The organism is Rhodovulum sp. 12E13 (assembly GCF_003340565.1).
Classification (GTDB): domain Bacteria; phylum Pseudomonadota; class Alphaproteobacteria; order Rhodobacterales; family Rhodobacteraceae; genus HLUCCA09.
Genome location: NZ_QPLK01000001.1, coordinates 280,827 through 385,107, shown reverse-complemented (window position 1 = coordinate 385,107; position 104,281 = coordinate 280,827). Strand labels below are relative to the sequence as shown.

Annotated in this window: 89 protein-coding genes, 3 tRNA genes and 1 riboswitch (1 of these 93 running past the window's edge); of the genes, 39 read left to right on the top strand and 53 right to left on the bottom strand. The window is 71.9% G+C overall.

Annotated features, from left to right (window positions below):
- Positions 1-516: 516 nt before the first annotated feature.
- Together DLJ49_RS01670 and lepA are read right to left on the bottom strand one after the other, a co-directional pair.
- On the bottom strand, positions 517-762 hold the full coding sequence (locus DLJ49_RS01670; RefSeq protein WP_115391762.1) for a DUF2442 domain-containing protein: 246 nt from the start codon (positions 760-762) through the stop codon (positions 517-519).
- A gap of 242 nt (positions 763-1,004) precedes the next feature.
- Positions 1,005-2,807: a translation elongation factor 4 gene (gene lepA, locus DLJ49_RS01665; RefSeq protein ID WP_115391761.1), complete on the bottom strand. Its 1,803-nt coding sequence runs from the start codon at positions 2,805-2,807 to the stop codon at positions 1,005-1,007.
- Positions 2,808-3,091: 284 nt separating this feature from the next.
- Here lepA and ppk2 point away from each other — a divergent pair, with 284 nt between their 5' ends.
- Positions 3,092-3,994 carry a polyphosphate kinase 2 gene (gene ppk2 / locus DLJ49_RS01660; protein ID WP_199533265.1) on the top strand — a complete coding sequence of 301 codons (903 nt, stop codon included), beginning with the start codon at positions 3,092-3,094 and terminating at the stop codon, positions 3,992-3,994.
- 204 nt (positions 3,995-4,198) lie between these two features.
- Positions 4,199-4,522: a hypothetical protein gene (locus tag DLJ49_RS01655; protein WP_115391759.1), complete on the top strand. Its 324-nt coding sequence runs from the start codon at positions 4,199-4,201 to the stop codon at positions 4,520-4,522.
- A 27-nt stretch (positions 4,523-4,549) separates the two neighbouring features.
- On the opposite strand, the gene DLJ49_RS01650 is transcribed toward DLJ49_RS01655, so the two are convergent.
- Positions 4,550-5,029 (bottom strand): low molecular weight protein-tyrosine-phosphatase, encoded by a 480-nt coding sequence (locus DLJ49_RS01650; protein ID WP_115391758.1) that lies wholly within the window; start codon positions 5,027-5,029, stop codon positions 4,550-4,552.
- 85 nt (positions 5,030-5,114) lie between these two features.
- Here DLJ49_RS01650 and uraH point away from each other — a divergent pair, with 85 nt between their 5' ends.
- Both uraH and DLJ49_RS01640 read left to right on the top strand, forming a co-directional pair.
- Positions 5,115-5,459, top strand: a complete 345-nt coding sequence (gene uraH, locus DLJ49_RS01645) for a hydroxyisourate hydrolase (protein WP_115391757.1) — start codon at positions 5,115-5,117, stop codon at positions 5,457-5,459.
- Between the two features lie 126 nt (positions 5,460-5,585).
- Entirely contained in the window at positions 5,586-6,869 is a 1,284-nt protein-coding gene (locus DLJ49_RS01640; protein WP_115391756.1) for a urate hydroxylase PuuD, read from the top strand.
- Between the two features lie 16 nt (positions 6,870-6,885).
- Here DLJ49_RS01640 and DLJ49_RS01635 read toward each other — a convergent pair whose 3' ends face one another.
- The 8 genes from DLJ49_RS01635 to DLJ49_RS01600 all read right to left on the bottom strand — a co-directional run bounded on the left by DLJ49_RS01635 (position 6,886) and on the right by DLJ49_RS01600 (position 17,730).
- Positions 6,886-9,270 carry a putative bifunctional diguanylate cyclase/phosphodiesterase gene (locus DLJ49_RS01635; protein WP_115391755.1) on the bottom strand — a complete coding sequence of 795 codons (2,385 nt, stop codon included), beginning with the start codon at positions 9,268-9,270 and terminating at the stop codon, positions 6,886-6,888.
- 410 nt (positions 9,271-9,680) lie between these two features.
- Positions 9,681-10,121 (bottom strand): copper chaperone PCu(A)C, encoded by a 441-nt coding sequence (locus DLJ49_RS01630; protein WP_115391790.1) that lies wholly within the window; start codon positions 10,119-10,121, stop codon positions 9,681-9,683.
- 117 nt (positions 10,122-10,238) lie between these two features.
- Positions 10,239-10,589, bottom strand: a complete 351-nt coding sequence (locus DLJ49_RS01625; RefSeq protein ID WP_115391754.1) for a hypothetical protein — start codon at positions 10,587-10,589, stop codon at positions 10,239-10,241.
- A 134-nt stretch (positions 10,590-10,723) separates the two neighbouring features.
- Positions 10,724-11,020 carry a 50S ribosomal protein L28 gene (gene rpmB / locus DLJ49_RS01620; RefSeq protein WP_115391753.1) on the bottom strand — a complete coding sequence of 99 codons (297 nt, stop codon included), beginning with the start codon at positions 11,018-11,020 and terminating at the stop codon, positions 10,724-10,726.
- 687 nt (positions 11,021-11,707) lie between these two features.
- Entirely contained in the window at positions 11,708-12,577 is an 870-nt protein-coding gene (locus tag DLJ49_RS01615; protein ID WP_115391752.1) for a LysR family transcriptional regulator, read from the bottom strand.
- A 295-nt stretch (positions 12,578-12,872) separates the two neighbouring features.
- Complete coding sequence (locus DLJ49_RS01610) at positions 12,873-13,796, bottom strand: CehA/McbA family metallohydrolase (protein ID WP_115391751.1); 924 nt, start codon at positions 13,794-13,796, stop codon at positions 12,873-12,875.
- Between the two features lie 60 nt (positions 13,797-13,856).
- Complete coding sequence (locus tag DLJ49_RS01605; RefSeq protein ID WP_115391750.1) at positions 13,857-14,243, bottom strand: response regulator; 387 nt, start codon at positions 14,241-14,243, stop codon at positions 13,857-13,859.
- Positions 14,230-17,730, bottom strand: a complete 3,501-nt coding sequence (locus tag DLJ49_RS01600; protein ID WP_115391749.1) for a chemotaxis protein CheB — start codon at positions 17,728-17,730, stop codon at positions 14,230-14,232. The genes DLJ49_RS01605 and DLJ49_RS01600 overlap by 14 nt, the downstream gene beginning before the upstream one ends.
- Positions 17,731-17,811: 81 nt before the next feature.
- Here DLJ49_RS01600 and DLJ49_RS01595 point away from each other — a divergent pair, with 81 nt between their 5' ends.
- From DLJ49_RS01595 to DLJ49_RS01580, 4 genes are all read left to right on the top strand, one after another.
- Entirely contained in the window at positions 17,812-18,420 is a 609-nt protein-coding gene (locus DLJ49_RS01595; RefSeq protein WP_158547374.1) for a PAS domain-containing protein, read from the top strand.
- 302 nt (positions 18,421-18,722) lie between these two features.
- Entirely contained in the window at positions 18,723-19,538 is an 816-nt protein-coding gene (locus tag DLJ49_RS01590; RefSeq protein WP_115391747.1) for a hypothetical protein, read from the top strand.
- 8 nt (positions 19,539-19,546) lie between these two features.
- Positions 19,547-21,532 (top strand): glycosyltransferase, encoded by a 1,986-nt coding sequence (locus DLJ49_RS01585; RefSeq protein ID WP_115391746.1) that lies wholly within the window; start codon positions 19,547-19,549, stop codon positions 21,530-21,532.
- 97 nt (positions 21,533-21,629) lie between these two features.
- Complete coding sequence (locus DLJ49_RS01580; protein ID WP_115391745.1) at positions 21,630-23,336, top strand: CmcI family methyltransferase; 1,707 nt, start codon at positions 21,630-21,632, stop codon at positions 23,334-23,336.
- Between the two features lie 54 nt (positions 23,337-23,390).
- On the opposite strand, the gene DLJ49_RS01575 is transcribed toward DLJ49_RS01580, so the two are convergent.
- The 7 genes from DLJ49_RS01575 to thiM all read right to left on the bottom strand — a co-directional run bounded on the left by DLJ49_RS01575 (position 23,391) and on the right by thiM (position 28,808).
- On the bottom strand, positions 23,391-24,101 hold the full coding sequence (locus DLJ49_RS01575; RefSeq protein WP_233488607.1) for an ABC transporter permease: 711 nt from the start codon (positions 24,099-24,101) through the stop codon (positions 23,391-23,393).
- Positions 24,102-24,220: 119 nt separating this feature from the next.
- Positions 24,221-24,940, bottom strand: a complete 720-nt coding sequence (locus tag DLJ49_RS01570; RefSeq protein WP_115391744.1) for an ABC transporter ATP-binding protein — start codon at positions 24,938-24,940, stop codon at positions 24,221-24,223.
- Entirely contained in the window at positions 24,937-25,620 is a 684-nt protein-coding gene (tenA, locus tag DLJ49_RS01565) for a thiaminase II (protein WP_115391743.1), read from the bottom strand. The genes DLJ49_RS01570 and tenA overlap by 4 nt, the downstream gene beginning before the upstream one ends.
- Positions 25,617-26,555 (bottom strand): ABC transporter substrate-binding protein, encoded by a 939-nt coding sequence (locus DLJ49_RS01560; RefSeq protein WP_115391742.1) that lies wholly within the window; start codon positions 26,553-26,555, stop codon positions 25,617-25,619. The genes tenA and DLJ49_RS01560 overlap by 4 nt, the downstream gene beginning before the upstream one ends.
- Positions 26,552-27,391, bottom strand: a complete 840-nt coding sequence (gene thiD, locus DLJ49_RS01555; RefSeq protein ID WP_115391741.1) for a bifunctional hydroxymethylpyrimidine kinase/phosphomethylpyrimidine kinase — start codon at positions 27,389-27,391, stop codon at positions 26,552-26,554. Before thiD ends, DLJ49_RS01560 begins: the two co-directional genes overlap by 4 nt.
- Entirely contained in the window at positions 27,388-28,017 is a 630-nt protein-coding gene (gene thiE / locus DLJ49_RS01550; RefSeq protein ID WP_115391740.1) for a thiamine phosphate synthase, read from the bottom strand. The genes thiD and thiE overlap by 4 nt, the downstream gene beginning before the upstream one ends.
- Entirely contained in the window at positions 28,014-28,808 is a 795-nt protein-coding gene (gene thiM / locus DLJ49_RS01545; RefSeq protein ID WP_115391739.1) for a hydroxyethylthiazole kinase, read from the bottom strand. Before thiM ends, thiE begins: the two co-directional genes overlap by 4 nt.
- Before the next feature lie 49 nt (positions 28,809-28,857).
- Positions 28,858-28,955: riboswitch (TPP riboswitch) on the bottom strand.
- Positions 28,956-29,058: 103 nt separating this feature from the next.
- On the opposite strand from thiM, the gene DLJ49_RS01540 reads away from it, so the two are divergent.
- Positions 29,059-30,228: a CaiB/BaiF CoA transferase family protein gene (locus DLJ49_RS01540; RefSeq protein ID WP_233488605.1), complete on the top strand. Its 1,170-nt coding sequence runs from the start codon at positions 29,059-29,061 to the stop codon at positions 30,226-30,228.
- Positions 30,229-30,495: 267 nt separating this feature from the next.
- Here DLJ49_RS01540 and mnhG read toward each other — a convergent pair whose 3' ends face one another.
- From mnhG to DLJ49_RS01500, 8 genes are all read right to left on the bottom strand, one after another.
- Complete coding sequence (gene mnhG / locus DLJ49_RS01535) at positions 30,496-30,837, bottom strand: monovalent cation/H(+) antiporter subunit G (RefSeq protein ID WP_115391737.1); 342 nt, start codon at positions 30,835-30,837, stop codon at positions 30,496-30,498.
- A complete protein-coding gene (locus tag DLJ49_RS01530; protein ID WP_115391736.1) occupies positions 30,837-31,172 on the bottom strand; it encodes an MrpF/PhaF family protein in 336 nt (111 codons plus the stop codon). The genes mnhG and DLJ49_RS01530 overlap by 1 nt, the downstream gene beginning before the upstream one ends.
- Positions 31,169-31,648, bottom strand: coding sequence for a Na+/H+ antiporter subunit E (locus DLJ49_RS01525; RefSeq protein WP_115391735.1), 480 nt, complete (start codon positions 31,646-31,648; stop codon positions 31,169-31,171). Before DLJ49_RS01525 ends, DLJ49_RS01530 begins: the two co-directional genes overlap by 4 nt.
- A complete protein-coding gene (locus DLJ49_RS01520) occupies positions 31,645-33,186 on the bottom strand; it encodes a Na+/H+ antiporter subunit D (RefSeq protein WP_115391734.1) in 1,542 nt (513 codons plus the stop codon). Before DLJ49_RS01520 ends, DLJ49_RS01525 begins: the two co-directional genes overlap by 4 nt.
- Positions 33,183-33,605 carry a Na+/H+ antiporter subunit C gene (locus tag DLJ49_RS01515; protein WP_115391733.1) on the bottom strand — a complete coding sequence of 141 codons (423 nt, stop codon included), beginning with the start codon at positions 33,603-33,605 and terminating at the stop codon, positions 33,183-33,185. Before DLJ49_RS01515 ends, DLJ49_RS01520 begins: the two co-directional genes overlap by 4 nt.
- The gene (locus DLJ49_RS01510; RefSeq protein WP_115391732.1) at positions 33,605-34,024 is read right to left on the bottom strand and encodes a Na+/H+ antiporter subunit B; all 420 of its coding nucleotides are present in this window, start codon (positions 34,022-34,024) and stop codon (positions 33,605-33,607) included. The genes DLJ49_RS01515 and DLJ49_RS01510 overlap by 1 nt, the downstream gene beginning before the upstream one ends.
- The gene (locus tag DLJ49_RS01505; protein WP_115391731.1) at positions 34,021-36,324 is read right to left on the bottom strand and encodes a putative monovalent cation/H+ antiporter subunit A; all 2,304 of its coding nucleotides are present in this window, start codon (positions 36,322-36,324) and stop codon (positions 34,021-34,023) included. The genes DLJ49_RS01510 and DLJ49_RS01505 overlap by 4 nt, the downstream gene beginning before the upstream one ends.
- A 218-nt stretch (positions 36,325-36,542) precedes the next feature.
- A complete protein-coding gene (locus DLJ49_RS01500; protein WP_115391730.1) occupies positions 36,543-37,976 on the bottom strand; it encodes a Glu/Leu/Phe/Val family dehydrogenase in 1,434 nt (477 codons plus the stop codon).
- Positions 37,977-38,425: 449 nt separating this feature from the next.
- Here DLJ49_RS01500 and DLJ49_RS01495 point away from each other — a divergent pair, with 449 nt between their 5' ends.
- The 5 genes from DLJ49_RS01495 to DLJ49_RS01475 all read left to right on the top strand — a co-directional run bounded on the left by DLJ49_RS01495 (position 38,426) and on the right by DLJ49_RS01475 (position 44,882).
- Positions 38,426-40,027 carry a Tad domain-containing protein gene (locus tag DLJ49_RS01495; RefSeq protein WP_115391729.1) on the top strand — a complete coding sequence of 534 codons (1,602 nt, stop codon included), beginning with the start codon at positions 38,426-38,428 and terminating at the stop codon, positions 40,025-40,027.
- Positions 40,028-40,231: 204 nt separating this feature from the next.
- Positions 40,232-41,797: a vWA domain-containing protein gene (locus DLJ49_RS01490; RefSeq protein WP_115391728.1), complete on the top strand. Its 1,566-nt coding sequence runs from the start codon at positions 40,232-40,234 to the stop codon at positions 41,795-41,797.
- 123 nt (positions 41,798-41,920) lie between these two features.
- Positions 41,921-43,399, top strand: a complete 1,479-nt coding sequence (locus DLJ49_RS01485) for a TadE/TadG family type IV pilus assembly protein (RefSeq protein WP_115391727.1) — start codon at positions 41,921-41,923, stop codon at positions 43,397-43,399.
- A gap of 277 nt (positions 43,400-43,676) precedes the next feature.
- Positions 43,677-44,276, top strand: a complete 600-nt coding sequence (locus DLJ49_RS01480; RefSeq protein ID WP_158547373.1) for a TadE/TadG family type IV pilus assembly protein — start codon at positions 43,677-43,679, stop codon at positions 44,274-44,276.
- Between the two features lie 12 nt (positions 44,277-44,288).
- Positions 44,289-44,882 carry a TadE/TadG family type IV pilus assembly protein gene (locus tag DLJ49_RS01475; protein WP_115391725.1) on the top strand — a complete coding sequence of 198 codons (594 nt, stop codon included), beginning with the start codon at positions 44,289-44,291 and terminating at the stop codon, positions 44,880-44,882.
- Here the strand turns inward: DLJ49_RS01475 and DLJ49_RS01470 are convergent.
- Both DLJ49_RS01470 and DLJ49_RS01465 read right to left on the bottom strand, forming a co-directional pair.
- Entirely contained in the window at positions 44,867-45,481 is a 615-nt protein-coding gene (locus DLJ49_RS01470) for a hypothetical protein (RefSeq protein ID WP_233488603.1), read from the bottom strand. The genes DLJ49_RS01475 and DLJ49_RS01470 overlap by 16 nt on opposite strands.
- Positions 45,482-45,616: 135 nt before the next feature.
- On the bottom strand, positions 45,617-46,912 hold the full coding sequence (locus DLJ49_RS01465; RefSeq protein ID WP_115391724.1) for a homoserine dehydrogenase: 1,296 nt from the start codon (positions 46,910-46,912) through the stop codon (positions 45,617-45,619).
- 361 nt (positions 46,913-47,273) lie between these two features.
- On the opposite strand from DLJ49_RS01465, the gene DLJ49_RS01460 reads away from it, so the two are divergent.
- A complete protein-coding gene (locus DLJ49_RS01460) occupies positions 47,274-48,527 on the top strand; it encodes a DNA polymerase IV (RefSeq protein ID WP_115391723.1) in 1,254 nt (417 codons plus the stop codon).
- Positions 48,528-48,755: 228 nt separating this feature from the next.
- Here DLJ49_RS01460 and DLJ49_RS01455 read toward each other — a convergent pair whose 3' ends face one another.
- On the bottom strand, positions 48,756-49,619 hold the full coding sequence (locus DLJ49_RS01455; RefSeq protein ID WP_115391722.1) for an N-formylglutamate amidohydrolase: 864 nt from the start codon (positions 49,617-49,619) through the stop codon (positions 48,756-48,758).
- Positions 49,620-50,161: 542 nt separating this feature from the next.
- On the opposite strand from DLJ49_RS01455, the gene DLJ49_RS01450 reads away from it, so the two are divergent.
- Both DLJ49_RS01450 and ykgO read left to right on the top strand, forming a co-directional pair.
- A tRNA-Val gene (locus tag DLJ49_RS01450) sits at positions 50,162-50,236 on the top strand.
- Positions 50,237-50,314: 78 nt separating this feature from the next.
- Entirely contained in the window at positions 50,315-50,440 is a 126-nt protein-coding gene (ykgO, locus tag DLJ49_RS01445) for a type B 50S ribosomal protein L36 (protein ID WP_025058716.1), read from the top strand.
- A 265-nt stretch (positions 50,441-50,705) separates the two neighbouring features.
- On the opposite strand, the gene DLJ49_RS01440 is transcribed toward ykgO, so the two are convergent.
- Entirely contained in the window at positions 50,706-52,403 is a 1,698-nt protein-coding gene (locus DLJ49_RS01440) for a peptidoglycan-binding domain-containing protein (RefSeq protein WP_115391721.1), read from the bottom strand.
- Positions 52,404-52,588: 185 nt separating this feature from the next.
- Positions 52,589-53,824, bottom strand: coding sequence for a phenylacetate--CoA ligase family protein (locus tag DLJ49_RS01435; protein ID WP_115391720.1), 1,236 nt, complete (start codon positions 53,822-53,824; stop codon positions 52,589-52,591).
- A gap of 326 nt (positions 53,825-54,150) precedes the next feature.
- On the opposite strand from DLJ49_RS01435, the gene DLJ49_RS01430 reads away from it, so the two are divergent.
- From DLJ49_RS01430 to DLJ49_RS01400, 7 genes are all read left to right on the top strand, one after another.
- On the top strand, positions 54,151-54,975 hold the full coding sequence (locus DLJ49_RS01430; protein WP_233488601.1) for a methyltransferase family protein: 825 nt from the start codon (positions 54,151-54,153) through the stop codon (positions 54,973-54,975).
- Entirely contained in the window at positions 54,957-55,676 is a 720-nt protein-coding gene (ubiG, locus tag DLJ49_RS01425) for a bifunctional 2-polyprenyl-6-hydroxyphenol methylase/3-demethylubiquinol 3-O-methyltransferase UbiG (protein ID WP_115391719.1), read from the top strand. Before DLJ49_RS01430 ends, ubiG begins: the two co-directional genes overlap by 19 nt.
- A gap of 95 nt (positions 55,677-55,771) precedes the next feature.
- Positions 55,772-56,131, top strand: coding sequence for a PAS domain-containing protein (locus DLJ49_RS01420; RefSeq protein ID WP_233488599.1), 360 nt, complete (start codon positions 55,772-55,774; stop codon positions 56,129-56,131).
- Positions 56,132-56,415: 284 nt separating this feature from the next.
- Entirely contained in the window at positions 56,416-58,641 is a 2,226-nt protein-coding gene (locus tag DLJ49_RS01415) for an NADP-dependent isocitrate dehydrogenase (RefSeq protein ID WP_115391717.1), read from the top strand.
- A 232-nt stretch (positions 58,642-58,873) separates the two neighbouring features.
- A complete protein-coding gene (locus tag DLJ49_RS01410) occupies positions 58,874-59,506 on the top strand; it encodes a YitT family protein (protein ID WP_115391716.1) in 633 nt (210 codons plus the stop codon).
- Positions 59,507-59,539: 33 nt separating this feature from the next.
- Positions 59,540-59,875: a DMT family transporter gene (locus DLJ49_RS01405; protein ID WP_115391715.1), complete on the top strand. Its 336-nt coding sequence runs from the start codon at positions 59,540-59,542 to the stop codon at positions 59,873-59,875.
- A 58-nt stretch (positions 59,876-59,933) separates the two neighbouring features.
- Positions 59,934-61,232, top strand: coding sequence for an HlyC/CorC family transporter (locus tag DLJ49_RS01400; RefSeq protein ID WP_115391714.1), 1,299 nt, complete (start codon positions 59,934-59,936; stop codon positions 61,230-61,232).
- Between the two features lie 361 nt (positions 61,233-61,593).
- On the opposite strand, the gene DLJ49_RS01395 is transcribed toward DLJ49_RS01400, so the two are convergent.
- Complete coding sequence (locus tag DLJ49_RS01395) at positions 61,594-63,141, bottom strand: helicase HerA-like domain-containing protein (RefSeq protein WP_115391713.1); 1,548 nt, start codon at positions 63,139-63,141, stop codon at positions 61,594-61,596.
- A gap of 635 nt (positions 63,142-63,776) precedes the next feature.
- On the opposite strand from DLJ49_RS01395, the gene DLJ49_RS01390 reads away from it, so the two are divergent.
- A complete protein-coding gene (locus tag DLJ49_RS01390; protein WP_115391712.1) occupies positions 63,777-64,484 on the top strand; it encodes an invasion associated locus B family protein in 708 nt (235 codons plus the stop codon).
- A gap of 101 nt (positions 64,485-64,585) precedes the next feature.
- Here DLJ49_RS01390 and DLJ49_RS01385 read toward each other — a convergent pair whose 3' ends face one another.
- The 4 genes from DLJ49_RS01385 to DLJ49_RS01370 form a co-directional block, all read right to left on the bottom strand.
- The gene (locus tag DLJ49_RS01385) at positions 64,586-65,794 is read right to left on the bottom strand and encodes a beta-ketoacyl-[acyl-carrier-protein] synthase family protein (protein WP_115391711.1); all 1,209 of its coding nucleotides are present in this window, start codon (positions 65,792-65,794) and stop codon (positions 64,586-64,588) included.
- Positions 65,791-66,099 (bottom strand): acyl carrier protein, encoded by a 309-nt coding sequence (locus DLJ49_RS01380; RefSeq protein WP_115391710.1) that lies wholly within the window; start codon positions 66,097-66,099, stop codon positions 65,791-65,793. Before DLJ49_RS01380 ends, DLJ49_RS01385 begins: the two co-directional genes overlap by 4 nt.
- A 34-nt stretch (positions 66,100-66,133) precedes the next feature.
- A complete protein-coding gene (gene lpxD / locus DLJ49_RS01375; protein WP_115391709.1) occupies positions 66,134-67,234 on the bottom strand; it encodes a UDP-3-O-(3-hydroxymyristoyl)glucosamine N-acyltransferase in 1,101 nt (366 codons plus the stop codon).
- Positions 67,235-67,729: 495 nt separating this feature from the next.
- Positions 67,730-69,436 carry a L,D-transpeptidase family protein gene (locus DLJ49_RS01370; protein WP_115391708.1) on the bottom strand — a complete coding sequence of 569 codons (1,707 nt, stop codon included), beginning with the start codon at positions 69,434-69,436 and terminating at the stop codon, positions 67,730-67,732.
- 478 nt (positions 69,437-69,914) lie between these two features.
- On the opposite strand from DLJ49_RS01370, the gene DLJ49_RS01365 reads away from it, so the two are divergent.
- Positions 69,915-70,487, top strand: coding sequence for a peptidoglycan L,D-endopeptidase MepK (locus DLJ49_RS01365; protein WP_115391707.1), 573 nt, complete (start codon positions 69,915-69,917; stop codon positions 70,485-70,487).
- A gap of 13 nt (positions 70,488-70,500) precedes the next feature.
- Here the strand turns inward: DLJ49_RS01365 and DLJ49_RS01360 are convergent, their stop codons facing one another.
- Positions 70,501-71,757 carry a glycosyltransferase family 4 protein gene (locus tag DLJ49_RS01360; RefSeq protein ID WP_115391706.1) on the bottom strand — a complete coding sequence of 419 codons (1,257 nt, stop codon included), beginning with the start codon at positions 71,755-71,757 and terminating at the stop codon, positions 70,501-70,503.
- A 106-nt stretch (positions 71,758-71,863) separates the two neighbouring features.
- Between DLJ49_RS01360 and DLJ49_RS01355 the strand changes: the two genes are divergently transcribed.
- Positions 71,864-73,045: a polysaccharide pyruvyl transferase family protein gene (locus DLJ49_RS01355; RefSeq protein WP_115391705.1), complete on the top strand. Its 1,182-nt coding sequence runs from the start codon at positions 71,864-71,866 to the stop codon at positions 73,043-73,045.
- Positions 73,046-73,093: 48 nt separating this feature from the next.
- Here the strand turns inward: DLJ49_RS01355 and DLJ49_RS01350 are convergent, their stop codons facing one another.
- Entirely contained in the window at positions 73,094-74,803 is a 1,710-nt protein-coding gene (locus DLJ49_RS01350; protein ID WP_147277253.1) for a hypothetical protein, read from the bottom strand.
- 211 nt (positions 74,804-75,014) lie between these two features.
- Here DLJ49_RS01350 and DLJ49_RS01345 point away from each other — a divergent pair, with 211 nt between their 5' ends.
- The 4 genes from DLJ49_RS01345 (at position 75,015) to adhP (ending at position 81,321) form a co-directional block, all read left to right on the top strand.
- Positions 75,015-76,454 carry a hypothetical protein gene (locus tag DLJ49_RS01345; protein WP_115391703.1) on the top strand — a complete coding sequence of 480 codons (1,440 nt, stop codon included), beginning with the start codon at positions 75,015-75,017 and terminating at the stop codon, positions 76,452-76,454.
- A gap of 255 nt (positions 76,455-76,709) precedes the next feature.
- Positions 76,710-78,893 carry a GumC family protein gene (locus tag DLJ49_RS01340; RefSeq protein ID WP_115391702.1) on the top strand — a complete coding sequence of 728 codons (2,184 nt, stop codon included), beginning with the start codon at positions 76,710-76,712 and terminating at the stop codon, positions 78,891-78,893.
- Positions 78,886-80,100 (top strand): glycosyltransferase, encoded by a 1,215-nt coding sequence (locus DLJ49_RS01335; RefSeq protein ID WP_115391701.1) that lies wholly within the window; start codon positions 78,886-78,888, stop codon positions 80,098-80,100. The genes DLJ49_RS01340 and DLJ49_RS01335 overlap by 8 nt, the downstream gene beginning before the upstream one ends.
- A 192-nt stretch (positions 80,101-80,292) precedes the next feature.
- Positions 80,293-81,321, top strand: coding sequence for an alcohol dehydrogenase AdhP (gene adhP, locus DLJ49_RS01330; protein WP_115391700.1), 1,029 nt, complete (start codon positions 80,293-80,295; stop codon positions 81,319-81,321).
- 25 nt (positions 81,322-81,346) lie between these two features.
- On the opposite strand, the gene DLJ49_RS01325 is transcribed toward adhP, so the two are convergent.
- Both DLJ49_RS01325 and dusA read right to left on the bottom strand, forming a co-directional pair.
- Positions 81,347-82,135 carry a phytanoyl-CoA dioxygenase family protein gene (locus tag DLJ49_RS01325; RefSeq protein ID WP_233488598.1) on the bottom strand — a complete coding sequence of 263 codons (789 nt, stop codon included), beginning with the start codon at positions 82,133-82,135 and terminating at the stop codon, positions 81,347-81,349.
- Positions 82,136-82,139: 4 nt separating this feature from the next.
- On the bottom strand, positions 82,140-83,156 hold the full coding sequence (gene dusA / locus DLJ49_RS01320; protein WP_115391699.1) for a tRNA dihydrouridine(20/20a) synthase DusA: 1,017 nt from the start codon (positions 83,154-83,156) through the stop codon (positions 82,140-82,142).
- 293 nt (positions 83,157-83,449) lie between these two features.
- On the opposite strand from dusA, the gene DLJ49_RS21405 reads away from it, so the two are divergent.
- The 5 genes from DLJ49_RS21405 to DLJ49_RS01295 all read left to right on the top strand — a co-directional run bounded on the left by DLJ49_RS21405 (position 83,450) and on the right by DLJ49_RS01295 (position 85,076).
- The gene (locus DLJ49_RS21405) at positions 83,450-83,707 is read left to right on the top strand and encodes a hypothetical protein (protein ID WP_147277252.1); all 258 of its coding nucleotides are present in this window, start codon (positions 83,450-83,452) and stop codon (positions 83,705-83,707) included.
- Between the two features lie 67 nt (positions 83,708-83,774).
- A complete protein-coding gene (locus DLJ49_RS01315) occupies positions 83,775-84,110 on the top strand; it encodes a transposase (RefSeq protein WP_115391698.1) in 336 nt (111 codons plus the stop codon).
- Entirely contained in the window at positions 84,110-84,448 is a 339-nt protein-coding gene (locus DLJ49_RS01310) for an IS3 family transposase (RefSeq protein ID WP_115391697.1), read from the top strand. The genes DLJ49_RS01315 and DLJ49_RS01310 overlap by 1 nt, the downstream gene beginning before the upstream one ends.
- A gap of 3 nt (positions 84,449-84,451) precedes the next feature.
- Positions 84,452-84,527, top strand: a tRNA-Ala gene (locus DLJ49_RS01305).
- Positions 84,528-84,845: 318 nt separating this feature from the next.
- Positions 84,846-85,076 carry a TonB family protein gene (locus DLJ49_RS01295; protein WP_115391695.1) on the top strand — a complete coding sequence of 77 codons (231 nt, stop codon included), beginning with the start codon at positions 84,846-84,848 and terminating at the stop codon, positions 85,074-85,076.
- A 17-nt stretch (positions 85,077-85,093) separates the two neighbouring features.
- Here DLJ49_RS01295 and DLJ49_RS01290 read toward each other — a convergent pair whose 3' ends face one another.
- Complete coding sequence (locus DLJ49_RS01290) at positions 85,094-87,634, bottom strand: ABC transporter permease (RefSeq protein WP_115391694.1); 2,541 nt, start codon at positions 87,632-87,634, stop codon at positions 85,094-85,096.
- Positions 87,631-88,341: an ABC transporter ATP-binding protein gene (locus tag DLJ49_RS01285; RefSeq protein WP_115391693.1), complete on the bottom strand. Its 711-nt coding sequence runs from the start codon at positions 88,339-88,341 to the stop codon at positions 87,631-87,633. Before DLJ49_RS01285 ends, DLJ49_RS01290 begins: the two co-directional genes overlap by 4 nt.
- Positions 88,342-88,408: 67 nt before the next feature.
- Here DLJ49_RS01285 and DLJ49_RS01280 point away from each other — a divergent pair, with 67 nt between their 5' ends.
- Entirely contained in the window at positions 88,409-89,044 is a 636-nt protein-coding gene (locus tag DLJ49_RS01280) for an arylesterase (protein WP_233488596.1), read from the top strand.
- A 152-nt stretch (positions 89,045-89,196) separates the two neighbouring features.
- On the opposite strand, the gene selD is transcribed toward DLJ49_RS01280, so the two are convergent.
- On the bottom strand, positions 89,197-91,395 hold the full coding sequence (selD, locus tag DLJ49_RS01275; protein WP_115391691.1) for a selenide, water dikinase SelD: 2,199 nt from the start codon (positions 91,393-91,395) through the stop codon (positions 89,197-89,199).
- A 65-nt stretch (positions 91,396-91,460) separates the two neighbouring features.
- On the opposite strand from selD, the gene DLJ49_RS01270 reads away from it, so the two are divergent.
- A complete protein-coding gene (locus tag DLJ49_RS01270) occupies positions 91,461-92,981 on the top strand; it encodes an alpha/beta fold hydrolase (protein WP_115391690.1) in 1,521 nt (506 codons plus the stop codon).
- A gap of 12 nt (positions 92,982-92,993) precedes the next feature.
- Here the strand turns inward: DLJ49_RS01270 and DLJ49_RS01265 are convergent, their stop codons facing one another.
- Positions 92,994-93,566 carry a PNPOx family protein gene (locus tag DLJ49_RS01265; RefSeq protein ID WP_233488590.1) on the bottom strand — a complete coding sequence of 191 codons (573 nt, stop codon included), beginning with the start codon at positions 93,564-93,566 and terminating at the stop codon, positions 92,994-92,996.
- Positions 93,567-93,617: 51 nt separating this feature from the next.
- Here DLJ49_RS01265 and DLJ49_RS01260 point away from each other — a divergent pair.
- Positions 93,618-93,694: transfer RNA gene (locus DLJ49_RS01260), tRNA-Met, on the top strand.
- Positions 93,695-94,159: 465 nt separating this feature from the next.
- Here the strand turns inward: DLJ49_RS01260 and DLJ49_RS01255 are convergent.
- The 9 genes in view from DLJ49_RS01255 to DLJ49_RS01215 are tightly spaced (at most 51 nt apart) and all read right to left on the bottom strand, a layout consistent with a single transcriptional unit that may run on beyond the window.
- Positions 94,160-96,190, bottom strand: a complete 2,031-nt coding sequence (locus DLJ49_RS01255) for a glycoside hydrolase family 31 protein (RefSeq protein ID WP_115391689.1) — start codon at positions 96,188-96,190, stop codon at positions 94,160-94,162.
- 3 nt (positions 96,191-96,193) lie between these two features.
- Complete coding sequence (locus DLJ49_RS01250; protein WP_115391688.1) at positions 96,194-96,973, bottom strand: MBL fold metallo-hydrolase; 780 nt, start codon at positions 96,971-96,973, stop codon at positions 96,194-96,196.
- Positions 96,973-98,394 carry an amidohydrolase family protein gene (locus tag DLJ49_RS01245; RefSeq protein ID WP_115391687.1) on the bottom strand — a complete coding sequence of 474 codons (1,422 nt, stop codon included), beginning with the start codon at positions 98,392-98,394 and terminating at the stop codon, positions 96,973-96,975. The genes DLJ49_RS01250 and DLJ49_RS01245 overlap by 1 nt, the downstream gene beginning before the upstream one ends.
- Positions 98,391-99,122, bottom strand: coding sequence for an amidohydrolase family protein (locus DLJ49_RS01240; RefSeq protein WP_115391686.1), 732 nt, complete (start codon positions 99,120-99,122; stop codon positions 98,391-98,393). The genes DLJ49_RS01245 and DLJ49_RS01240 overlap by 4 nt, the downstream gene beginning before the upstream one ends.
- Entirely contained in the window at positions 99,119-100,132 is a 1,014-nt protein-coding gene (locus DLJ49_RS01235) for an oligopeptide/dipeptide ABC transporter ATP-binding protein (RefSeq protein WP_115391685.1), read from the bottom strand. Before DLJ49_RS01235 ends, DLJ49_RS01240 begins: the two co-directional genes overlap by 4 nt.
- Positions 100,129-101,115 (bottom strand): ABC transporter ATP-binding protein, encoded by a 987-nt coding sequence (locus DLJ49_RS01230; protein WP_115391684.1) that lies wholly within the window; start codon positions 101,113-101,115, stop codon positions 100,129-100,131. The genes DLJ49_RS01235 and DLJ49_RS01230 overlap by 4 nt, the downstream gene beginning before the upstream one ends.
- Positions 101,112-102,125, bottom strand: a complete 1,014-nt coding sequence (locus tag DLJ49_RS01225; RefSeq protein WP_115391683.1) for an ABC transporter permease — start codon at positions 102,123-102,125, stop codon at positions 101,112-101,114. Before DLJ49_RS01225 ends, DLJ49_RS01230 begins: the two co-directional genes overlap by 4 nt.
- On the bottom strand, positions 102,122-102,988 hold the full coding sequence (locus DLJ49_RS01220; protein WP_115391682.1) for an ABC transporter permease: 867 nt from the start codon (positions 102,986-102,988) through the stop codon (positions 102,122-102,124). The genes DLJ49_RS01225 and DLJ49_RS01220 overlap by 4 nt, the downstream gene beginning before the upstream one ends.
- A 51-nt stretch (positions 102,989-103,039) precedes the next feature.
- Positions 103,040-104,281, bottom strand: partial view of an ABC transporter substrate-binding protein gene (locus DLJ49_RS01215; RefSeq protein ID WP_158547372.1) — the 3' portion only. 366 nt of this gene lie beyond the right edge of the window; 1,242 of the gene's 1,608 nt are visible here — the last part of the coding sequence; its start codon lies off the right edge, out of view; its stop codon occupies positions 103,040-103,042.

Sequence of the window (104,281 nt, the reverse complement as noted above, 5' to 3'; positions counted from 1 at the left end):
CGGCGCGGCTCTCGACCCGCAGGGACTTGTTGAAGCCCGTGACGACCGGCTGTAGCGTTTCACCCATGGCGTGCTCCGAGGGCTGCTGTCGGACTTGGTGTAGCAACTTGATTCTACAGAGCTTTCGCGGGCACGCCAGCCATTACCCCCGATTTCGATGAATAAGGCGGGCTAAAGGTGCTACCTCCGCCTCGTTGCAAGAGACAATCCGGTAACCCCAGACGTCAAGCCCCCTAACCACGCCAAGCTCTCCGACTATAGCCGCGTATTTGTCCCGCAATGCCTCCACAGCCGTGTCGAGTCCCTCGACAAAGTCAAGAAGCCATTGTGGGTCACGAGCGCTCTCAAAGAAATCAACACCTATTTCTTGCCACGCAACAGCGAGGCAAAGGGAAGGCCCCATTGGCTTCATTGCCGCCTTGGCCTCGAAAATGCCAAGGTCTCGAGCCCCTGGAGGAAGATCATGAAATAGACGCAGAACCAGCGGCCGCACAAATATCATCGTAATGCCTCTGCTCACGCCGCCTCCGGCCCCGCCGCCTGATCGCCGCGGCCCGCCAGCAGGCCGGCGACCGAGATGTTCTCGTCGAGCGCCTCCCAGTGGAGGCCGAAGGGGCTGATCTCGACGGTGGCGCGCTCTTCGGGGCGGGCGTGGAGCAGGCGTGGGAACCATGCGAGAGGCACGCCGATCACCCGCCCGTCGGCCAGCGTCACCCACATCGCGTCGTCATCGAACCGCACGCTTTCAGCCGAAATGGACACATGCGTTCCCCCACTCCAGTTCCAAGAGACGGTATCGTATGCGATTGGATGGGGGAAGCCCACGGTCACGCTCAGCACCGAGGGCAGCGCCCGGCCCGCGGGGTGGGCGAGAAGCGCCCGCCCCGGGGGGGCGGGTCGGGCGCTGCCCGGCGTGAACGCCGGGCGGGACGGTGAGCGGTGGCTACGGGACTGCGCGTCGGTTCTGGTTGGGAGGGTCGGTGGTGCGGGCAAGCCCGCACGCCTCATGAATCCATCTTGAGCGCGTTGATGAACGCCTCCTGCGGGATGTCGACCTTGCCGAATTGGCGCATCTTCTTCTTGCCGGCCTTCTGCTTTTCCAGCAGCTTCTTCTTGCGGGTGGCGTCGCCGCCGTAGCACTTCGCCGTCACGTCCTTGCGCATGGCCGAGAGCGTCTCGCGGGCGATGACGCGGCCGCCGATCGCCGCCTGGATCGGGATCTTGAACATGTGGCGGGGGATCAGCTCCTTCAGCTTTTCGCACATCTGGCGGCCGCGGCTCTCGGCCCGGTCGCGGTGGACCATCATCGCCAGCGCGTCCACCGGCTCGTCGTTGACGAGGATCTGCATCTTGACGAGGTTGTCGGCGCGGTAGCCGGTGATCTCGTAGTCGAAGCTGGCATACCCCTTGGTCACCGATTTCAGCCGGTCGTAGAAGTCGAACACCACCTCGTTGAGCGGCAGGTCGTACACCACCATCGCGCGGGAGCCGGCATAGGTCAGGTCGAGCTGGATGCCGCGCCTGTCCTGGCAGAGCTTGAGCACGTCGCCGAGATAGTCGTCGGGCACGAGGATGGTGGCCTTGATCCGCGGCTCCTCGATCCGGTCGACATTGGCGGGGTCGGGCATGTCGGCGGGGTTGTGCAGCTCGTGCATCTCGCCGTCGCGCGTGAAGACGTGGTAGACGACGGAGGGGGCGGTGGTGATCAGCTCCAGCCCGTATTCGCGCTCGATCCGATCGCGGATGACCTCGAGGTGCAAGAGCCCGAGGAAGCCGCAGCGGAAGCCGAAGCCCAGCGCGGCCGACGTCTCCATCTCGTAGGTGAAGGAGGCGTCGTTGAGGGCGAGCTTCTCGATGGCGTCGCGCAGATCCTCGAACTCGGCGTTGTCGACGGGGAAGAGGCCGCAGAAGACCACCGGGATCGAGGGCTTGAAGCCGGGCAGCGGGGTGTCGGTGGGCTTGGTCACGGTGGTGATCGTGTCGCCCACGCGGGTGTCGCGCACCTGCTTGATCGAGGCGGTGATGTAGCCGATCTCGCCGGGGCCGAGCTCTCCCACGTCGGTCATGGCGGGGCGGTAGACGCCCACGCGGTCGATCTCGTAGGTGCCGCCGGTCTTCATCATGCGGATCTTCTGGCCCTTGCGGAGCACCCCGTCGATCACCCGCACCAGCACGACGACGCCGAGATAGGGGTCGTATTTCGAGTCGACGAGCATGGCCTTGAGCGGCGCGTCGGCGTCGCCCTCCTTGGGGGGCGGCAGGCGCTGCACGATGGCCTCGAGCACGTCGGGGATGCCGACGCCGGTCTTGGCCGAGATCAGGCAGGCATCGGTGGCCTCGATGCCGATCACGTCCTCGATCTGCTCGATCACGCGCTCGGGCTCGGAGGCGGGCAGGTCGATCTTGTTGAGGACGGGGACGATCTCGTGGTCGGCCTCCATCGCGGTGTAGACGTTGGCGAGGGTCTGCGCCTCGACGCCTTGCGTGGCGTCGACCACCAGCAGCGAGCCCTCGACGGCCTGCATCGAGCGGCTGACCTCGTAGGCGAAATCGACATGGCCGGGCGTGTCGATCAGGTTGAGGATGTAGGTCTTGCCGTCCTTCGCGGGGTACTCGATGCGGACGGTGTTCGCCTTGATGGTGATGCCGCGCTCGCGCTCGATGTCCATCGCGTCGAGCAGCTGGTCCTTCATGTCGCGCTCGGCCACGGTGCCGGTCAGCTGGATCAGCCGGTCGGCCAGGGTGGACTTGCCGTGGTCGATATGGGCGACGATCGAGAAGTTGCGGATCAGCGAGCGGTCGGTCATCGGGCCTCTGGCATGACGGGCGGCGCGCGGCGCGCCGGGCTGGGCGACACATACGCCAATTGGCGTCGGAATCCAGTGGCCGTCGTGCCCGGTCGGCCTGAGAGACAGCCGCTGTCCGTCTCCGCATCCAGGCCGGCCGCACAGGCGGCCGCCGGAGGCGACGCTGGCCACCGCGCCACACCGCGCCGCCCACCGGGGAGGCTTCTTGACCCAGCGCAAGGCGCGCCGTGCCGCGATGCGGCACGAGCAGGCGAGTCGTACACGAAAGCATGCAGGAGCGCGGGATGGCGGATGGGCGGACGGATCTGATCGAGGCGGCCGAGGCCGAAGGCATCGAGGTGGACACGCGGATCGAGCACGCCGACGCACCGCCGGTGAGCTTCGAGCAGGGGCGCTATCCCTACAAGCGCAGGATGGGCCGCCGGCAGTACGAGGCCGAGAAGGCGGCGCTGCAGGCCGAGCTGCTGAAGGTGCAGCTCTGGGCGCAGGAGACCGGCGAGAAGTTCGTGCTGCTGTTCGAGGGGCGCGACGCGGCCGGCAAGGGCGGCACGATCAAGCGGTTCACCGAGCACCTCAACCCGCGCTCGGCGCGGGTGGTGGCGCTGAACAAGCCCACCTGGGAAGAGAAGGGCCAGTGGTTCTTCCAGCGCTACATCGCCGAGTTGCCCACGACCGGCGAAATCGTGCTCTACGACCGCTCGTGGTACAACCGCGCGGGCGTCGAGCGCGTGATGGGCTTTTGCGAGCCGCACGAATACCTCGAGTTCATGCGGCAGGCGCCGGAGCTGGAGCGGATGCTCGTGCGCTCGGGCATCCGCCTCTACAAGTACTGGTTCTCGGTGACGCGCCGCGAGCAGCGGGCGCGGTTCAAGGCGCGCGAGACCGATCCGCTCAAGCGGTGGAAGCTCAGCCCCATCGACAAGGCGAGCCTCGACAAGTGGGAGGACTACACCGAGGCGAAGGAGGCGATGTTCTTCTACACCGACACGGCGGACGCGCCGTGGACGATCGTGAAGTCGAACGACAAGAAGCGGGCGCGGCTGAACTGCATGCGCCACTTCCTGTCGTCGCTCGACTATCCGGGGAAGGATCCCGAGATCGCCTGCCCGCCCGACCCGCTGATCGTGGGCTCGGCCGACCAGGTGCTGTCGGCCTCGGCGGCAACCCTGAGCGCGCCCCTGCCCTGAGGCGCCGCCCGTGGCATGCGGCCCGCCGGGCGGCGGGCCCGCGCGGCGGGTGTCCTAGCGACAATGCCCTCGCGCGTGCGGATGAAGAATGACTCGCTTATTGTTGATGTTTCGGGGATAATGTAGTTGACGGACTCGCGCGCACCGGCATACCGCCCGGAGTGATCCACAAGAGGCGGGTGCCCATCATACGAGGCAAGACCCATGCGACTTCTGAGCACCTCCCTTCTCGTCTTTTCGCTCGCCCTGCCGGCGGCGGTCGTGCTGCCCGCGACGCAGGCCGAGGCCGGCCGTATCGAGCGGGCCTGCAATGCGTCCGACCGCAGGGCGGCCAACCCGGCGCTCTGCTCGTGCATCCAGCGGGTGGCCGACCAGATGCTCACCACCCGCGACCAGCGCAAGGCCGCGCGCTTCTTCCGCGATCCGCAGCGGGCGCAGGAAGTGCGCAAGTCGGACACGCCGGCCGACGATGCGTTCTGGAGCCGGTGGCGCGACTACGCCCGGTCGGCCGCAGATATCTGCGGCTGATCCGGCCGCGTCGCAGCGGAGCAGGCCTCAGGCCAGCCCGTCGCGTGCCATCTCGTCGAGCAGGCGGGTGGAGGTGCGCTCGATCAGGCGCACCACCCCGTCGAAGCCGCCCTCGAGATAAGGGTCGGGCACGTCCGCGGCCCGCCCCGCGCCGCCCTCTGGGTCATGGCCGCGAAAGAGGCGCAGCTCGGCCGACTCTCCCCCGGGGTGGAGCGCCTCGAGATCGCGCAGGTTCTGCCGGTCCATCGCGTAGAGAATGTCGAAGCGGCCGAAATCGTCGGCCGTCACCTGCCGGGCGCGCAGATCGCCCAGGTCGTAGCCCGCCCGCGCCGCGGCATCGCGCATCCGCCGGTCGGGCGGCTCGCCCAGGTGCCAGTCGCCGGTGCCGGCGCTGTCGATCGAGAGCGGCAGGCCGCGCGCCTCGGCCAGCGCGCGCGTGACCGCCTCGGCGGTGGGCGACCGGCAGATGTTGCCGAGGCAGACGAAGAGCAGGCGCGGCGCGGGCATGCGCGTTGCCTAGCAGGAGACCGGCGCGGTGTCACCGCTTCCCCTCCCCGCCGCGGCCCGGTAGTCAGGCGGAAAGGAGGCGCCGATGGCCGGATACCTGACCACCCACGTTCTCGACACCGCGCAGGGGCGGCCCGCGGCGGGCCTCGCCATCACGCTCTACCGGATCGAGGGGGGCGCACGGGACAGGGTGGCGCAAGCGGTGACCAACGCGGACGGGCGCACCGACGGCGCGATCCTGCCCGCGGAGCGGTTCGCCACCGGCGAGTACGAACTGGTCTTCGCCGCGGGCGCCTACCTCGCGGCCGCCGGCCTGCCGACCACGTTTCTCGGCGACGTGCCGGTGCGCTTCCGGATGGCCGAGGCGAGCCATTACCACGTCCCGCTGCTGCTCTCGCCCTTCGGCTACTCCACCTATCGCGGAAGCTGAGGGCACGGGCGCCCGGCGCGCAGGCAGATCGCGCCGTGCGGCGCTCTGCCCCGTCGGCCCAGCCATCGCCCCGTTCCGCCCCGGGCGGAAACCGGCTAACACGCTGGCGACACGGGGAGAGAGCGCATGACAGACCTCATGATCGGGCCCGTCCTCTGGGAGTGGGCGGCCTTTGCCCTTCGCTGGCTGCACGTCATCACCGCGATCGCCTGGATCGGCTCGTCGTTCTACTTCATCGCGCTCGATCTCGGGCTGACGAAGCGGGCGGGCCAGCCTGCGGGCGTGACCGGCGAGGAATGGCAGGTGCACGGCGGCGGCTTCTACCACATCCAGAAATACGCCGTCGCGCCCGAGCACATGCCCGAGCATCTCACCTGGTTCAAATGGGAAAGCTACTGGACGTGGCTCTCGGGCGCGGCGCTGCTCGTCGTGCTCTACTGGTTCGGGGCCGAGCTCTACCTGGTCGATCCCGGCAAGGCCGACCTGCCGCTCTGGGGAGCGGTCGCGATCTCGGCGGGAACGATCGTGGTGGGCTGGCTGCTCTACGACGCGCTCTGCCGCAGCCCGCTCGGCCACCGGCCGACGCTGCTGATGGGGGTGCTCTTCGTCATCATCGTAGCGATGTCGTGGGGGCTGAACGAGGTGTTCACCGGCCGGGCGGCGCTGCTGCATCTCGGCGCCTTCACCGCCACGATCATGACGGCGAACGTGGCGATGGTGATCATCCCCAACCAGAAGGTGGTGGTGGCCGACCTCAAGGCAGGCCGCAAACCCGACCCCGACTACGGCCGCATCGCCAAGCTGCGCTCGACCCACAACAACTACCTGACGCTGCCGGTCATCTTCCTGATGCTGTCGAACCACTACCCGCTCGCGTTCGGCACCGAATACGCCTGGATCATCGCGGCGCTGGTGTTCCTGATGGGCGTCACGATCCGCCACTTCTTCAACTCGATGCACGCCCGGCGCGGCCGCCCGTGGTGGACATGGGGGGCGACGGCGGCGGTCTTCGCCGCGATCGTGGCGCTCTCGACCGCGCCGGCGTGGCGCGTGGACGGCGCCGAGGAGGTGGCGAGCGCGGTGCCCGAGCGGCATGCGCGGGCACTGGCGGCGCCCGAGTTCGAGGAGGTGCGCAACATCGTGCTCGGCCGCTGCTCGATGTGCCACGCCGAGCAGCCGAACTGGCCGGGCCTGGCCTCTGCGCCCGGCGGCGTGGCGCTGGTGACCGACGCGCAGATCGCCGCCCATGCGCGCCAGATCTACCTGCAGGCCGGTGTGAGCCACGCGATGCCGCCGGCCAACCTGTCGTGGATGGAGCCGGCCGAGCGCGCGCTGATCGTCGCCTGGTATCGCGGCCTCGGCGCGGGGCCGGGCGACGGCGAGACCCGGCAGGCGGCGCTGCCCGAGTGATCGCGCCGGGCAGGGCTCAGCCCGCGCTTTCGCTGCGCTGGCTGCCGGGGGCGACGTAGGCGCGTGCGTATTCGGCGAAAGCATCGGCCGTGAGCGGCGGGGCGAAGGCGTAGCCCTGCAGCGTGTCGCAGCCGATGCGGGTGAGCATCCGGGCGTGCTGCATCGTCTCGACCCCCTCGGCGGTGATCGACACGTCGAGCGCACGGCCGATCTCGACGATGGCGCGCACCATGCGCTGCATGGACTCGCGTTGCGGAAGCGGGCGGATCAGCCGCTGGTCGATCTTGAGCGTGTCGGGCCCGGCCCGGATGACGCCGAGCACCGAGGCGCGGCCCGAGCCGAAATCGTCGATCTCGATGCCGATGCCGGCCTCCTTCAACGCGTCGAGATGGAAGGCGAAGACCTGGCTCTCCTCCTCGATCATGGTCGACTCGAGCAGTTCGAAGGCGATGCGCGGCCCCTGCCCCGCGAGGCGGCGCGCGGCCTCGAGGAGGCCTGGCTCGTGCATCCGCTGGGACGAGACGTTGAAGGCGAGCTTGGGCGGGCAGACCCCGAGCTTCTGCCAGAGCGCGACCGTCTGCGCGGCCCGGTCGAGGATCGCCGCGTCGATCTCGGCGGTGAGGCGCAACTGGCCCGCGATCTCGAGGAAGTCGCCGGGCTGGCGCAGCCGCCCGTCCGGGCGGCGCCACCGGGCAAGCACCTCTGCGCCCGTGATCGTCAGGCTGCGCGCGTCGAACTGGGGCTGAAAGAACGGCTCGAACTCGCCGTTCTCGAGCCCCTCGCGCAATTCGTCGGCGAGGCGGCGGTTGCGGGCGAGGCGGGCATGGATCGCCGGCGTGAAGAGCTCGGCCCGGGCGCGGCCGCGCGCCTTGGCCTCGTAGAGCGCGGTGTCGGCGAAACAGAGCAGCTCGTCGCTGTCCTTCGCGCCCGAGGACGACGCGGCGATGCCGCAGCTCGCCGAGAGCCGGCAGACCTTGCCCTCGTGCTCCATCGGTTCGGCGAGGCGAGCCTTGAGGCGCTCGGTCAGCGCGCGGGCGGCGGCGGTGTCGCAGCCGGGGGCGAGCAGCAGCACGAACTCGTCGCCGCCGATCCGCGCCGCGAGGTCGCCCGCGCGTGTCTCGTCGCGCAGGATGTCGGCGACATGGCGCAGAGCGGCGTCGCCCACGGCATGGCCGAACACGTCGTTGACATACTTGAAATCGTCGAGATCGATGCGCACGAGCACCACCTCGTCCGCCCCGCCGATCACGGCGACACCGGGCACGCGCGCCGCCTCGCGCGCGGCGCCGCGCTGCGCCAGCGCCTCCTCGAAGGCGCGGCGGTTGGGAAGCGCGGTGAGCGCGTCCTCGCGGGCCTGCCGCTCGACCTCCCGGTTGGCGGCGGCGAGCGCCTCGGCATGGCGGCGCTGCACGATCTCCTGCCGGCGGTGCAACGTGCGGTCGGAGAGCACCACCACGCGGTCGCCCGTTGCCGAGGCCGTCTGGCGGGCGTGGATGTAACGGTCGTCTTCGGTGACCAGTTCGACCGCGAGGCCTGCCTCGAGGCGGGCGAGGTAGGCCTCGACCAGCGCCGTGAGCGTGCCGGGTGCGACGGCACCATAGCTGCCGCCGGCGAGCGCGCTGCGCATGATCTCGGCACGCGTCAGGCCCGGCACGACGCGCTCGGGCGAGTCGGACGAGAGCTGGCGGTAGGCCTCGTTGCAGGCGAGCAACCGGTCGCGCGAATCGTAGATGGCGAAGCCCTCGTCGACAGCGGCGAGCGCAGCGTCGAGTCGCTTTCGCTCGCGTTGGGCGGCATCCCAAAGCGCGAGGGTCGTGCGGTTGGCCCGCCACACGAGCGTGGTGAGGACAGCCCCGAGCACCGCCGAGGCCAGCATGACGGCGGCGAGCGCCTGCCGCTCCACCCGCGCGACATAGGGCTCGAACGCGGCGGAATAGGCCATCATGTCGGCGATCTTGGTCGACAGGGTGGCGATCGCGGTCTGCAGGCCGACGCGCCCGTCATAGTAGGAGTTCACGAGCTCTGTCGCCTGCTCGCCCGCGCGCAGATCGGCCTCGCACAGGCGCAACGCACCCTCGGCATCGAGCAGGCGCAGCACCGCCTTCTCGAGGCGCGTCGACGTCTCGAGGCACCAGCGCGCCTCGTCGAGGGCGCGCTCGACATAGGTCATCACCGCGCGCATGTCGTCGGGCGTGGCGACGTAGTCGATCAGCAGGCGGGCCTCGGCGACGTTGGAGAGGTGGACGAAGTTGCGCCGGTTGAACTCGCTCGTGCGCTGAAGCGCGGCGTAGCCGGCGAATCCCGTCGCCACCGAGAGGGCAATCGCGACGAGGATCAGGCTCGCGCGGCGCCGCAGCGCCCGGCGCCGGCTGCCGGGGCGGTCGGGGCGGCTGGGGATCATCCGACAGCCGGGTGGGTCGCTGGCAGGCCGGTCCGGCGCTGGCCCGGGCGCACCTCGAGGGCCGGGCCGGCGGGCGCCTCCGATCCGGCGGCGATCCCGATGGCGACCCCCGCGACCGAGCGGGACGACCTGCAGGCGCGGGCGCCGCGAGATGGGGCAAGACGCCTGCAACAGCCGGCGCCGTGGCCCGTGCCGTGGCCCGTGCCGTGTCGAGTGCAGTGCTCCGTGCCGTAGCCAGTGCCGTGGCTCGTGCGGGAGCCCGCGCCCCGGAATGTCACGTCTTCCATGCCCGACCTGCTGCCGCTTGGTGCGGGCGGCGCTGCTCCGCCCGCTGCGACCCTAGGCGCGAGACGTGAACAGATCGTGAGCGCGGCCGCCCCCGGCGGGGGGCGGACGCAAGGTCAGCGGTGTCAGTCCTGACGGTCGAGATCGACGGGGATCTCGACGAGCATGTCGCCTGCCTGTTCGAAGGTCAGCGTCACCGCGACGGTCTCGCCCTGCTCCATCGGCCCGGCGAGGCCCATGAACATGATGTGACGCCCGCCCCGCTCGAGCGACACCGTCTCGCCGGCGGGCAGCTCGAAGCCCTCTTCGACATGGACCATGCGCATCACGTCGCCCTCCATGACGTGGGTGTGCAACTCGACGCGGGCGGCGATGTCGGAGGCGGCGGAGACCAGGCGGTCGTCGGTGCTGCCGGTGTTGACGATTTCCATGAAGGCCGCCCCCGACATGGCGGCGGGCGAGGAGGCGCGGGCATAGGCGTCGCGCACCTCGATGTCCTCGGCAAGGGCGGCGGGGGCGAGGGCGAGAAGCGCGGCGGCGGCCGCGAAGGAGATTCTGAGGGTCATGACGAACTCCACATGTGGGGCGCGCGCCGCTTCCGCGGCGGCGCAGGACGGGGACCTGGATGCGACACGCAAGGCGCCGGCGCCCCCTCACGCACGAGGCGGTGGGATGCGGCGCCGTCAGGCGGGCGACGGAGGAGCGCGCGCCTCCTGTATCCCCAGCGGGCGCCCCGTCGCGACCTGCGCCGCCGGGCGGAGGGGGAGCGGTGCGAGACGCGGCAACGTGGCGGGAAGCGCGCCGGGCGGGACACCGGCACAGGCGAGAAGAGACAGCACGCAGTCAGGGCATAGCACCCGCCGCTCGACCGGCTGGCCCTCGGCGTCGACAAGAACCGTGACGACACCCTCGCCGGTGCAGATGACGATGGCGCCGGCGTGCTGCGCGTGCCCGCGCGCATGTCCAGCGGCCACGGTCGCGAGGCCGAGGACGAGCGCGGTGAGAAGCGCAAGGAGGCCGGGAGCGCGCCGCATGCGCGTCGTTCTAGGAGCAAACCCGTCGTTCGGGAAGCGCAAGGAATACGCCCCGCCGGGGGGCGGGGCGGTCACGGTGTCGCGGAGGCGGCCGCGGCACCCGTTCGCGGACGGGGGCGCGCAGCGAGAGGCGCTCAGGCGGCGGCAGAGCCGGCCTGCGCCTTCTCGATCTCGCGCTTGAGCTTGAGGGCGCGGGGCGAGAGGTCGTCGTCCTTCGCGCGGGCCAGGAAGGCATCGAGGCCGCCACGGTGATCGACGGTGCGCAGCGCCGACGAGGCGATGCGCAGGCGCACCGACCGGCCCAGCGTGTCGGAGATCAGCGTCACGTCCTGCAGGTTGGGCAGGAAGCGCCGCTTGGTCTTGTTGTTGGCGTGGCTGACATTGTTGCCCACCATCGGGCCCTTGCCGGTCAGTTCGCAGACGCGCGACATCGGTTCATCCCCTGAAGCTCGGACTGGAAAGGGGCGCCGCCCGGCCGGGCCGGGGCGCCCCCGCAATACATCGGCGCCTTGAACACCCCGGGGGTCGCCCTGTCAAGCCGTTTCCCCGCCGCTTTGCGAGGCGCGCGGCACGGAACCGCCCTGTCGAGAGATCCACGCCGCTGCTTGGAGGCGACGGAGGGCATCGACACGAGCCGGTGCCCGAAACCGCGGCCGCGAAGCATCGGCCGCAGGCGGGATCGACGGAGCCGATCCGGAGCGTTTGCCGCCGCGAGAGGGCCTCCGTGCCGCCTGCCGGCGGGTGTGGGGCAGTGGCGCAAGACAGCGGCACCGCCCCGCTCGGCAGGGTCGCCGCAAGCCCGGCGGAGCGGGCTTCGGGGCTCGCACGTCGCCGGCGCGGGCTGCGCGCACGCGCTTCCCCCCTGGCGGCTGCGGAGGCGGTCCGGGGGCGGAGAGGCAGCAACGTCCGGCCGGCCCCTGCCCCGGCGCATCGCCGGCGTTGCCCCTGGAACGGGAAGGATCGCGGAAGGCTGGCAGACCCGTCTTGGCGCTCGGCGCTTTGGCGGGGCCAGACGGCGCAGGGGCGACGGCGCGGACGCCGGCGCCGGTCCGTTCCGGCAGCGACAGCCGAAGCGCATGACCGGCCCCCGGCGCCCCGTTGCGGCCCGTCCGCCCCTCTCAGGCGGCGAATAGCTCGCCGATCAGCGGGTTGGGATAGCGCCGCTCCAGCGTGACGGCGGTGAAGGTCTCGGCGAGATCTTCGAACCGGTGCGCCTCGACCAGCGTGCCAGCGGCGAGCTCGTCGGCCACCACGATGGCCGGCACCACGGCGAGACCCGCGCCCTCGCGCGCGAGGAGGCGGATCATCGCCATGTCGTCGACCTCCGCCGCGATCCGGGGTGCGATGCCGAGCCGCCCCAGCAGCGCGTCGATCCCGCCGCGCAGGGGGCTCTCGATCGTCGGCAGCACCAGCGGCTCCGCCGACAGGATCTCGGTCAGGTCCGACCGGCCGGCGAGGAGCCCGGGCGTGCCGACGAGGCTGACAGGCTGGGCGTCGATCTGCCGGGCGATCCAGGGGGTTGCCGCGTCGCGGGGCGGGGCGGCGTTGAGCAGCACTAGATCGAGCCGGTGCGCCTCGAGTTGGGCGAGCAGGTCGGGCTGGGGGCCCGAGCGCAACACCACCTCCACGTCGGCACGCCCGATCAGGGGGCGCAGGAAGGACAGCTGGAAGTTGCGCGACAGCGTCGAGAGCGCGCCGACCCGCAGCACCCGGCGCGCGCCCGTGCTCTGGGCGAGAGTGGCGGCGAGCTCGGCCCCGGCCGAGAAGATCGCGTCGGCATGGTCGCGGGCGATCCGGCCCGCCTCGGTCAGGGCGAGGCCGCGGCCCTGCTTCTCGAAGAGCTTCGTGCCGAGGCTCTCCTCGAGCTTGCGGATCTGGGTGGAGAGCGCCGATTGCGACAGGTTCAGCCGCTCGGCCGTGCGGGTGAGATTGCCGTCATGGGCGACGGCCCAGAAATAGCGCAGGTGCTTGTAGTTGAGTTCGGCCATACCGTTCCAATAAAGCGAACGCTCGACGCGGGGCAACCCTGCGCCAAGGCCCATTGCTCGCGCTGGTGGCAATCGCCGCGCCGTGCGTATTGCAGACAGAAAGAAGCCGGCAGGGTGGCGCAGGCGGGGGGGTCCTGCGGCCTCAACTCCTGCATCTTTCCGGTCCAGCCACCGGTGGCGCTCCCTGCCTGCGGCAGAGCGCTCAGCCGCAGGCAGGGCAGACAGGCGGCCCGGCGCGGGTGGGCGGGCGGGGCGCCGGGCCGCCTGTCTGCCCTACCTGCCCGACGCCGGCGGCTCAGCCGGGGAATACCGGGTTGGTCCAGGCCTTGCGGCCGGCGGCGTCGGTGACGACGAGGCGCGTCCAGGGCGCGCCGACGAGGCGGCCGAGAGGGAGCCTGACGCGCGTCATCGACAGGCCGTCGACGACCGCCGCCGCGCTGCCGGGGCCGAGCGCGGCCACGGTGACGGCAGGCGAGCACGCGACCTCGACCGCGCGGGCCTCCCACGTCACGCGGTGGATCTGCGGGCCGGTCGACGAATACATCCGGCCCGCCTTGAGCGCGGCGAGCAGGGCGTCGGGGTCGTTCTCCCCGGCCTTGACCATCACCCACCCGCCGAAATGGTCGGCCGTCTTGAAGTGGGCGTCGTCGGTGGCGACGAGCGTCAGGCGCCGGCCCGCCTCGAGCAGCCGGTCGAGCGTGTGGAAGCCGCGGCCGCGGTCGGTCTCAACCTCCGAGCCGTGGTTGTAGACCTCGACGGCGTGGGCTGCTTCGAGCGAGAGCGCGTCGGCCTCGGTCAGCCCCGACCATTCGGGGTGGGCGATGGCCACGAAGGCGCCTGCGGCGCGGGCGCGGGCGGCAAGCTCCGGCCCCGTCTCCTGGCCCTCGACAGGCACCATCCGCGGCGTTTGGGAGGGGGCGAAATCCTCGGGCAGACCGACGGCGAGGATGTGCCAGAGCTCGCCGTTCTGCAGGGCACCGGAATGGAGCTCGGCACCGGGAATGGTGGTGAAGCCGTTCGAGCGGAAGGGTTTCGTGTCGGCGACGGGATAGCCGAAGGGGCCGACGAAGTGGTCGGTCAGCGAGATGAAATCATAGCCTTCGTCGCGGTAGCGGCGACAGACCTCGGCCGGCGCGAGCGCCCCGTCCGACAGGGTGGAGTGACAATGCAGGTTGCCGCGCCAGAACCGGCCCGGCGCCTCGAACGTCTCGTCGCGCATCCTGTCCTCCGATCCACGCACCCCGCTCCTGCCAGCGCACCGTGACCCGCGCGTGACGGGTCAGCCGCCCTGCCCATGCGCGCCGGGCGCGAGACCGGCGCGGTCGAAGGCGTCGGCGATGGCGGCGGCGCTGAGGGGCTTCTCGACGAAGACGAGGCCCGCATGCTCAGCCTCCATCTCGTGGCGGTTGTAGCCCGAGGCGAACACGACCGGGATGCCCCGCGCCATCAGTCCCTGCCCGAACTCGATGCTCAGGCCCTCGCCGGCGATGTTGACGTCGAGCAGCGCGCAATCCGGCAACTTGGCCTCTGCCTCCGACCTTGCGCGGCGCAGGTTGTGCACCAGCCGCACCTCGGCGAAGCCCATGTCCTCCAGCGTCTGGGCCGTATCGAGGGCGACGATGATCTCGTCCTCGAGATACAGGAGCGCGCAGTCACTCGGCCGCATCGGCGCTCACGTCCAGGAGGTTCTCGCGGGCGAGATCGTAGTCGAACTCGATGGTGCAGCGCAGGCCCTCGCGCCGCCAGTCCATCTCGACCCGGCCCTCGAGCCCGCCCTCGATGGTCGAGACGATGAGCTGGCTGCCGAAGCCCTGCCTGCCCTGGCCGGACACCTCCGGCCCGCCGCCCTCTTCCCAGACCATGCGCACGATCTCGCCCTCGCCCTCGTCGAGGCGGCTCCAGGAGAGGGCGACGGTGCCGCCGGCATTGGAGAAGGCGCCGTATTTGGCGGCGTTGGTGGCGAGTTCGTGGATCGCCATGCCGACCGACAGGGTGGCGCGGGCGTTGAGCAGAAGGTCGGGGCCGCGCAGGCGCACCCGGTCGGCGCCGTAGACGGCGGAGAGCTCGGGCTCGAGGATGTCGCGGATACGCGCAGCGCCCCAGTTGGCGGTCGTGAGCAGCTTGTGGGTATTGGCCAGCGCCTCGATCCGCTTTGCGAGCGTCTCGAACACCTCGACGTCGGTGGTGGCCTCGCGGCGGGCGCGGTTCACCAGCGCGAGCACGTTCGAGAGCATGTTCTTCACGCGGTGCTGCAGTTCCTTCATTACCCGCTGCAGCTCGCGGCTCATGTCGGCCTGGTGGGTGACGTCGCGCACGTTGACGCCGACGGCGCGGACGGCGCCGTGCTCCATGATCGGATACCAGTCGACCTCCCACACCCGCTCCTGCTCGGGATGGGCCTCGGTATGGCCCGAAATGCGGCGGTCGAGCACCGGTTCGCCCCGCTCGAACACCTCGCGGACGGGCGGCGCCATCTGGTCGCCGAGCCTTGGCATGACGTCGGCCACGGTGCGGCCGAAATGCTCGTCTATGGACACCCCGTCGATCTCGGCCATGCGCCGGTTGACGCGCAGAAAGCGCATGTCGCGGTCGATGAGCGCCATCGCCTGGGGAGAGACGCGGTAGAGCTCCTCGATCTCGGCGAGGTTCTTCTGCGCCTGGGCGCGCTGGTGCTCGATCTCGCGGGCGCCGGCACGCAGCTCGGTGACGTCGGTCAGGGTGAACACGACGCCGGCCACCGGCGCGCTTTCGGTGCGGTAGGGCAGGACGCGCAGCACCATCTCCGCCCTTCCGTCGGCCGTCTGCAGCTCGGCCTCCTGCGCCTGGCCCGTGGCCAGCACCTCCTGCGACAGCCTGACCACCGTCGGCAGATCGATATCGGCGCCGATATCGTCGATCCGGCGGCCCTTGTCCTGCTCGACGAAGCGGAAGACGGTCTGCGCCTCGGGCGTGAAGGAGCGCAGCCGCAGGTCCTCGTCGAGAAAGACGGTGGGAATGCGGGTGGAATGGATGAAGTTCGACAGGTCGGAGTTGACCTCGTTGAGCTCGGCGACCTTGTTCTGAAGCTCCTCGTTGATCGTCGAGAGCTCCTCGTTGGCCGACTGGAGCTCCTCGTTCATCGACATCATCTCCTCGTTCGAGGATTTCAGCTCCTCGTTCGAGGTCTCCAGTTCCTCCACCGTGGTGCGGATGGTCTGGCGCGCGCCGTCGAGCTGCTCCTCCAAGTCGCGCACGTAGTCGGTGATGCCGCCGTCGTCGGCCTCGCCGTGGCCGGGCCGGTCGTCGCGCAGGTCGAGGTAGTCGCGCAGCACCAGCAGCGTCGTGTCGTCCTCCAGCCGCTCCAGCGTGAGCACGAGGCGCACCGGCTTGCCGTCAATCTCGCCCTGGTATTCGCGCTCCGACCGCTCTCCGCGCTCGGGCGCCAGGTTGACGAGCCGCCGCGCGACGCCCTCGAGCTCGGGGCGGATCAGGTGGAGGACGCCGGTCTTGGTGGCGCCGGGCTTGACGGCGAGATACCGCGCCGCCCCGTCTGACGCGTAGATCACCTCGTTCGACAGGTTGAGCACGATGTAGGGCGGCACGTGGTGGTCGAGCAGCGCCTGCTCGTAGCTGCGCTGCTGGAACTCGCTCGCCATCGCGTCGCGCTGGCCGACGGGCGTGATCGTGGGCACGCCGATGTTGGGCAGGTTGAGGGGGCGCGCCGGCCCCGCCCGACGGCGGAAGATGCGCGCGCCGGCCACGAAATCGGTGAAGTAGCGCTGGAGGACGGGCGGGTTCTCGGAGGGGCCGATGAACAGGAAGCCGTCCTCGCGCAGGGCGTAGTGGAACACGCGGATCGCGAGATCCTGAAGGACCTGGTCGAAGTAGATCGTCACGTTGCGGCACGACACGAGGTCGATCTTCGAGAACGGGGGATCCTTGACGATCGACTGGTTCGAGAAGCGCACGATGTCGCGCAAGGTGGGCGCCACCTCGTAGCCGCCCGGCGTGGGTCGGAAGTAGCGCTCGAGATACTCGGCCGGCACCTCTTCGGCGATCGCGTTGGGATAGACGCCGCGCCGGGCGACGCGCAGGGCATCGTCGTCGATGTCGGTGCCGAAGACGGCGATGCGGGGGCCGGCATCGACGCGGCGCGCCTCGTCGGCCATCAGCATGGCGATCGAATACGCCTCCTGCCCGGTCGAGCATCCGGGCACCCAGACACGGATCTCCTCGTCGCGGTCGCGGGACTGCACGATCTTGGGAATGACGTTCTCGCGCAGCGCCTCGAAGGCCTCGTGGTCGCGGAAGAAGGCGGTGACGTTGATCAGCAGGTCGCGGAAGAGGCGCCCCGCCTCGGCCTTGTTGTCGATCAGCTCCTTGAGGTAGGCCGCCGGCGTGTCGATGCCGAGCACCGACATGCGCACGGCGAGGCGACGCAGGAACGTGCCTTCCTTGTAGTGGCTGAAATCGTGCCCGGTGCGGTAGCGCACGTGCTTGGCCACCCGCTCGATGAACTCGGCATCGTTGCGGATCGACGGCTCGATGCCGGAGCGGCGGTTGTAGTAGTCGTTGAGCACGTCGACCATCTCGGACGAGGGCAGCACGAGGTCGACCGCGCCGGTGGCGAGCGCGGAGCGGGGCATCCCGTCGTACTTGGCCTGCTTGGGGTCCTGCACGAAGACGAGGCCACCGGCCTCCTTGATCGCCTTGACGCCCACCGCCCCGTCGGAGCCGGTGCCCGACAGGATGATGCCGGTGGCGTTCGCGCCCGCCGACTGCGCGAGCGAGACGAGGAAGCGGTCGATCGGACGGCGCAGGCCGCGCGGGCTGTCGAAGGCCTGCAGCCTCAGCCGGTCGCCCTCGAGCGTCAGCGACGAGCCGGGCGGGATCAGGTAGATGTTGCCCGGCCGCACCTCCATCCCGTCGGTGATCGACTGGACGGGGGTGTGCGTGCGCTTCGAGAGCAGTTCGGGCAGCAGGCTCTCGTGGTCGGGGTCGAGATGCTGGACGAGCACCAGCGCGAGATCATGCCGTTCGGGCAGGTGCGACAGGAGCGTCTGGAACGCCTCGAGGCCACCGGCCGAGGCGCCCACGCCGATGATGAGCGGCGCCGACCCCTCCCGCGCGGCGGAGTCGCTCTCCGCTGCTGTCACGTCTCCGTCCTGCGGCATGTTCTAGCGCCCTGTTCCGCTCGCCGTGCGCCTGTTCTAGTCTAGCGCCGACGCCGAAGGATGTGGCAAAGACGCCGGATTATGATCGACAAGGACGACCCCGAACGCAAGGCCCGGCGCCCCGGCACGGCGCGCGACGCAACGGCCGACGCTGCGGCAGGCGGCGTCGGGAGGCCGGGTCTCGAGCGGCTTGCCGAGTTGTTCGAGCGCTCGCCCGTGGCGCTGACATTGGCCGACACCACGCTGCCCGACGCCCCGCTGGTGCTGGCCAACGCCGCCTTCCTCGACCTGACGGGCTACGCGCGCGACGAGGTGACGGGGCGCAACTGCCGCTTCCTTCAGGCCGACCTGCCCAACGACGCGGCGCGCGCCGAGACGCGGCAGGTGCTGGCCTCGGGCGGACAGGGGCAGGTCGTGTTCCGCAACCGTCGCAAGGACGGCGAGGCCTTCGACAACCTGCTGTTCCTGCAGGCGCTCGTCGATCGCGGAGGCGGCTCGCGCTACTTCATCGGCTCGCAGTTCCCGCTCGACCGCAGCGTGACCGAGCGGCGCATCGACGCCCATATCGCCCAGATCGACGCGGCGGTGGCCCGCGCCGTCGAGGCGCAGGAGACCCTGCGGGCCGAGCAGCGGCGGATGTTCGCCAACGCCGCCCACGCGGTCGCCAACGCCTGGCTCGCCCTGCGCTGAGGCCCGTCGGCCGCCGGGCCCGAGCGGCGCCGGCGGCGACGTTGCGGCAGGACGGCGGAGAGGGTCACCCCGGCGCGTCGCGCTTAAGTCGCCATTAAGGACAACCTGACAGGGTGCGAGTCGTGGCGACGGGGCGGTTCGCCGCCATGCGGGCGTGCCCCCTGCCGCTGATGACGGACGAAACGAGGCGTCTCGGCTCCGCCGGCCAGCGCCCGGGCGCGTGCCGGCACGCATCCCGGGGCGGGCAAGGGCGGCTCCGTGCCCGGCGGTGGCCGGCGGGCGCCCAGGACAGGTAGAATACCATGCTCGACCGCGACCCCGAGACGCCGATGGCCCCCTCTGCCCCCGATGGCCCGGTGCCGCACGCCGCCGCACCGCCGCGCGCGCCCCTGCGCAAGAGCGTGCCCTCGACCCTGTCGCGCACCATGATCCACCTTGCAGGGCTGGAGCGCATGGTGCGCACCCTCAAGGCCGAGACGGCCGCTCAGCTCGCCGAGTTCGCCCCCGACGCGCTCGACGGCAGGGCCGACGTGCCCACCGGCCTCTCGGCGTTGCTGGCCGAGGGCGCCGCCTTCGCGCCGGTCGCCGTCACCCCCTACGCGCCGGTGGCGCCCGGCGTCTGGTTCGGGATCGATCCGGAGGTGGGCGGCGCCGCGCTCGCCGCCACGATGAAGGCCGCCCATGTCGCGCTGCCCCAGGCGGGCACCGTGCGCACGGCGCGTCTCTCGGCCAACCCGACCTTTCCCCTCGTGGAAAAGCCCCGCTGGGTGACGCTCGAGACCTCGGTCGACCGCGCCGCGCTCGCCGCCGCCGGGGCGCTCGACATCGCCCTGGTCGCCTCGCTCGAGATCGGGCCGGGCAATCGCGCCGCGATCCCGCCGCACTATGCCGTCACGCTGCGTGTCGCGCGCGAGGGCGGCACGGTCGAGGACCATCTCGACCACAAGGTGCCCGTGACCACGATGCCGATGGAGCATGCCCTGCGCGTCGCCCCCGAGACGCTGTCGAAGATGGACATCGAGAACGCCGAGTCGGTCACCCTGATCTTCGTGCTGCCTCTCTGCGGCACCTACACCTTCCACCTGGACTGGCTGTCGGTGACGGCGGTGGCGGGCTGAGGCCGGACATGCGCATCCTCTACGTCTCGAAGGAAACGCCCTTCGCGCCGGCGGGCGGCATCGCCACCTACCTCGCCCATATCGTGCCAGCGATGCGGGAGGCGGGCCACGAGGTGTTCCTCTTCACCTGGACCGAGGGGGACCGCGCCGCCCGCCCCCCCGACACCGCGCCCTTCGACGAGCACAACGTGCATGTCGAGCACGTCAACTACGACGAGACATGGCGCATCCTGCCGGTGGCGTCGCGCAGCCTGTGCGTGTCGACGTGGCTCGCCGACCGGCTGATCGCCAAGGCCGAGGAATGGGACGTCGACGTGATCGAGGCGACCGACTACCTCGCCCCGGCGCTCGCCGCCTTCCAGCGGATGCAGACGCGCAGGGGCGCCGCCCGGCGTCTCTGCGTCACCTACAACCATGGCTTCATCGAGGATTTCTACGAGGCCGACCAGATCGTCGCGCCGGTCGCGGCCGAGCTCGACCACCTGTGCGAGCGCCAGCAATGCCGCACGAGCGACCTCGTGATCGCCCCCTCGCAGGCCGCCGCGGAACGACTCGACGGCTACCGCATCGGGCGCGTCCACGTCACCCGCGAGCCCTACGTCTTCCGCTGGCCGGAGGGGCCCGCTGCGCCGGTGCGCGACGAGATCTCCTATATCGGCCGCATTTCCGTCTCGAAGGGGCTCGACAAGCTCGTCTACCTCGCCAACGCCCTGCACGCGGTGCGCCCGCTGCGCCAGATCCGCCTGATCGGGCGCATCGTCGACACGCCGTTCCGCAAGTACGACATGCGCGGCTACCTGCGCGGCCGGCTCCACCCCAAGCTGCGCGACAGCCTGTTCTTCACCGGCTACCTGCCGCGGGAGACCGCCCTGTCACTGCTCGAGCCGGGGGCGATCTGCCCCAGCCTCGGCGCGGCCGAGACCTTTTCCTACGCCTGCGTCGAGAGCATCGACGCGGGTCTGGTGCCCATCGTCCGTCACGGCACCCCGATGGCGGAGTTCTTTCCCGACGACCTGCGCCACCACGTGCTCGACGGGCAGATGCGCTCGGTCCGCGGTCTGCAGCGGCAGGTCGTGCGCTTCCTCGACGAGGCGCCCGCCGCCCTGCCCGAGATCCGCCGCCACTGCCGCGAGACCCTCGCGCCGGAGCGTGTCGCCGAAGACATGGGCCGCACCTACGACGCCGCGCTGCGCGCCAAGCGGCGCATCCGCACCCATGCCGTCGCCACGACCGAGCGCGCCTGCCTCGACGACGTGACCGTTCTGATCCCCGCCTACAAGCCCGATGCCGAGTTCATGGAGACGGTCGACAGCCTCGCGTGGCAGAGCGCGGGCGTGCCCCGGGTGCTGATCTGCGACGACGGCACGCCGGGCGACTTCCAGCCCTGGTTCGACTATGCGCAGGCAATGCTGCCCGACTGCCGACTCGTGCGGCAGCCCAATTCGGGCCTGCTCGCCGCCCGCAACACGCTGGCCGAGGAATGCGACACGCGCCTCGCTCTGTTCCTCGACACCGACGACCTGCTCGCGCCCGATTTTCTCGAGCACGCGCTCGAGGCATGGAATGCCTCGCCCCGGCGGCCCGATGCCGTGCTGCCGCAGCGGCAGAATTTCGGCGAGAGCGCGGAATGCGTGCTGGGTCATCTTCTGGGCGACCACCTGCATCTCCTGCAGAACGACTACCGCATGACCGCGCTGATCCGCAGCCAGATCCTGCGCGAGATCGGTTTCGACGCGACCCGGCGCAACGGAGAGGCCGACGACTGGGCCTTCTGGCTGGAGTTCACCGGCCGGGGCCATGTCGGCGTGCTCCTGCCCGAGCGCGGGCTGCACTACCGCTTCCGCAAGGGGTCGATGTCGTGGCCGTGGTCGCAGGGCCAGCGGGTCGGCACCCAGACGATGCTGAGCCAGGCCGCGCGCGCCATGTGCGCCGCCGATCCGGGCCAGGTCGCCAGCCTCGCCCGCGCCTTCTATTCGCAGGCGCTGCGCCAGTGAGGCCGCGCGCCCCGATGCCGCCGGTGCGAACCGGCATCCCCCAGTCCCGGCCGGCAGGCCGTGCTGTCCCTGTCGTTCCAGAAGGAGTGAGCTTCCCATGATCGCCCCCGCCCCGCGCGCCGACACGATGTCGGCCACCGTCTGGTCCTTTCGCAACGTGATCGACACCCTGCGCGACAGCGTCGCCTCCGAGCGGGGGGGGTATCTCTACGTGCCGGTTGGCAAGGCCGCCAACACCGAGGTCAAGAATTTCCTGTGGAGCGTCGAGCAGGCCCGCGGCGCCGACATCCCCGACTCCGAAGGGTATTTCTCGGTCCACAATGACGGCTGGGCCAAGTCGCGCGGCGAGTCGCTCACGCCGTGGACGCATTACGGCCCCGAGGATGTCACCGGCTTTATCGGCGATGCGCGGCGGCACTTCCTGTTCTCGGTCGTGCGCAACCCCTATTCCCGGCTGCTTTCGGGCTATCTCGACAAGATCGGCAAGATCCGCGCCGCCAACGACCCCGAGGCCGGGCTGCGCCAGCATTCCCTGCCCCATCTGCCCGAGAGCTTCTCGGAGTTCGTCGAGATCGTGTGCGCCCAGCCCGACGTCGAGCGCGACGTGCACTGGACGAGCCAGGCCGCGCGCACCAGCGCGGCCTTCCTGCCCTACGACGCGATCGGCCATCTCGAGGCGCTTGGCCTGTTCCTGCAGGGGCTCGCCGCTCGCTTCGGCATGCCGCCTCCAGAGACCGGCAACCGGGCAGAGCATCGCACCGAGGCGTCCGGGAAGATCGCCGCGCATTACACGCCCGAAGACATCCAGCGCGTGCGCGACGCCTTCGCCGCGGATTTCCAGGCCTTCGGCTACTCCGACGATCCCGCCCACCTGCCGCCCGACCCGGCCGAAGCGGCGCCGGTCGGGCTGCATGCCGGTCTCGCCGAGAGCTTCGCCGCGCTCTGGCTGGCGGCCCGCCGGAAGGATGCGGCCGCCTATCGCGCCGCCCTGCCGGGCTTCGCCGAGGCCGAGAGTGCGGCCGGCCGCAGCTACGCGCTGCCCGCCGATTTCGACCCCGTCCACGAGGCCGCGGTCGCGCAGCCGCTCGTCCTGCCGCGCATCCCGGAGGTGCTCTGCCGGGTTCCTGCCGCGCTCGCGCCGGCCGCCGCTCCCTCGACCGAGGCGCAGGTGGCCGAGGTCGAGGAGGTCCGCCGCGCCTTCCGCCGGCCCGAGAGCGGGCCCGGCTACTCCGTCGACTACGCCCGGGCCTTCCGCCTCGCCCGCGGCGCGCGCTGCTACGTCGAGGTGGGCTCGCGCGACAAGGGCACGCTCGCCTGGGTGTCGGGCCTGCTCGCCCCCGACGCCACGATCGTCGACATCGACCTCGAGCACCTGCCCGAGGCGGCCGCGCGGCTCCGCACCCACCTGCGGCCCGACCAGCGGCTGGTGCAGATCGAGGGCAATTCGGTCGAGGAAAAGACGCTGTTCCGTCTGCGGCGCGAGATCGGCCCCGAGGCGGCCGACCTGATCTTCCTCGATTCGAGCCACATGTACGAGCACACGCGCGACGAGGTCGCCAAGTACTGGACCTTCCTCAAGCCGGGCGGCGTGATGCTCGTCCACGACGTGTTCTGGGAGGGCAACGGCACCGGAAAGGGAAAGGCGCAGCTCTTCGCCGCGCTCGACCGGGTCGTGCCGGTCTATCAGATCTACATGAACGAGGCGCTCTGCCGCTTCCACGTCAATCCGCGCAAGGGCGACACCTGGGGCGGGTTCGGCCTGATCGTGAAGCCGGGGGAAGAGGGCACGGTAGCCGCAGCCTGAGCCTGGCGGCCCCGGCCCGGGCACGCCATTGCCCGGCCGGGGTCTGCCGCCGCCTCAGGCCATCCGGGCAGTCAGCCGGTCGCAGCCGCGGTTGACCGCCCAGTAGAGCGCCAGCGTCAGCGCGGCGAGCACCAGCAGCGCGGCGAACATCAGGTCGGTCTTTGCGCGCCCGTTGGCGAGCAGCATCAGGTAGCCAAGGCCGCCCGCCGCGCCCACCCACTCGCCGATGACGGCCCCGATGGGCGCGTAGACCGCGGCGAGCCGCAGGCCGGAGGCGAGCGCCGGCACCGCCGCCGGCACCCGCACGCGCCACATCAGCCGCCAGGGCGCGGCGCCCATCGTGTGGCCGAGGTCGAGCCAGCCCCGCGGCGTGCGCATGAGCCCGTCGAAGAAGGCCGAGGTGACGGGGAAGTAGATGATGAGCACGGCCATCAGCACCTTCGAGGCGAGGCCGTAGCCCAGCCAAAGGGTCAGGATGGGGGCGAGCGCGAAAACCGGCAGGGCCTGCGTGGCCACGAGGGCGGGGCGCAGCAGCGCGCGCGCCAGCGGCGAGGCGGCGAGGCCGATCGCCGTCGCGGCGCCGAGCGCCACGCCGAGCACGAGGCCGAGCGCCACCTCGGCGGCGGTGATCGCGGCGTGATGCGCGATCAGGCCGGCGTTGTCGCGCAGCGCCGCCAGCACCCGCAGCGGCCCCGGCAGGATGAAGGGCGGCAGCGCGAAGAGCCAGACCGCCCCCTGCCATGCGGCCAGAAGCGCGCCGGTCACCGCCGCGGCCTGCCCGGCCCTCGCCAGCCGGCCCGACGGCGCCGGGCCGCGGGCGCCCGAGCGGGGGCTCGATGCCCCCCGAGGGCGCTCCGCCGAGCCGTCCGTGCCGCCCGGCCGTCTCACGCCGCCCGCAGCCGCGTCAGCAGATCGGCCCCGAAGCGCAGCGTCTCGGGGTCCGATACCGGGCGGATCGCGGGCGAGCCCGGCACCGGCACCGCATACAGGGCGCCGCCCTCCATCAGCCACACCGCGTCGCCCATCCGCGCGGCCTCGGCCGGGTCGTGGGTGACCAGCAGCACCGTGCGGCCCGCGAGCGTCTCGGCCGCAAGCTCCTGCATGTCGACCCGGGTGCGCGCGTCGAGCGCCGAGAACGGCTCGTCGAGCAGCACGACGGGGCGCTCCTCCATCAGCGTCCGCGCCAGGGCCACGCGCTGACGCTGCCCGCCCGACAACGCGCCGGGCCGCTTGTGGGCATGATCGGCAAGGCCGAGGCGGGCGATCAGCGCGTCGCGGCGGCCCGCATCCTCCGCCTCGCCGCGCAGCCGCGCGCCGAGCGCCACATTGCCCGCCACGTCGAGCCACGGCATCAACAGGTCGTCCTGCGCCATGTAGGCCACCCGCCCCGCCACCGGGCGCCCGTCCGATGCCGCGATCTCGCCGGCAAAGGCTGCACCGGTCTCGAGCCCGGCGATCAGCCGCAGCAGGGTGGACTTGCCGCAGCCCGAAGGGCCGAGCAGGCAGGTCCACTGCCCCGCCGCGAGCGACAGGCGCACGTCCTCGAACAGCGCCGTGCCGCCGAACCGGGCGGTGCCGGCCAGCGTGACGCCGGGCGCGCTCACCCCGAAAGGCCCATCTGCCAGAAGCCCGCCTCGAGCCGCGTCGCGGTCACGAAGCGCCGCGTCAGCCGGCTCCAGCGCGGCGCGGCCTCGAAGCTCTCGCCGATCCGGCGGGCCAGCGCGGCGTCGATCAGCGCACCGGTCTCGCGCGCGAGCGCCTGGTACTCCTCGCCCGCATAGGTCTCGATCCAGTCGGCATAAGGTCCGCCCGGCGGCGCCTCGGCGCCCAGACGCGCGCCGATCTCGCCATATCCCAGAACGCAGGGCGCGAGCGCCGCCAGCAGATCGGCGAGGTCGCCCGCCTGCCCCGCCTCGAGCACGTAGCGCGTGTAGGCGAGGTTGGCCGCGTGCTCCTCTGCCGCTTCCAGGTCCGCCTCGCCGATGCCGGCCTCGGCGCAGGTGCGGACATGCAGCTGCATCTCGTGGTTCACCAGCCCGTCGACGACGCCGGCGGCCATCTTCATCTCGGCCAGCGTCTCGGATTTCACCACTGCCAGCGCCCAGGCGCGCGAGAAGTGGATGAGAAAGACGTAGTCCTGCACGAGGTAGCGCAGGAAGGCCGCGCGCGGCAGCGTGCCGTCGCCAAGCCCGGCGACGAAGGGATGGCGCGTGTAGGCGTCCCACTCCACGCCCGCCGCGGCGCGCCAGAGGGCGAAGGCACGCCCGTATTCCGGCGCGCTCATTCCGCCCCCACGTCGATCGCAAGCTCCGAGGCGGGCCGCGTGCCCGCCACGAGCCCCGCATCCGACAGGAACGCCTCGAAGGCCCTGTAGCGGCCATGGTCGAAGGCCGCGGGCGTCAGCGAGAAGCGCGGCACCGTGTCGAAGAAGGCGCGCTCGTTCAGCTCGTCCTGCAGCTCGGGCGCGGTCGCGGCGAAGGTCTCCCACGCGCCCTGCGGATCGTTGATCATGTGCTGCACGGCCAGCTCGGTCGCCGCGAGGAAGCGGGCGATCCTGCCGGCGTCCATCGTGTCGGGATTGGCGATGTAGACGAGTTCGTCATAGGCGGGGATGCCCAGTTCCTCGAGGAAGAGGCAGCGGCCAGGCACGCCCTCGATCTCCATCTGGTTGAGCGTGAAGTTGCGGTAGGCGCCGATCACCGCGTCGACCTGCCCCGACATCAGCGCCGGCCCGAGCGAGAAGTTGACGTTGACCATCTCGATGTCGTCGAGCGTGAGCCCCGCCTGCGACAGGAGTTGCTGCAACAGCGCCTCCTCCACCCCCGCGACCGAAAACCCGACCCTGAGGCCCTCGAGGTCGGCGGGCCCCTCGACCGGACTGTCGGCGCGCACCATCAGGCAGTTGAGCGGCGTGGCGATCAGCGTGCCGACGCGGACGAGCGGCAGCCCCTCGGCCACCTGCAGGTGAAGCTGCGGCTGGTAGGAGATGGCCAGATCGGCGCGGCCTGCGGCCACCGTCTTGGGCGGGGCCGAGGGGTCGGCCGGCGCCGTCACCTCGACCTCGAGCCCCTGGTCGGCGAAGTAGCCGAGCTCCTGGGCCAGCACGACGGGCGCGTGGTTGGGGTTGACGAACCAGTCGAGCAGCAGTGTGAGCCGGTCCTGCGCGGCGGCCGGGGCCGCGGCGAGCAGGAGGGTGGCAAGCGCGAGGGCGCGGGTCATGTGGCGTCTCCCTTGTGGGTCTCTGGCCGGTCGTCAGGCACCGGCCAGAGCGCATGGAAATGGTGGACGGGGCCGTGTCCGTGGCCCACACCGAGGCTGTCGGCGGCCGCCAGCGCCCCTTCGAGCCAGCGCTTGGCGTTCCGCACCGCGTCGGGCAGGGGGCGGCGCCTCGCCAGTTCCGCGGCGATGGCAGACGAGAGCGAACAGCCGGTGCCGTGGGTGTTGGTGGTGGCGACACGCGCCCCCTCGATCCAGATCGCGTCGTCGTCGTGCACCAGAAGGTCGGGCGACTCCCCGCCCTCCAGATGCCCGCCCTTGATCAGCACCGCGCGGGGCCCGAGCGAGAGCAGCGCGGTCGCCTGCACCTGGATCTGGTCGCGGCTCGTGGCCAAGGGCGCGTCGAGAAGGCGCGCGGCCTCGGGCAGGTTCGGCGTGACGAGGCCCGCCCGCGGCAGCAGACGCTCGCGCACGGCCTCGACGGCGCTGTCTTCGAGAAGCGCGGCACCGCCCTTGGCGACCATCACCGGGTCGACGACGATCGGCGCGGGGAGCTCCTCGAGCGCGCCGGCGACGGCGCGGGCGATGTCTGAATTGGCGATCATGCCGACCTTGACCGCGCCAACACGGATGTCGACCAGCACCTCGGCGATCTGGCTCGCCACGAAGTCGGGCGGCAGGGCATGAACGGCGGCGACGCCCGTCGTGTTCTGCGCCGTCAGCGCGGTGATCGCGGCCATCCCGTAGACGCCGCGCGCAGAGAACGCCTTGAGGTCGGCCTGGATGCCGGCCCCGCCCGAAGGATCGGACCCGGCGATGGAGAGGGCGGTGGGGATCATGCCACCTCCCGCGCAGCGCGCATGGCCTGCGCGATGTCCCGCGCCGCCGCGGCGGGGTCAGGCGCGGCGCAGATGGCCGAGACGACGGCGAGGCCCATGGCGCCCGCGCGCACAGCCGCGGGCGCGTCTGATGCGGTCACGCCGCCGATGGCGACGGCGGGCACGGGCGAGGCGGCGACGATCCGCGCGAGCCCGTCCCACCCGGTGGGCGCGGCGTGGCCGGGCTTGGTGGCGGTGGCGCGCACGGGGCCGGCGCCGATATGGTCGACACAATCGGGCACCGCGCGGGCCTGCGCCTCGGTCTCGACCGACAGGCCCAGCAGCCGGCCCGCACCGATGGCGCGGCGCACCTCGGCGGCGGGCATGTCGCCCTGCCCCACGTGCACCCCGTCGGCAGACAGCGCGAGAGCGGCCTCGATATCGTCGTTCACCACGAAGAGCGCGCGTCCGCCGATCGCGGCCTGCACCGCGCGGCCCGTCGCGATGCGCTGCGCTGTCGTCGCCTCCTTCATGCGGAGCTGCACGATGCCGGCGCCGCCCGCCACCGCCGCGCCGGCGACCTCTGTCAGCCGGTCGCCGCAGATACCGGCGTCGAGCACGAGGTAGCAGGAGAGATCGGGGGTCATGCAGCCTCCGCCCGGCCGTCGAGATCGTCGCCGCCCACGGCCGACAGCGCGTCGATGAAGGCGACCGCGAAGCTGCCGGGGTGGTCCGCGCCATGGCCCGCCCGCTCGCCCGCCGCGGCGTAGTGGCAGAGCGCGGCGAGCGCGGCATCGAACGGCGCCTCCTGCGCGGCATAGGCGCCGGTCACTGCGGTCAGCGCGCAGCCGAGCGCGGTGACCCTGGGCATCAGTTCGTGCCCGCCGGTCACACGGGCGGCGCGCGTGCCATCGGTCACGAAATCGCGCACGCCCGTCACCGCGACCACCGCGCCCGTCTCTGCCGCCAGCGCGCGGGCGGGCGCCTCCGCCGCCGCCACGTCGTCGCCCGAATCGGCCCCCTGCCCCGCGGCCTCGGCGCCGGCCAGGGCGATGATCTCCGAGGCGTTGCCGCGGATGATCGCAGGCTTCAGCGCGACAAGGCGGGCTGTGGCCTCGCGCCGCCAGGGCGAGACGAAATGCGCTACCGGGTCGAGCACCCAGGGTGTGCCGGCGGCATTGGCGCCCTCTGCCGCGGCGACCATCCCGGCCAGCCAGTGCGGCGAGAGGGTGCCGATATTGATCGTCAGCGCCCCGGCGATGCCTGCGACATCGCCCGACTCTTCAGCGGCATGGACCATCGCGGGCGAGGCGCCGGCGGCAAGCACGGCATTGGCGGCCACGTTCATCGCGACGTAGTTGGTGATGCAGTGCACCAGCGGGCAGGCTGCGCGCATGCGCGTCAGCGCGGCTGCGGGAGGGGGAAGGGTGTCGGTCATGGGCTCCTCCGCCGGCTTCGGGGAGGCGCAGGCCACGGGCTCGAATGCGCCACGGCCTTGAACGACTCCCTACGCCGGCATGATCCGGTTCAGGTTCAAAGGGTGCTTCTCAGCCCCGGATCTGCCGGGACGCCCCTGTCTGGTGCCTCGTGTAACGCCCCGGCCGGCCGCTTGTCACGAGACTTTTTCAAACCGTCGGCGCGGCCGATGCGCCTTGCGCCCGGTCCGGGCTTGGGCAATCACGACCACGATGGAAAAGCAGATGCGCAAGGACGCGCCCCTTTCGGGGCTGAAGGTGGTGGAACTCGCGCGTATTCTCGCGGGGCCATGGCTGGGGCAGGCGCTGGCCGACCTCGGCGCCGAGGTGATCAAGGTCGAGGCGCCCGAGGGCGACGACACGCGACAGTGGGGCCCGCCCTTTGTCGAGCGGCCCTGCCTCGATGGGGGAACGGAGCGGTCGGCCGCCTATTTCCACGCCGCGAATCGCGGAAAGCACTCCATCACGGCCGATTTCCGCACCGAGGCGGGGCGCGAGAGGGTGCGGGCGCTCGTGGCCCAGGCCGACATCCTGATCGAGAACTTCAAGGTCGGGGGGCTGGCGAAATACGGGCTCGATTACGAAAGCCTCTCGGCGCTCAACCCGCGGCTCATCTACTGCTCGATCACCGGCTTCGGGCAGGACGGGCCGTATGCCTCCCGCGCGGGCTACGACTTTCTCATCCAGGGCATGTCGGGGCTGATGTCGGTGACCGGAGAGCCCGACCAGCCGCCGCAGAAGGTCGGCGTGGCGGTCACCGACATCGTGACCGGCCTCTACGGCGCGGTCGGCGTTCTGGCCGCGGTCGAGCAGCGGCACCGGACAGGGCGGGGCCAGCACCTCGACCTGTCGCTGCTCGATTGCGCGGTGGCGCTCATGGCGAACCAGGCGATGAACGTGCTCGCCTCGGGCGAGGCGCCGCGGCGGCTGGGCAACGCGCACCCCAACATCGTGCCCTACCAGGCCGTTCCGGCGGCTGACGGCTGGATCATCCTGGCCGTGGGCAATGACGGCCAGTTCGCACGGCTCTGCGAGGTGCTGGGGCTCGCCGGGCTCGCCGCCGACCCGGCCTATGCCACCAATCCGGCCCGCGTGGCGCACCGCGCCACGCTGATGCCGCTGCTCGAGGCGGCGACGCGGCGCTGGCCGGCGGCCGAGCTTCTCGCGGCGCTCGAGGCGGCGACGGTGCCGGCGGGGCCGATCAACGACCTTGCCGGCGTCTTCGCCGACCCGCAGGTGGTGGCGCGGGGCCTGCGGATCACGCCCGAGGGGGTGCCGGGCGTGCGGGGGCCATGGCGCTTTTCCGACGCCGAACTGAGGCTCGACCGCGCGGCGCCGAGGCTCGGCGGAGACGACGCCACCCCGGACTCGGCCCCCGGTTGACGCCGGATAAGGGGGGCTTGTGCATAAATCCGGCGCCGCGCGGGCGCCGACCCCGTCGCCGCGTCCATCAAGCCGCCGCGACGGCCGCCCCGAAGCGGAGCGGGGTTCGCACACTCCGCCACGCTGCGGCGCAGCGATGCAAACGGCTTTTGAAATCAGAGGCCTACAGGTGAGCACCGCGACATGATAACGCGAGCGAGATGACGTAACGTTCGCGCTATGCGCGAACCGGTTTTCCCAGGCCTGTGGAAAAGTCTGGGGATGCCCTCACTCGGCGCGGCTGTCTGGGGGCGGCCCCTGCCACCGGTCGGGGACACGGTCGGTCTTCCAAAGGGGCACGCCCTGCCGCAACGCCGCACGCCCGATCATGTGGGCGGCGATGGGCGCGGTGAGCATCAGGAACAGCACCGCGAGAATGACCTTGGCGGTCATACCCGCATCCTGGAAGAACAGAGCGACCGCCGCGAGGATCAGGCCCGAGCCGAGCGTGCCCGCCTTGGTGGAGGCGTGCATGCGGATCAGCACGTCGGGCAGGCGCAGGATGCCCAGCCCCGCGATCAGCGCGAAGGCCCCGCCGATCAGGCAGAGCGTGCCGACGACCCATTCCATCAGCGTGTCTCCTCGGCTGTCTTGGTGTCGGTCGGCAACGCGCCCGCGCCCCGCCGCGCCTCGCGCCGCTCGGCGAAGCGGGCGAGCGCGACCGTGGCCAGAAAGCCGATCAGCGCCACGATCAGCGCCACGTCGAGAAAGGCCGGCACGGCGGTGAAGATGCCGAACAGCCCGCAGAAGGCCACCACGAGCACCGTCATCATGTCGAGCGCCACGACCCGGTCGGCCAGCGTCGGCCCCTTGGCGAGCCGCACGAAGGCCAGCACGATCGACGCCATCACCATCCAGAACCCGGCCTGAACCGACCAGTGGAGGAAGAAGTCTGCCCCGGTCATTCGAACACCTCTCGGACCATGCGCTCCATGCCCCCCTTGAGATCGCGGACGAGGCCGTCGGTATCGTCGGCAAACATGGCATGGACGAGCAGCGTAGAGCGATCCTCGCTCACGTCCACCGAGAGCGTGCCGGGCGTGAGCGAGATCAGATTGGTCACCATCAGGATACCGGCGTCGGACTTCACGTCGAGGGGCATCTCGATCAGCCGGGGCCGCGAGCGATGGGTTGGCGTCACGACGTCCCACGCCACGTCGATCGACGACTTGATGAGCTCGTAGAGGAAGAAGACGAGCAGGCGCAGCCCGTTCCAGACACGCCCGAAATACCGGCTGGGGCCGCCACCGAAGATCGGCTGGGTAAACCACAGCGCCAGGTAGCCGAGCACGAAGCCGATGGCGATTCCGGCGAGCGAGAAGCTGTCGGTCAGCGCGGCCCAGGTCGCGGCGAGCAGGATGTTGAGCAGCAGATATGTCATTCGCGCGCCTCCAGCGCGGCGATCCGGGCCGCCCCCTCTGCGGCGTCGGCCCCGAGCACGGTCGCCACATAGTCCGACGGGTCGATCAGCTGCGCGGCAGAGCGTTCGGCGAACTGCACGAAGGGCTCGGGCGCGAGGCCGATCACGCAGGTCAGCACCGCGAGGGCGGCGATGGGCGTCACGAGCGCCAGCCGGTCACGCGCCGGCAGCGCCGAGAGAACCGGCGCGTGCCCCTCGGGGTGCGGCTTCCAGAAGGCCTCGGCCCAGATCTTGGTCATCGAGTAGATGGTGAGCGCGCCGACCACCAGCGCGGCGGCCGCGAGCACCCATGCCTCGGCGTCGAGCGAGGCCTTCACCACCACGTATTTCGCCCAGAACCCCGAGAGCGGCGGGAACCCCGCGAGAGAGAAGGCGGGGATCAGGAACAGCACGGCGAGCAGCGGCGCCGAGGCGTAGAGGCCGCCGATCCGTCCGAGCTCCGTCGAGCCGGTCAGGCGGTTGGCCACCCCCGAAACGAGGAAGAGGTTCGCCTTCACGATGATGTGGTGGACGAGGTAAAAGACGGCCCCCACGATCGCCAGCGGGGTCAGCAGCGCAAGGCCGAGGATCATGTAGCCGATCTGGCTGACGATGTGGAACGACAGGATCTTGCGGAAATCCTGCTGCGCTGCCGCGCCGAGAACGCCCGTCACCATGGTGAAGCCCGCCACCCAGAGCAGGATCGTGTGGGTGAATTCGGTGTCGCCGGTGAAGACCAGCGTGAACATCCGGATCAGCGCATAGACGCCGACCTTGGTCAGCAGCCCCGCGAAGACCGCCGACACCGAGAAGGCGGGCGTGTGGTAGGCTGCCGGCAGCCAGAAGAACAGCGGGAAGAGCGCCGCCTTCACCCCGAAGGCGATCATGAACATCATGGCGACGACCGTCACCAGCGCCTGGTTCTCCAGGCGCGGCACGGTCACCGCGAGATCGGCCATGTTGAGCGTTCCGGTCATGCCGTACAGCAGGCCGACGCCGGAGAGGAAGAGGATCGTCGAGACGAGGTTGAGCGTGACGTACTTGATGCCGCCATCGAGCTGCTCGCGCGTGCCGCCGAGCACCAGCAGCCCGAACGAGGCGATCAGCATCACCTCGAACCAGACGTAGAGGTTGAACAGGTCGCCGGTCAGGAATGCGCCCGTGACGCCGGCGATCAGCACCTGGAAGAGGGCGTGATACCCCATCCTCTCCTGCACCGCGCTGACGTCGGCGAGGGCGTAGACGGCCACGGCGAGCGCGGTGATCGCGGTGATCACGACCATGACGGCCGACAGCAGATCGGCGACAAGCGTGATGCCGAAGGGGGCACGCCAGCCGCCCATCTGCCCCGCGATGACACCCTCGGCCAGAACCTGTGCCATCAGCACGGCGGACGCCGCGAGAAGCAGGGCCGAGCCCGCGACCGAGATCCACGCCGCGCGCGGCGTGTCGCGGGTGAGGTAGCAGGCCACGGCCGTCAGGAACGGAATCGCCAGGGGAATCGAGAGAACCCAGCTCATTCCGCGGCCTCCCGCGCCAGATGGGGCGTGGTCGCGCGCCGCGAGGCCGGCGCCGCGCCCTCTTCTCCCTCGGGCGGCTCGGCCAGCCGCATCTCGTCGCTGTCGACGGTGCCGAGCGCGGTGTAGGCGCGAAAGACGAGCGCGAGCGCGAAGGCCAGCAGACCGAAGCCGATGACGATGGCGGTCAGCACCAGCGCCTGCGGCAGCGCGTTGGCCACCAGCGCCGGCGGTGCCTCGGCGCCTTCGTCGATCAGCGGCGGCGCACCCAGCGTCAGTCGCCCGCCGGTGAAGATCACGAGGTTGGCCGCGTTCGAGATCAGCACCAGCCCGAACAGGAAGCGCACCACGTTGCGCGACAGCATGAGCCAGACGGACGCGGCGACGAGAACGCCGATGAGGATTGCGAGGATCTGTTCCATCACGCCTCCTCCTCGAGGGCGAAGACGAGGGTGAGGATCGCGCCCATCACCACGAGGTACACGCCGATGTCGAAGACGAGCACCGTCGACAGCGGCAGGCCCTTGCTGTCCTCCGTCGCGCCGATGAACAGCCATTGCCCGGTGAAGAGCGCGTCGCCGAAGAGAGCCGCGAAGAGCCCCGCGAGCAGGGCGATGCCGAGGCCGGCCATGGCGATGTTGGAGGGGTCGACGCGCAGCGCCTTGCGCGCGCTCTCGGTGCCGCAGGCGATGGCCTGGATGACGAAGCCCACCGCGCCGACCAGCCCCCCGATGAAGCCGCCGCCGGGCAGGTTGTGGCCCCTCAGCAGCATATAGACGGAAAAGACCAGAAGCAGCGCCACGAGAAAGCGCGCACCGGATTCGACGATGACCGATTTCATCGCGCGTCCTCCTCCTTGGTCGGGGCGATCTTCGTCTTGAGCAGGGCAAGGGCGGCGATGCCGGCGACGGCGACCACGGCGATCTCGCCGAACGTGTCGAGCGCGCGGAAATCGACGAGGATAACGTTGACGATGTTGCGGCCGAAGGCCTCGGGCCACGACGTGACCTCGAAATAGTCCGACAGTCGCCGGTCGATCGGGACCTCGAGCACCATCAGCATGATCGCGGTGACCGCGCCGCCGATGCCGAGTGCCAGCGCGGCGTCGAACCAGCGGCGGCGGCCCGTCTCGGGCTCGAGCGAGGGCAGCTTGAGAATGGCGAGCGCCACCAGCACGACCACCAGCACCTCGACGAGCAGCTGGGTGATGGCGACGTCGGGCGCGCCGTAGGTGATGAAGATCAGCGCCACGCCCACGCCCACCACGCCCAGCCCGGCGAGGGCCGTGATGCGCGAATTGGTCGAGACGACGACGCCGGTGCCTGCAAGCACAAGCAGGGCGATCCCCCATTCCTTGACCAGAAGATACGGCATCTCGAGCACGATCGGCCCGGGCCCCGTCGCGATCAGCGCCGCGACGAGGCCGGCCAGCAGGGTGACGAAGGTCACGGCCATGTAGTTGACCAGCCGTCCCGATTGCAGGATGCGGGTCTGCCACGCGGCAAGCGCCTTCAGCCCGTCGAGGAACCTGTCCCACCCGGCATCGAGCGAGGGCAGGTGCGTGCCCAGGCGGTTCAGCCCGTCGCGCAATGTCACGTGGGCAGCATAGAGCACGATGCCCAGCGCGAAGGTGACGAGCGACAGGATCAGCGCGAGGTTGACGCCGGCCCAGAGCCGCAGGTCACGCGCCTCTCCGTCGCGGCCCAGCACGGCGTCGACGCCGGGCGACACGAGGATCTGCTGCTTGAGCCAGGGCATCAGCCCGAAGGCAAGCCCGAGCACCGACAGGACGACCGGCCCGGCGAGCATCTGCCACGGCCCCTCGTGGGGTTTCACCGGCGTCTCGCCACGTGGCCGACCCCAGAACGGGCGAAGGCAGACGATCCCGGCCACGGCGAACATCAGAGCGTTCGAGGCGAGCGCGAAGGCGGTGACGATGGTGCCGAGGGCGAGCTCTCCGGCCCCCTTGTAGAGCACCTCCTTTGCGATGAAGCCCACGAAGGGGGGCAGACCGGCCATCGAAAGACCGGCAAGCGCCGCGGCGAAGGCCGTGACCGGCATCGCGCGCGCGAGCCCGCCGAGGATGCGCGCGTCGCGCGTCCCCGTCCCGTGATCGACCGTGCCGACCACGAGGAAAAGGGCCGCCTTGTAGAGCGAATGCGTCACGAGGAACGCCATGAACCCGGTGATCGCGTAGGACGACGTGCCGTCGGCAAGGAAGAGCACCAGCGTGCCCAGCGCCATCAGCGTGGTGTAGGCCAGCGCCTGCTTGAGGTCGGTCTGCCGCAGCGCCATGACGCTGGCGAAGACCGCGGTCACGCCGCCGAACAGCGTCAGCGACCACAGCCAGACGTCGGTGCCCGCGAGCGCCGGATGCAGGCGCGCGAGCAGAAAGACGCCCGCCTTCACCATCGTGGCCGAGTGCAGATAGGCCGAGACGGGCGTCGGCGCGGCCATCGCGTTGGGAAGCCAGAAGTGCAGCGGGAACTGCGCCGACTTGGTGAAGGCACCCGCGAGCACGAGGACGAGGATCGGCAGATAGAGCGGGCTCTCGCGCAGCACGTCCCCCGAGGCGAGCACCACGGCGAGGTCGAACGAGCCGACGACCGTGTAGATCAGGATGAAGCCCGCAAGCAGCGCGAGCCCGCCCATCCCCGTCACCAGCAGCGCCTGAAGGGCCGAGCGGCGCGACTTGGCGTCGGCATGGCCGAAACCGATCAGGAGGTAGGAGGTGATCGACGTGAGCTCCCAGAAGACGAAGAGCGTCAGCAGGTTGTCGGCCAGCACGACGCCGAGCATCGCGAGCATGAACAGGAACAGGTAGAGCGCGAACCGGCCCGAATGATACTTCCCCTCCATGTATTTCGCGGCGAAGAGCATCACGAGCGCCCCGATGCCCGAGATCAGAAGAGCGAAGGTCAGGCTCAGGCCGTCCACCAGGACCGAGAAGTTCACGCCGAGCGAGGGCACCCAGGCGGCACCCCAGCGCAGCACCTCTCCTCCCGCGACGGGAGGCATGGCCGGCCAGAGCGCGGCGAAGATGGCCGCGGCAAGCGCCGCGGGCACCCAGGTCAGCCCCTGCCCACGCCGATTCGCCGGCTTCGCCCCATGCGCTGCCGCCTCGCCTGTCGCGCTGCCCATCCTCGCCTGCCTCTCGTGCGCTGCAATCCCGTCGGCCGCGGACGCGGCGGCGCCCCGGTTAACCGATGCTGTCGCGCAAAGCTAGACATGCGACACATAGGTTCCATAAGATCGCGGCAGAAGTTCCGATAGGTTTTGCCTAAAACACACCGGTGGCGCGGCCGGCCCGCCGGCTCACGAGCCGGTACGGCAAGGCCGCCCGGCGCGTGGCGCAGCCGTCAGATCCCCTTTTCGCGATAGCTCTTGGCCACCCGCTCGATCGCCACGATGTAGCCCGCGGTGCGCAGGTCCTGCACGTCGTCGCGCGCGTGCCAGACCGCGCGCATCGCCTGGTAGGCGCCACGCATCGTGTCGTCGAGGCCCGAGCGGACGAGTTCCAGCTCGCCCGCGCCGCGCAGGTATTTTTCCTTGAAGTCGGGCGAGAGCGTCCAGCCGATGCCGGTATCGGCCGAGAGCCGCTCGAGCTCGTCGACGATGAGCTGGTGGCGCGACTCCTCCTGGCGGCGCTGCATCCGGCCGAACCGGATGTGCGACAGGTTCTTGACCCACTCGAAGTAGCTGACCGTCACGCCGCCGGCGTTGGCATAGAGATCGGGGATGATCACGACGCCCTTGTTGCGCAGGATCTCGTCGGCGCCGGCGGTGATCGGGCCGTTGGCCGCCTCGATGATCAGCCGCGCCTCGATCCGGGGGGCGTTGTCGCGGGTGATGACGCCCTCCAGCGCGGCGGGAATGAGGATGTCGCACTCCTTTTCGAGCACGGAGATCCCCTCGAAGACGAACTGCGCGTCGGGGTAGCCCTTCACGCCGCCATGCTGCGCGATCCAGTGGCGGACCCGCTCCACGTCGAGGCCGGCATCGTCGATGATCGCGCCGTCGCGCTCGACCACGGCGGTGATCCTGCAGCCGTCCTCCTGGCTGAGAAAGCCGGCGGCGTGGTAGCCCACGTTGCCCAGGCCCTGCACGATCACGCGCTTGCCCTCCAGCGTGCCCGCGAGGCCGGCCGACGCCACGTCCTCGGGGTGGCGGAAGAACTCCCGCAGGGCATACTGCACGCCCCGGCCGGTCGCCTCGACGCGGCCCTGGATGCCGCCCGCGTGCGGCGGCTTGCCGGTAACGCAGGCATTGGCGTTGATGTCGGTGGTGTTCATGCGGTGATACTGGTCGGCGATCCACGCCATCTCGCGCTCGCCGGTGCCCATGTCGGGCGCGGGCACGTTCTGGGCGGGGTGGATCAGGTCGCGCTTGGCCAGCTCGTAGGCGAAGCGGCGGGTGATCAGCTCCAGTTCGTCCGGCTCGTACTCGCGCGGGTCGATGCACAGCCCCCCTTTCGAGCCGCCGAATGGCGTCTCGACGAGGGCGCACTTGTAGGTCATCAGCGCCGCGAGCGCCTCGACCTCGTCCTGGTTGACGACGGGTGCGTAGCGGATGCCGCCCTTGACCGGCTCCATGTGCTCGGAATGGACGGAGCGGTAGCCGGTGAAGGTGTGGATGCGTCCGCGCAGCCGCACGCCGAAGCGCACGGTATAGGTGGCGTTGCAGACGCGGATCTTCTCCTCCAGCCCCGGCGGCAAGTCCATCACCGCGACCGCGCGGTTGAACATCAGGTCGACGGATTCGCGAAAGCTCGGCTCGCGCAGTGCCTGGTTCATGACTGCCCCCTCCCTCGGGCTGTGAATGCGCCACGCCGGGCGCGCCGCCTGACCCTAGCCGCCCCGCGTTGCAAAATCATGGGGGATCAGGCGGGGCGGAGTGACGCCGGCGCGCCCCCTGCCGGCCGTGCCGCGTCTGGCCACGACGCTTGCCCGCCGCCGCCCCGTTGATGCCGCATTCGCCCGAGGCAGGCGGGCACAGGCGATTCGCGGCACCTGCCCGACACGCCGTGCCGGGAAGCGCCGGATCGGGCCCGGCAGCGCCCCATTTCCGCCACGATGCGAAACAGTCGGCCGCCGCCGCCGCCTTTCTTTCTTCGGCGATCCCAATGCTGCCGGCGATGTGACTTTGCGGAAAAGTCGCGGCACTTTTCAGGCCGTCGGGTGGGGGCGCCCGGTCTGCCGCGCGTCGGGAGCGATGCGCGCGCGACATCGTTGGAGGGGCTGCCATGCTGACGAGACGCGACGAGATGCCGAACTTTCGCCGGATTTGCGCGGCCCGCGCCGGGGCCTTCGCCGCCGAGACGGGGGGCGCGATCCTGGTATGGTTCCTCTTTGCGGTGATGGGCATCGTTCTGGCCGTCGGCCTCGGGCTCGACACCTATCGCACCGAGAGCGTGCGCACCAACGTGCAGAACACGATCGACCGCGCGATCCTCGCCGCCGCCGACCTCGAGCAGGAACGCGATGCCGAGGCCGTGGTGCGCGACTATTTCGACCGCGCCGGCCTGCCAAGCGACAAGGTGAGCGTCGAGACCGTCGAGAACGTCAACGAGAAGATCGTCTCGGCCTCGCTGAACTCGATGGTCGGCACCCGCTTCATCGACATGATCGGCTTCGACGCGCTGCCCGCCCCGGCCGGCGGCACCGCCATAGAAAGCCTGACCGATATCGAGATCTCGCTGGTGCTCGACAATTCCGGTTCGATGGGCTGGAACGGCAACTATCGCCTCAACCTGCTCAAGCCCGCCGCGAAGGACTTCATCGACACGGTGGTCAAGCCCGGCCCCAACGGCCAGCCGAGCACCGTGTCGGTCTCGATCATCCCGTTCTCGACGCAGGTCAACGCGGGGCCGACGCTCGGCGCGGCGCTGAACCTGACGGCCGAGCACGACTATTCCCAGTGCGCGGAATTTCCCGGCGCGAGCTACTCCGACACGGCGGTCGATCCGGCCGACGCGCTGCCGCGGGCGGGCCATTTCGACATCTTCACCTGGGATTCGCCGGTCGACACGTTCGGCGTGGTCTGCCCCTTCGACGCAAGCCGCCACATCACCGCCTGGTCGCAGGACAAGGACGCGCTCAAGGCCCAGATCGACGCGATGTGGGCCGGCGGGAACACGTCGATCGACATCGCCGCCAAGTGGGGCGCGGCGCTGCTCGACCCGGCGTTCCGCCCGGCTCTGACGCAACTCGTGGACGACGGCGAGGTGCCGGCGAATCTCGCAGGCCGGCCCTACGATTACGGCCGCGCCAACACGCTGAAGGTGCTGGTGGTCATGTCCGACGGGCAGAATACCGACCAGTTCCGGCTCGAGCCGGCCTATGCGTCGGGGCCCTCGCCCGTGCATGTCGACGGAAGCAGCGGCACGGTCTCCTATTACGACGCCGGCCGCGACGAATACTTCGTCTTCAACGGCACGACCCTTTCGGCGACGCCCGGCGGCTCGTGGCAGGCCGAGCCTGCGGGCGGCGCCGCGGCGACGCAGCTCGACTGGCCGGAGGTGTGGGACACCTGGTCGGTCCGCTACTTCTCCCGCTACATCAAGGCCGAGGCCGTGGGCGGCAACTGGGGCAGCCATTACAACGCCGTCTTCGACAGGGTGCCCCCTGCCACCAAGAATACCCGCACCACCCGGATCTGCGACGCGGCGCGCAATGCGGGCGCCATCGTCTACTCGATCGGGATGGACACATACGGCCAGGGCGACGCGACCCTGCTTGCCTGCGCGGGCGACTCCCTGCGGTTCTTCGACGTGCGTGCGGAGGATATCGGCGTGGCGTTCTCCAGCATCGCCCGCCAGATCAACCAGCTGCGCCTGACCAACTGACGACGGAGAGGCGGAGGAAGCAACGGCCGGGCGACCGCCCGGCCGCGGCCACGGGCCGGACGGCTGTCGACGCGTCGAGAACACAGCGTTCTGCCGGCAGGTGGCCGGGCGGGGCGATCGTCAGACCGCTGTCGCTGGCCTGCCCGATTCCGGTCACCGGTTAACGACCTGTTCACCTACGTTGATTGGTGGACGGAGGTTATCATGTTCCTATCGCCTCGCATCCGGAGCGACGGCTGGCTGACGCGCGCGGTGCGTCGATTCGCGGAAGACACTGCGGGCACGCTTGTCGTCTGGTTCCTTTTCTGCGTGGTGGGCGTGATCATGGCGGTCGGCATGGGGCTGTCGCTGTACTTGTACGAGACAAACCGCATCTCGCTGCAGAACACGCTCGACCGAGCGGTGCTGGCCGCGACCGACCTCGATCAGACACGCGACGCCGTGGCGGTCATCGAGGATTATGCGGCGCGCGCCGGGGTAGGAAACTACCTGACGGACGCTCAGGTGACCCAGGGTGTCAATTACCGCACCGCGTCGGCCGCGGCCGAAATGGACGTGCAGACCATCGCGATACCCGGTGCGGACACCTGGAGGGTGGAGGTGCAGTCCGCCGCGTTCGAGTCGATCACGGACGTCGAAATCGCCCTCGTTCTCGACAACTCGGGCTCGATGGGCTGGAACAACGACTATCGCCTCGATCTGCTGAAACCGGCCGCGCGCGACTTCATCGATTCGGTCTCGCGGCCGGTCGTCGCGGGGATGCCCGGCTCGGTGGCGGTCTCGATCATCCCGTTCTCGACGCAGGTGAATGCCGGCACGCTCCTCGCCGAGCACGTCGACTTCTCGTCGCAGCACGCCTTCAACGCCTGCGCGCGGTTCGACGACGACGATTTCACCACGACCGCGCTCGACCCGTCCGACACGCTGCAGAGGGCCGGCCATTTCGACATCTTCACCTACGACGCGCCGGTGGACACCTTCGGCGTCGTCTGCCCCTTCGACGAGAGCCGCCACATCACGCCCTGGTCGCAGAACCCCGAGGCCCTCAAGGACCAGATCGACGCGACGTGGGCCGGCGGAAACACCTCGATGGACGTGGCGACCAAGTGGGGCGTGTCGATGCTCGATCCCGCCTTCCGCCCCGTGCTCGACGGCCTCGTGGCGTCGGGCGACGTCGACTCCAACATCTCGGGCCAGCCGTTCTCCTACAACCGGGAGAACACGCTGAAGGTGCTGGTCGTGATGTCGGACGGGCAGAACACCGACGAGTTCCGGCTGAGAGAGGCATACCGGTCCGGCGATTCGCCCGTCTACCGCGACCCCGAAACGGGCGCCCTCTCCTACCGCTACGGGACAACGAGCTGGTACTACTCGCTGAATGCAGGCGAATGGCGCAACCGGCCCGACGGCGGCGACGACGCCGAGCGGGTGAGCTGGCCGGACCTGCTCGACCGGATGTCCGTCGCCCACTACGCGCGCTTCGTCAAGGCCGCGGCGATCGGGGGCAACTGGGGCAACTACTACAACGAGATGTTCACCTTCGTGCCGGCGTGGAAGAAGAACCAGCGCACCAGCGACATCTGCGCAGCCGCACGCGCCGCGGGGATCGTCGTCTACACGATCGGCATGGACACCTACGGACAGGGCGCCGACACGCTGGAAGACTGTGCCGGGTCGAGCACGAGCTTCTACGACATCGACGCCATCGAGATTAGCCAGGCGTTCTCCTCGATCGCTCAGCAGATCAACCAGCTTCGCCTCACCCAGTGACACGCGCGGCGGCGTGCCCGGGTCGCCCCCGGGCGCGCTGCCTCATTCCGGACACGATCGCGCCGCGAAGGAGCCGGGTCTTGATGGTGTAAATCGGGCAGTCCCAGCGAAAGGGAAGCTGCCATGTACCGTTCCTTCAACCAGCGATTCGCACGCCACCGCGATCCGTCGGGGCACGCCGGCCCCGCTGACCGGGGCTCGCGCCGCACGCCCCGGCGCGAGCCGCTCGACAGGTTCCTGCGCGACGAGAGCGGCATGCTCATCGTCTGGAACTTCTTCATGATCTTCGGCATCCTGCTCGCCGTCGGCATCGGCATTTCCGTCCAGATGGCCGAACAGCGCCGAAGCTCGATGCAGGCCGTGCTCGACGGCGCCGTGCTGGCCGCGGCCGACCTCGATCAGCTGCGCGAGCCGAAGAGCGTCGTGGAAGACTACATGGCCCGCGCCGAGATGACGGACTTCCTCAAGGGGACGACCGTCGACTCCGGCATCAACTTCCGCACGGTCGGGGCCGTGGCCGAGGCCGAGCTCAAGACCTTCTTCATGGTCTCGCCCGAGACCTGGGGCGTGGTGGCCGCCGCCGAGGCGAACGAGACGGTCGAGAATGTCGAGATCTCGCTCGTGCTCGACATCTCGGGGTCGATGCGGTTCAACGACCGGATCACGCCCCTGCGCAACGCCGCGAAGGATTTCGTCGACCTCGTGCTGATGGGCGACAAGGTCGACGGGACGACGGTGTCGATCGTGCCCTATGCCGGCGCGGTCAACCCGGGGGCACTGATGTTCGACGAGCTCGGCGGGGTGCGCGTGCACGACGACAGCTCGTGCATCTTCCTCGAGGACGCCGACTTCACCCATTCCGGCATGCCTTACCAGTCGACCGGGCAGATCCCCCACTTCCACAAGTGGGACATCGACTGGGGTCACATGGATTGGGGCTGGTGCCCGTCGGAGTTCATGCGCATCCGCCCGCTGCAGAACGACCCGACGTATCTCAAGACCTTCATCGACGCGATGCGCCTGCATGACGGGACCGGCACGATGTTCGGCATGAAATACGGCCTGGCCCTGCTCGATCCTGCCAGCCGCGACGAGCTCGACGTGCTCGAGGCCGCGGGCGAGCTCTCCGACCTCGGCAAGAACCGCCCGCTCGACTGGAACGAGCCCTCGACCTCAAAGTTCATCGTGCTGATGACCGACGGCAAGATCACCGACCAGTTCCAGCCGAAACACGTGGGCTTCCGCGACCCCGACGACGACGACGAGGACAACGAGAGCGGCGACCGCGACGACATCGACGGGATCGACCACGACAAGCTCAACGCCGAGCGCGAGACCAACCGCCAGGGCTCGATCGGCGGCGACAAGCGGGTAAAGTCGCGCTCGCAGAACCTCACCAACTTCTACAACGTCTGCAACGAGGCAAAGTCGAAGGGCGTGATCGTGTTCACCATCGCCTACGAGGCGCCCTCCGGCGCTGCCGACGAGATGCGCAACTGCGCGAGCTCGACCACCCACTTCTTCGAGGTGAGCCAACTCGAGATCGATGCCGCGTTTTCGTCGATCGCGAGGCAGATCAACAAGCTGCGCCTGACGCAGTGAGCCAAAGGGGTCATGCCCCGACGCATACCCACCAGCCATCGGCGCCGCGGACCTTCGGGTTCGCGGCGCCGCCGTCCGCGACAGGCGACGACGCCGGCGCCATCCCGCCCCGTGCCATGCGAGCGGCCGCCCTCTTGAACAATCAGGCGCCAAAGGCGGGATCTGTCGGCGCGGGGTCGACGGAGCCACGCGAAATTCGCCGGCCCGCCCCATTCAAGCCATAAAATCAGGGTCTCTGGGTCGGGGAGTGTGCCTCGGGGCACAGATGGAGTCTGACATGAGCCCGCTGAAGCGATCGAGAATAGGTGTTGGGCGCACGCCTGCCGCGACCGGCCGCCGCTTCGGGGCACGGCTCGGTCTGTTCCGCCGGTCCGAGGGCGGCGCCGCCACGGTCGAGTTCGCCATCATCTTTCCGGTATTCGTCGCCCTCTTCGTCGCCGCGTTCGAGCTGGGGCTGTACATGACGCGCCAGGTCATGCTGGAACGCGCCACCGACATGACGGTGCGCGCCCTGCGTCTCGGCCAGATCCCCAACCCCGACCTCGCGACCCTGCGCAACTCGATCTGCGAGCGCGCGGTCGTGCTGCCGAACTGCCACAGCAGCCTTCTGATCAACATCACGGACGTGCCGCTGCAGGGCTGGACGGCGCCCGTGTCGTCGGCCGAGTGCATCGAGCGCGACCCCACCGGCGACCTCAAGCCGGTGGCGAACTTCCTGCTCAATCCCGGTCAGCCCAACGACATGATGCTGATCCGCGTGTGCTCGCTGCAGAAGCCGGCCTTCCCCACGACCTATCTCGGCCTCGCCATGCCGAGCCACGACGACTTCTACGCGCTCACCACCGCCTCGGCCTTCGTGGTCGAGCCGCAGACCTGAGGAGGGTCGCCGATGCGACGCACGCCTGGTCTCGCACGCCGCCACCTGTCGGCCTTCGCGCGTGACACGCGGGGAGTCGTCTCGGTCGAGGCGGCGATCATCGCGCCCTTCCTGCTCGGTCTCTTCGCCGCATCGTTCGTCTGGTATGACGCGTTCCGCACAAAGAACGAGGTGATCAAGGGCACGTACACGGTCGCCGACATGATCAGCCGTCAGCAGACCACGCTGCCCGAGGAAGCCTTCGACGGCCTCGCCTACGCCTTCAATTTCATGGTGCGGTCGCGGGCGGCGACCCAGCTCCGCATCACCTCGATCGTCTGCATGGCGGATTGCGACGACGAGACCAAGCGCGACCTCCGGATGTGCTGGTCGTGGGCGCAGGGCGGCTTTGCCGGGTTCGAGCCTTACGACGAGAACACGGTCAAGGTCCTCTTCCCCAAGGTGCCGTTGATGACGCTCGGCGACACGGTCGTGGTCACCGAGGGGCGCGTGAATTACCAGCCTGTCTTCGATCGCTGGCTGAACGAGATGGAACTGTCGAACACCATCGTCACGCGCCCGCGTTTCGCCCCGGAAATCGGCTACGAGGATCAGGAGTGCTTCTGATCGTCGGACGGGGCGTCGCTGCCGGTACCCGCTGACCGGGTTCGTTCGGCCAGCGCGAGCGCAATCAGGTCGGCCATCGCCCGTGTCTCGCCCGCGCCTGTCACCCCGCCGACACCCACGCGCCGCCCCAGTCGCCACCACAGGCCGGGCGACCAGTGCCGCGTTCCGGGGCGGGACAGGTGCAGCAGGAACCCGTTCGACGGCTTGAAGGCGAGCATGCCCCGCTCGACCGCCACGATCTCGTCGAGCCGGGCGATGGTGCGGCCGGTGGTATCGGCCAGGCCCTCGTCGGTCAGCACGAGCCCCGTCGCGGTCGCCTGCCACAGCCGCCAGCCTCCGAAGATCGCAAGCCCGCCGAAGGCCAGCAGGAAGAGGCTCCAGCCCGGCGCGGACGGCGGCGTGGCAAGGGCGACCCAAAGCAGGATGGCACCGAGCAGACCCAGCATCCCCGCCCCTGCCGCGCGCCGTGCGGGCGCGGCGTGAACCGTCAGTCGCGGAGCGGGGTAGGCCGGCCGCCCGCCCTCGCCGCGGCCATCCTTGCCCGGAGATTCCCGATCGCGCCGCCGCCCCTGATCGCGCGGACCGTCCGGCGGGGTCATCGTCTCTCCCCCCTGCATGTCTCGACACGCCGTCGCCCGACCTCGCCGGCCTGCCGGGCGAATGGCCGGCACTGGTGCGGCCGGACACGCCCCGACGGCGCGTTTGAACCCACCTGTCGGCGCGGCGCCACGGCCTCAGACCTGTTCGATGCGCAGCGCGACAGGGACGGCGAGCACGACGCCGGTTCCCTCCATCCCGGCCAGCGCCGAATCGAGCGCGGTGCGGGTGGTCGGATGCGTGACGATCAGGACCGGCGCCTCGCCCGCCTCGTGCCGGGTCTGGCGCATCCGGTCGATGCTCACCCCGGCCTCGCCGAGGACCGCCGCGACCTTGGCGAGCGCCCCCGGACGGTCGGCCAGCGCCATCCGCAGGTAATAGGGCGCCGGCAACGTGGCGCGCGCCGGCGCGGCCGCCACGAGGTGCTCCGCGCTCTGACCGAAGGTCGGCACCCGGCAGCCGCGGGCGAGGTCCATCACGTCGCCCATCACCGCGCTCGCCGTCGGCCCCTCGCCGGCGCCGGCGCCGCGCAACACGATCTGGCCCACCTGGTCGCCCTCGAGCACCACCATGTTGGTCGCGCCCTCGAGCTGGCCCAGCGGGCTGTCGGTCGGAACGAGGCAGGGCGCCATCGACGCCTCGAGGCCGCGCCCCGTCATCCGCGCCACGCCCAGGAGCTTCACCCGGTAGCCCAGTTCGGCAGCCTGCCGGATGTCCTCGATCGAGATGCGCTCGATCCCCTCGATGTCGATGCCGCCGAAATCGACCCTCGTGCCGAACGCGACCGCCGCCAGAAGCGCCAGCTTGTGCCCCGCGTCGATCCCGCCCACGTCGAGCGTCGGGTCGGCCTCCAGATACCCCAGCGCCCGGGCCTCCGCGAAGACATCGTCGTAGGACAGTCCGCCATGCTCCATCCGCGTCAGGATGTAGTTGCAGGTGCCGTTCATCACGCCCATCACCCGGGTCATGCCGTTGGCGGCGAGGCCCTCGGTCAGCGCCTTCATCACCGGGATACCCCCGGCCACGGCGGCCTCGAAGCGGATGGTGGCGCCGTTCGCCTCGGCGTGCTCGGCCAGCGCCTGACCGTGGATGGCCAGCATCGCCTTGTTGGCCGTCACCACGTCCTTGCCGGCGTCGAGGGCAGCCTCGGTGGCGGCCAGTGCCGGCCCGTCCGAGCCGCCCATCAACTCCACCAGCACGTCGACGTCGTCCCGGCGCGCGAGCACGACAGGGTCGTCCTCCCAGGCATAGGCGTCGAGCGGCACGCCCCGGTCCTTGTCGCGGGTGCGCGCGCACACGGCCGAGATGGCGACTGGCCGCCCTGCCCTGGCCGCGAGCGCGGCGGCGTTGCGGCGCACGATCTTCGCCACGCCCGCACCAACCGTGCCCAGCCCCGCAAGTCCCAGCCTGATCGGTTCCCTGTCGCCGCCCATGCCCCGGCCTCCCTGCCTGCGTCCGGTGGCGGCCTTAGCCCGTCGCCCGGTCGGGCGCAACGCGCGAGCCGCAGGGCCGCGTCGGCGATCGGATCCCCACCGCGCGCCTCCTGCCCGACCGCGCGGACCGCGTTCTTCCGAACGACGGCCCACCCGCCCGGGCCTCCCTCGCCTGCGCGCGCCGCGCCCCTCGCATCATCTTGGCCAAAATACTCCGGGGGAGTCGCCGCAGGCGACGGGGGCAGCGCCCCCTCCGCCCGAAAGGGCAAAAGCGAATGCGCCGCAGGCGCTCCGCTTCGCGGCCGGCCCGACGCATCGAGGACCCTCCCCCGTGGAGCGCCGCGGCTCTATACTTCACGCCATGCCTGCGCTCTGCCGCTCCTGTCTCGCCCAAACCGATGGCGCCCCGAGGCGCTGCCCCGCCTGCGGCAGCCCGCGGGTGCTCGTCCATCCCGAGCTCTTCGACCTGACGATCGCCCACATCGATTGCGACGCCTTCTACGCGGCGGTGGAAAAGCGCGACGCGCCCGACCTCGCCGACCGCCCCGTCATCGTCGGCGGTGGGCGGCGCGGCGTTGTCTCGACCGCGTGCTACGTCGCGCGCACCTACGGCGTGCGCTCGGCCATGCCGATGTTCAAGGCGCTCGCTTTGTGCCCCGAGGCCGTGGTCGTGCGCCCCCGCTTCGAGGCCTACGTCGCCGCCTCGCGCGCCATCCGCACCATGATGGAGGACCTGACGCCCGCGATCGAGCCGCTCTCGCTCGACGAGGCGTTCCTCGACCTCACCGGCACCGCGCGCCTGCACGGCGCGCCTCCCGCCGTGCTGCTTGCCCGCCTCGTCAGGCGGATGGAGGACGAGCTGGGCCTTTCCGGCTCGATCGGGCTGTCTCACAACAAGTTTCTCGCCAAGGTCGCCTCCGACCTCGACAAGCCGCGCGGCTTCGCGGTCATCGGCCGGGCCGAGACCGAGAGTTTCCTCGAGCACCGTTCCGTCGGCCTGATCTGGGGCGTGGGCCGCGCAACGCAGGAGGCTCTCGCCCGCGCCGGCATCCGCACCTTCGCCGACCTGCGCCGCTGGGAGCCGCGCGATCTCTCCGCGCGCTTCGGATCGGCCGGCCTGCGACTGCACCGCCTTGCGCGCGGAGAGGATGCCCGGGCGGTCAAACGCGACGCGCGCCCGAAGTCGATCTCGAACGAGACGACCTTCGGCGAGGACATCGCCGACGCGGACCTGCTCGACGGCCACCTGTGGCGTCTGGCGGAAAAGGTGTCGGACCGGGCGAAGGCCAAGCAGCTCGCAGGCCGGGTGATCGTGCTGAAGCTCAAGCGCCCGGATTTCGCTCTGCTGACCCGCCGCATCGCGCTGCGCGAACCCACCCAGATCGCCGACCGGATCTATCGCACCGCCCGCGCCCTGCTCGACGAAGCGCCCGAGGGCCCGTTCCGCCTGATCGGCGTCGGGCTGGCCGAGCTCGCCCCCGACGCCGGCGCCGACGGTGGTGGCGACCTCTTCGACGCCGACGGCGCGCGCCGTGCCGAGGCCGAGCGCGCCACCGACGCCATCCGTGACCGCTTCGGCGACGGCGCGATCCTCAAGGGTCGCGCACTGCGGTGACGACCGGGCCGGGACACCGCCCTTCGAAGGGCGGTGACGGCGCCGCGCATCGTCATCGCCCCAAGCCGTCATCGCCCCAAGCCATCGCGGTTCGCCAGGAAAAGGCGCTTGAAAGCGCCTTGCCATGCGCTTTGCAAAGCGCATCGCAACGCCCTTCGAAGGGCGTTGCCATCGTCCCGCAAGGACGGATCCCATAGCCGGCGACGCGTCGAGCCGGCCGGCAGCCCCCTACTCGGCCGCCATCGGCAGCGGTTCGGCGGGACGGGCGAGGGCGACGATCTCCGACATCACGGCCGTCAGCGTCGCCCGGAGCTCGGCGAAGCCGGAATGGGGCCTGATCTCGCGCTCGTCCATGTAGAGCGCGCGATCGATCTCGATCTGCACAGCGTGCTGTCCGCGCGAGGGGCGACCGTAATGCTGGGCGATGTAGGCGCCCGCGAAGGGAGCGTTGCGCGCCACCCGCAGGCCGGCCGCGGAAAAGGCCGCCTCGATCCGGTCGACGATCTCGGGCGCGGCCGCGGCGCCGAAGCGGTCGCCCAGCACGACGTCGGGCGTGCGGCCGCCCGACGAGATCGAATCGATCGCCTCGTGCGGCATCGAGTGGCAATCGACGAGGATGGCCAGACCGGCATCGCGCCGCGCCTCGGCCAGCAGGCGTTGCAGCGTGGCGTGGTAGGGCACCCACACCTCGGCGAGCCGTCCGCGCGCCTCGGCCAGGCTGATCTTTCCCCGGTAGATCGCGCGCCCGTTCGCCACCACACGGGGAATCACCCCGAGCCCCGACGAGATTCGGGGGTTGTGCACCACATGGCGCACCCCCTCGACCACGCCCGGGTCGAGCTCGTCGGCGCCGCGGTTGAGATCGACATAGGCGCGGGGAGCGCGGGCGGCAAGCAGCGGCGCCCCGAGCGCGGGGGCCGCCTCGAACAGGCTGTCGACGAAGGCGTCTTCCGACGAACGGATCGCGCGCTCGTCGAGCATCGAGCGGCGCAGGAACTCCCACGGATAGTCGCGCCCGCTGTGGGGCGAGGCGAAGACGACACCGGTCGTCCGTTCGACGGGCACGGCGAGCGTGTAGGGCGCGTGGGGCATGGGGGGCGCGTCTGGCATCGGCACTCCTGCGGCTGGTCTACATATAGCGGGATCGGGGAGCGCGCCAAAACCTTTCGAACCAGCCCTTGCGGCAGGTGGAGCGTGGGCGCCGGACCGCGGCATCCGGGCGCTGCCCGGCCGCCGCTCGCACGGCCGCGAGCGCAGCCCCCTGCACCGGACGGCGCGTGCGCGACGGAACCGCCCGGTGGAAAACTGGTGGGCCGGGATGCCTTGCCGGGCCACGAGTCGCGCGCCGGATGCTGCTGCTCCCGCGTGCGGCGAGAGAGGCGACACCGTACCGAAGATCGCGGCGGCGACGAACGGAAGGCCCCCCTCCGACGGGCCATCCTCGCGACAGGCCCCCTCCGACAAGCCCCCTCCGACAGGCCCCCATCCGGCACCGCGGCATCGGCCCGGAAAGGCTCTTGAACCCCCCACCCCGCCCGCGTATAGACCCGCTGTCGACGCCGAGGCTCGCCTTCGCGCCCTGTCGCTGTCGGGTCACGCGCCCGGCCGTTGGACGCGGCGGGCCTTGCGGCGGCGGGCGGTTAGCTCAGCGGTAGAGCACTACGTTGACATCGTAGGGGTCACTGGTTCGATCCCAGTACCGCCCACCATGCGTCGCGCCGGGTCGCCCCGCGGGCCGGACAGGATCAACCCGGGCGCGACAGCGCCGGATGGAATGGAGGACGACCATGAAGGTCCGCAACTCGCTCCGGTCGCTGAAGAACCGGCACCGCGATTGCCGTGTCGTGCGCCGCAAGGGCCGCGTCTACGTGATCAACAAGACCCAGAAGCGGTTCAAGGCCCGCCAGGGCTGAGCCACCCCGCGTCTTGCGCCAAAGGGCCGCCGGTCATGCCCCCGGCGGCCCTTTCGCGTTGCTAGTCCGGGTGCGCGCCGGGGGATGAGACCGGGCCGGCCCGCAGCCACCGTCGGATCCCGGGCTGAGGTCGGGGCGCCACGCCCCGCGCCCGCCGGAGTCTGCGCCCGGGCACGCTGCGGCGGACAGGCCTGCGGCGCATGGCGACTGCCCCGCGGCCCGGCCTCGCGATCCAGACGCTCCTCCCGCCCCGGATCGCGCCCGGCTATTGCTGTCCGAACAGCCCGCCGAGATCGGCCAGCATCCGCGCCACGGTCGCCTGCGTGAGATACCCCGTCGGCTCGAGGTCGCGGTTGCGCTGGAAGGTGCGGATCGCCCGCCGCGTGGACGCGTCGAAGGCGCCGTCGGCCCGCCCCGGATCGAGGCCGAGCTGGGCGAGGCGCTGCTCCACCAGCAGCCGCGTGACATCGTTCAACCCGAGCTGCCGCTCGGAGGCGCGGGCCGCCTCTCGCGCATCGGCGCCGGCGGCCTCGGCCCGGAGCGCCTCGATCCGCGCGCGCGCCTCCGGCGCGAAGGCGCCCTGCGGCCGTGCCTCGAGATAGCCGCGGTAGGCGTCGACCGTGTCGGCACCGACCGCCCGCTCCCACGCGGTGGCGTCGGCGGCCTCGGCAGCGGCGCGCCTCTCGCCTTCGATCGCGGCAAGCGCCTCGCGCGCTTCCTCGGCGAAGAGCCCGTCGGGAAAACGCTGCAAATAGGTGCGCAGCCCCGCCTCGTCGCCCTCGGCGCCGGTCGCCTGCCAGACCGCGCGGTCCTCGCGCTCGGCCTGCAGGCGGCGGCGCTCGGCCTCCGCCTCGAGCTCCGCCTGCCGGCGCGCGGCGGCGACCGACAACTCTTCGAGCTGTGGGCGGGTCAGATAGCCCGTCCCTTCGTAGCCCTGCGCGCGCTGGAAGCGGGCGATGGCGGCGCGGGTGTTGGGGCCGAAGACACCATCGACGCCGCGCGGCTCGTGACCGAGGATGGCAAGCTGGCTCTGCACCTGCCGGCGCCTCTGCCGATCGAGGTCGAGCGCCGCCTCGGCCTCGGCCGCCCGACGCTCGGGGTCGGCCTCGATGCGCGCGATGGCGGCGCGGGCCGCAGCGGCGCCGGCCCCATCCGGATAGGCGTCGAGATAGGCGCGCCAAGCGGCGCGGGTGTCGGCCTCCTCGGCGCGCGCCACGGCTGCGCGTTCCGCGGCGTTGTCGGGCTCGGGCCCGGGCTCGGCGCCGGACTCCGCGGCGGACTCCGCGGCGGGTTCGGCGGCCGGCGCTGCGGCGGCCGCCCGCTCGGGTCGGAGGGCATGGCCCTGCGGCAGAAAGCCGAGCGCCGTCACGCCGCTCTGCCGGCCGACCGCCGCGGTCACGTCAACGCCCGGTCGGAGCGCACGGTGGGCGAGCGCGGCCGTCACGCCGCGCAAGTCGCCGTGGAGCACGGTCACGCCTTGGGGTATCTCGCGCGGTGGCACGAGGCCCGCCTGCAGGCCGCGCCCCGGCTCCGGGGCCTGCCGCTCGGCCGCGTCGGCCAGCGCCACGAAGGCGGCACCCGGCGCGTCGGCGGCCACGGCCAGCGCGGTATCCACCGCGAGCGCCACGTCGCCCACCGCGCCGCGATCGGGGGCGGCGCCCTCGGCGCGCTCCATCAGCCAGACCTGCCGCCCGTCATGCACGAAGGCGCCCGCGAGCACGATGACGCGCCGCTCGCCCGGATCGGCGGCCGAGAGCAGACCCGACAGCGCAGCGCGCATGTCGGCCACGCTCTCGTGCGGCGCGTTCGTCACGTCGAAGCCGGCCTCGCGGAAGGCTTCCGGCAGCGGCGAGTCGTTCGGCAGGCCGATCAGCAGGGCGCGGTCGGCCAGCGCCGCAGCAGACGACAGGAAAACGGCGAGCGCGGCGGCGAGCGCGGGAAGCGGGGCGGATCTCGGGTGCACGGGCTCCTCCTTCGATCGAGCGTCGGAAGGGCAACGCACGGGCGGCGCGATTATTCCATCCGTCCCGCCATGGTCGTCCCGCCCGGCCGTGCCTGCCCCCGTTTCTTCCTGTCCCGAATACGCACGCTCCGGGCGATGGAGCCCCTCGCGCCGCGCGGCAGGGGCGCCCGGGCTCACGACCGCAGTCAGTCGTAGCTGCGCCGGTCGTCGATCACCTTGCCGTCGCGCGGCAGGTGGCCGGGCGCCACGAGCTCGACCCGTCCCGACAGCTTGAGCACTTCGCGCACGGTCGCGGCGATGGCGTCGGCATTGGCGCCCTCGGCCTCGACCTGCACCGTCATCACGTCCTGCTCACCCTCGCGCGTGGCGATCACGCGGGCGCGGCTGACCTCGGCGTGGCGGGCGACAAGGTCGGCCACCTGTTCGGGACGGACGAACATGCCCTTGATCTTGGTGGTCTGGTCGGCGCGGCCCATCCAGCCCCTGATGCGCATGTTGGTGCGGCCGCAGGGGCTCGTGCCCGGCAGCACCGCAGAGAGATCGCCCGTGGCGAACCGGATCAGCGGGTAGTCGGGGTTGAGCGAGGTCACGACCACCTCGCCCACCTCGCCCTCCGCCACCGGCTCGCCCGTGCCGGGGATGACGATCTCGACGATCACGCCCTCGTCGACGATCATGCCCTCGGGCGCGTCGCCGCCGGGCGCCGGCGCCTCGTAGGCGATCAGGCCCAGATCGGCGGTGGCATAGCATTGCAGGCAGGCGATGCCGCGCGCGGCATATTCGGCGCGCAGCGAGGGAAAGAGCGCGCCGCCCGACACGACCGCCTTGGAAAAGGCCAGCGCCACGCCCGTCTCGGCGGCCTTGTCGAGGATCACCTTGAGGTAGTCGGGCGTGCCGGCATAGGCGGTGCAGCCCAGATCTGCGGCCGCGCGCACCTGCAGCTCGGTCTGGCCCGTGCCGGCGGGCAGCACCGTCGCCCCCACCGCCCGCGCCCCGTTTTCGAAGATCATGCCGGCCGGGGTCAGGTGGTAGCCGAAGCAGTTCTGCACGATATCGCCCCGGCCCACGCCGCCGGCATGGAGGAACCGCCCCATTCGCCACCAGTTCTCGCTCACCTGCCCCGGCTCGTAGAGCGGCCCCGGAGACTGGAAGAGATGCGCGAAGGCCGTGGGGTCGATGGCCGAGAAACCGCCAAGCGGGGGGCGGGCCTTCTGCGCCGCGCCGAGTTCGGCCTTGCGCAGCACCGGCAAGCGGGCGAGCGCCTCCGGGCCGTCGATGGCGGCGGCATCGATCCCGGCGAGGCTCCCGGCATAGCCCGGCAGCGCCTGCGCGGCGCGGATCTGCGCGGGCAGGCACTCGGCCAGCCCCTCGGCCCGGACCTCCGGGCTGCGGGTCTCAAGATCGTCGAAATACGTGGTCATGCGGCCCTCCCTTGCCTCTCGCACCCGACCCTAGGGAGGCGCGGCCGGCCTGGCCAGCCGTGCGACGGGACGGGGCGGCGCTTCGCCGGCCGTCGCGCGGGAAACGGCGCCGGGGCACCCCCGCGAAGACCCGCGCCCGCCGCAGGGACATGCCGCCATGACCGGGCCCGAGCGGCCGCCTGTCTTCCGCGGGCCGCAAGACGGCACGGCGCGGCGCGGCGCGGCGCAACGCGGCAGACGGCGCGGGCTGCGGCAAGTGCGGCCCGGGCGCCGGGAGGGGGCCGGGAGGACGTGACGCACGGCGGCCGCCGCCTATGTCCCGCCGAATGACGGGGAACACGGGGACACGGCCGCGCCGCACAGGCCTGGCCGAACGCATCGGGGTGACGCGCGACCGGCGCGCGCTGGGGATCGCGCTGGCCTGGGGCGCGGCGTGCCACGGCATCTTCGCGCTGGCAGGGCTGGCGATGGTGTGGGGCCTCTTCACCGGGCTCATGCAGACATGGGGCGCGGTGCCCTGGCCCTGGGCGGCGCTGACGAACGGCTTGCTTCTGGTGCAGTTCCCGCTCGCCCATTCCTTCCTGCTGACCGGCCGGGGCCGGCGCATCCTCGCCCGGCTCGCGCCTGCGCCGCACGGCACGACGCTCGCCACGACGACCTACGCCACCATCGCCTCGCTGCAGCTGCTCGTTCTCTTCACGCTGTGGACGCCCTCGGGCATCGTTGTCTGGCAGGCCGAGGGCGCCGCCCTCGTGGCGATGTCGACGCTCTATGCCGGCTCGTGGGCGCTGCTGACCAAGGCGAGCTTCGACGCGGGGGCCGAGGTGCAGTCGGGCTTTCTGGGCTGGGCGGCGCTCGCCCGCGGGCGCAGGCCGGTCTTTCCGCCCATGCCGGTCACCGGCCTCTTCCGCGTGGTGCGCCAGCCGATCTACGTGAGCTTCGCGCTCGTGCTGTGGACGACACCGACATGGACGGCCGATCAGCTCGCGCTCGCCACCGCCTACACCGCCTACTGCCTCGCCGCGCCGCGGCTGAAGGAGCGGCGCTTCGCCCGCCTGTTCGGCGCCGAGTGGCAGGCGTATCGCGCGCGCACCCCCTACTGGCTGCCCCTGCCCCGCCACCGGAGACGCCGATGCCCGACGGAAAGCTGAACGACCTGACGATCTACGACGCCCATGCCGACGCGTGGTGGTCGGACGAGGTGCGCTGGGTCCGCGCGCTGAAGAACATGGTGCCCCCGCGCCTGCGCCATTTCGACCGCTACGTGGCGTGGGAGGGGTCGGAAGTGCTCGATCTCGGCTGCGCCGGCGGCTTCATGGCCGAGGCGCTGCACGACCGGGGCGCGCGCGTCTCGGCGATCGACCCGGCGGCCGAGGCGGTCGCGGCGGCGAGGGCCCATGCCGAGGCGACGGGGCGAGACATCGCCTACGCCGTGGGCCGCGGCGAAGCCCTGCCCTATCCCGACGATGCGTTCGACGCGGTGGTGTGCGTCGACGTGCTGGAGCACGTCGAGGACTGGCCGACGGTGCTCGCGGAAGTCGCGCGCGTGCTGCGGCCGGGCGGCTGGTTCCTCTTCGACACGATCAACCGCACCGCGGCGGCCCGCTTCGCGGTGGTCGCGATGGCCGAAGGGGTGCTGCGCCTCCTGCCGCGGGGCACGCACGACCCCGCGCTGTTCATCCGCCCGGCCGACATATCCCGCGAACTCGAGGGGCTGGGCTTCGTGCTGGCGCCGCTCGCCGGGCTCGGCCCGGTGGGGGTGACCCGGAGGGGCGACCCGGTCTTCGGGCGCGTGCCCTCCCGCCTCGTGCTCTACATGGGCGCGGCGCGGCTGACCCCGCCGCCGGACTGACGCAGGGGCCGCCCCTGACGCCACGGCCCGGGCGGACGCCCGGTTGACCCCGTCGCCTGCATCGGTAGCTTGCGCGCGGTGACATGGAGGCAGGCATGGCCGAGGATCTGAGGGCGCTGCTCGAGGCCGACGAGGTGGAGATGAGCGTCGTCTTCACCGACCCGCACCAGCCCGACAACCCGATGATCTACGTCTCGCCCGAGTTCGAGCGTCAGACCGGCTACACGCCGGAGGAGGCGCTCGGCCGCAACTGCCGCTTCCTGCAGGGCCCCGAGACCGACCCCGACGCGGTCGAGGCGATCCGCGCGGGGCTCAGGGCGCGCACCCGGTTCACCATCGACATCCTGAACTACCGCAAGGACGGCACGCCCTTCGTCAACCGCCTGCGCATCCGCCCGATCTTCGACGATGCAGGCAACCTGCTCTACTTCGCCGGGGCCCAGAACCCGGTATAGACCAATGCCAACCGCCCGCCCGGCCCCTCTGGCGCGCCTTGCGTATTTGAAGACAGAAAGAAGCAGGGACGACCCGCTGCAGGCCCGCCCGGGAGAAAGCGGCCTGACGGCGCGGGCGGCTCGCGCCCACCGGGTCCGGCGGCGCATCGCGGGCGGGCCGCATCGGGCCGAGACGCCCGCGCCGCGCTGCGGCAAAACGGTATACCGCTGCATACAGCCTTTTCGCCACGCCCCGGATGGTCTATGGGGCGCGCGAACACTGCATCACCGCGCGGGAGGCACCCATGGCGAACATCAGCGTATCCGACATCGTCATCACCAAGGTCGACGAGGCCCCCGAACTGGCGCGCGCCTCGCTCCAGCCGATCGTCGCCTTCTTCGCGGGCGCGGCCGGCGTCAGCGTCGAGACGCGCGACATCTCGCTCGCCGGTCGAATCCTCGCCGCCTTCCCGGACTATCTGTCGGACAACCAGCGTCAGCCCGACGACCTCGCCTGGCTCGGCGAACTGGTGAAGGAGCCGCACGCCAACGTCGTCAAGCTGCCCAACATCTCGGCCTCGACCCCGCAGCTCGTCGCCGCCGTGCGGGAGCTGCAGGGCCAGGGCTACGCCCTGCCCGACTACCCCGAGGCGCCGCAGACCGACGCCGAACGCGCGGTGCGCGCCCGCTACGACCAGGTCAGGGGCTCGGCCGTGAACCCCGTGCTGCGCGAGGGCAATTCCGACCGGCGCGCGGCGCCCGCGGTCAAGCGCCACGCCCAGAAGAACCCGCATTCGATGGGCACGTGGGACCCCGACAGCAAGACGCACGTCGCCTCGATGGCCGAGGGCGATTTCTACGCCAACGAGAAGTCCGCCACGATCACCGCGCCGCAGGCCGGCAAGGGCCGGATCGAGTTCGAGGGCGCGGGCGGGACGACGGTGCTGAAGGAAGGCGTGGCGCTCGACGCGGGCACGGTTGTCGATGCCACCTTCATGTCGGCCGCCGCGCTGCGCAGCTTCCTCGACGCGCAGATCGCCGAGACTGCCCGGCAGGGCGTCCTGTTCTCGCTGCACCTGAAGGCGACGATGATGAAGGTCTCCGACCCGATCATCTTCGGCCACGCGGTTTCGGCCTGGCTGCAGCCGCTGTTCGACAGGCACGGCGACGCGCTCGCGGCTGCCGGCGTCGACCCCAATTCGGGCATCGGCGACCTGCTCTACAGGATCGACCAGCTGCCGGCCGCGCAGCGCGACGCGATCCGCGCCGACTACGACAGGATCATGGCCGATCGGCCGCCGATGTACATGGTCGATTCGGGCCGCGGCATCACCAACCTGCACGTGCCCTCCGACGTCATCATCGACGCCTCGATGCCCGCGGTGATCCGCGCCGGCGGCAAGGGCTGGGGCCCCGACGACGCCAAGCACGACTGCAAGTGCGTGATCCCCGACCGCTCCTACGCGCCGGTCTATGACGAGGCGATCGAGTACTTCAAGGAAACCGGCGCGCTCGACCCGTCGACCGCCGGCGCGGTGCAGAATGTCGGCCTGATGGCGCAGAAGGCCGAAGAATACGGCTCGCACCCCACCACGTTCGAGGCGCCGGCCGACGGCACGATTCGCGTTGTCACAGAGGCGGGCGAGGTGCTGCACGCCCACGAGGTCGAAAAGGGCGACATCTGGCGCGCCTGCTTCACCCGCAAGCGCCCCATCGAGGACTGGGTGAAGCTCGCCATCGAGCGGCAGAAGGCCACCGGCGCGCAGGCGATCTTCTGGCTCGACACCGAGCGGGCCCACGATGCGCAGCTCATCGAGGTGGTCAAGCCGATCCTCGAGGCCGAGGGCGCGATGGAGGACTTCGTGATCCTCGCCCCGCGCGAGGCGACGCGGCTGACGCTCGAGACGATCCGCGAGGGCAAGGACAGCATCGCCATCACCGGCAACGTGCTGCGCGACTACCTGACCGACCTCTTCCCGATCCTCGAGCTCGGCACCTCGGCCAAGATGCTGTCGATCGTCAAGCTGATGAACGGCGGCGGCCTGTTCGAGACCGGCGCCGGCGGCACCGCGCCCAAGCACGTGAGCCAGCTCGTCGACGAGAACCACCTGCGCTGGGATTCGCTCGGCGAATTCTGCGCGCTGGCCGAGAGCCTCTACTTCCTCGGGCAAAGCCGCGACAACGCCCGCGCCAAGGTGCTAGGCACGGCAGCAGAGGCGGCCACGCAGGGCGTGCTCGATCACGGCCGCAGCCCGCAATACAAGACCGGCACGCCCGACAACCGCGACAGCCACTACTGGTTCGCCCGCTACTGGGCCGAGGCGCTGGCCGCACAGACCGACGACACCGCGCTGGCGGCCGAGTTCGCCCCCGTGGCCAAGGCGCTGGTCGAAGGCGAGGCGCAGATCGTCGAGGAGCTGGCGGCGGCGCAGGGCAAGGCGGTCGATATCGGGGGCTACTACCACCCCGACCCGGCCAAGCTGGCCGAGGTGATGCGCCCGAGCGCGACGCTCAACGCGATCATCGGCTGAGCCTGCATGGCGTCGGCCGCGCCTCTGGCGCGCGGCCGGCGTCCGCGCTGCGCGCGCCCGCGGGATGCCGGGGCGGGCGGGCCGCAGCCCGGAGGGCGAGGTGCCGCGCGGCCCGGCATCCGGCGGCGGGCCGGGCGCGCCCGCGCCGAAAAACCGGGCACCGCCGCTCATCGGCAGGCCGTGGGTGGGCGGGGGCCTTTCCCCGTGCACCGCTCCGGCCTAGACCGCCGTCATGGCCTCGCCGCTTCAGACCATCGAGATCGACCCTGACGCCGTGCGCCACACTCCGCTGGAGGATGCGCAGGGGCTCTCGGTCGGCCTCGTGCTCGTCGGGGTCGGCGTGGCGCTGCTGGCGCATCTGGGCTTCGTCACAGGCCAGACGGCCGGGCTGGCGCTGCTGATCGCCCATGCCTCGGGCTGGTCGTTCGGCTGGGTGTTCTTCCTCGTCAACCTGCCCTTCTACGCCGTCGCGTGGCGCCGGCTGGGGGCAGAGTTCACGCTCAAGTCGGCGGTCTGCGTCACCGCCCTGTCGGTGCTGGTGGAGCTCATCCCCGGCTGGATGCCGATGGGCGAGGTGAACCCCGTCTTCGCCGTCGTGGCCTTCGGCTGCCTCGCGGGCGTGGGCCTCCTCGCCGTCTTCCGCCACAAGGGCAGCCTGGGCGGCCTCGGCGTGCTCGCGCTGATGGCGCAGGACCGTCTCGGCATCCGGGCGGGCTATGTCCAGATCGGCTTCGATGCCGCGCTCTTCGCCGCGGCGCTCGCCCTTTTCCCCGTGTCGGTCGTGGCGTATTCGCTCGGCGGCGCAATCATCCTCAACGGCGTGATCGCCTTCAACCACCGGCGCGACCGCTACATCGCCCCCTGAGGCGGGCGGCGCCCCTGCGACGGGAGGCGGGCCATGCCGCTGCACTATCTCTGGCTCGTGCTGGCGATCGTCGCCGAGACCGTCGGCACCACCGCCCTGCAGGCGAGCCAGCAGTTCACCCGCCCCGGCCCCTCGGTGCTGGTCGTCGCGGCCTACGGCACCGCCTTCTACCTGCTTTCGCTGGTGCTGAAATCGATGCCGGTGGGCGTGGTCTACGCCGTCTGGTCGGGCCTGGGCGTGGTGTTCATCGCCATCATCGGGCGCGTCGTCTTCGGGCAGCGGCTCGACCCGCCCGCGCTGATCGGCATCGCGCTGATCCTGGCGGGTGTGCTGATCATTCACCTGTTTTCGCGGACCGCGGGGCATTGATGGGGACGCCGCCGGCGCCCATAACCGTCTCCGAGCGTCCCCCAGCGACAGGCCCCCGATGGACACCGCCCTCGACTTCGCCTTCTGGATCACCTCAGGGTCGATCCTGTTCCTGCTCGTCTGCTCGGGCTTCTTCTCGGGGTCCGAGACGGCGCTGACGGCGGCCACCCGCGGCAAGCTGCGCTCGATGGCCGACAAGGGCAGCAAGGGCGCCGGCAGCGCGCTGACCCTGAAGGAGGACAACGAACGCCTGATCGGCGGCATCCTTCTGGGCAACAACCTCGCCAACATTCTCGCCACCTCGCTCGCCACCGCGATGTTCACCCGCCTCCTCGGCGAGGGCGGCGTGGCGGTGGCCACGCTGGTCATGACGCTGCTGGTGCTGATCTTCGCCGAGGTGCTGCCGAAGACCTACGCCATTACCGACCCCGAGCGCGCGGCCGCCCGCGCCGCCCCCTTGATCGGCCTCGTCATCACCGCGCTCTCCCCCGCCGTCGCAGCGGTGCGGCTGATCGTGCGCGGCGTGCTGCGCGTCTTCGGCCTGCGCATCGAGCCGGGTGACCAGATGCTGTCGGTGCGCGAGGAGATCGTGGGCGCCCTCCAGATCGGGCACGCCGAGGGCGCGGTCGAGAAGGAAGACCGCGACCGCCTGCTCGGCGCGCTCGATCTCGGCGAACGGACGGTGGAGGAGATCATGCTCCACCGCTCGAAGATCGAGATGATCGACGCCGACGCAGACCCCGAGGCGATCCTCTCCCAGGCGCTCGCCTCGGCGCACACCCGCCTGCCCGTCTACCAGGGCGAGCCCGAGAACATCGTGGGCGTGATCCACGCCAAGGACCTGTTGCGCGCGATGGACCGGCTGATGCGCGGGCCGGAAGCGCCGCCCGAGGGGATCGGGGCGTTCCGCATCCTAGACATCGCGATGGAGCCCTACTTCGTGCCCGAGACGACGACGCTCGACGACCAGATGCGCGAGTTCCTGCGCCGGCACACCCACTTCGCGCTCGTCGTCGACGAATACGGCGCGCTGCAGGGGCTGATCACCCTCGAGGACATCCTGGAAGAGATCGTGGGCGAGATCACCGACGAGTTCGACGTCGACCCCGAGCATCCCGTGAGACGCACAGAGTCCGGCGACTACCTCGTCGACGGGGCGATGACGATCCGCGACCTCAACCGCGCCTGCGACTGGTCGCTGCCCGACGAGGAGGCGAACACGGTGGCCGGCCTCGTCATCCACGAGGCGCAGACGATCCCGACACCGGGGCAGGTATTCAGCTTCCACGGTTTCCGTTTCGAGGTGGCCGCCCGCCAGGCCAATCGTCTCACCCGCCTGCGCATCCGCCGCCTCTGAGCCCCTACCGGGCCGCGCGCTCCCCGCCCGGCGGCACGCCCGACGTATCCCGGAGCGCTCCCGCCTCCGCTCGCGGCCCGCTGGCCGCACGCTCCGTTGGGCCCGGCGCCCGCTCGCGCGGGCGCACGCCACCTGCCCCGCCAGAGCCTTGCTTCGGACCTGCGCGCCTTGTGCGACGACGAGCCTCCGGCGGGGATATTTTCAGCAAGAAGAAGATACGCGCGTTGAATTGGGTCACTGTCTGGGCGCTCGGCATGCCGCCGCACGCGGGCTCGCTCTTCTTCTTGCTCCAAGCATCCCGGGGGAGTCGCCGCGAAGGCGGCGACGGGGGCAGCGCCCCCTCCGTCGGGATCGCCAGCGCTCAGCGGCCGCGGAAGAGTCCACCGAGGACGCCGCGCATCACGGCGCGTCCCGTCTGGGTGCCGAGCTGGCGGGCGAAGCTCTTGGCAAAGGCCTCGCCCACGGAATCGGAGCGTGGCGATCGGCGCGCGGGACGGGACGGGTCGCTGCCCGAGCGGGCGCCGGAGTAGCGGCGCGCCGCCATGAATTCGCGCCCTTTCTCCGCCGCGGCGCCTGTCGCACCGGCGGCGTGCCCCTCGGCCGCGGCGGCGCGCGCGCGGGCGCGGGCAGCGAGGATTTCGGCCGCGCTCTCGCGGTCGAGCGACGCGTCGTACTTGCCCGCGACCGGCGAGCCGGCGAGCACTGCCGCTCGTTCGTGAGGCGCGATTGGGCCAAGGCGTGAGGACGGCGGGCGGATCAGGGTGCGTTCGGCCATGCCAGGCACGCCCTTGCGCTCGAGGAACGAGGTCACCGCCTCGCCCGTCCCGCATTCCATGATCGCCCGCGCGAGATCGAGGCGGGGATTGTCGCGGTAGGTCTCGGCCGCCGCGCGCAGCGCCTTGCGGTCGCGGGCGGTGAAGGCGCGCAGCGCGTGCTGCACGCGGTTCCCGAGTTGCCCGAGGATGTCGCCCGGCACGTCGTCGGGCGTCTGGGTGCAGAACCACACGCCCACGCCCTTGGATCGGATCAATCGCGCCACCTGCTCGACCTTGTCGACGAGCGCCTTCGGCGCATCGTCGAACAGCAGGTGCGCCTCGTCGAAGACCATCACCAGCTTCGGCCGGTCGGGATCGCCCACCTCGGGCAGTTCCTCGAAGAGCTCCGACAGCAGCCAGAGCAGGAAGGTCGCGTAGAGGCGGGGCGACCGGACCAGGCGGTCGGCGGCGAGCACGTTGACCCGGCCGCGGCCCTCGGCGTCGACCGCCATCAGGTCGGCGAGGTCGAGCGCGGGCTCGCCGAACAGGTGGGCGCCGCCCTGCTGCTCGAGCACCAGCAGCCGCCGCTGGATCGCGCCGACCGAGGCGGGCGCCACGTTGCCGTAGTTCAGCGACAGCGCCGCGCGATTCTCGCCCGCCCAGGCCAGCAAGGCGCGCAGGTCGGCGAGGTCGAGCAGCGGCCAGCCCTGCGCGTCGGCCGCGTGGAAGGCGACGTTGAGCACCCCTTCCTGCACCTCGTTGAGCTCGAGCAGGCGAGAGATCAGCAGCGGCCCCATCTCGGAGACGGTGGTGCGCACCGGGTGGCCCTGCTCGCCGAACACGTCCCAGAAGGTGACCGGGCAGGCGCCGTAGACGAGGTCGAGCCCGATCGTGCGGGCGCGCTCGGCAAAGGGGGCGTGGGTGCCGGCCGCCGGGTCGCCCGGGGCGGAGAGGCCCGCGAGATCGCCCTTGACGTCGGGCACCAGCACGGGGACGCCGGCCGCCGAGAATCCCTCGGCGAGGATCTGCACGGTCACGGTCTTGCCGGTGCCGGTGGCGCCCGCGACCAGCCCGTGGCGGTTGGCCTGGTCGAGCCGCAGGAGCTGGGGCACCGCGTAGCCCGCGCCGCCGCCGCCCACGAAGATCGTCTCCATCGCGCCCTCCCATTGAGGCGGACGCATGTCCGGCCCCGCCCCCGTCGTGCCGGGCGAGAATACAACCTTAATCTGTCGCCGCCAGACTGCGCGCGCGCGGCTGCCCCCCGAGGCCCCGCGCTTCCTCCCTGTCAGACTGGCCGCGCCTTCGGGCGCGGTCCTTTTCCGGGACAGGCGCGGGTGACGCGGCGGCTGGACAGGGCGCCGGGCCTAAGCGGATCGGCCGAAGAGCACGGGGGGGCGCGGGGCAAGACCGGCGTGCCGTCGGCCGGACCGCCGTTTCCTTGCCATCGCCAATTTGGCGCCATGGCCCGATTCCCCTGTTGACGCATTGTCGCGCGCGGCTTAGCGTCCGCTCCAAGTCGGCCCGTCCGACAGGGAGCAACAGCGCGAATGCGCAACGCGGACAGGGGGTTACCTGGTTCGCGCGGGGGCGTCGCCCCCAGGCAAAGGGTCCTCCGGGGCCCTTTTCCTTTTCCCGGCAATCGTGCGACGCGCAAGTGCCCTGCACCGGGTATGCGACGACACGTCGGGGCCTGACAGGGCCAACGCCGCGTGTTAACGGGCCGTGAAAGCAGGCGGCGCCTACGGCACGAGGGGCCGGCGACAGAGTCAGAAGAGCAGGGAACCCGTCCATGACCGCACCTTGTCTGCACGACAGCTTGGCCCTACGGAAGTCGACAACGCTCGCCGCGGCCCTGGCCGTCACGCTCGCATTCGGCGCGCCGCTCGCCGCACAGGAGCAGACCCCGCAGGATGACCTGCAGCTCGACATGGGCACGCCCGTCGCCGAGGATGCGGGCGCGGCCGAAACGCCGCTCGGACAGCCCTACATCCTCGAGGTCTCCACCGACTGGGAAATTCGCTGCGTGCGCACCTCGCTCGAGCACGACCCCTGCGCGTTGCACCAGGTCCTGCAGGACCAGCAGGGCAATTCCGTGGCCACGATCGAACTCGTCAACCTGCCCGGGGGACAGGATGCCGAGGCCGGCGCAACGATCGTGACACCGCTCGAGACCCTGCTGACGCGGCAGTTGACCCTGTCGGTCGATGGCGGCTCGGCGCGGCAATACCCGTTCAGCTTCTGCACCGAGCAGGGCTGCGTGGCGCGGGTCGGCTTCACCCCGGCCGAGGTCGACGCCTTCCGCCGGGGCGCCGTGGCGCGGCTGACGATCTACCCTGCGGGCGCGCCGGACACGGCGGTGGAGCTTGACGCCTCGCTCTCGGGCTTCACGGCGGGCTTCGAGCGCCTGACGGAGCTGAACGCGCTCAACGCCGAGGCCGTCGCCGCGGCCCGCGCCGCCCAGCAGGAGCAACAGGGCGACGCCCAGCCAGCCGAGTGATGACAGGCGCAAATCCCTTCACGAAGGGATTTGCAAATGCCTTGCTCAAGGCATTTCCCCGCGCCGCTTGGCCCGGTCTCCTGGCCACCGCGCGGCGCGCTTCATGCCCGTCGCAGCACCAGCACGGCGTTGAAGCCGCCGAACGCGAAGGCGTTCGACATGGCCACGTCGACCTGCGCCTCGCGCGCCACGTTGGGCACCACGTCGAGCGCGCATTCGGGATCGGGCTCCTGGTAGCCGATCGTCGGCGCGATCACGCCCTCGCGCAGCGCCATGATGCAGGCCAGCAGTTCCACCGCCCCTGTCGCCCCGATCAGGTGGCCGTGCATCGACTTGGTGGACGAGATCATGAGCGCATCGGCATGCGCGCCGAACGTGTCGGCCACCGCCGCGCATTCGGTCTTGTCGTTGGCCGCCGTCCCGGTCCCGTGGGCGTTGATGTAGCCCACCGCGTCAGAGTTCACCCGCGCGTCGCGCAGGGCGAGCGCCATCGTCCGCGCCGCGCCCTTGGCCGACGGCATCACGATGTCGGAGGCGTCAGACGCCATGCCGAAGCCGATGACCTCCGCCAGGATCTCCGCCCCCCGCGACTTCGCGTGCTCCATCTCCTCGAAGACGAAGACCGCAGCACCCTCGCCCTGCACCATGCCGTTGCGGTTGGCGCTGAAGGGGCGGCAGGCGTCCTTCGACATCACGCGCAGGCCCTCCCACGCCTTGACGCCGCCGAAGGTGAGCATCGCCTCGGAGCCGCCCGTCACCATCACCCGGCTGGCCCCGGAGCGGATCAGATGGAAGGCCTGGCCCATCGCGTGGTTCGACGAGGCGCAGGCCGTGGCCACGGTGAAGGACGGGCCCTTGAGATTGAACTCCATCGAGACGTGGCTCGCCGCGGCGTTGTTCATCAGCTTCGGCACGACGAACGGGTGGACCCGGTTCTTCCCTTCCTCGTAGACCGAGCGGAAGTTGTCGTCCCACGTCTCCATGCCGCCCGCGGCGGTGCCGAGCACCACGCCCGCCTCGGCCGAGAGCTCGCCGGCGAAAGTCAGGCCCGACTGCGCGATCGCCTCGCGCGCGGCCAGCAGCGTGAACTGGGTGAACCGGTCGTAGAGCGCGATCTGCTGGCGGTTGAACTCGGCCTCCGGGTCGTAGCCCTGCACCTGCCCGCCGATCTGCACCGAGAGGCGCTCGACGTCGCGCACCTGGAGCGGGCCGATTCCGCAGCGCCCCTCGGCCATGGCCCGCAGCGTCTCGGGCGCCGTCCGACCGAGCGCGTTGATCGAGCCCTGCCCCGTGATGGCGACGCGCTTCACGCGCGTCCCGTGTCGGACTGCGTCGGGCTTGGGCCCACCCCGCCCTTCTGATCGGCGACGAGCGTCTCGACGGCGGCGACGATGGCGGCGACCGACGAGATGTCGAAACCGCTCTCCTCCGGCGCGTTGGCGTTGAACGGCACCGAGATGTCGAACGCCTCCTCGATGGCGAAGATCGACTCGACGAGACCGAGGCTGTCGATCCCGAGATCCTCCAGCGTCGCGTCCATCGTCACGTCCGAGGGCTCGAGCACCGCCTGTTCGGCGATGATCTCGACGACCCTTCGGCTCACCTCCTCGGTCATGGGATGCGCCTTCCCTCATGAAAGTGGCGCCGATTTACTCGCTGCCCTGCCCGTTTGAAAGGTGCTTTCTCAGCGCCGCGACGTCGCGGAAGAGCCGCGGAAGCCGTCGCAACCCCTTGTAGGCCTCGACCGACAGCGCCATCGGCATGGCCGGGTTGCCCAGCATCACCCGCCCCGCCGGTTGATTGGTGCGCAGCAGGGTTCCCGCGCCCGCGATCACGTCGTCGCCGATGGTCAGGTGATCGGTGACGCCCGCCTGACCGCCCAGCACGACCCGGTCGCCCAGGCGGGTCGAGCCGGCGATCCCCACCTGCCCGCAGAGCAGGCAGTGGCAGCCCACGGTCACGTTGTGGCCGACCTGCACGAGGTTGTCGATCTTGGTGCCGTCGCCGATCCGCGTATCCGAGAGGGTGCCCCGGTCGATGCAGCTGTTGGCGCCGAGTTCGACGTCATCGCCGATCGTCACGGCCGCGAGCGAGTGGATGCGGGCATAGGCCTGTTGCCGCGCCCCCCCGGCCTCGCCCAGGGTGCGGCGCACCTCCTCGGCGGCCGAGGGCTCTGCCGTGACGAACGAAAAGCCGTCTCCTCCCACGACCGCGCCCGGCTGCGCCACGAAGCGGTCGCCGATCGTGCAGCGCGCGCCGATCGTCACGCGGGGATGCAGCAGCGCGCCGCGCCCGATCCGCGCCTCCGCCCCGATCACCACCTGCGGGCCGATGCGTGCGCCCGGCCCGATCACGGCCCCCGGCCCGATCACCGCGAAGGCGCCGATGGCCGCGCCGGGGCCGATCTCGGCGCCGGGGTCGATCTGTGCCGAGGGGTGGCGGCCAGCCGCGATGTCGGGCCCCGGGTCGAGCGAAGCCGAGAGGCCGGCCAGCGCATGGCGCGGCCGGGGCGCGAGGAGCGCCGCGTCGAGGCCATAATCGGCCGGGTCGGCGCCCTCCCACAGGAGGGCTGCCCGGGCCGCGCCCTGCGTGAGCGCATCGGCATAGGCCGGCGTCGCGGCAAGGGCGATGGCGTCGGGCCCCGCCTCGTGCGGCGCGGCGGCACGCGCCACGCGCACCGCGCCGTCGCCCCAGAGCGCAAGTCCGAGGGCTTCGGCAAGCTCCGCCATGCTGTGCGACCGACCGCCCATGCCACCTCCCGCCGGTTGCGCCCCGCGCGCCGCTCCCCATACCGGGGAACGCGCCGCCGCGAAAGGCGCCACCATCGACGTCGCCTCCCCGTCTGACATGCGGCCCGTCGCCCCCGGACGGCCACCGACAGGAATGCGCGCCCAAGGTCTGTGCGCCGAAGCCGGCGTCGCAGGAGACAGGCACGCGCGCTGCGCCCGGCCGCTTGCGAGTTGGAAGGACGGGCGCAGCGCGCGTGCCCTTGATCGGGCGGCGCGCAGTTCACACGCCGAGCGAAAGTCACGGCGGCTCCGGGGAACACGCCGGTCACTGGTCTCCGGTCAGCCGGATGCCGGCTGCTTCATCCATCCATCTCCGCCGCTCCGGAGCCGAGCGCGCCCGCAGCCGCGCCAGCGGCTGCCGGGCCCAACGGAGCGAGGCGCGCGAGCGCGCCGAGCGGAGGCGGGAGCGCCCCCTGCGCCGGCCTTCCCGGAGGCCGTCGCGCGGGAGCGGGCAGGTCAGCCCCGGGCTGCGTCGAGGGTCACGCCGGCGGCCTGAAGCGCGTCCCACAGGCGGGCATCGCGTCCGTAGAGGTCCTCGCGGTAGTTCACCCGGCCCTTCGCCTGGGTAAAGGCGGTGCGGTAGGTCAGGTGTACCGGCACCGGCTCCTCCAGCTGGATCCGCCGGATCTGGCCGGTGTTCAGGATCGTGTGGAAATCCTCCTTCGGCGTCGCGGTCTGCCGGGCCAGCAGGTGGTAGGCGAACTCGTGCGGCTCCTTCAGGCGGATGCAGCCCGACGAATAGGCGCGTCGGTGCCGGTCGAAGAGGTGCTTGTCGGGCGTGTCGTGCAGGTAGATCGCGTGCGGGTTGGGGAACATGAACTTCACCGTTCCCAGCGCGTTGCGCGGCCCCGGCGGCTGCACGAGGTTGAACGGGAAGGTGCGCGCCGAGTAGGCCGAGAAGTTCACCGCGCCGCGCGGCACGACCCGGCCCCGCGAATCCACCAGCTTGAGATAGCCCGCCGCGCCGGGGTTGCGCTTGAGCCTGGGCAGGTAGTCTCGCGCCAGGATGCCGCGGGGCACCGTCCAGGTCGGGTTGAGCTCCATGTACTCCATCACGTCGGAAAACTCCGGCGTGGGCTTGCCGCTCGTGGTGGCGCCGACCACGGCACGGGTCTCGAACGTGACGACCCCGTCGTCGACGACCTTGGCGGTGTAGTCCGTCAGGTTGACGAGGACGTGCCGCGCCCCCTTCCCCTCCAGCAGGTTGAGCCAGCGCTCGCGCTCGAGCGCGACGAGAATCTGCGACAGCCGCTTGTCGACGCTGGCGTTCACCTCTGCGATGGTGCCCTCGCCCGCCACGCCGTCGGCCTCGAGCCCGTGGTCGATCTGGAAGCGCTTGACCGCCGTCTCGAGCGCGCCGTCGAAGGTGGCCGAGGCGGTGCGCCGCAGATAGCCCTTGGCGATCAGCCGATCGCGCAGCGCGACGACGGCAGGCCCCGACATGCCGCGCTCGAGCCGGCCCGACGGCACCTCCGGCCCCCAGCCGCCGGCGGCGCGCACCCGCTCGAGTCGCATCTTCTCGGCGAGCAGGCGGTTGTATTCGTGGCTCCGCGGCGCCAGCCCCTCGATGAAGCCGCGCGGGTCATCGCCCGCCAGCCCCGCGAGCAGCGCGGCCGGCTCGCGCCGGGGCAGCTCGCGCGGGATTTCGAGGCCGAGACCTGCCGGCTCGAGCGCCCCGGAGGAGATGTCGCGGGCATAGGCGAGGAACATCTTCGCCGCCTCCACCTCGGCCCGGCCGCGGGCCCGCAGGCTGGTGGCGCCCGCGAAGAGCGCGCGCAGGTCGTCGGCCCGGTAGCGCTGCGCCGGCAGGCCATGACGCGGCGCTGCTTCGAGCGCGTGCAGCAGCGCGGCGCGGCGGGCCCGGTCGCCCGCGTCGTCGCCGGTGAACAGCGGCGCGTAGTCCCGCTCGCGGTAGAAGGCGGCGATCGTCTCGGAGCCGTAGGCGGCCTCGGCCACCGCCTGCCGGAAGGCGGCGCTCGCGTAGGCCTCGCCCAGCGGCGCGGCGGCCGCCGCGAACTCCACCCCGGCGCGCGCCTGGGGCGCGGCGGGCGTGGCCACCCCCGCCGATTGCGCGCCGGCCGGCCCGGCGGTCAGGCCATGAGCGCAGGCAAGGGCGACACCGGCGGCGAAAACGACCGCGGCAGGCAACTTGAACTCGATCATCCGTGCAGACCTCGAAACGACAGGTGGGACAGGTTCAGCGCCCCCAGAATGCCGATGGTTCCGCAGGAGTCCACACAAGATACCGTTGCGGAAGGGTTATCTGCCGCCGCCGTTGCCGCCGCGCTCCCGCGCCCGTCGCGCCCCCGTCACGCCGCCCATCACGCCCCCGTCGCGCCGCGCACCGCACCGCTCGCCCGCCGCATCGCTGGGGCATCGCGCCTCGGCGGCGTGGTCCGTGGCCCCGGCCCGATCGGTCAAATGTGACGAAAAGGCAACTCACTCGGCACACCGGCACCGAAACAGCCCTAAACACGGCTTAAGCAATTTTCTGCCTATTGACGTGCCCGTCGGGAACAGAAGGCCCCGCAGCCCTTGGAGGGGGAATCGGAATGTGGCATGCACGTGGCCGTGAGTGAGCGACAGTGCGATATCAAGCCGCACTCAAGCGGCGACAACGGGCGAAACACAGGCAGTTCACATGACAGATAGAACCGGCTCGTCGAGCCTGACCCGGCGCGGAGTGCTCGCGGCCTTCGCCGCCACGACGGTGGCCGCCGCCCCCGTCTGCGCCAATGCCTTCGGCTTCCTCCGCGGCGCCGGCGACATCCGCCGCATCAAGATGTACAATGGCCGGACCGGTGAAAGCCTCGACACGATCTACTGGATCGAGGGCGACTACATAAAGGACGCCAAGCGCGAGATCGACTACTTCATGCGCGACTGGCGGCGCAACGAGACGCATCCGATCGACTTCCGGACGATCGACATCATGGCCGCCGCCCACAACCTGCTCGACGTCACCGAGCCGTACATGCTGCTCTCGGGCTATCGCTCGCCCGCGACCAACGCGATGCTGCGCGCCCGTGGCAGCGGCGTGGCGAAGAATTCGCGCCACCTGCGCGGCGAGGCGGCCGACCTGCGGCTCGGCTCGCGCTCGGTCGGCCAGATCGCCCGCGCGGCGGCGGCCTGCAAGGCGGGCGGCGTCGGCCGCTACTCGGGCTCGAACTTCGTGCACATGGATTGCGGCCCCGTCCGCAGCTGGGGTCGCTGAGGCGGCGCACGGGTCACGCCGCGGGCGCGGTAGTCCCGCGGGTTGCCCGCGGCGCCACGGCGCCCCTGTAGAGCGACACGAGGCCGTCGGCCCACGCCTCCGGCGTCGTTGCAAGGCGCCCTGCGCCCTCCCGGGCGCGACGGCTCATGGCCGCGATGTCCGCCGCGCCCGCGCCGCGAACCCACCCGAGCGCCGCTTCCAGGCCGCGCGGATCGTGGGCGTCGTAGGCCAGGCCCATCCCCTCGGCCGCGATCTCCGCCGCCATCAACGCGATGTCGGGCAGCACGACCGGCACGCCGGCCCGCACCGCCTCGGCGGCGGCCAGGCCGAAGGGCTCGGGCAGGCGCGACGGCATGGCCAGCGCCCGCGCCCGGCCGAGATGGCGCGCGACGCCCGCCCGATCCTGCCATCCGGTGATCTCGGCCGCTGGATCGAGCCGCCGCACCTCCGCCTCGAGCGGCCCCGCGCCGACGAAGGTGACGGGCAGGCCCAGGGCCGCCGTCGCGCGGGCGAGGTCGAGCGGGCCCTTCTCTTCCGACAGGCGGCCGACGAAGACGACGCGGTCGTTCTCTTCGGCGCGCACCCGCTCCGCGCCGCTTGCCTCGGCAGGGTTGCGCAGCACCGTCAGCAGGCGCGCGGGCACGCCGGCGCGGGTCAGCGGCTCGGCCATGCCGGGGTGGATCATCGCCACCGCCGCCCAGTCCCCGCGCGCGAAGGCGCGGCGCAGGCCGGCATGGCGCAGGACGCGCCAGCCCTTCTCGGCGCGCGAGCGCTTGTCGCAATGGGTGGCGAGGCAGGCGGCCGAGAGCGGCACGCGGCGGCAGGGCTGCAGGCGCTGGAAATCCATGTAGACACCGTTGGGGCAGGCGAGGAAAAAGTCGTGCGCGTGCACCACCGTCCGCCGCGCGACCGGCGCCAGGGCGGAAAACACCGCGGGCGACAGGATCTGCGCCCAGCCATGCAGGTGGTAGGCGGTGCGCGGCGTGTCGTTCCGCCCGATCCAGTCCGCGAGCATTCGCGCCGCGGCGCGGTTCCACAGCCCCGCTTGCATGGCCGCGAGCCGCCCGCGCTCCAGAAGCCGCCCCTGCCCCAGCGAGACGACCTCGACGCCGAGCGCGGCCAGCTCGTCGTTCTGCCCCCCGTCGCCGCAGACATAGGTCACGGCGAGGCCCCGCGCGCGCAGCAGACGCACCGAGAGCAGCGCGAGCCCCGTCGCGCCGCCCCGCGCGGCGCTCGCGTCGTTGATCACGACGATGCGCTCCGGCTCCATCCCGCTCTGCCTCGCCCTTGCCCCATTCCCACCGTAGACGCCGCCACGGTGACCGGGAACAACGGCGCGGCAAAGGCGCGAGCCGGGCAAGACGGGGGAAACGCGAATGCGAATCGTGCAGTTCGGCCTGCCCTACAGCCCCAACCTGGGCGACGGGATCATCGCGGAGTGCTTCGCCCACGGCGTGGGCGAGGTGGCACCGGAGGCGGGGGTCGTGTCGATCGACCTGTCGGGGCGCACCGGCTTCGGCCACGCCGTCGTGGCCAACCGCGCCCGGGCGCTCGCGGTGCTGAAGCGCCTGCCGCGCCCGGCACGGCACGCGCTCGTGCAGATCAGGCTCGGCCGGGTGCTGTCGGGGGCGGCGCCCCTCTGGCGCGAGGCGCTGGAGGGCGCGGATCTCGCGGTGATCGGCGGCGGGCAGCTCTTCTCCGACGCCGATCTGAACTTTCCGCTCAAGGTGGCCCGCGCGGCCGATCTCGCGCAGGCGGCCGGTGTGCCGGTCGCGGTGCATGCGGCAGGCGCCGCGGAGAACTGGTCGCGCAGGGGAACCGCGCTGTTCGCCCGCCTGTTCGCGGCGGACCTGCGCGAGGTCGGGCTGCGCGATGCGCCGTCGGTGGCGGCATGGCGGGCGCAGACCGGCGGGCGCGGGCCGATTCCGTGGCTCGCCCGCGATCCGGGCCTGCTGGCGGCCGGCCGCTACGGGCCGGTCGAGGCGGACGAGAGAGTGGGCCTGTGCGTCGCGGCCCCCGACCTCCTGAGCTACCACGCCGATGGGGCGCTGGCCTCCGGCGCCGGTCTCTTCGCCGATCTCGCGCGGGCGCTCATGGCCGAGGGCCACCCGCTGCGCCTTTTCACCAACGGCGCGGAGGAAGACGACGCCGCGCTCGCGGCGGTGGCGGAGGCGCTCGCGGCAGAGGTGGCCGACGGCCGGGTCGCGGTCGCGCCCCGCCCGCTCCGCCCCGAGACGCTCGCCCGGACGGTCGCGTCGTGCCGCACCGTCGTCGCGCACCGGCTGCATGCCTGCATCGTCGCCTTCGCCTACGGGCGGCCCGTCGTCGGCCTCGGCTGGGATCGCAAGGTCGAGAGCTTCTTCGCGTCGGTCGGCGCGTCGCACGCCTTCGCCCCGGCCGGCGAGGCGGCGGGCCGGATCGCCGCTCGCCTCTCCCGCGCGATCGTTTTGGGCCCCGACGCCGCCGCCCGCGAGACGGCCGAGGGGCAAGCGCGCGACGCCATCCGCCGCACGCTCGACACGGTGACAGCGCCCGCGCGCACGGCGCCGGCCGCCTGAGCGGCAGGGCCGCGCCAGCCACGATGTCCCGCGCCGGTCGTCGCGCGCTCAGGGCCGGCGCAGCGTGAAGCGATAGCCCACCACGTCGCCCCGCGCGGTGCCGCCCGGCCCAACGGCGATCTCGAGCGCCGCTCCTTCTGCGAGCCTCACCGGCAGAGCGTAGACCCGTTCCTCCCGGAGGGTCTCGTCGACCAGCACCGGCCCGCCGTCGACCGCGATCCGCACCGTCACGCCGTCCTCGGAGCGGGCGACCGGGGCGAGGCGCGCCTCCAGCACCGCCTCCACCGGCGCGGGCGCGACGTGGCGGTGCACGATCTCGAGCGGCGTGTCGCCCCAACGCGCCAGGACCAGCGTGTCGGAGGTCATCCAGAGCCCTGCATCCTCGGCCGCCCCGCGATGGGGGAACCAGGGCACGCCGTTGCGATCCTGGCCCGGGCGGGTGTCGAGCGCGATCCGTCGCGCGCCCGCCCGCGCGTAGCGCTCGAACGGGTCGCCCGGCGCCTGCGCGCCCGCCTCCCTGGGAAAGTCGTATTGCTCGTAGCTGTCGGCCAGCACCCGCTGGGAGCCGAGCCGCACGGTGTCTCCGAGCCGCGCCGCACCGTCGCCCGGCGCCGAGATCAGGAGCGCCCGGTCGGACAGCGTGAGCCCCTCCGCCGGCAGCGCAGCGCCGGTCGCGTCGCGCGCCATCAGGCCCGGCGCGAGCCACACGTCGCGCGGCGCGCCCCAGATCACGAGGTGGCGCGGCGCCTCGGCCGGCCCGAGGGCGCAGGCATGGGTAAAGGGGTCGGGCGCTGCATCGGTCACCGTCTCTCCCGCCAGCTCGGCCCGGATCAGCGCATGCGCATCGCCCACGACGGTCCGCACGCCCTCGCGCGTGTAGAGCGCGGCGAGCCCGTCTCCGCGGGGATGCAGCGGATACCACACCGCCCGCGAGACCCCCGCGAGCGCGAACTGGCACCAGGAGCGCAGCAGGTGGTCGGCCGCGTCGGCGTCGCTGCCCGCGTGGCCGAACTCCGTCACCTCCAGGTCGATGCCCTCCGCCCCCGGCAGGCGCCGCAGGAAGTCGATATGCGGGCCCAGCTGCTCGACCGGCGTCGTGTAGGGGTGGATCGCCAGCGCGTCCATGTGCCGGCGCGCGCCGAGAGCGAGCAGCTCGGCGATGTAGGGGCCCGGGATCGAGTGGGTCGCGCCGCCCAGTACGCGCAGCCCGGGGCGCACCGCCCTGACCCGCGCCGAGGTTTCGGCCAGCAGGCGCATGTGGTGCCAGGCGCGGCGGTCGAGACCGTCCTCCAGCACCGGGCCGCTGACGAAGTTGGCCGCGTTCCACTCGTTGCCCACCTCGACGGTGTGGATGTTGGGAAAGCGGGCGACGGTCGCGGCAGCGTTGGCGGCGAAGGCGGCGATGCCGGCGTCGGTGTGGGGCGTGTGCCCGCCGTCATGCTCGGGGTGGCCGTTGTTGACCGTGAGCGACAGCGTGCCGCCGTCTGCCGCCACCGCGTCGGGCCATGCCGTCACCGCGCTGTCGAAGGCGACGTGGCCGCCCCGCTCGACATTCCGCCAGTAGACCGCGTCGCGGAAATCGGTCAGCCCGTCGGCCAGCGCCGCCTCGGCGAGCCCCGGCAGCCAGCCCTGCCCGAAATTGGACGCCGCCGCCAGGCGCGGGCCGACACGCTCCGGGCCGGGATCCGCCTCCTGTGCGAGCGCGGCAAGGGGCAGCGCCACGAGGGGAAGGAGGGCGAGACGCAATCGCATGGACATGGCGCGCGCCATGCCGCGCCAATGTGGCAGGGGTGAGGCGCGCGCGCGTGCAGGGGGGCGCGCGGACCGCGCCGGGCCGGGGGGCGCGGGTGGGTGGGTGGGGCGCGGCCGGGCGCGGGGCGGTCCGCGCGCCCCAATCCCGCCATGCCACCGCCACGAGGACGGCAAACCGCCCGGTCAGCGTCGCCCGCAGACGACGCCGGAGCCGTCCGTGGAAATCGTGCCCTCGACCCTGATCGCGCTGATCGCGCTCGCGGCGATGCTCGTGCGCGGGCCGGCGCGCAGCGTCGGGGTCTTCCTTGCGCTCACGCCGCTCGGCGCGGCGGCGGCGTTCAACCTGCCGGCGGTGGGCGGCGCCACGATCGGCGTGGCCGACATCGCCGCGATCGGCCTGTTCGGCCTCGTCTGCCTGACGCCGGCCGGCCTCTCCGCCCTTGTCGGGTCGGCCCGGCCCTTCGGTCCCGGCTTCTGGCTGCTGCTGCTCGCGGCCTTCTGCGTGGTCGCCGCGCTCTTCCTGCCGCGCCTCTTCGCCGGCGAGACGCAGGTCTTCGCCATCTCTCGCAGCGCCAATTCCGACGGGATCGCGGTGCACGACCTCGGCCCCACCACCGGCAACCTCACCCAGCTCTTCCGGATGGGCCTCGGCGTGATGGTCTTCGCCGCGCTCGCCACGCTCGCGCGCCGCCACCCCGATCCCGCGCGCATCGTCGCCGCCATGGCGCTCGCCACCGCGATCCACGCCGCCCTCGGCGTGCTCGACGTGGCGAGCGCGGCGGCGGGCCTGCCGCAGCTTCTGGACCCGATCCGCACCGCCAACTACGCCATCCTGGCCGACCACTACATGATGGGCATGAAGCGGATGATCGGCGGCTTCCCCGAGGCCTCCGCCTTCGGCTTCTACGCGCTGGGGCTCTTCGGCTTCTGGCTGGCCTACTGGACCTCGAGCCCCGGCTCGCGCGTCGCGCCGTGGATGCTCGCGCTCTCGGCGGTGCTGCTGCTGCGCTCGACCTCCTCGGCGGCCTATGTCGCAACACTCGCCTTCACCCTCACCTGGGGCTTCTGGACGGGCGCCATGCATCTGAGCGCGCAGGCCAGCCGGCGGGGCATCGCGATGGCCGCCTGGGGCGCGCTCGCGTTGTGGCTCGCGGCGGTTGCGCTCTTCGGCGCCTACCAGCTGGCCGACCCGGTGACCGCCTTCCTCGATCGCGCCCTCTTCGACAAGCTCGACACCGCCTCGGGCGTCGAGCGGATGAGCTGGAACGCGCAGGCCTGGCGCAACTTCCTCGACACGACCGGCTTCGGCGCCGGGCTCGGCTCGGTGCGCGCGTCGAACTGGCTGATCGCCACGCTCGGCTCGCTGGGGGCGATCGGCACTGCCCTCTATCTCGCGTTCCTCGCCGCGCTCGCGCGCCTGCCCGCGCCGCGCGGCCCCGGCGCGCCCGAGGGCGCGGCGAGGGTCGTGGTCGCGCTGCAGGCGGGGTGCCTGGCCATGCTGCTCTCGGCGTTGCTCACGCACGCCACGCCCGATCTCGGCCTCTTCTTCTTCGCGCTGGCGGGCCTCGCCGCCGGGCTCTCGCGCGGCGCGTTGCTCGAATCGCGCCCGGTTTCCGCCGCGCGCGATGCCGGATCGCCGCGCCTGAGTGTCCAATAACCGGCACGGCCCCGGTATTGTCGCCGGCTGCCCACCGAAAAGCGGCTCGAATTCGACACGCTTTGACAGCGCCGCCCCACGTGCCGATAGCGGGGACGGTGGGGGTGAGCCGGACGAGGCCGTGATGGGCCTCCCCGGCGCGTGGGACGAGTGACTGCCGATGCACCCTGCACCCCTCGAGGCGCGGCCAGAGCCGCCCGGCCACCGCAGGACGGGCCCCTGCGCCATCGCGCACGCAGCCTGCATGGATGCCAGATGAACAGTCGCTTCAACCCCGTCGAATTCGCGCCCATGTCACGCGCCCGCCGCGCGCTCTCGGGCTCTGCCGGCGACGACGCCGACGCTGTCGACCTGCGCGCGCTCGCCCGGGCCGTCTGGCGCGGGCGCTGGCTGGTGGGCGGCGCGATGGCGGGGCTCGGCCTCGCGGCCTACCTCGTGGTGGCGCAGGTCCGCCCCACATACGAGGCGACCGCGAAGGTGATGCTCGACCCGCGCAATGCCCAGATCGTCACCGGCGAGGAGGTGGTGCAGGACCTCGAACTCTCGGAGCAGGTGGTCAACGGCGAGGCGGCAGTGCTCAGCTCGAACGTGCTGATCGAGCGGGTGGTGGCCGAGATCGGGCCGCTGCGCCTCGACGCCGACGGCGAGATCGGCGTGACCGGGGAGGAGGCCGCGCGACTCGTGGCGTCGGTCGCCGACCCCGACGCGCGCGCCGCGGCCGACGACCGGATCATGCAGGGCCTCGTCTGGCTGATCCGGCGTGACCTGACCGTGTTCCCCCAGGGCGACAGCTACGTGATCGCCATCCGCGCGGAGAACCACGACCCCGAGCTCGCCGCCGACATCGCCAACGCCATCGCACGGGCCTACATCTCCGCCCAGATCGAGGACAGACGCGACACCACGACCGGCGCCACCGCCTGGCTCGAGGCGCGCGTGGCCGAACTGCGCGCCGACCTCGATGCGGCCGAGGCCGCGGTGACCGACGCGCGCGCGCAGGGGCTCTCGGCCGAGGGCGGCACGGTCGAGACCGTCCGCCAGCAACTCGCCGATCTCAACGGGCAACTCGTCGCCGCCCGCGCCGACCGCGCCGCGACCGAGGCGCAGATCGGCCAGCTCGAAGCGGTGCTCGCCTCGGGCGGGCTGTCCGACGTGGCCGATCTCGTCTCCTCCCCCCTCGTCGAGCAGATGGCGCTCGAACGGCTGGAGCTGACCCGGCAGGATGGCCAATGGGCAGAGCGCTACGACGAGAGTCACCCCGAGCGGCAGCGCATCGCCCGCGAGCTTGCCCGGCTCGAGACCGAACTCGCCGGCGAGGTCGAGCGCATCATCGCCCAGAGCCGCAGCGCCGCGGAGGTCGCCCGCGCCCGCGAGGACAGCCTGCGCGCGGGCATCGCCGATCTCGAGTCGCGCATCGTGTCGATCACCAGTGGCGAACAGGGCCTGCGCCAGCTCGAGCGCGAGGCACAGGCCAAGCGCCAGACCTACGAGGCGCTGCTCTCGCGCCTGACCGAGACCCGCACGCAGGAGCTGCTCCAGCAACCCGACGCCAGGCTGATAGAGCGGGCGAGCGTGCCGGGCGTGCCTGCCGCGCCGCGGCCCAAGCTGATGGGCGCCCTCGGGGCGATGGCGGGGCTGGCGCTGGGGCTCGGCCTGATCTTCGTGCGCGAGATGACCGCGCAGACCTTCCGCACGCCGCGCGATCTCGAGGCGGCGACCGGCCTGCCCGTGCTCGGCTCGGTCCCGCTGCAGACGGTGGGCGGGCTGATGGCCGCCACCGCCGCCCTGCGCGACGACCCCTACAGCATCTATGCCGAGCGCATCCGCCACCTGCGCACCGCGCTGCTGATGCGCGAGGGGCAGGAGGGCGCGCGCGCCGTTGCCGTCCTGTCGGCCGCGCCCGACGAGGGCAAGACGCGCACGACGCTCGCGCTCGCCCAGATGTCGGCACTCGCCGGCCTGTCGGTGATCGTGGTCGATGCCGACCTGCGCCGCTCGACGATGCAGGCCGCCTTCGGCTGGGACATGGAGGAGGACTTCGCCGACTTCATCCGCGGCGGCTGCCCGCTCGATCGCGCGATCTACACCGATCCCGAGTTCGGCTTCGACTTCCTTGCCGCGCGCGGCCCCCAGCCCGACGTGGCCGACCGGCTCTCGGCCGACTGGCTGGCCCGCGTGGTCGCCGAGCTCAAGCGCGTCTACGACGTGGTGCTGATCGACGCGCCCGCGCTGCTCGCGGTGTCGGACGGGCTGGTGCTGGCGCAGGTGGTCGATGCCCGCCTCTTCCTCGTGCGGTGGGACGGCACGCCGCGCAAGGCCGTCACCGAGGCGCTCGCCGCGATGGACGAGATGGGCCTCGACGTGACCGGCGCCGCGCTCACCATGATCGACCCCGCCCGCGCCCCCGAGCCGGAGACGCAAGGATACACCTATGCCTGAGGGCGGTTTCGAGCCGATCGGCACCCTCGTCCGCGAGGGCCGGCGGGACGGCGCGGCCGCACCGCGCGTGGCCCTGGTGCATTACTGGCTCGTCGGCATGCGCGGCGGCGAAAAGGTGCTGGAACAGCTCTGCGCCATGTTTCCCGGCGCCGACATCTACACACATGTCGCCGTGCCCGAGCGCCTGTCGGAGCGGCTGCGCGCCCACCGCATCGAGGAGAGCTTCATCGCCCGCCTGCCCTTCGCGCGCCGCCACTACCAGCACTACCTGCCGCTGATGCCGCGGGCCCTCGAGCAGTTCGACCTCGCGGCCTACGACCTGGTGATCTCGTCCGAGAGCGGGCCGGCCAAGGGGGTGATCCCCGCACCCGAGACGCCGCATCTGTGCTATTGCCACTCGCCCATGCGCTACCTGTGGGACCAGTTCCATACCTACCGCGCGGGCGCGGGCCGGCTGACGCGCGCCGCCATGCCGCTGATCGCCCATTCGCTCCGCCAGTGGGACGTGACAAGCGCGGCCCGCGTCGACCGTTTCGCGGCCAACTCCACCCATGTCGCGGCGCGAATCGGCAAGTACTGGCGGCGCGAGGCCGACGTGGTGCACCCACCCGTCGCGCTGGCCGATTTCGCGCCCGTCGCGCCGGCCGAACGGGGCGACTTCTACCTCTGGGCGGGCGAGCTCGCCCCCTACAAGCGCCCCGACCTCGCCATCGAGGCGTTTCGCCGCCTCGGCCGGCCCCTCGTGATGATCGGCGGCCCCGAGGCCACGCGCCGCCGCCTCGCCGCGCGGGCGCCCGACAACGTGACGGTCCTGGGCCAGGTCGATTTCGCCACGCTCCGGGCGCATCTCGCCCGTGCCCGCGCGCTCGTCTTCCCCGGCGAGGAGGATTTCGGAATCGTGCCGGTCGAGGCGATGGCCTCGGGCCGCCCGGTGATCGCTTATGGCCGCGGCGGCGCTCTCGACACCGTGGTCGACGGCGAAACGGGCCTGCTCTACCGCGAGCCCACCGCCGAGGGCCTCGCCGAGGCCGTCCTGCGCTTCGAGGCCGAGGGCCTCGACCGGCTCGACCCCGCCGCGCTCGCGACCCATGCCGCCCGCTTCTCGCCCGAGGCGTTCCGCATCGGCATCGCCCGCTCGCTCGCCGCCCTCGGCGCCCCGCTGCCCGCTCCCCTGCCCGCCCACCTGCGCCCCCCCGCGCCCGCCTGACGGGCCTCGCGACGCCACGCGGGGCGCGCGCCGCACCCCTGTCTTCTTCTTGCGCCAAGTATCCCGGGGGGTCCGGGGGGCTGGCCCCCCGGTTTCTCCCTCCCGGCCCGCGACCACCGGTCCGTTGACGGAACCGGACGCGCGGCTGATCCTCCGGACGGGATTGCGCCACACAACACGCGGAAGAGGCCCATGGACAGAACGATGAAGGCGGCGGTCGTGACCCGGCTGGGCGCGCCGCTCGAGATCCGCGAAGTCGACCGGCCGGAGCCGGGGCCCGGCCAGATCCTGATGAAGGTCGCCGCCTCCGGCGTCTGCCACACCGACGTGCACGCCGCCGACGGCGACTGGCCGGTCAAGCCCACGCCCCCCTTCATCCCCGGCCACGAGGGGGTCGGGCATGTCGCCGCCGTGGGCGCGGGCGTGACCCATGTCCGGGAGGGCGACCGCATCGGGGTGCCGTGGCTCTACACCGCCTGCGGACACTGCCAGCACTGCGTCGGCGGGTGGGAGACGCTCTGCGAGAGCCAGCAGAACACCGGCTACTCGGTCAACGGCGGCTTCGCCGACTACGTGCTGGCCGACCCCGATTACGTCGGCCACCTGCCGGCGGGGCTCGACTTCGCGCCCGCCGCCCCCGTTCTTTGCGCGGGCGTGACCGTCTACAAGGGCCTGAAGGAAACAGAGGTGAAACCGGGCCAGTGGGTCGCGGTCTCGGGCATCGGCGGTCTCGGCCACATGGCGGTGCAATATGCCAAGGCGATGGGAATGCACGTCGTCGCCGTCGACGTGGGCGCCGACAAGCTTGCGCTGGCCAAGAGCCTCGGCGCCGACATGACGGTGAACGCCGCCGAGGCCGACCCGGTGGCCGAGGTGACGCAGGCCGTCGGCGGTGTTCACGGCGTTCTGGTGACGGCGGTCTCCAACGCCGCCTTCGCGCAGGCGGTGGGGATGCTGCGGCGCGGCGGCACGATGGCGCTCGTCGGCCTGCCGCCCGGCGGCTTTCCGCTGCCGATCTTCGAGGTGGTGCTCAAGCGCCTGACGATCCGCGGCTCGATCGTCGGCACCCGCAACGACCTCACCGAGGCGCTCGCCCTCGCGGGCGAGGGTGCGGTGGCCGCCCATTACGCCCTCGACCGGCTGGAGAACATCAACGCGATCATGGGCGGGCTGAAGGACGGCACGGTCACGGGCCGCATCGTGCTCGACATGGCCGCCTGAGCACAGGCGGGGCGGCCACCGCACTTCAGTCGCCGAACCACGCCTCCGGTTCGGCAAGCTCGGGCCGGAAATAGGCCACCCCGCGGCCCTCTGGCGCCGGCGGCGCGGCCCATGGCGCGATGCCGTGCAACAGGTGCCGGTGCAGCAGCACCGCCTGGCCGGGCCGGAGCGGCAGCGGCACCCGCGGGCAGAGGTCGAATGCCGCGCGCCGGGCTGCGGTGTAGGCATCGGTCAGGTCGATGTCGCCCGCGGGACCGGAAGGCCCCGCCGCACGCGCCGCGGCCAGCGCGCGGCCGATCAGGCGGTGGCTGCCGGGCCAGATCACGAGCGGCGCTGCGTCCGCGTGGCTCTCGGTCAGCGGCAGGCCGAGGATGAAGGCATGCGGCTCGCGCAGATGGCGCCGCCGCTCCGGGCCCTCCGGCAACAGACCGTCGACATGGGCGGCGTCACGCTGCCGCCGGTAGCGCGCGGCGCCGGCGCTCTCTGCCGCGTCGGGGCGCGGATAGCCGGGCCATGTCACCGAGACCTGCGCCGCGTGCCATGCGGCGGGCGCGAGGCCGAGCGCCACCACCGCCTCGACAGAGGCCCCCGCGAGCGGCACGCCCGCCACCGAGCCGTCCGCCGCGTTGGGCAACAGGTCGACTCCGGCGAGCCACGTCCCGCCGCAGCGCAGGCCGCCGCTCCGCTGCGCCTCGGCCATCAGCGGGCCGGCCGCCTCCCATGCCGCCGCCGCCCAGCGTGCCGTGCGCGGATCGGGCTCGAAGACGACGACACCCTCTGCCGCCAGCGCCCGCGCCGCCGCGTCCGGCGTCACCGGCTCATTCCGCCGCCTCGCGGGCGGCGCCTGCGGCCATGACCTCGGCAAGCGCCGCGTCGAGCACCTCCAGGCCCGCGCCGGGCCGCGTGGCCCCCTCGCTCAGCACCCGTCGCCAGCCCCGCGCGCCGGGCCGCCCGGAGAACAGCCCCAGCATGTGCCGGGTGATCGCGTGCAGCCGCTGCCCCGCGCCGAGCTCGGCGGCTATGTAGGGGCGCATCGCCTCCACCGCGTCCTCCGGCGCGTCGAGCGGGTCATCGGCGCCGAAGACGCGGGAATCGGCCCGCAGCAGGATGTCGGCCGGGCGCTGATAGGCCGCCCGCCCGATCATCGCGCCGTCGAGCGACACCCCGTCGTCGCCCGGCGCGAGCTGCGCCAGCGTCGCGTCGAGGCTGTCGATCCCCCCGTTGATCGAGACGTGCAGATCGGGAAAGGCGCGCTTCATCGCATGGACGAGTGGATAGTCGAGCGGCGGCACATCGCGGTTCTCCTTGGGCGAAAGGCCCTGCAGCCATGCCTTGCGCGCATGGATCGTCACCCGACGCACACCCGCCGCACGGATCTGGCAGAGGAAATCCGGCAGGATGTCCGCAGGCTCCTGCGCGTCGACGCCGATGCGGCACTTGACCGTGACAGGCAGGGTCGTGGCGGCCCTCATCGCCGCAACGCATTCGGCCACGAGCGCGGGGCGCTCCATGAGAACGGCGCCGAAGCAGCCCGACTGCACCCGGTCCGACGGGCAGCCGACATTGAGGTTGACCTCTCGATACCCTTCCTGTTCGGCCATGCGGGCGGCCTGCGCCAGCTCGCCCGGGTCCGCCCCACCGAGCTGAAGTGCCACCGGCTGCTCCGCCTCGCCGAAGGCGATCAGGTGACGCGCCCCCCCGCGCACCAGAGCCGCCGCCGTGACCATCTCGGTATAGAGAAGCGTCCGTCGCGACAGCGTCCGGTGGAAGGCCCGGCAATGCCTGTCCGTCCAGTCCATCATCGGGGCGACGGAGAGGCGCGCTGCGGCGTCCATGCTGGAACTTGTTGAAACCAAAGCACTTCCCCGGTCTGCTCGGCGCGGCGGTTCCGCGATTTTCGCGGCGATAGAGGGCGGTTCGTCCCTCCGGGGCTACAAATGTAGTCCCGCACTCGGAGATGTAGTCCCGAGGCGGACGCTCCGCAAACGCATCGCACACCCGACCGACGGGGGCCTTGTTGGCTGTGAGGACCAGGCGAGTACGGTTGACGATGACCGTGCGTTAGCCGCGTTTCCGGGCGGTTCGCGCCGATCCGACGTCCCGAATGCAACCAAGCAAGGGGACGACCATGGGCACAATCCTTGTCCGCAAGCGGGCCGACGGCACGACCCGCTTCACAGCACAGGTCCGGAAAAAGAAGGCCGGCAAGACTGTTTTCAGCGCGGCTCAGACCTTCAGCACCGAAAAGGCTGCGAAGGCGTGGACCAAGAAGGTCAAGAAAGACCTCGCACAGGGTAAGCTGAACGGCCGGACACCTGTGGCGCCAGTGGATACCCTTTCTGGAGTAATCGTGGAGTGCGCCCCTGCGGTTGGACAGATCGGGTAGGCCGGAATTGACCGGGGCCGGGCTTTCCAAGGAAGAAAGCCCATGCCGAGACGCCACCGCAGGCCGCTTGCGGCGCGCCGACTTCAAGCGCCAGGTCGTCGCCGAGTATCACGCCGGCGAGACCCTCCACGCCCTCGCTCGCCGCCATGACCTGTCGAGGAACCTGATCCGGATCTGGGTCGAGAAGGCCGAGGCCGGCGCCCTCGACGAGGACGGCGCGGCCGCCGAGATGCTCACCGCCTATGAGGCCCGGATCGCGGCGCTCGAGCGGCTGGTCGGCCGCCAGGCGCTGGAGATCGGTTTTCTAAAGGGGGCTGTGCGCTCCGGACCCTCGCGGAAAAGCGCGCCTACATCCGTGACCAGCGGCCCCGCGGCCTCTCGGTCCGGCGGGGATGCGAACTGATGGGCGTCGCGCGATCCAGCTACTATGCCGAGCTCGAGGGCAAGCCCCGCGACGAGGAGATCATCGCGGAGATCCGCGCCATCACCGACGCCTTCGAGGGCTACGGCTATCGCCGCGTCGGCGCTGAACTCCGTCACCGCGGCTTTGTGGTCAACGCCAAGAAGGTGCGCCGGCTGGCCGCGATCAACGCCAGGCAGGTCTGTCACGACCCACGATCAAATGGTCATCGGGCACAAGCGGGCGGCCGAATGTCGTCGCTCGTTTTTCGCTTGAACTCGCGCGACCGGCCCCCTACACACCGCGCACGCTGCAGGCGGATGGTGCGACCTATCCGCTGATATGGGGCCATAGCTCAGTTGGGAGAGCGCCTGCATGGCATGCAGGAGGTCAGGGGTTCGACTCCCCTTGGCTCCACCATCCCCACCTCTAAGGCTGGAAGATCAGTAGCTTGCTGATTTCGGTGGATGATCTTCAGGGACTGTTACGCTGAGGTGTTTCAGTGGAGGCCCTGAAGAAGACTCCCGGCCACACCCGACTGTACCGTCGAGGCGCCACCTACTATCATCGCGCAGCGGTCCCACAGGACAGCCGTCAACCCTCGCCGCATAGGGCCGCCCCGTCACGCTTACCCGACACGGGCCGTCGCGAGGCGGAAGCGCCCGAGGTGCGAACCGCCCGACCGACGGTGCCGCGACGTCGCGCAACGCCGCGGCCTCGACCTGTCCCGGACTCGTGATGCGCCATGTCGGTCGGGTCCGCCGCGCCGACGTCGCGGCGCGCGGCGCGGCGCGGGTGACGTTCCGCATCGCCGGCTGCGAGGCGATGGCGGGGGCGAGCCTGTCGGGCAGGCCGGGCTCCGCCACCCTCGACCGGGCTGCGCTTGTCGTGGTCCGCAGGGCAGCGCCGTTCCCGGCGCCACCTGCGGGCGCGGCCCGCAACTTTACCGTCCAGATCAGGGGCCGCTGACGGTCGGGGCGGCGACGCTATTCCCGCGCGCGGAGGATGCGGGCGGGGCGGGCGGCCAGCGGCGCCCACGCGAAGGCGAGGCCGGCGAGCAGGGTTGCGAGCATGCCGCCCAGCACGATGGCCAGCGCCGAGACAGGCTCGAAGGCGTAGGACGTCTCCATGATGAAGGTCGTCACCCCCCAGCCTCCGAGCCCCCCGGCGAGGATCGCGACGGCCCCCGCCGCCGCGCCGAGCAGGGCGGAGCGGATGGCGAGGTAGGCCAGCACCTGCCCGCGTACCGCGCCCACCGTCTTGAGCACGGCGGCCTCGAAGATGCGCGCCTTCTGCCCCGCCGCGGCGGTGCCGACAAGCACGACGAGGCCGGTGGCCAGCGTCGCCGCCGCGCCCCAGGTGATCGCCGCGGCGATGCCGGAGAGCACCTCCGACACCCGGTCGATCGCGTCGCGGATGCGGATTGCGGTGACGTTGGGGTAGGCGTCGGCCACGTCGCGCAGGATCGCGGCCTCGGCGTCTTCCTCGGCATAGACGGTGGCGATGAACGTGTGCGGGGCGCCCTGCAGGGCGGCGGGGTTCATCGCCAGGATGAAACCGATCCCGGCGTTGGAGAAGTCGACCACGCGGAACGAGGTGACCGTCGCCGCGATATCGCGGCCGAGGATGTTGACCGTGATCTCGTCGCCGATCTCGAGGCCCAGTTCCGCGGCCTCCTCGGCGGCGAAGCTGACCTGCGGCGGCCCGTCGTAGCCCTCCGGCCACCATGCGCCCTCGGTGATCTCGGTGCGCGCCGAGGGCCGGGCGGAATAGGTCACGCCGCGGTCGCCCTCGAGCACCCAGTGATCGCCCGCCACCTCGCGGGCGGGCTGCCCGTCGATCCGCGTGATGACGCCGCGCAGCATCGGCGCCGTGTCGGTGCGCGAGACGGCGGGGTCGCCCTCGACGCGGGCGAGGAAGCCGTCGATCTGGCCCGGCTGGATGTCGACGAAGAAGTAGGAGGGCGCGACCTCGGGCAGGTCGCGGGCGATGGCGCTGCGCAGGTTCGATTCGATCTGGCCGATGGTGGCGAGCACCGTCAGGCCGAGGCCGAGCGACAAAACGACCGACGCTGTGGCGCCGCCCGGCCCCCCCACGGCGCCGAGGGCGAGTCGGAGCGCGGTGCGCCCGCGCACCATCCGCGCCCGCGCCAGGCGGCGCGAGAGAGCGCCGATGGCGGCGGCTGCGAGCGCGAGCAGGGCGAGCGAGCCGGCGATGCCGCCCGCGGCGTAGAGCGTCAATTCCACCGCGCCCGAGAGCAAGGCGGCGGCACCGACGAGCGCCGCCAGCAGGGCGGCAGTGGCGGCGAGGTAGGCGGGCCGCGGCAGGCGGCGCGAGCCGCCGACCGCATCGCGGAAGAGGGTCGCGGCGCGCACCTCCTCCGTGCGGGCGAGCGGCCAGAGGGTGAAGACGAGGGCGGTGAGCGTGCCGTAAAGCGCCGCCTCGGCGAGCGGGCCGGGATAGACCGAGAACTCGGCCGGCACCGGCAGGCGTGCCTCGATCAGCGGCGCGAAGGCCAGCGGCAGCGCGGCGCCGAGGGCGAGGCCGAGCGCGATGCCGAGCGCGGCGAGCGCGCCGATCTGCAGGAAGTAGGCGGCGAAGATCGTGCGCGATTCCGCGCCGAGCGTCTTGAGCGTGGCGATCACCTCGGTCTTGCCGTCGATGTAGCTGCGCACCGCCGCCGAGACGCCGACGCCCCCCACGGCAAGACCCGCCAGCCCGACAAGCACGAGGAAGGCCGAGAGGCGGTCCACGAACTGCGCCACGCCCGGCGCCCCGTTGCGCGCGTCGCGCCAGCGCATGCCGGTGTCGCGGAACCGCGCGGTCGCCTCTTCCTCCAGCGCGGCGAGGTCGGCGCCCTCTGGCAGGGCGAGGCGGTAGCGCGAGTCGAACAGCGTGCCCGGTTCCAGAAGGGAGGAATCGGCGAGCGCCTCCTTCAGCACCAGCGTCCGGGGGCCGAGGCCGAAGCCGTCGCCCGCGTCGTCGGGCTCTCGCGTCAGCAGGGCCGACAGCACGAATTCCTGCGTGCCGAGGCGGAACGTGTCGCCGGGGGCGAGGGCGAGGCGGTCGGCCAGCGCCGGGGCGATGACGGCGCCGGGCAGGCCGCCGCCGCCGGCCAGCGCGTCGGGCAACGGCATGGGCGGGTCGAGCTCGGCCGTGCCGTAGAGGGGCCAGGCGGCGTCGACCGCCTTGACCTGGGTCAGGCCGCGCTCGGTCTCGCCGCCGCGCTCGACCACCAGCATCGAGCGGAAATCGGCGATCTCCGAGACGCGCTCGGACACGCGCTGCATCCATGACAGCTCGCCATCGGAGGCGAAGCGGTAGGTGAACGACAGCTCCGCATCGCCGCCGAGCAGGATCGCGCCCTCGCGCTCCAGCCCCCGCTCGATCGCCTCGCGCACCGAGCCGACGGCGGCGATGGCCGCCACGCCGAGCGCGAGGCACAGCAGGAACACGCGAAAGCCGCGCAGACCGCCGCGCAGCTCGCGCCGGGCGATCCTCAGGGCGGGGCGCAGGGCCGCGCTCATTCCGCGGCGCTCCGGGCCTGTTCGCCGTCGAGAAGCCGCCCGTCCTCGAGATGCAGCACCCGGTCGCAGCGGGCGGCAAGGTCGGGCGCGTGGGTCACGAGCACCAGCGTCGCCCCGTGCCGGTCGCGCAGGCCGAATAGCAGATCCATGATCGCGCCGCCGTTGCTGGCGTCGAGATTGCCGGTCGGTTCGTCGGCCAGCAGGATGTGCGGCCGCGGCGCGGCGGCGCGGGCGAGCGCCACGCGCTGCTGCTCGCCGCCCGACAGCTGGGCGGGGTAGTGGCCGATGCGCTTGCCCAGCCCGACGGAGGCCAGTTCCTCCTCCGCACGCTCGAAGGCGTCGGCGTGGCCGGCCAGTTCCAGCGGCGTGGCCACGTTTTCCAGCGCCGTCATGGTCGGGATCAGGTGGAAAGACTGGAAGACCACGCCCATATGCTCGCGGCGGAAGCGGGCCAGCGCATCCTCGCCCATCGCCGTCAGGTCGTGGCCGAGGGCGGTGACCGTGCCGCCCGTGGCGCGCTCGAGCCCGCCCATCAGCATGAGGAGAGAAGACTTGCCCGACCCGCTGGGGCCCACCATGCCCACCGTCTCGCCCCGCCCGATGCGTGCGGTGATCCCCTTGAGGATCTCCACCGGGCCGGCATTGCCCATGAGCGTGAGGCGCGCCTCGTTGAGCGCGAGGATGGGGGCCGTGGTCTCGGCTGGCATCGGACGGTCCTTCCGGGGGTTGCGTCACGAGGCATATGGCGCGGGGCGCGCGGCTCGCAAGGCGGCGATGGCGCTCGCCCTCGTGCTCGCCGCCGGTGCGGCGGCCGCCGACGAGGTGGTGATCGCCGCGCTGGGCGACAGCCTGACCCAGGGGTATGGCCTGCCGCAGGAGCAGGGGCTGGTGCCGACGCTCGAGGCGTGGCTCGAGGCGCGCGGCCACGACGTGCGGCTGGTCAACGCCGGCGTGTCGGGCGACACGACGGCCGGCGGCCTCTCGCGCGTCGGCTGGACGCTGACCGACGAGGTCGACGGGATGATCGTCGCGCTGGGCGGCAACGACCTGTTGCGCGGCATCGCCCCCGAGGTGGCGCGCGAGAACCTGACGGGCATCCTCGAGGCGGCCGAGGGCGCGGGCGTCGAGGTGCTGCTGGCCGGGCTGGAGGCGCCGGGCAATTACGGGCCGGACTACAAGCGCGACTTCGAGGCGATCTATTCCGACCTTGCCGAGCGGTTCGGCGCGCTGCTCTATCCCGACATGCTCGCCGCGCTCAGGCAGGCGCAGGATGCGGGGGCGACGCTCCCCGAGCTCATGCAGCCCGACGGCATTCACCCCAATGCGCAGGGGGTCGCCCGGATCGTCGCGGCGATGGGGCCGCAGGTCGAGGCGCTGATCGGCCGGATCGAGGGCGGCGCCGGGGGGTGACGCCGGCTCGGCGCCCTCGTGCCGGCCGTCCGCGCAGCGGCGCCGTCGGGCCGTGCGTATTTGCGACAGAAAGAAGCCGGCAGGCGCGCGCGGGCGGTGCCGGCGCGCTCAGCGGGGCGACGGGAGCCGGCGCCGCGCACGCGGGAGCGGGGTCATGCGGAGCTTTGGGCGAGGTGCAGGCCGGGGGCGGCGTCGGTGAGCGTGCCGATGCGTGCAGCGTCGTGGCCGTGCGCGCACAGCGCGGTCACGAGGCGGTCGGCCTCTTGCTCCGCGACGGCGGCGAGGAGGCCGCCGGCGGTCTGAGGGTCGAACAGGAGCGCGGCGCGGGGGCTTTCGTCATCACCCGCGATGCGGCCCGCGAGGGCGGCGCGGTTCTCGGGCCAGAGGGTCGAGCGGATGCCAGAGGCGGCCAACGTCTCGGCGCCCGGCATCAGCGGCAGGGCGCCGAGGTCGAGCCGGGCGCCCGTGCCCGCGGCCGCGCAGATGTTCCACAGGTGGCCGGCGAGGCCGAAGCCGGTCACGTCGGTCATCGCGCGGGCGTGGGGCGCGAGGAGGCGTGCGGCGTTGCCCTGCGGGCGGGCCATCGCCGCGAGGGCGGCGGCGACGTGCTCCCCGCGCGCCCTGAGCCGCATCTCGGCGGCGAGCAGGGTGCCCGAGCCGAGCGGCTTGGTCAGGATCAGCGCGTCGCCGGGCTGCGCCCCGGCGAGGGTGAGGGGGGGCGTGTCGGTCAGGCCCGTCACGGTGAAGCCGAGCGTCAGCTCGTCGCCGAGGCTGGTGTGCCCGCCGACGAGCTCCGCCCCCTCGGCCCGGAAGGCCTGCGAGGCGGGCTCGAGCAGTTCGGCCAGCGTCGCCTCGGCCATAGCGGGGGTCATGCGCGGGAGGATCACCGTAGCCGTTGCCGCCTGCGGCATGGCGCCCATCGCCCAGACGTCGCCCAGGGCGTGGATGGCGGCGATGCGGGCGAGAGTGACGGGATCCTCGGTGAAGGCGCGCAGGTGGTCAGTGGTGACGACCTGCCAGCCCGTGCCGTGGCGCAGGATCGCCGCGTCGTCGCCGGGCGCCGAGGCCACGTCGGCGCGTGCCGGCGCAGGCAGGCGGGCGAGCGCGGCGGCCAGCGCCCCGCTGCCCACCTTCGCGCCGCACCCGGCGCAGGGCGGCTGGCGGCCCGCCGCCTCGCCCGCGCCGCGGGCGCGCTCGGCGGGAAGGGGTGTGCGGGGCATCGGCGGCAGGCGGTCGAGCCCCTCCATGAAGCGGCGGTCGATCCTGTCCTTCCACCGCCAGAGCCAGTCGCCCGACAGCGTCAGGCCGGAGCGGTCGGCGACCGCCTCCTTCCGCCCCAGCGAGATCAGCTTGAGATAGTCGCGTTGAGGGTGGAACGGGCGGCGCAGGCCGCCGGCGAGGTCGGCGCGCAGGTTACGGGCGAGGACCGGCGCGGCGCGCACGGCATAGACGCCGGCCTTGGGCCGGGGCGCGTGGGAGAGATGGGCGCAGTCGCCGCTGGCATAGATGGCGGGGTCGTCGACCGAGCGCAGGTAGCGGTCGACGGTGAGGAAGCCGTTCCGGTGAGACAGGCCGAGCTCTGCGAGCCACGGATGGGGCGTCGCGCCCGCCGTCCCCACGGCCAGCGCGGCGGGCAGCGTGCGACCCGAGGCGGTGCGCAGCGCCTCGGCCGTCACTTCGGTGGCCGCGTCGTGCTCGATCAGCCGGATGTCGGCGCGGCGCAGACGTTCGAACAGCACGCGGCGGGTGGCAGGGGCGAGGCCGGGCAGGGCGTCGCCCGCCTCGACAACTGCGATGCGGGGCGCGGCGCCGAGCGTCTTCAGGCGGTGGTGCATCGCGAGCGCCAGCTCCACCCCGCCGACGCCCGCGCCGATCACGGCGATCTCGGGCGGGGTGCCCCCCTCGCGGACGCGCGCGCAGAACGCCTGCCACCGCGTGGCGAAGGGGCCGAGCGGCTTGGCGGCGACGCCGTGCTCTGGGAAACCCGGCAGCGACGGCATGTCGGAGGTGATGCCGACGTCGAGCGACACCACGTCGTAGCGGATCGGCGGGCGGCCCGGGACATGCACCACCCTTGCCGCGCGGTCGATCCCCTCGGCCGCGCCGAGCACCAGCCGGGCGCCGGCGAACCGCGCGAGGCGCACGAGGTCGATCTCGAGCGCCTCGCGCGGGTAGTGACCGGCGACATGGCCCGGCAGCATGCCGGTGTAGGGGGCGGTCGGCGCGGGGTTGATCACCGTCAGCCGCGCGCCGGGCAGCGGCCGCATCCCCCAGCGGCGCAGGACGAGGGCATGGGCATGGCCGCCGCCGATCAGCACGAGGTCGCGGGTCAGGGGGACGGGTGTGTGCATTCTGCGCCTCGGGGCCTATCTCTCCGCCCGGGGCAGAGACCAGAGAGGCAGAGAGAGGACAAGCGATGAGCGCGGGACAGATCGCAGCAGGGCGGGTGCGCCGCGCCTTCCGGGGCGGCCTGGCACGGGCGGTGGTGGCCGCGGTCTCGGGCGCGGCGATCCTGCTCGCGCTCGCGATGCTGTGGCGCGAGGGGGCGGGGATCGCGCGCAGCCACCTGACGATCGGGCAGACGCCCGCGACCCTCTACCACGAGCCGGGGATCGAGGGCGCGCCCCTGGTCGTCATCGCCCACGGTTTCGCCGGGTCGCGGCAGTTCATGCAATCCTTCGCGCTGACGCTGGCCGATGCCGGCTATGCCGCTCTGTCCTACGACCTGCTCGGCCACGGACGGAACCCGGTGCCGATGTCGGGCGACGTGTCCGTGGTCGAGGGCACGACGCAGCTGCTCGTCGACGAGGCGACGCGGGTCATCGAGCGCGGTCTGGAACTGCCGCAGGCGGGCGGCGGCCTCGCGCTCGTCGGCCACTCGATGGCGACCGACGTGCTGGTGCGCACGGCCGCGGAGCGCGACGACGTCGACGCCATCGCCGCGGTCTCGATGTATTCCGAGGCGGTGACGGCGGAGTTCCCCGACCGCCTCCTGATGGTCACCGGCCAATGGGAGCCGCACCTTCGCGAAGCCGCGCTCGACGCGATGGCGGAGGTCGAGCCGGGCGCGGGCGAGGGCGAGACCGCGCGGTCGGGCGACGTTGTGCGGCGCGCCGTCGTGGCGCCCCACGTGGAACACGTGGGCGTCCTCTACTCCGAGACGACGCTGCGCGAGGTGCGGGCCTGGCTCGACGCGACGTTCGGGCGCGAGTCGAGCGGGCCGGTCGCGCAGCGCGGCCCCTGGGTGGCGCTGCTGATGGCCGGGATCGTGGGGCTCTCGTGGCCGCTATTCGTGCTGCTGCCCCGTCGCGTGACCGCCGAGCCGCCGGGGTGGCGGGCGCTGGGGCCGGGCTTCGGGGTGCCGGCCGTGGCGGCGCCGCTGATGCTCTGGCCGGTGGATCCAGCGTTCCTGCCGGTGCTGGTCGCGGACTACCTTGCGCTGCATCTCGGGCTCTACGGCCTGTTGCAGATCGCCGTGTTGTGGTGGGCGGGCTACCGCCTGCCGTCGGGGCCGGTCTGGCCGGCGGCAGCGCTCGCGGCCTACGGCATCGGGGTGTTCGGGCTGGCGCTCGACACGTTCGGGGCGAGCTTCGTGCCCCATGCCGGGCGGTGGGCCATCGTCGGCGCGGTGGCGCTCGGCGCCGTGCCCTTCATGCTGGGCGACGCGCTGGCGACGGCGGGCGGGCGGGCGCCCCTCTTGCGGCGGCTCGCGGTGCGCACGGCGGTCTTCGTGTCGTTCGGGCTGGCGGTGGCGCTCGATTTCGAGGGCCTGTTCTTCCTCGTTCTGATCCTGCCGGTGATCCTTCTGTTCTTCCTCGTCTTCGGCACGATGGGTGGCTGGGTCGGCCGCCGCTCCGGCCCGCTCGCCTCGGGCCTCGGTCTCGGCCTGGTGCTGGCCTGGGCGATCGGGGTATCGTTCCCGCTGTTCAGTGCCTGAGAGGCCGAAGCGTCACGGAGCCCGCAAGGCGCCCGCCCAGCCGTCCGCCCGCCGGTAGACCGCCCGCCGGTGGCGCTCGGCACCGAGATGGAGAAGCTCGATCTCGTCGATCGTGCAGACGAGCCGGGTAAACCTCTCCCGCGCGGCGCCCGGCGCGTGCGCCTCGGGCGCAGCGATAGGCCGCCCGGGGGGCGGATCGCCCCCGTAGGCGCCCCGTGCCGCCTGTGGCACCCGCGCCCAGGCCTCCGCGTCGGCATGGACAAGACGTGCCGTCACCCGCAGGCGGATCTGCAGCCGCGCCTTGTCGTCCCAGACCAGCAGGGTCGCGCGGGGCTCGGCCTCGAGTTCGCAGACCTTCGCCGACAACGCGTCGGTATGGATCTCCACACGGCCCGCCGAGGGCGATGCCGCGCGCAGCACGACGGTGCGGGCCTCGCCGCCACCGCCCATGGCCTGCGTGGCCAGCACCGGGTGACGGGCGGGCGCGCGCCTGTCGGTCACGCCGCGGCACAGGCGCTGCCAGGCGTCGCGGAGCAGGGTCTCGAGGGGCGCGGCGCCGCGCACATCCATGTCCGGCTCGGTCATGCGAAGGCTCTTGACGGGGCCGGCGGCCTTCCGTAATCGGCCGTGGCTCGTGGCGGAGTAGCTCAGTTGGTTAGAGCAGCGGAATCATAATCCGCGTGTCGGGGGTTCAAGTCCCTCCTCCGCTACCATGCATTCCCTTGATGTCGAACGATGTGTTCCTCCTATGTAGTTCGGACTCCCCGTGCTGATCCCTGTCCGGTCCGGCTGGGGTGGCAACGGGGTGACAAATCGTTGGCGGGCCTAGAAGCCCGACGGATCCAGTAAAGGGCCGAAAGAGCGCTTCCGCGCCCCCATGAACGATCCGACGTCCTCCCGGCATAGCTGAGTGGCCGCCATGAATGATCTTTCCGGCGACACGCTCGTCTCGATCGACACGGTACTGAGTCGGCTCGCGCGCTCACGCGCAAGCCGCTATCGTGACACCAGGCGCCACGCCTTCAGCCAGAAGAGATTGCTCATGTCACCGCACGCTTTTCGAGCGGTGACTCAGAAGCTTAGACCCCCATCAATGGGTCCTTAGCCTGGACCCTTTGCGCCAGCGTGCGCGGAGCTTACGACTTCGAGTGGCGCGGGGCGAGCGGCAACGGAGTAGCTCAAGACTCCCACGGAAAGGCGACGTCGTCGCGGACGAACACCGGCGTGAATTCTATCGGCGCCCGCACGACCGGCCGCGTTCCCCCGGCATGAACGGAGCGGTCGTGCAGGTTGCGCCACTCGGCACCCGACGGCAGATAGACGGCCCTGCTTCTGGCGCCGTGTTCGAGGATCGGCGCAACGAGCATGGCGTCGCCAAACATGAACTGGTCGTCGATATCGGCGGCCTGCCGGTCGCCGGGGAAATCGACGAGCATCGGCCGCATCGGCGGCAGACCCGTCTCGTGGGCGCGGCGCATCTGGTCGCGGATGTAGGGGCGCAGGCGCTCGCGCAGGTGCAGGCAGGCCGCCAGGTGGCCCTCGACCTCCGGACCGAAGGACCAGAGCTCGTTGGCCGCGCCCCCGGCGAGGAAATCGCGCCCCAGCCGGGGGTCGCCCTCCGAATCCTGCCGGAAGCCGTGCAGGCGGAAGACCGGGCAGAACACGCCGAACTGGAACCAGCGGATCAGCAGCTCGTGGAAGGCCGGGTCGCGGATGTCGCCGCCCTTGAAGCCGCCGATGTCGGTCGTCCACCAGGGGATGCCCGACATCGCCATGTTGAGCCCTGCCCGGATCTGGCGGGCGAGATCGGCGAAGGTGGAGTGCACGTCGCCCGACCACACGACGACCGGATGGCGCTGCGAGCCGAGCCAGGCCGAGCGCGACAGCATCAAACCGTCCGCGATGCCGTCCGCCGCCATGTGTTCGGCATAGCCCTGCTGGTGGAGCGCGGGATAGGCGTTGTAGACGGCCCGGCCCGCGCCGGCATGGTAGCGCATGTTGTCGGGATGGGTCGGGTAGACCTCGGGCTCGTTCGCGTCGAGCCAGAAGGCGCGGAAGCCGTGGCGGGCGTAGCCCTCGCGCACCCGTGCCCAGTGATAGGCGCGCGCCTCGGGGTTGGTGGCGTCGTAGAAGGACAGCGGCACGCGCCCCTCCGAATGTGCGTCGAGAAAGACCGACGAGGCCTGCACCCCCCGCCGGTGCTCGATCAGGAAGCCCGAATCGCGCATCTCGGCGAACGTCTCGGCGTTCGCGTTCACCGCGGGCCAGACCGAGATCATCGGCGTGATGCCCATCTCCTCCAGCTCGCGCACCATGCCCGCCGGGTCGGGGAAGGCGTCGGGGTCGATCCTCCACTCGCCGCCCTTCGTCCAGTTGAAGAAGTCGATCACGATCACGTCGATCGGGTGGCCGCGGCGCCTGTGTTCGCGGGCGACTTCCAGCACCTCGGCTTGCGTGGCGTAGCGCAGCCTGCACTGCCAGAAGCCCATCGCCCAGTCGGGCATCATCGGCGGGTGCCCGGTGAGATCGGCGTAGCGGCGCAGGATGTCGGCCGGCGCGGGCCCGGCGAGCACGACGTAATCGAGCTGCGGCGCGGCATCGAGCACCCAGCGGGTGCGGTTCGCGGCAAGTTCCACCCGGCCGGTGCCGGGGGCGTTCCAGATCAGCCCGTAGCCGCGCGACGACACGAGGAAGGGGATCACCACCTCGGTGTTCATCTGCACCAGGTCGATCACGCAGCCCTTCTGGTCGAGCCGGCCGTGCTGGTGCTGGCCGAGCCCGTAGAACCGTTCGCCCTCATGGGCGGCGAAGCACGTCTCGATCCGCCAGAGCGGGCCCTCCTCGGCGGCGTAGTGGCGGGTGTCGGGGAAGAGGATGTGCGGCATCTCTTCCTCCAGCAGCACCTCGCCCGTCACCGTGTCGGTGAAGGAGAGCTCCACGGTGGGGTGCAGCCCCCGCGGCATGCGCCGCGCGACGGCGCGCAGGCGGCCGTTGGTGAGGGTGGCGGTGTCGCCGTCGATCTCCACCGCGGCGCCCGTGGCCTCGGGGGCCGGGTCGAGCAGGCCGCTGGGCAGGTCGTCGTCGAAGGCGCGGTTTCGGGTGGCGCGAACGCGGATGGCGCCGTCGCCCAGGGCGGTAAGCGTCAGCGTCTCGCTGCCGATCCGGCAGAGCAGGCCGTCGCCCGCGCGTGCGAAGGTCTCGGGGGTCATCGGTCACTCCGTCTCGTTGGGCGCCCATCCCTCGGGGCGGGGGGCGCGCGGGCCGCCGTGGCCCGTCAGCAGCGTCCAGCCCCGCCCGGCGGCGCGGCGCGTCAGGTCCTGCCGGGCGCGCGTGGCGGCGGCGGCGTCGTGGTCCCAGTCGGTCGACCAGTCGGGCCGCGCGAGTTGCAGGGCCGGGACATGGAAGATGTCGCCCGCCGCGAGCGCGTCGTGCTCCTCGAACACCCAGGCGGTATGGCCGGCGGTATGGCCGTGGGCCGCCTGCGCGACCGCAGGCCCGACGCGGTCGCCCTCGCGCACCCGGTCGACGCGGCCGGCATAGGGGGCGAGGGCGCGGCGGGCGTCCTCGGCGATGGGGCGCAGGGGCGCGGGCGGCGCGGCGTCGAGCCAGAAGGCGGCCTCGGCCTCTGCCAGCGCGATGCGCGCCTCTGGGAACGCCGCCGCGCCGTCGGAGTCGAGCAGCCCGCCGCAATGGTCGCCGTGCAGGTGCGTGAGCCAGACGGTGCGGATGTCACGCGGAGAGACGCCAAGCGCGGCCAGCCGCCCGGCCAGCGCGCCGAAGCCCGCCCCCATCAGCGCGCCGCCGCCGGTATCGACCAGGCCGGGGCCGTCCTCCGTCTCGATCAGGTAGCACCAGACCGGCACCTCGACCGTCTCGGGCAGCGCCCCGGCGCCCAGCAGGCGCGCGGCCTCGCCCGGGGCGGCGCGCACGCCCGGCATCAGGCGCGGGTCGAACGCGAAGCTGCCGTCGCGGATCGGCACGACGCCCCGCATCAGAGCCCCCTTGTGGCGGCCCGCACGCGCGCCGCCCGCGCCTGCGCGATCCAGCCCGGCGGCGGCGCCTCGGCGCGGGCAGCGCGGGCCTGCGCGGTCAGCTCCGCCTCGGCGGCCGGCAGGTCCACCGCTGTCAGCCGCCCGTCGGCGACGATGCGGCGGCCGGCGACCCGCACCTCGCGCACCGCCTCGCGGCGCCACCGGCCGAGCGCGAGCGCGGCGAGCGTCTCCGGCGCGTCGTCCACCCGGTCGCCGGCGAGGGCAGAGAGCGACAGGCCGACCATGTCGGCCTCCGCGCCCGCGACGAGCCCCGGCGCGGCGGCGCCGTCGAACGCCACCCGCCCGTCCGAGAAGGCCGCGCGCAGCACCGCCTCGCGCGACAGGCCGGGCGTGTCGAAGCGGCGCGGGCCGAGCAGCATGGCCGTCAGCCGCACCTCGCGCAGCATGTCCGCGTCGTCGTCGAGCGCCATCCCGTCGAGCCCGACGCCGAGGCGCAGGTCGTTCGCCGCCAGCGCCGCGCCGTCGGCCACCCCGGAGGCGAGGCGCAGGTTGGAGCTGGTGTTGAGCGCGAGCGTCGCCCCTGCTTCGGCGAAGGCCGCGATCTCGCCCGGGCGCAGGAAGACACCGTGGGCCACGGTCAGCCGGTCGTTCAGCAGGCCCGCCCGTTCGAAGAAGGCGGGGGCGCCTTCGGGGCATTCGGCGTCGAGCCAGTCGCGCTGCAGGCGCGTCTCCAGCAGGTGGACATGGCTGCGCCAGCCCCCGGCCGCCGCTTCGCCCACCGCCTGCCAGCCGTCTTGCGACAGCCATTGGGGCCCCGGCGGGCCGAACTGGGTGACGATGCCCGGCCCGTCGATCGCCCGTGCCGCCTCGCGTACCAGCGCGATCTGCTCGGCCACCGGCGGCTGGGCCTGCGCGGCGCGGATCGCCTGCCAGTCCGGCGCCGCGAGCGCGGCCTCGACCGCCGCGCCGCCGTCGTATCCGGCAAGGTTGCGGTCGAGCACGGGCGCGACGAAGGCCAGCCGCAGCCCCACATCGCGCGCCGCCCGCGCCACCGCCTGCGCTTCGGTCACAAGGTCGGGCGACTGCGGCAGGTGGTTGTGCACGACCGTGGTCACGCCCGACAGCGCCATCCGCCCGAAGGCCACGAGCGCGGTCAGGTAGGGGTCGGTCGCCGGCGTGCGCCACAGGTCCCACAGCCACGCCTCCAGGGGCCCGTCGGGGGCGCCCGCTGCCAGGGGCAAAAGGCCCCGGCCGTGGTCGTGCGCGTTCACGAGGCCGGGAACGAGCAACAGGTCGCCCGCAGGCGGCCGCGCCTCGACCGCCGCCACGCGGCCCGCCTCGACCAGCAGCGCCCCGCCCGGCTCGGGCGGCCCGGCCCAGGGGCGGGGCCAGAGCGCGGCGGCGCCGACCGGCTCGCTCACAGCCCGAGCAGGCGGGCGAGGTTGCCGCCCTCGATCATCGCGCGGTGCTCGGGGTCCTCGACCGACTTGGCGATCTTCAGCCGTTCCATCTCGAAGTCGCTGCCCGGCCAGTCGGTGCCCATGATGATCTTCTCGGGCCCCAGGTCGCGGTAGGCCATGCGCACCTCGATGAGCTGGGTCGAGGACGTCTCGAGATAGATGTTGGGCGTGCGCTTGGCCACGAGGATCGCCTCGCCCACGTTCCAGACGGTGCCCATGTGCGCGATCAGCGTCGGCACGGTTGGGTGGTGCTTCGCGATCTCCTCGATCCCGAGGGGGTGGATGAAGGCGTCGTCGAGCGCGTTGAACAGCACCATCATGCCGCGCTCGGCGCAGGCCTCGTAGATCGGGTCGAGCAGGCCGTGATCGACGATGTGATAGCCGTGCAGCACCGGGTGCAGCTTCAGCCCCTTGAAGCCGTGCGCGTCGTGGTCGCGGCGGATCCGGTCTGCGGCGTCGGCGTCGCGGGCGTTGACCTGGCCGAAGGGGATGATCCGGTCGGGATACTTCCTGCCGACGCTCGCGGTGTAGTCGTTGTCGATCATCTGGCCGAGCGAGCAGCCCACGGCCATGTCGACGCCGGCGGCGTCCATGTCCTTCAGCATCATCTCGACGGAGTAGGTCTCGGCGGTCAGGTAGTCGGAGTTCTGACCGGCCTGCCAGATGTTGTTGTAGGCGTCGATGATCATGCGCGGACGGCTCCTTTCTGCAGGTGGGGTTGTGCGGCGGGCACCGGGTTGTGGCAGGCGGCCAGCCCGCCGCGGCCGGTGGCTGTGAGCGCGGGCGGCTCGGTGGCGCAGCGGTCGAGCGCGCGCGGGCAGCGGCTGCGGAAGGGGCAGCCCGCGGGCGGGTCGAGCTGGCTCGGCAGGTCGGCCGCAGGGCGCTCGCCGGCGGCGTCGATGGTGGCCCGGGCCGAGGCCACGTCGGGCCGCGGCTGGCTGGCGAGCAGCATCGCCGTGTAGGGGTGGGCGGGCGCGGCGGCGAGCGTGGCCGCCGCGCCGATCTCCACCACCTCGCCGAAATACATCACCGCGATCCGGTCGGCGATGGCGGCGACCATGTCGAGGTCGTGCGAGATGAAGACGAGCGTCAGCCCCCGCTCGCGCTTGAGCTCGACCAGAAGGTTGACGATCTGCGCCTGGATCGAGACGTCGAGCGCCGAGATCGGCTCGTCGGCCACCACCAGCTCCGGCCCGGCGGCGAGGGCGCGCGCGATGGCGATGCGCTGCCGCTGCCCGCCGGAGAAGGCCGCGGGGAAGCGATCGAGCGCATCCCGGTCGAGGCCCACGTCGGCCAGCAGGGCGGCGGCGCGCTCCGCGCGCTCGGACCGCGGCACGCCCACATGGCCCAGCACGTCGCCCAGGATCGTACCGATGCGGTGACGCGGGTTGAGCGAGGTGTAGGGGTCCTGAAACACCATCTGGAAACGCGGGCGCAGCCGGCGCATCCGACGTGCGGAAAGCGTCATCAGGTCGGCGCCCTCGTGCAGGATGCGGCCCGCCGAGGGCTCGACCAGCCGCAGCATCGCGCGGCCGAGCGTGGTCTTGCCCGAGCCGCTCTCGCCCACCACCGCCAGCGTCTCGCTGCGGCGGACCTCGAGGCTGGTGGGCCGCAGCGCGGCGACCTCGCGGTGCCCGAACCCGTGGCGCACCCGGTAGCGCACCGACAGGCCGTCGAGCGTGAGCAGCGGCGCGTTCATCGCTTGGCCTCCCCCGGCCCGGGCACCGGGTGGAAGCACGCGGCGAGGCCGCCGCCCAGGGCCGCGAGCGGCGGATGCTCGGCGCGGCATCGCTCGGTCGCGCGGCGGCAGCGCGGGGCATAGGCGCAGCCCGCCGGTCGCGCGTCGAGCCGGGGCGGCGCACCGGGGATGGCGGCGAGGCGGCCGGCAGCGTCGGGCTCGGCCGCGGCGGCGTCGATCAGGTCGCGCGTGTAGGGATGGCGCGGGGCGGCGAAGAGCGCCTCGACCGGCGCGCCCTCGACGATCCGGCCGGCATAGATCACGAGCACGCGGTCGGCCATGCCGGCCACCACGCCGAGGTCGTGGGTGATGAGCAAGAGCCCCATGTCGCGGGCAGCCACGAGGCGCTTGAGCAGGGCGAGGATCTGCGCCTGGATCGTCACGTCGAGCGCGGTCGTGGGCTCGTCGGCGATCAGCAGCGCCGGGTCGCAGGCGAGCGCCAGCGCGATCATCGCCCGCTGCCGCTGCCCGCCTGACAGCTCGTGCGGGTAGAGGCCGGCCCGGCGCGCGGGCTCGGGCAGGCCGACCTCGGCCAGAAGCTCCACCGCCCGCGCCCGCGCCGCGCGCCAGCCACCCCGCCCATGCACGACGATCGACTCGGCGATCTGGTCGCCCACCGTCTCGCAGGGGTTGAGCGAGGCCGCCGCGTCCTGAAAGACCATGGCGATACCCCGGCCGCGCAGGTCGCGCAGGGCCGCACCATCCATGCCGAGCACGTCGCGCCCCGACAGCGTCACACGCCCCGAGAGCGCCGTGCCCGGCCCCTCGTTCAGCCGCGCCAGCGCCATGGCGGTGGCCGACTTGCCCGAGCCGGACTCTCCCACGAGCGCCACGATCTCGCCCGGCGCGACGGAGAACGATACGCCTTCGACGGCCGGCAGCCGCGCCCCCTGCGGGCCGAAGGCGACCGACAGCCCGTCCACCTCGAGAAGCGCCGCGGTCATCGGCCCGGCTCCCGCCGCAGGCGCGGATCGGCCCAGCGATAGGCCAGGTCGGTCACGAGGTTCACCAGCACGTAGAGCACGGCGAGCACCAGCGCCGCGCCCTGCGCCACGGCGTAGTCGCGCGTGAGCACGGCATCGACCATCATGCGCCCGATGCCGGGATAGCCGAAGACCACCTCGGCCACGACCGAGCCGCCCAGCATCGCCCCGAATTGCAGGCCGATGACGGTGAGGATGCCGAGCGCGGCATTGCGCAGCACGTGGCGGAAGAACACGCGCCCCGGCGCCACCCCCTTCATCCGCGCCGTGCGCACGAAGTCGAGGCGCCCCGTCTCGATCACGCCGGCGCGGGCCAGCCGCATCAGCATGCCGGCGGTGGTCAGCCCCACGGTCAGCGCCGGCAGCGTCAGGTGCGCCAGCCACGGCCCGATCAGATCGGGCCGGCCCGTCAGAATCGCGTCGATGAGCACGAAGTTCGTCACCGGCTCGTAGGTGACCGACGAGGGCAGCCGCCCGAAGGCCGGCAGCCAGCCCAGCCAGAGCGAAAAGACCACGATCATCAGGATGCCGAACCAGAACCACGGCAGCGCGAAGAGCGCCATGGCGATGAAGCGCAGCGCCCCGTCGAGCAGCGAGCCGGGCCGCGCGGCGGCGGCGAGTCCCATGCCGAGGCCGACGACCATCATCACCACGAGCGAGGCCACGGCGAGCTCGATCGTCACCGGCAGCGTCTCGCCCACCATCGTCGCCACGTCGCGGCCCGTGATGAACGAGCGGCCGAGATCGCCGCGGACGAGTTCGCCCATGTAGATCAGGTATTGCTTCCACAGCGGCTGATCGAGGCCGAGCTGGGCGATCAGCTGGTCGCGCAGCCCGGCGGTCGAGAAGGACGAGGCGAGCATGTCCACCGTCGAGCCGGGCAGCGCCCGCAGCGCGAGGAAGACGAGCGTCGCCACCACGAAGAGCGTCACCGGCAAAAAGGCGAGGCGACGGGCGATCTCGGCGATCATGCCGCGCCTCCCCGCCGCTCGGCATCGGCCAGCTGGTCGCCGCAGAACGACACCGCCAGCGCGAAGACGGCGATCAGCAGGCCCGGCAGCAGCGCCTGCTCGGGCGCGATGAACAGCAGCTCCTGCCCCTCCTTCACCATGTAGCCCAGGTCCGGCGCGGGCGGGCGCACACCGAGGCCCAGATAGGAGAGCGCCGCGGCCGTCAGCGCGGCGAGCGCGACCACCGAGGTCGCCTGCACCAGAAGCGGCCGGGCGATGTTGGGCGCCACCTCGCGCAGCATGACGTGCCACTCCGGAAAGCCCGCGGCACGGGCGGCCAGCACGTAGTCGCGCGCCGCCTCGCCGGCGGCGAGCGCCCGGGCGAGGCGGGCGAAGATGGGAAGCTGCGAGACGGCGACCGCCAGCGTCACGTTCAGCAGCGACGGCCCCAGCGCGGCGAGCACGAGGATCGCGGCGAGGATCAGCGGGAACGACATCAGGATGTCGACGGCGCGCATCATCGCCCAGTCCGTCCGCCCGCCGGCGGTGCCCGAGACGAGGCCGTAGGCGCCGCCCGCCGCGAGCGCCAGCGCCACGGCGCCGAGCGAGACCACCAGCATGGGCCGCAACCCGTGGAGCAGACGCGAGAGCGTGTCGCGGCCCAGCGCATCCGTGCCCAGCAGGTGCCCGTCGGAGAACATCTGCTGCATCGGCGCCGCCCGGCCCGTGACCGGGTCATGGGGCGCGAGCCACGGCGCGAGAAGCGCGGCGAGCACGAAAAGCGCCGTCACCATCCAGGGCAGCGCGGTGAGCGCCGCGCCGGGCGAAAGGCGCAGCCCCGCCCCGGCCCGTGCCGCGAGCTTCTGTCCTGCGGTGTCGGCCATGGCGCCTCCGGTAAAGCCCGGCCGGGCACGCGATGCCCGGCCGGAGATGCGTCAGCTGGTGAAGGTGGCGTCCTCGAGGAACGTCCGGTAGGTGCCGAGCGCGTTGGCGTTGACGCCTGCCACGTTCTCGCTCACCGCCACCGGCAGGAAGGTGTTCACGACCGCCGCGATCGGCATGATCTCTTCGGCCATGTAGTTGTTGATCTCGACGTAGAGCTGGCCGCGCGCCTCGGGGTCGCTCTCGGCGTTGGCCTGCGCGATCAGCTCGTCGAGCCGTGCCTGCGCGGGCAGGCCGCTCTGGGCGGTGATGTCGTCGGCCCCGGCCGTGCCGGAAGCGAAGAGCGGCGAGAACCGCCCGTCGGGATCGGGGAAGAAGGCCGAGCGCTGCAGGAAGGCCAGCTCGTGCGCCGTCTTGTCGAACAGCCGGCCGTTGAAGGTGCCGCCGTCGAGATACTCGGTCGTCACGTTCAGCCCCACCTCGTTGAGGCTGCGCTCCACCACCTGCCCGAGCCGCGGCCAGAACCCGCTGTTCTCGGAGATGAGCGACAGCTCCGCCCCCGTCGCGCCGGCCTCTTCCAGCAGGGCACGGGCGCCCTCGGGGTCGTACTCGGAAAACCGCTGGTGCTCGGGCGCGTAGCCCTGCTCGGCGGCCGGCGTGACGTAGCCCGGGATCTCGGCCTTGCCGAAGAAGGCCTCGGCCACCACCGCCTCGCGGTCGATCGCCTTGTTGATCGCCTGCCGCACGCGGATGTCCGAGAGCACGCCCGCCTCGCAGTTCATCGCCAGCATGGCCGAGATGAAGGCGGCCGACTGCTCGATGCGGATCTGCTCCATCCCCTCCAGCCGGTCGATGTTGGAATGCGGGATCAGGTTGGTCACGTTCAGGTCGCCCGAGGCGAGCGAGGTCATCTGCGCCACCGCCTCGGGGATCACCTGCATGACGACCCGCCCGATCTCGGGCCGGCCCTTGTAGAAGTTGTCGAACGCCTCGAGCACGACGCGCTCGTTCGGCGTGACGTCGACGATGCGGTAGGGGCCGCAGGAGACGAAGTTGAGCCCGATCTCCTGCCCGTATTCCTCGAGCGCGGCGGGCGAGACGATCACCATGTCGGGCCGCGACAGGCGCCCGAGGATCGCCGCGTCGGGCTTGGCGAGGGTGATGCGGAAGGTCATCGCGTCGGGCGCCTCGAAGCCCGTGACGTTGTCGCCGCCGAGGTTGTCGAGCGCGAAGGACAGCTCCGGCCGGGTGGGGTCGTCCTCGTCGATCATCCTGCGGAAGGTGCGCAGCACCGC

Bases quoted from the DNA above. Each gene is read 5' to 3' on its own strand.
- lepA (WP_115391761.1), bottom strand. From the start codon at position 2,807: ATGACCGACCGCTCGCTGATCCGCAACTTCTCGATCGTCGCCCATATC.
- ppk2 (WP_199533265.1), top strand. From the start codon at position 3,092: ATGGCGGATGGGCGGACGGATCTGATCGAGGCGGCCGAGGCCGAAGGC.
- DLJ49_RS01655 (WP_115391759.1), top strand. From the start codon at position 4,199: ATGCGACTTCTGAGCACCTCCCTTCTCGTCTTTTCGCTCGCCCTGCCG.
- DLJ49_RS01650 (WP_115391758.1), bottom strand. From the start codon at position 5,029: ATGCCCGCGCCGCGCCTGCTCTTCGTCTGCCTCGGCAACATCTGCCGG.
- uraH (WP_115391757.1), top strand. From the start codon at position 5,115: ATGGCCGGATACCTGACCACCCACGTTCTCGACACCGCGCAGGGGCGG.
- DLJ49_RS01640 (WP_115391756.1), top strand. From the start codon at position 5,586: ATGACAGACCTCATGATCGGGCCCGTCCTCTGGGAGTGGGCGGCCTTT.
- DLJ49_RS01635 (WP_115391755.1), bottom strand. From the start codon at position 9,270: ATGATCCCCAGCCGCCCCGACCGCCCCGGCAGCCGGCGCCGGGCGCTG.
- DLJ49_RS01630 (WP_115391790.1), bottom strand. From the start codon at position 10,121: ATGACCCTCAGAATCTCCTTCGCGGCCGCCGCCGCGCTTCTCGCCCTC.
- DLJ49_RS01625 (WP_115391754.1), bottom strand. From the start codon at position 10,589: ATGCGGCGCGCTCCCGGCCTCCTTGCGCTTCTCACCGCGCTCGTCCTC.
- rpmB (WP_115391753.1), bottom strand. From the start codon at position 11,020: ATGTCGCGCGTCTGCGAACTGACCGGCAAGGGCCCGATGGTGGGCAAC.
- DLJ49_RS01615 (WP_115391752.1), bottom strand. From the start codon at position 12,577: ATGGCCGAACTCAACTACAAGCACCTGCGCTATTTCTGGGCCGTCGCC.
- DLJ49_RS01610 (WP_115391751.1), bottom strand. From the start codon at position 13,796: ATGCGCGACGAGACGTTCGAGGCGCCGGGCCGGTTCTGGCGCGGCAAC.
- DLJ49_RS01605 (WP_115391750.1), bottom strand. From the start codon at position 14,243: ATGCGGCCGAGTGACTGCGCGCTCCTGTATCTCGAGGACGAGATCATC.
- DLJ49_RS01600 (WP_115391749.1), bottom strand. From the start codon at position 17,730: ATGCCGCAGGACGGAGACGTGACAGCAGCGGAGAGCGACTCCGCCGCG.
- DLJ49_RS01595 (WP_158547374.1), top strand. From the start codon at position 17,812: ATGATCGACAAGGACGACCCCGAACGCAAGGCCCGGCGCCCCGGCACG.
- DLJ49_RS01590 (WP_115391747.1), top strand. From the start codon at position 18,723: ATGCTCGACCGCGACCCCGAGACGCCGATGGCCCCCTCTGCCCCCGAT.
- DLJ49_RS01585 (WP_115391746.1), top strand. From the start codon at position 19,547: ATGCGCATCCTCTACGTCTCGAAGGAAACGCCCTTCGCGCCGGCGGGC.
- DLJ49_RS01580 (WP_115391745.1), top strand. From the start codon at position 21,630: ATGATCGCCCCCGCCCCGCGCGCCGACACGATGTCGGCCACCGTCTGG.
- tenA (WP_115391743.1), bottom strand. From the start codon at position 25,620: ATGAGCGCGCCGGAATACGGGCGTGCCTTCGCCCTCTGGCGCGCCGCG.
- DLJ49_RS01560 (WP_115391742.1), bottom strand. From the start codon at position 26,555: ATGACCCGCGCCCTCGCGCTTGCCACCCTCCTGCTCGCCGCGGCCCCG.
- thiD (WP_115391741.1), bottom strand. From the start codon at position 27,391: ATGATCCCCACCGCCCTCTCCATCGCCGGGTCCGATCCTTCGGGCGGG.
- thiE (WP_115391740.1), bottom strand. From the start codon at position 28,017: ATGACCCCCGATCTCTCCTGCTACCTCGTGCTCGACGCCGGTATCTGC.
- thiM (WP_115391739.1), bottom strand. From the start codon at position 28,808: ATGACCGACACCCTTCCCCCTCCCGCAGCCGCGCTGACGCGCATGCGC.
- DLJ49_RS01540 (WP_233488605.1), top strand. From the start codon at position 29,059: ATGGAAAAGCAGATGCGCAAGGACGCGCCCCTTTCGGGGCTGAAGGTG.
- mnhG (WP_115391737.1), bottom strand. From the start codon at position 30,837: ATGGAATGGGTCGTCGGCACGCTCTGCCTGATCGGCGGGGCCTTCGCG.
- DLJ49_RS01530 (WP_115391736.1), bottom strand. From the start codon at position 31,172: ATGACCGGGGCAGACTTCTTCCTCCACTGGTCGGTTCAGGCCGGGTTC.
- DLJ49_RS01525 (WP_115391735.1), bottom strand. From the start codon at position 31,648: ATGACATATCTGCTGCTCAACATCCTGCTCGCCGCGACCTGGGCCGCG.
- DLJ49_RS01520 (WP_115391734.1), bottom strand. From the start codon at position 33,186: ATGAGCTGGGTTCTCTCGATTCCCCTGGCGATTCCGTTCCTGACGGCC.
- DLJ49_RS01515 (WP_115391733.1), bottom strand. From the start codon at position 33,605: ATGGAACAGATCCTCGCAATCCTCATCGGCGTTCTCGTCGCCGCGTCC.
- DLJ49_RS01510 (WP_115391732.1), bottom strand. From the start codon at position 34,024: ATGAAATCGGTCATCGTCGAATCCGGTGCGCGCTTTCTCGTGGCGCTG.
- DLJ49_RS01505 (WP_115391731.1), bottom strand. From the start codon at position 36,324: ATGGGCAGCGCGACAGGCGAGGCGGCAGCGCATGGGGCGAAGCCGGCG.
- DLJ49_RS01500 (WP_115391730.1), bottom strand. From the start codon at position 37,976: ATGAACCAGGCACTGCGCGAGCCGAGCTTTCGCGAATCCGTCGACCTG.
- DLJ49_RS01495 (WP_115391729.1), top strand. From the start codon at position 38,426: ATGCTGACGAGACGCGACGAGATGCCGAACTTTCGCCGGATTTGCGCG.
- DLJ49_RS01490 (WP_115391728.1), top strand. From the start codon at position 40,232: ATGTTCCTATCGCCTCGCATCCGGAGCGACGGCTGGCTGACGCGCGCG.
- DLJ49_RS01485 (WP_115391727.1), top strand. From the start codon at position 41,921: ATGTACCGTTCCTTCAACCAGCGATTCGCACGCCACCGCGATCCGTCG.
- DLJ49_RS01480 (WP_158547373.1), top strand. From the start codon at position 43,677: ATGAGCCCGCTGAAGCGATCGAGAATAGGTGTTGGGCGCACGCCTGCC.
- DLJ49_RS01475 (WP_115391725.1), top strand. From the start codon at position 44,289: ATGCGACGCACGCCTGGTCTCGCACGCCGCCACCTGTCGGCCTTCGCG.
- DLJ49_RS01470 (WP_233488603.1), bottom strand. From the start codon at position 45,481: ATGACCCCGCCGGACGGTCCGCGCGATCAGGGGCGGCGGCGCGATCGG.
- DLJ49_RS01465 (WP_115391724.1), bottom strand. From the start codon at position 46,912: ATGGGCGGCGACAGGGAACCGATCAGGCTGGGACTTGCGGGGCTGGGC.
- DLJ49_RS01460 (WP_115391723.1), top strand. From the start codon at position 47,274: ATGCCTGCGCTCTGCCGCTCCTGTCTCGCCCAAACCGATGGCGCCCCG.
- DLJ49_RS01455 (WP_115391722.1), bottom strand. From the start codon at position 49,619: ATGCCCCACGCGCCCTACACGCTCGCCGTGCCCGTCGAACGGACGACC.
- ykgO (WP_025058716.1), top strand. From the start codon at position 50,315: ATGAAGGTCCGCAACTCGCTCCGGTCGCTGAAGAACCGGCACCGCGAT.
- DLJ49_RS01435 (WP_115391720.1), bottom strand. From the start codon at position 53,824: ATGACCACGTATTTCGACGATCTTGAGACCCGCAGCCCGGAGGTCCGG.
- DLJ49_RS01430 (WP_233488601.1), top strand. From the start codon at position 54,151: ATGACGGGGAACACGGGGACACGGCCGCGCCGCACAGGCCTGGCCGAA.
- ubiG (WP_115391719.1), top strand. From the start codon at position 54,957: ATGCCCGACGGAAAGCTGAACGACCTGACGATCTACGACGCCCATGCC.
- DLJ49_RS01420 (WP_233488599.1), top strand. From the start codon at position 55,772: ATGGCCGAGGATCTGAGGGCGCTGCTCGAGGCCGACGAGGTGGAGATG.
- DLJ49_RS01415 (WP_115391717.1), top strand. From the start codon at position 56,416: ATGGCGAACATCAGCGTATCCGACATCGTCATCACCAAGGTCGACGAG.
- DLJ49_RS01410 (WP_115391716.1), top strand. From the start codon at position 58,874: ATGGCCTCGCCGCTTCAGACCATCGAGATCGACCCTGACGCCGTGCGC.
- DLJ49_RS01405 (WP_115391715.1), top strand. From the start codon at position 59,540: ATGCCGCTGCACTATCTCTGGCTCGTGCTGGCGATCGTCGCCGAGACC.
- DLJ49_RS01400 (WP_115391714.1), top strand. From the start codon at position 59,934: ATGGACACCGCCCTCGACTTCGCCTTCTGGATCACCTCAGGGTCGATC.
- DLJ49_RS01395 (WP_115391713.1), bottom strand. From the start codon at position 63,141: ATGGAGACGATCTTCGTGGGCGGCGGCGGCGCGGGCTACGCGGTGCCC.
- DLJ49_RS01390 (WP_115391712.1), top strand. From the start codon at position 63,777: ATGACCGCACCTTGTCTGCACGACAGCTTGGCCCTACGGAAGTCGACA.
- DLJ49_RS01380 (WP_115391710.1), bottom strand. From the start codon at position 66,099: ATGACCGAGGAGGTGAGCCGAAGGGTCGTCGAGATCATCGCCGAACAG.
- lpxD (WP_115391709.1), bottom strand. From the start codon at position 67,234: ATGGGCGGTCGGTCGCACAGCATGGCGGAGCTTGCCGAAGCCCTCGGA.
- DLJ49_RS01370 (WP_115391708.1), bottom strand. From the start codon at position 69,436: ATGATCGAGTTCAAGTTGCCTGCCGCGGTCGTTTTCGCCGCCGGTGTC.
- DLJ49_RS01365 (WP_115391707.1), top strand. From the start codon at position 69,915: ATGACAGATAGAACCGGCTCGTCGAGCCTGACCCGGCGCGGAGTGCTC.
- DLJ49_RS01360 (WP_115391706.1), bottom strand. From the start codon at position 71,757: ATGGAGCCGGAGCGCATCGTCGTGATCAACGACGCGAGCGCCGCGCGG.
- DLJ49_RS01355 (WP_115391705.1), top strand. From the start codon at position 71,864: ATGCGAATCGTGCAGTTCGGCCTGCCCTACAGCCCCAACCTGGGCGAC.
- DLJ49_RS01350 (WP_147277253.1), bottom strand. From the start codon at position 74,803: ATGTCCATGCGATTGCGTCTCGCCCTCCTTCCCCTCGTGGCGCTGCCC.
- DLJ49_RS01340 (WP_115391702.1), top strand. From the start codon at position 76,710: ATGAACAGTCGCTTCAACCCCGTCGAATTCGCGCCCATGTCACGCGCC.
- DLJ49_RS01335 (WP_115391701.1), top strand. From the start codon at position 78,886: ATGCCTGAGGGCGGTTTCGAGCCGATCGGCACCCTCGTCCGCGAGGGC.
- adhP (WP_115391700.1), top strand. From the start codon at position 80,293: ATGGACAGAACGATGAAGGCGGCGGTCGTGACCCGGCTGGGCGCGCCG.
- dusA (WP_115391699.1), bottom strand. From the start codon at position 83,156: ATGGACGCCGCAGCGCGCCTCTCCGTCGCCCCGATGATGGACTGGACG.
- DLJ49_RS21405 (WP_147277252.1), top strand. From the start codon at position 83,450: ATGGGCACAATCCTTGTCCGCAAGCGGGCCGACGGCACGACCCGCTTC.
- DLJ49_RS01310 (WP_115391697.1), top strand. From the start codon at position 84,110: ATGGGCGTCGCGCGATCCAGCTACTATGCCGAGCTCGAGGGCAAGCCC.
- DLJ49_RS01295 (WP_115391695.1), top strand. From the start codon at position 84,846: ATGCGCCATGTCGGTCGGGTCCGCCGCGCCGACGTCGCGGCGCGCGGC.
- DLJ49_RS01290 (WP_115391694.1), bottom strand. From the start codon at position 87,634: ATGAGCGCGGCCCTGCGCCCCGCCCTGAGGATCGCCCGGCGCGAGCTG.
- DLJ49_RS01285 (WP_115391693.1), bottom strand. From the start codon at position 88,341: ATGCCAGCCGAGACCACGGCCCCCATCCTCGCGCTCAACGAGGCGCGC.
- DLJ49_RS01280 (WP_233488596.1), top strand. From the start codon at position 88,409: ATGGCGCTCGCCCTCGTGCTCGCCGCCGGTGCGGCGGCCGCCGACGAG.
- selD (WP_115391691.1), bottom strand. From the start codon at position 91,395: ATGCACACACCCGTCCCCCTGACCCGCGACCTCGTGCTGATCGGCGGC.
- DLJ49_RS01270 (WP_115391690.1), top strand. From the start codon at position 91,461: ATGAGCGCGGGACAGATCGCAGCAGGGCGGGTGCGCCGCGCCTTCCGG.
- DLJ49_RS01265 (WP_233488590.1), bottom strand. From the start codon at position 93,566: ATGACCGAGCCGGACATGGATGTGCGCGGCGCCGCGCCCCTCGAGACC.
- DLJ49_RS01255 (WP_115391689.1), bottom strand. From the start codon at position 96,190: ATGACCCCCGAGACCTTCGCACGCGCGGGCGACGGCCTGCTCTGCCGG.
- DLJ49_RS01250 (WP_115391688.1), bottom strand. From the start codon at position 96,973: ATGCGGGGCGTCGTGCCGATCCGCGACGGCAGCTTCGCGTTCGACCCG.
- DLJ49_RS01240 (WP_115391686.1), bottom strand. From the start codon at position 99,122: ATGATCATCGACGCCTACAACAACATCTGGCAGGCCGGTCAGAACTCC.
- DLJ49_RS01235 (WP_115391685.1), bottom strand. From the start codon at position 100,132: ATGAACGCGCCGCTGCTCACGCTCGACGGCCTGTCGGTGCGCTACCGG.
- DLJ49_RS01230 (WP_115391684.1), bottom strand. From the start codon at position 101,115: ATGACCGCGGCGCTTCTCGAGGTGGACGGGCTGTCGGTCGCCTTCGGC.
- DLJ49_RS01225 (WP_115391683.1), bottom strand. From the start codon at position 102,125: ATGATCGCCGAGATCGCCCGTCGCCTCGCCTTTTTGCCGGTGACGCTC.
- DLJ49_RS01220 (WP_115391682.1), bottom strand. From the start codon at position 102,988: ATGGCCGACACCGCAGGACAGAAGCTCGCGGCACGGGCCGGGGCGGGG.